The 97394-nt window shown below is 71.4% G+C and carries 93 protein-coding genes and 2 pseudogenes; 46 read left to right on the top strand and 49 right to left on the bottom strand.

All coding sequences use genetic code 11. The annotated features are described in order from the left end of the window. Positions 1-53 precede the first annotated feature (53 nt). Positions 54-1577, bottom strand: a complete 1524-nt coding sequence (locus AB0I18_RS21890; protein ID WP_363107214.1) for an FAD-dependent monooxygenase — start codon at positions 1575-1577, stop codon at positions 54-56. A gap of 199 nt (positions 1578-1776) precedes the next feature. Here AB0I18_RS21890 and AB0I18_RS21885 point away from each other — a divergent pair, with 199 nt between their 5' ends. Then, positions 1777-3489 (top strand): tryptophan 7-halogenase, encoded by a 1713-nt coding sequence (locus AB0I18_RS21885; RefSeq protein ID WP_363107213.1) that lies wholly within the window; start codon positions 1777-1779, stop codon positions 3487-3489. Positions 3490-3518: 29 nt separating this feature from the next. Continuing rightward, positions 3519-4757, top strand: a complete 1239-nt coding sequence (locus AB0I18_RS21880; RefSeq protein WP_363107212.1) for a cytochrome P450 — start codon at positions 3519-3521, stop codon at positions 4755-4757. A 21-nt stretch (positions 4758-4778) separates the two neighbouring features. Here the strand turns inward: AB0I18_RS21880 and AB0I18_RS21875 are convergent, their stop codons facing one another. From AB0I18_RS21875 to AB0I18_RS21865, 3 genes are all read right to left on the bottom strand, one after another. Continuing rightward, on the bottom strand, positions 4779-6281 hold the full coding sequence (locus AB0I18_RS21875) for a HAMP domain-containing sensor histidine kinase (protein WP_363107211.1): 1503 nt from the start codon (positions 6279-6281) through the stop codon (positions 4779-4781). After that, complete coding sequence (locus tag AB0I18_RS21870; protein WP_363107210.1) at positions 6278-6973, bottom strand: response regulator transcription factor; 696 nt, start codon at positions 6971-6973, stop codon at positions 6278-6280. The genes AB0I18_RS21875 and AB0I18_RS21870 overlap by 4 nt, the downstream gene beginning before the upstream one ends. A 105-nt stretch (positions 6974-7078) precedes the next feature. Further along, on the bottom strand, positions 7079-7555 hold the full coding sequence (locus AB0I18_RS21865) for a hypothetical protein (protein ID WP_363107209.1): 477 nt from the start codon (positions 7553-7555) through the stop codon (positions 7079-7081). 288 nt (positions 7556-7843) lie between these two features. Here AB0I18_RS21865 and AB0I18_RS21860 point away from each other — a divergent pair, with 288 nt between their 5' ends. From AB0I18_RS21860 to AB0I18_RS21840, 5 genes are all read left to right on the top strand, one after another. After that, positions 7844-10150 carry an MMPL family transporter gene (locus AB0I18_RS21860; protein ID WP_363107208.1) on the top strand — a complete coding sequence of 769 codons (2307 nt, stop codon included), beginning with the start codon at positions 7844-7846 and terminating at the stop codon, positions 10148-10150. Positions 10151-10253: 103 nt separating this feature from the next. Then, positions 10254-12299 carry a hypothetical protein gene (locus tag AB0I18_RS21855; protein WP_363107207.1) on the top strand — a complete coding sequence of 682 codons (2046 nt, stop codon included), beginning with the start codon at positions 10254-10256 and terminating at the stop codon, positions 12297-12299. Further along, a complete protein-coding gene (locus tag AB0I18_RS21850; RefSeq protein ID WP_363107206.1) occupies positions 12286-14115 on the top strand; it encodes a hypothetical protein in 1830 nt (609 codons plus the stop codon). Before AB0I18_RS21855 ends, AB0I18_RS21850 begins: the two co-directional genes overlap by 14 nt. Before the next feature lie 121 nt (positions 14116-14236). Then, positions 14237-15481: a cytochrome P450 gene (locus AB0I18_RS21845; RefSeq protein WP_363107205.1), complete on the top strand. Its 1245-nt coding sequence runs from the start codon at positions 14237-14239 to the stop codon at positions 15479-15481. A 29-nt stretch (positions 15482-15510) separates the two neighbouring features. Then, positions 15511-16143 (top strand): class I SAM-dependent methyltransferase, encoded by a 633-nt coding sequence (locus AB0I18_RS21840; protein ID WP_363107204.1) that lies wholly within the window; start codon positions 15511-15513, stop codon positions 16141-16143. Between the two features lie 9 nt (positions 16144-16152). Here AB0I18_RS21840 and AB0I18_RS21835 read toward each other — a convergent pair whose 3' ends face one another. Continuing rightward, positions 16153-17688 carry an MDR family MFS transporter gene (locus tag AB0I18_RS21835; protein ID WP_363107203.1) on the bottom strand — a complete coding sequence of 512 codons (1536 nt, stop codon included), beginning with the start codon at positions 17686-17688 and terminating at the stop codon, positions 16153-16155. Positions 17689-17807: 119 nt separating this feature from the next. Between AB0I18_RS21835 and AB0I18_RS21830 the strand changes: the two genes are divergently transcribed. Then, a complete protein-coding gene (locus tag AB0I18_RS21830) occupies positions 17808-18446 on the top strand; it encodes a TetR/AcrR family transcriptional regulator (protein WP_363107202.1) in 639 nt (212 codons plus the stop codon). Here the strand turns inward: AB0I18_RS21830 and AB0I18_RS21825 are convergent. From AB0I18_RS21825 to AB0I18_RS21810, 4 genes are read right to left on the bottom strand one after another with little or no spacing between them, the layout of a single operon-like run. Next, entirely contained in the window at positions 18425-18958 is a 534-nt protein-coding gene (locus AB0I18_RS21825; RefSeq protein ID WP_363107201.1) for a flavin reductase family protein, read from the bottom strand. The genes AB0I18_RS21830 and AB0I18_RS21825 overlap by 22 nt on opposite strands. Continuing rightward, positions 18955-20412: an AMP-binding protein gene (locus tag AB0I18_RS21820; protein WP_363107219.1), complete on the bottom strand. Its 1458-nt coding sequence runs from the start codon at positions 20410-20412 to the stop codon at positions 18955-18957. Before AB0I18_RS21820 ends, AB0I18_RS21825 begins: the two co-directional genes overlap by 4 nt. 17 nt (positions 20413-20429) lie before the next feature. Next, a complete protein-coding gene (locus AB0I18_RS21815; protein ID WP_363107200.1) occupies positions 20430-21572 on the bottom strand; it encodes an acyl-CoA dehydrogenase family protein in 1143 nt (380 codons plus the stop codon). 18 nt (positions 21573-21590) lie between these two features. After that, on the bottom strand, positions 21591-22919 hold the full coding sequence (locus tag AB0I18_RS21810; protein WP_363107199.1) for a cation:proton antiporter: 1329 nt from the start codon (positions 22917-22919) through the stop codon (positions 21591-21593). A 275-nt stretch (positions 22920-23194) separates the two neighbouring features. Between AB0I18_RS21810 and AB0I18_RS21805 the strand changes: the two genes are divergently transcribed. Beyond that, positions 23195-23917, top strand: coding sequence for a 4'-phosphopantetheinyl transferase superfamily protein (locus AB0I18_RS21805; RefSeq protein WP_363107198.1), 723 nt, complete (start codon positions 23195-23197; stop codon positions 23915-23917). Positions 23918-24074: 157 nt separating this feature from the next. Here the strand turns inward: AB0I18_RS21805 and AB0I18_RS21800 are convergent, their stop codons facing one another. The 8 genes from AB0I18_RS21800 to AB0I18_RS21765 all read right to left on the bottom strand — a co-directional run bounded on the left by AB0I18_RS21800 (position 24075) and on the right by AB0I18_RS21765 (position 32735). Then, positions 24075-25247: an exo-alpha-sialidase gene (locus AB0I18_RS21800; RefSeq protein WP_363107197.1), complete on the bottom strand. Its 1173-nt coding sequence runs from the start codon at positions 25245-25247 to the stop codon at positions 24075-24077. A gap of 121 nt (positions 25248-25368) precedes the next feature. Continuing rightward, positions 25369-26157, bottom strand: coding sequence for an aldolase/citrate lyase family protein (locus AB0I18_RS21795; protein WP_363107196.1), 789 nt, complete (start codon positions 26155-26157; stop codon positions 25369-25371). 195 nt (positions 26158-26352) lie between these two features. Further along, on the bottom strand, positions 26353-27333 hold the full coding sequence (locus tag AB0I18_RS21790; protein ID WP_363107195.1) for an aldo/keto reductase: 981 nt from the start codon (positions 27331-27333) through the stop codon (positions 26353-26355). Positions 27334-27538: 205 nt separating this feature from the next. Further along, on the bottom strand, positions 27539-28390 hold the full coding sequence (locus tag AB0I18_RS21785; protein WP_363107194.1) for a dipeptide/oligopeptide/nickel ABC transporter ATP-binding protein: 852 nt from the start codon (positions 28388-28390) through the stop codon (positions 27539-27541). Next, the gene (locus AB0I18_RS21780) at positions 28387-29271 is read right to left on the bottom strand and encodes an ABC transporter ATP-binding protein (protein WP_363107193.1); all 885 of its coding nucleotides are present in this window, start codon (positions 29269-29271) and stop codon (positions 28387-28389) included. The genes AB0I18_RS21785 and AB0I18_RS21780 overlap by 4 nt, the downstream gene beginning before the upstream one ends. 3 nt (positions 29272-29274) lie before the next feature. Then, complete coding sequence (locus AB0I18_RS21775) at positions 29275-30216, bottom strand: ABC transporter permease (RefSeq protein WP_363107192.1); 942 nt, start codon at positions 30214-30216, stop codon at positions 29275-29277. A gap of 2 nt (positions 30217-30218) precedes the next feature. Continuing rightward, positions 30219-31148: an ABC transporter permease gene (locus AB0I18_RS21770; RefSeq protein ID WP_363107191.1), complete on the bottom strand. Its 930-nt coding sequence runs from the start codon at positions 31146-31148 to the stop codon at positions 30219-30221. 3 nt (positions 31149-31151) lie between these two features. Continuing rightward, positions 31152-32735 carry an ABC transporter substrate-binding protein gene (locus tag AB0I18_RS21765; RefSeq protein WP_363107190.1) on the bottom strand — a complete coding sequence of 528 codons (1584 nt, stop codon included), beginning with the start codon at positions 32733-32735 and terminating at the stop codon, positions 31152-31154. Positions 32736-32969: 234 nt separating this feature from the next. On the opposite strand from AB0I18_RS21765, the gene AB0I18_RS21760 reads away from it, so the two are divergent. The 4 genes from AB0I18_RS21760 to AB0I18_RS21745 all read left to right on the top strand — a co-directional run bounded on the left by AB0I18_RS21760 (position 32970) and on the right by AB0I18_RS21745 (position 36968). Beyond that, positions 32970-34325, top strand: coding sequence for a four-carbon acid sugar kinase family protein (locus AB0I18_RS21760; RefSeq protein ID WP_363107189.1), 1356 nt, complete (start codon positions 32970-32972; stop codon positions 34323-34325). Next, a complete protein-coding gene (gene pdxA / locus AB0I18_RS21755) occupies positions 34322-35350 on the top strand; it encodes a 4-hydroxythreonine-4-phosphate dehydrogenase PdxA (protein WP_363107188.1) in 1029 nt (342 codons plus the stop codon). Before AB0I18_RS21760 ends, pdxA begins: the two co-directional genes overlap by 4 nt. 56 nt (positions 35351-35406) lie before the next feature. Continuing rightward, complete coding sequence (locus AB0I18_RS21750) at positions 35407-36219, top strand: DeoR/GlpR family DNA-binding transcription regulator (protein WP_363107187.1); 813 nt, start codon at positions 35407-35409, stop codon at positions 36217-36219. A 68-nt stretch (positions 36220-36287) separates the two neighbouring features. Beyond that, positions 36288-36968, top strand: a complete 681-nt coding sequence (locus AB0I18_RS21745; RefSeq protein WP_363107186.1) for an SDR family oxidoreductase — start codon at positions 36288-36290, stop codon at positions 36966-36968. Positions 36969-37075: 107 nt separating this feature from the next. Here AB0I18_RS21745 and AB0I18_RS21740 read toward each other — a convergent pair whose 3' ends face one another. Continuing rightward, positions 37076-37654, bottom strand: a complete 579-nt coding sequence (locus tag AB0I18_RS21740; protein WP_363107185.1) for a TetR/AcrR family transcriptional regulator — start codon at positions 37652-37654, stop codon at positions 37076-37078. Between the two features lie 206 nt (positions 37655-37860). Here AB0I18_RS21740 and AB0I18_RS21735 point away from each other — a divergent pair, with 206 nt between their 5' ends. From AB0I18_RS21735 to AB0I18_RS21725, 3 genes are all read left to right on the top strand, one after another. Further along, positions 37861-38652 (top strand): SDR family oxidoreductase, encoded by a 792-nt coding sequence (locus AB0I18_RS21735; RefSeq protein ID WP_363107184.1) that lies wholly within the window; start codon positions 37861-37863, stop codon positions 38650-38652. A gap of 178 nt (positions 38653-38830) precedes the next feature. Continuing rightward, a complete protein-coding gene (locus AB0I18_RS21730; protein WP_363107183.1) occupies positions 38831-39892 on the top strand; it encodes an alkene reductase in 1062 nt (353 codons plus the stop codon). 123 nt (positions 39893-40015) lie between these two features. Beyond that, complete coding sequence (locus AB0I18_RS21725) at positions 40016-40444, top strand: ester cyclase (RefSeq protein WP_363107182.1); 429 nt, start codon at positions 40016-40018, stop codon at positions 40442-40444. Between the two features lie 11 nt (positions 40445-40455). Here the strand turns inward: AB0I18_RS21725 and AB0I18_RS21720 are convergent, their stop codons facing one another. The 6 genes from AB0I18_RS21720 to AB0I18_RS21695 form a co-directional block, all read right to left on the bottom strand. Continuing rightward, the gene (locus AB0I18_RS21720) at positions 40456-40740 is read right to left on the bottom strand and encodes a nuclear transport factor 2 family protein (RefSeq protein ID WP_363107181.1); all 285 of its coding nucleotides are present in this window, start codon (positions 40738-40740) and stop codon (positions 40456-40458) included. 76 nt (positions 40741-40816) lie between these two features. Beyond that, positions 40817-41725, bottom strand: coding sequence for an SDR family oxidoreductase (locus AB0I18_RS21715; protein WP_363107180.1), 909 nt, complete (start codon positions 41723-41725; stop codon positions 40817-40819). 333 nt (positions 41726-42058) lie between these two features. Further along, entirely contained in the window at positions 42059-42532 is a 474-nt protein-coding gene (locus AB0I18_RS21710; protein WP_363107179.1) for a MarR family winged helix-turn-helix transcriptional regulator, read from the bottom strand. 362 nt (positions 42533-42894) lie between these two features. Then, positions 42895-43800 (bottom strand): NADP-dependent oxidoreductase, encoded by a 906-nt coding sequence (locus AB0I18_RS21705; RefSeq protein WP_363107178.1) that lies wholly within the window; start codon positions 43798-43800, stop codon positions 42895-42897. An 810-nt stretch (positions 43801-44610) separates the two neighbouring features. Further along, on the bottom strand, positions 44611-44814 hold the full coding sequence (locus AB0I18_RS21700; RefSeq protein WP_363107177.1) for a DUF5999 family protein: 204 nt from the start codon (positions 44812-44814) through the stop codon (positions 44611-44613). Positions 44815-45164: 350 nt separating this feature from the next. Continuing rightward, positions 45165-45767: a hypothetical protein gene (locus AB0I18_RS21695; RefSeq protein WP_363107176.1), complete on the bottom strand. Its 603-nt coding sequence runs from the start codon at positions 45765-45767 to the stop codon at positions 45165-45167. Between the two features lie 486 nt (positions 45768-46253). On the opposite strand from AB0I18_RS21695, the gene AB0I18_RS21690 reads away from it, so the two are divergent. Next, the gene (locus AB0I18_RS21690; protein ID WP_363107175.1) at positions 46254-47771 is read left to right on the top strand and encodes a glutamate--cysteine ligase; all 1518 of its coding nucleotides are present in this window, start codon (positions 46254-46256) and stop codon (positions 47769-47771) included. Here the strand turns inward: AB0I18_RS21690 and AB0I18_RS21685 are convergent, their stop codons facing one another. Further along, positions 47772-49535, bottom strand: a complete 1764-nt coding sequence (locus AB0I18_RS21685) for a substrate-binding domain-containing protein (protein ID WP_363107174.1) — start codon at positions 49533-49535, stop codon at positions 47772-47774. A 183-nt stretch (positions 49536-49718) separates the two neighbouring features. Between AB0I18_RS21685 and AB0I18_RS21680 the strand changes: the two genes are divergently transcribed. Beyond that, positions 49719-50519 (top strand): type II CAAX endopeptidase family protein, encoded by an 801-nt coding sequence (locus AB0I18_RS21680; protein WP_363107173.1) that lies wholly within the window; start codon positions 49719-49721, stop codon positions 50517-50519. 54 nt (positions 50520-50573) lie between these two features. Here AB0I18_RS21680 and AB0I18_RS21675 read toward each other — a convergent pair whose 3' ends face one another. Continuing rightward, on the bottom strand, positions 50574-51383 hold the full coding sequence (locus tag AB0I18_RS21675; RefSeq protein ID WP_363107172.1) for a PhzF family phenazine biosynthesis protein: 810 nt from the start codon (positions 51381-51383) through the stop codon (positions 50574-50576). Between the two features lie 176 nt (positions 51384-51559). On the opposite strand from AB0I18_RS21675, the gene AB0I18_RS21670 reads away from it, so the two are divergent. Then, the gene (locus tag AB0I18_RS21670) at positions 51560-52198 is read left to right on the top strand and encodes a PadR family transcriptional regulator (protein WP_363107171.1); all 639 of its coding nucleotides are present in this window, start codon (positions 51560-51562) and stop codon (positions 52196-52198) included. A 69-nt stretch (positions 52199-52267) separates the two neighbouring features. Here AB0I18_RS21670 and AB0I18_RS21665 read toward each other — a convergent pair whose 3' ends face one another. Together AB0I18_RS21665 and AB0I18_RS21660 are read right to left on the bottom strand one after the other, a co-directional pair. Beyond that, on the bottom strand, positions 52268-52696 hold the full coding sequence (locus AB0I18_RS21665) for an SRPBCC family protein (protein ID WP_363107170.1): 429 nt from the start codon (positions 52694-52696) through the stop codon (positions 52268-52270). A 132-nt stretch (positions 52697-52828) separates the two neighbouring features. After that, complete coding sequence (locus AB0I18_RS21660) at positions 52829-53017, bottom strand: hypothetical protein (protein WP_363107169.1); 189 nt, start codon at positions 53015-53017, stop codon at positions 52829-52831. A 196-nt stretch (positions 53018-53213) separates the two neighbouring features. Here AB0I18_RS21660 and AB0I18_RS21655 point away from each other — a divergent pair, with 196 nt between their 5' ends. The 3 genes from AB0I18_RS21655 to AB0I18_RS21645 all read left to right on the top strand — a co-directional run bounded on the left by AB0I18_RS21655 (position 53214) and on the right by AB0I18_RS21645 (position 56098). Next, the gene (locus AB0I18_RS21655; RefSeq protein ID WP_363107168.1) at positions 53214-53747 is read left to right on the top strand and encodes a Clp protease N-terminal domain-containing protein; all 534 of its coding nucleotides are present in this window, start codon (positions 53214-53216) and stop codon (positions 53745-53747) included. Between the two features lie 128 nt (positions 53748-53875). Then, a complete protein-coding gene (locus tag AB0I18_RS21650; RefSeq protein WP_363107167.1) occupies positions 53876-54886 on the top strand; it encodes an EamA family transporter in 1011 nt (336 codons plus the stop codon). A 219-nt stretch (positions 54887-55105) separates the two neighbouring features. After that, positions 55106-56098 carry an EamA family transporter gene (locus AB0I18_RS21645; RefSeq protein WP_363107166.1) on the top strand — a complete coding sequence of 331 codons (993 nt, stop codon included), beginning with the start codon at positions 55106-55108 and terminating at the stop codon, positions 56096-56098. Between the two features lie 291 nt (positions 56099-56389). Here the strand turns inward: AB0I18_RS21645 and AB0I18_RS21640 are convergent, their stop codons facing one another. Beyond that, on the bottom strand, positions 56390-57067 hold the full coding sequence (locus tag AB0I18_RS21640; RefSeq protein WP_363107165.1) for a pyridoxamine 5'-phosphate oxidase family protein: 678 nt from the start codon (positions 57065-57067) through the stop codon (positions 56390-56392). 101 nt (positions 57068-57168) lie between these two features. Here AB0I18_RS21640 and AB0I18_RS21635 point away from each other — a divergent pair, with 101 nt between their 5' ends. Then, positions 57169-58500, top strand: a complete 1332-nt coding sequence (locus AB0I18_RS21635) for an aminotransferase class I/II-fold pyridoxal phosphate-dependent enzyme (RefSeq protein WP_363107164.1) — start codon at positions 57169-57171, stop codon at positions 58498-58500. A gap of 49 nt (positions 58501-58549) precedes the next feature. Here AB0I18_RS21635 and AB0I18_RS21630 read toward each other — a convergent pair whose 3' ends face one another. Continuing rightward, on the bottom strand, positions 58550-59533 hold the full coding sequence (locus AB0I18_RS21630) for a DMT family transporter (RefSeq protein ID WP_363107163.1): 984 nt from the start codon (positions 59531-59533) through the stop codon (positions 58550-58552). A 38-nt stretch (positions 59534-59571) separates the two neighbouring features. Between AB0I18_RS21630 and AB0I18_RS21625 the strand changes: the two genes are divergently transcribed. Beyond that, on the top strand, positions 59572-60474 hold the full coding sequence (locus AB0I18_RS21625; protein WP_363107162.1) for a LysR family transcriptional regulator: 903 nt from the start codon (positions 59572-59574) through the stop codon (positions 60472-60474). A gap of 38 nt (positions 60475-60512) precedes the next feature. Here AB0I18_RS21625 and AB0I18_RS21620 read toward each other — a convergent pair whose 3' ends face one another. After that, positions 60513-60980 (bottom strand): pyridoxamine 5'-phosphate oxidase family protein, encoded by a 468-nt coding sequence (locus AB0I18_RS21620; protein WP_363107161.1) that lies wholly within the window; start codon positions 60978-60980, stop codon positions 60513-60515. A gap of 101 nt (positions 60981-61081) precedes the next feature. Here AB0I18_RS21620 and AB0I18_RS21615 point away from each other — a divergent pair, with 101 nt between their 5' ends. Next, positions 61082-61726 (top strand): cysteine hydrolase, encoded by a 645-nt coding sequence (locus AB0I18_RS21615; RefSeq protein ID WP_363107160.1) that lies wholly within the window; start codon positions 61082-61084, stop codon positions 61724-61726. On the opposite strand, the gene AB0I18_RS21610 is transcribed toward AB0I18_RS21615, so the two are convergent. Together AB0I18_RS21610 and AB0I18_RS21605 are read right to left on the bottom strand one after the other, a co-directional pair. Further along, complete coding sequence (locus AB0I18_RS21610) at positions 61719-62183, bottom strand: Rieske (2Fe-2S) protein (RefSeq protein WP_363107159.1); 465 nt, start codon at positions 62181-62183, stop codon at positions 61719-61721. The genes AB0I18_RS21615 and AB0I18_RS21610 overlap by 8 nt on opposite strands. Before the next feature lie 106 nt (positions 62184-62289). Then, entirely contained in the window at positions 62290-64401 is a 2112-nt protein-coding gene (locus AB0I18_RS21605; RefSeq protein ID WP_363107158.1) for a prolyl oligopeptidase family serine peptidase, read from the bottom strand. A 52-nt stretch (positions 64402-64453) separates the two neighbouring features. On the opposite strand from AB0I18_RS21605, the gene AB0I18_RS21600 reads away from it, so the two are divergent. The 7 genes from AB0I18_RS21600 (at position 64454) to AB0I18_RS21570 (ending at position 70847) form a co-directional block, all read left to right on the top strand. Beyond that, entirely contained in the window at positions 64454-65209 is a 756-nt protein-coding gene (locus AB0I18_RS21600; RefSeq protein ID WP_363107157.1) for a HipA family kinase, read from the top strand. Positions 65210-65217: 8 nt separating this feature from the next. Next, on the top strand, positions 65218-65601 hold the full coding sequence (locus AB0I18_RS21595; RefSeq protein ID WP_363107218.1) for a DUF3037 domain-containing protein: 384 nt from the start codon (positions 65218-65220) through the stop codon (positions 65599-65601). 185 nt (positions 65602-65786) lie between these two features. Continuing rightward, positions 65787-66548: a 3-oxoacyl-ACP reductase FabG gene (gene fabG, locus AB0I18_RS21590; RefSeq protein WP_363107156.1), complete on the top strand. Its 762-nt coding sequence runs from the start codon at positions 65787-65789 to the stop codon at positions 66546-66548. A gap of 17 nt (positions 66549-66565) precedes the next feature. Next, entirely contained in the window at positions 66566-67324 is a 759-nt protein-coding gene (locus AB0I18_RS21585; protein ID WP_363107155.1) for an SDR family oxidoreductase, read from the top strand. A 239-nt stretch (positions 67325-67563) separates the two neighbouring features. Beyond that, positions 67564-69144 carry an ABC transporter substrate-binding protein gene (locus AB0I18_RS21580; protein WP_363107154.1) on the top strand — a complete coding sequence of 527 codons (1581 nt, stop codon included), beginning with the start codon at positions 67564-67566 and terminating at the stop codon, positions 69142-69144. A 131-nt stretch (positions 69145-69275) separates the two neighbouring features. Next, positions 69276-69959 (top strand): uracil-DNA glycosylase, encoded by a 684-nt coding sequence (locus tag AB0I18_RS21575; protein WP_363107153.1) that lies wholly within the window; start codon positions 69276-69278, stop codon positions 69957-69959. Positions 69960-70283: 324 nt separating this feature from the next. Then, positions 70284-70847, top strand: a complete 564-nt coding sequence (locus AB0I18_RS21570; RefSeq protein ID WP_363107152.1) for a hypothetical protein — start codon at positions 70284-70286, stop codon at positions 70845-70847. Positions 70848-70975: 128 nt separating this feature from the next. On the opposite strand, the gene AB0I18_RS21565 is transcribed toward AB0I18_RS21570, so the two are convergent. From AB0I18_RS21565 to AB0I18_RS21555, 3 genes and pseudogenes are all read right to left on the bottom strand, one after another. Beyond that, positions 70976-71443: a hypothetical protein gene (locus AB0I18_RS21565; protein WP_363107151.1), complete on the bottom strand. Its 468-nt coding sequence runs from the start codon at positions 71441-71443 to the stop codon at positions 70976-70978. 97 nt (positions 71444-71540) lie between these two features. Continuing rightward, positions 71541-72053 (bottom strand): DinB family protein, encoded by a 513-nt coding sequence (locus AB0I18_RS21560; protein ID WP_363107150.1) that lies wholly within the window; start codon positions 72051-72053, stop codon positions 71541-71543. Between the two features lie 7 nt (positions 72054-72060). Further along, positions 72061-72258 (bottom strand): annotated as a pseudogene (locus AB0I18_RS21555) (TetR/AcrR family transcriptional regulator); the annotation flags it as partial. A 135-nt stretch (positions 72259-72393) separates the two neighbouring features. Here AB0I18_RS21555 and AB0I18_RS21550 point away from each other — a divergent pair. Beyond that, positions 72394-73299 carry a Gfo/Idh/MocA family oxidoreductase gene (locus AB0I18_RS21550; RefSeq protein WP_363107149.1) on the top strand — a complete coding sequence of 302 codons (906 nt, stop codon included), beginning with the start codon at positions 72394-72396 and terminating at the stop codon, positions 73297-73299. Here the strand turns inward: AB0I18_RS21550 and lnt are convergent. The 5 genes from lnt to AB0I18_RS21525 form a co-directional block, all read right to left on the bottom strand. Next, positions 73223-74809 (bottom strand): apolipoprotein N-acyltransferase, encoded by a 1587-nt coding sequence (gene lnt / locus AB0I18_RS21545; RefSeq protein WP_363107148.1) that lies wholly within the window; start codon positions 74807-74809, stop codon positions 73223-73225. The genes AB0I18_RS21550 and lnt overlap by 77 nt on opposite strands. An 85-nt stretch (positions 74810-74894) precedes the next feature. Beyond that, positions 74895-75389 carry a nuclear transport factor 2 family protein gene (locus tag AB0I18_RS21540; protein ID WP_363107147.1) on the bottom strand — a complete coding sequence of 165 codons (495 nt, stop codon included), beginning with the start codon at positions 75387-75389 and terminating at the stop codon, positions 74895-74897. A gap of 101 nt (positions 75390-75490) precedes the next feature. After that, positions 75491-76423: a hypothetical protein gene (locus tag AB0I18_RS21535; protein WP_363107146.1), complete on the bottom strand. Its 933-nt coding sequence runs from the start codon at positions 76421-76423 to the stop codon at positions 75491-75493. A gap of 40 nt (positions 76424-76463) precedes the next feature. Beyond that, a complete protein-coding gene (locus tag AB0I18_RS21530) occupies positions 76464-76643 on the bottom strand; it encodes a hypothetical protein (protein WP_363107145.1) in 180 nt (59 codons plus the stop codon). Positions 76644-76826: 183 nt separating this feature from the next. Further along, positions 76827-77102, bottom strand: coding sequence for a helix-turn-helix domain-containing protein (locus AB0I18_RS21525; RefSeq protein WP_363107217.1), 276 nt, complete (start codon positions 77100-77102; stop codon positions 76827-76829). A 241-nt stretch (positions 77103-77343) separates the two neighbouring features. On the opposite strand from AB0I18_RS21525, the gene AB0I18_RS21520 reads away from it, so the two are divergent. After that, entirely contained in the window at positions 77344-77922 is a 579-nt protein-coding gene (locus tag AB0I18_RS21520) for a carboxymuconolactone decarboxylase family protein (RefSeq protein ID WP_363107144.1), read from the top strand. A 286-nt stretch (positions 77923-78208) separates the two neighbouring features. On the opposite strand, the gene AB0I18_RS21515 is transcribed toward AB0I18_RS21520, so the two are convergent. Beyond that, positions 78209-79084, bottom strand: coding sequence for an undecaprenyl-diphosphate phosphatase (locus AB0I18_RS21515; RefSeq protein WP_363107143.1), 876 nt, complete (start codon positions 79082-79084; stop codon positions 78209-78211). A 318-nt stretch (positions 79085-79402) separates the two neighbouring features. Here AB0I18_RS21515 and AB0I18_RS21510 point away from each other — a divergent pair, with 318 nt between their 5' ends. The 3 genes from AB0I18_RS21510 to AB0I18_RS21500 are packed head-to-tail and all read left to right on the top strand — an operon-like array spanning position 79403 to position 82265. Continuing rightward, entirely contained in the window at positions 79403-80596 is a 1194-nt protein-coding gene (locus AB0I18_RS21510; RefSeq protein ID WP_363107142.1) for a Gfo/Idh/MocA family oxidoreductase, read from the top strand. Next, the gene (locus tag AB0I18_RS21505) at positions 80593-81540 is read left to right on the top strand and encodes a PmoA family protein (RefSeq protein WP_363107141.1); all 948 of its coding nucleotides are present in this window, start codon (positions 80593-80595) and stop codon (positions 81538-81540) included. Before AB0I18_RS21510 ends, AB0I18_RS21505 begins: the two co-directional genes overlap by 4 nt. Continuing rightward, on the top strand, positions 81534-82265 hold the full coding sequence (locus AB0I18_RS21500; RefSeq protein ID WP_363107140.1) for a cupin: 732 nt from the start codon (positions 81534-81536) through the stop codon (positions 82263-82265). Before AB0I18_RS21505 ends, AB0I18_RS21500 begins: the two co-directional genes overlap by 7 nt. Positions 82266-82327: 62 nt before the next feature. On the opposite strand, the gene AB0I18_RS21495 is transcribed toward AB0I18_RS21500, so the two are convergent. Continuing rightward, positions 82328-82813: a helix-turn-helix domain-containing protein gene (locus AB0I18_RS21495; RefSeq protein WP_363107216.1), complete on the bottom strand. Its 486-nt coding sequence runs from the start codon at positions 82811-82813 to the stop codon at positions 82328-82330. Positions 82814-82909: 96 nt separating this feature from the next. Here AB0I18_RS21495 and AB0I18_RS21490 point away from each other — a divergent pair, with 96 nt between their 5' ends. Further along, positions 82910-84079: a thiolase family protein gene (locus AB0I18_RS21490; RefSeq protein ID WP_363107139.1), complete on the top strand. Its 1170-nt coding sequence runs from the start codon at positions 82910-82912 to the stop codon at positions 84077-84079. A gap of 21 nt (positions 84080-84100) precedes the next feature. On the opposite strand, the gene AB0I18_RS21485 is transcribed toward AB0I18_RS21490, so the two are convergent. Next, complete coding sequence (locus tag AB0I18_RS21485) at positions 84101-84877, bottom strand: TVP38/TMEM64 family protein (RefSeq protein WP_363107138.1); 777 nt, start codon at positions 84875-84877, stop codon at positions 84101-84103. A gap of 49 nt (positions 84878-84926) precedes the next feature. Here AB0I18_RS21485 and AB0I18_RS21480 point away from each other — a divergent pair, with 49 nt between their 5' ends. The 3 genes from AB0I18_RS21480 (at position 84927) to AB0I18_RS21470 (ending at position 88103) form a co-directional block, all read left to right on the top strand. Further along, entirely contained in the window at positions 84927-85661 is a 735-nt protein-coding gene (locus AB0I18_RS21480) for a DNA alkylation repair protein (protein WP_363107137.1), read from the top strand. 335 nt (positions 85662-85996) lie between these two features. Then, the gene (tuf, locus tag AB0I18_RS21475; RefSeq protein WP_363107136.1) at positions 85997-87166 is read left to right on the top strand and encodes an elongation factor Tu; all 1170 of its coding nucleotides are present in this window, start codon (positions 85997-85999) and stop codon (positions 87164-87166) included. Positions 87167-87257: 91 nt separating this feature from the next. Next, entirely contained in the window at positions 87258-88103 is an 846-nt protein-coding gene (locus tag AB0I18_RS21470; RefSeq protein ID WP_363107135.1) for a fused MFS/spermidine synthase, read from the top strand. Between the two features lie 35 nt (positions 88104-88138). Here the strand turns inward: AB0I18_RS21470 and AB0I18_RS21465 are convergent, their stop codons facing one another. After that, complete coding sequence (locus AB0I18_RS21465; RefSeq protein WP_363107134.1) at positions 88139-89170, bottom strand: proline-rich domain-containing protein; 1032 nt, start codon at positions 89168-89170, stop codon at positions 88139-88141. 178 nt (positions 89171-89348) lie between these two features. On the opposite strand from AB0I18_RS21465, the gene AB0I18_RS21460 reads away from it, so the two are divergent. Further along, the gene (locus AB0I18_RS21460) at positions 89349-89786 is read left to right on the top strand and encodes a DUF4442 domain-containing protein (RefSeq protein ID WP_363107215.1); all 438 of its coding nucleotides are present in this window, start codon (positions 89349-89351) and stop codon (positions 89784-89786) included. A gap of 16 nt (positions 89787-89802) precedes the next feature. Here the strand turns inward: AB0I18_RS21460 and AB0I18_RS21455 are convergent, their stop codons facing one another. Further along, positions 89803-90876, bottom strand: a complete 1074-nt coding sequence (locus AB0I18_RS21455; protein ID WP_363107133.1) for a LacI family DNA-binding transcriptional regulator — start codon at positions 90874-90876, stop codon at positions 89803-89805. 128 nt (positions 90877-91004) lie between these two features. Between AB0I18_RS21455 and AB0I18_RS21450 the strand changes: the two genes are divergently transcribed. The 4 genes from AB0I18_RS21450 to AB0I18_RS21435 all read left to right on the top strand — a co-directional run bounded on the left by AB0I18_RS21450 (position 91005) and on the right by AB0I18_RS21435 (position 95094). After that, positions 91005-92183 (top strand): phytanoyl-CoA dioxygenase family protein, encoded by a 1179-nt coding sequence (locus tag AB0I18_RS21450; protein ID WP_363107131.1) that lies wholly within the window; start codon positions 91005-91007, stop codon positions 92181-92183. 43 nt (positions 92184-92226) lie between these two features. Beyond that, the gene (locus AB0I18_RS21445; RefSeq protein ID WP_363107130.1) at positions 92227-93003 is read left to right on the top strand and encodes an SDR family oxidoreductase; all 777 of its coding nucleotides are present in this window, start codon (positions 92227-92229) and stop codon (positions 93001-93003) included. 67 nt (positions 93004-93070) lie between these two features. After that, complete coding sequence (locus AB0I18_RS21440) at positions 93071-94075, top strand: Gfo/Idh/MocA family oxidoreductase (protein WP_363107129.1); 1005 nt, start codon at positions 93071-93073, stop codon at positions 94073-94075. After that, a complete protein-coding gene (locus AB0I18_RS21435) occupies positions 94072-95094 on the top strand; it encodes a Gfo/Idh/MocA family oxidoreductase (RefSeq protein WP_363107128.1) in 1023 nt (340 codons plus the stop codon). Before AB0I18_RS21440 ends, AB0I18_RS21435 begins: the two co-directional genes overlap by 4 nt. 54 nt (positions 95095-95148) lie before the next feature. On the opposite strand, the gene AB0I18_RS21430 is transcribed toward AB0I18_RS21435, so the two are convergent. The 3 genes and pseudogenes from AB0I18_RS21430 to AB0I18_RS21420 all read right to left on the bottom strand — a co-directional run. Further along, entirely contained in the window at positions 95149-96168 is a 1020-nt protein-coding gene (locus AB0I18_RS21430; protein ID WP_363107127.1) for a Gfo/Idh/MocA family oxidoreductase, read from the bottom strand. An 18-nt stretch (positions 96169-96186) separates the two neighbouring features. Further along, positions 96187-97098 carry a sugar phosphate isomerase/epimerase gene (locus AB0I18_RS21425; RefSeq protein ID WP_363107126.1) on the bottom strand — a complete coding sequence of 304 codons (912 nt, stop codon included), beginning with the start codon at positions 97096-97098 and terminating at the stop codon, positions 96187-96189. Next, positions 97098-97394: pseudogene (locus AB0I18_RS21420) on the bottom strand (sugar ABC transporter ATP-binding protein); the annotation flags it as partial. The gene AB0I18_RS21425 and the pseudogene AB0I18_RS21420, both read right to left, overlap by 1 nt.

Raw genomic sequence — 97394 nt, 5'->3', positions numbered from 1 at the left:
CGGTACGGCGTACACGCCGTACCGCCTCACTGCGCGCCGCGGGAGACGGGGAGTTACGTGCGCAGCGCCACGACGCCCGGGGTCTCCGGTGCGCCGCACCAGCGTTCGAGCGCCCTGCCGAGACCGACCGCGTCTTCGCGGCTTCCGGCCCAGGCGCAGTATCCGTCGGGGCGGCTGAGTATGAGGTCGTGGGCCGCCAGCTCCGGCGGGCCCTCCAGCTCGACCTCCACCGCCTCCACCAGCTTCGCCCACGGCTGGTGCACGGGCGGCACGGCGCCGCCGGTCTGGTCCAGCAGCACGAACCGGCCGGAGCGGAACAGGTCGTAGAGCGGCCGTATTTCTCCGCCCGGGTGGCGGACGCTGGTGTTGGGCAGCCGACGGCCGACCAGCCCGCCCCGGCCGGAGCGGTCCCCGTCGGGGTAGGCGAACGACAGGTTGGAGATCTGCCCGGCGAGGAAGCGGTGGGTCACGGGCAGGGAGGTGACCGTGGGCACCACCAGGCGGCGCAGCAGGCGCAGCGGGGGAGCGGGGGTCATCATCATGTGCATGGCCCGGCCCGTGGCCCCCAGGACGCGTCGGGCGATGGGCCGGCGCTCCTGCTCGTAGGTGTCGAGGATCGAATCCGGTGCGCCGTGCCGAATGACCGCGGCCAGCTTCCAGCCCAGGTTCAACGCGTCCTGGCAGCTGATGTTGAGCCCCTGGGCGCCGAGCGGCGGGTGTACGTGGGCGGCGTCGCCGCCGATCAGGACGCGGCCCTTGCGGTAGGTGGTGGCGTGCCTGTTGTGGAAGCGGAAGCGCGCGGTGTACGTGGGGTCGTAGGGGTGGAGGTCGTAGCCGAAGACGCGGGTGATCATGTCGCGCAGTTCCTCCAGGCTCGCGGGCTCGTCGAGGTCCCGCGGCTGCCTGCGGTCGACCGCGCCCATCCGCCAGGTGCCGTCGCCGAAGTCGATGGCGACGACCATCCCCTCCTTGGACACCTTGACCAGCATGCCGTCCTCCGGCTTGCGACCGAGCCGTACGTCGCCCGCCATGACGTTGTACGGGTACGACCTGCCGGGGAAGTCGATGCCCGCGGCGGTCCGCACGGTGCTGTGGGAGCCGTCGAAGCCCACGAGCCAGCCGGCCCTGCGTTCCCGGACGGTGCCGCCCTCGCTGGTCCGCACCGTCACGCCGTCCGCGGTCTGGGAGACGGCCTGGACCTCGACGCCGCGCTCGATGCGGGCTCCGTGGGAGCGGGCGTGGCGTTCGAAGATCTCCTCCGTGACGCTCTGCCGGCAGATGCCGAGCTGCTGGTACTCCGTGTCGAGCTGGGTGAGGTCGATGCGGGCCCTGCCCACGGTGATCCGGTAGTGGTCGTGGGGATGGCCGGCCCGCATGAAGTCCCCGGCCATCCCGCGCATCGCGAGTAACTCCAGCGTGCGCGCCTGCAGTCCGGTGGCCCGCGACTGCACGGACGGGGTGGTACGGCGCTCCAGCACCGTGCACGGGACGCCGGCGAGTGCCAACTCGCAGGCGAGTAGCAGGCCACCGGGGCCGGCTCCCGCGATCAGGACCTGATCCTTGTCGCTGTTGCTCATGGAAGGTGCCTCCTCCTCGGAGTCGGTCGGCTTCAATAATTCTTGACCTGATGAACTCCTCGTGCATAGGCTTTCACAGATGTCATCAAGTGATTAATTCCCGGCGGCAGATGCAACTCACGGCTCGGACCGCGACCGTGCGGGTGACATCGACCGTGGAGGCTGCTTCGCCGACCTTCGTAGACCGGAGGGAAAATCCATGACAGACAGCCCGTTAGATACACAACTCCGACTGGACGCCGACGTGGCGATCATCGGGTCCGGCATCGCCGGGACGGCCCTGGCGGCCATCCTGGCCCGCGCCGGAGTCGACGTCCTGCTGTTCGACGCCGGCACTCATCCGAGGTTCGCCGTCGGCGAGTCCACCATCCCGCACACCTCGATGCTGATGCGCATGATCGCCGACCGGTACGACGTGCCGGAGATCAAGAGCCTGGCGTCGTTCGAGAACGTCCAGGCCGAGGTGTCGCCCGCGAGCGGGATCAAGCGAAACTTCGGCTTCCTCTACCACCGCAAGGGCGAGCGGCAGGATCCGGCGCAGTGCAACGAACTGCCGCTGCCCGGGATCATCAACACCGAGAACCACTTCTTCCGGCAGGACGTCGACGCCTGGATGCTGTCCGTGGCCGTCAGGTACGGCGCGCGGGTCGCACAGCGCGCCGCCATCACGGACATCGACATCGACGACAAAGGGGTCACTCTCGCCACCGAAACGGGAGATCGGTGGCGAACCCGGTACGTCGTGGACGCCAGCGGCGGCAGGTCCCCGCTCGCCACCAAGTTCGACCTGCGCGAGCAGCCCACCCGGATGCGCCACCACGCCAGGTCCCTGTTCACGCACATGATCAACGTGACGCCGTACGAGCGGCTCCAGCCGCGCGGCACGCACGCCAACATCATGCCGTGGAGCCAGGGCACCCTGCACCACATCTTCGAGGGCGGCTGGATCTGGGTCATCCCGTTCAACAACCACATCAAGGCGCGCAACCCGCTGGTGAGCGTGGGTCTGAGCCTCGACCCGCGGATGTACCCGAAGCCCGACTGCCCGCCCGAGGAGGAGTTCCGGCGCTTCATCAAGGACTTCCCCAGCATCGCGCCGCAGTTCACCGGGTCCCGGTCCGTACGCGAATGGGTCTCCACCCCCAGGCTGCAGTACTCCTCGAAGCAGACGGTCGGCTACCGCTGGTGCCTGACGTCCCACGCGTCGGGCTTCGTCGACGCCCTGTTCTCCAGGGGGCTCGCCAACACCTTCGAGATCATCAACGCGCTGGGCTGGCGCCTGATCGACGCCGTGCGCGCCGACGACTTCGACGTGGAGCGGTTCAAGCTGGTCGAGGAGCTCGAACAGGGCCTGCTCGACTTCAACGACGACCTGGTGGCCAACGCGTACACCTCGTTCCGCGACTACGACCTGTGGGACGCCTGGTTCCGCGTCTGGTCCGTCAACCAGCGGCTGTCCAACTTCGAGATCAACCGGGCCTACGGCAAGTACCTCAAGACCCGGAACCCGCGGATCCTGGAGGACTACGAGCGCCACGCGGTGCGCGGCACCCTCGCCGAGTACGAGCCGGTCCGCGAGCTGTTCCGCGACGCCAGCGCCCAGCTGCGCCAGGTCCAGGAGGGCACGACCACGGCCGAGTCCGCCGCCCGCCGGGTGATGCACTCGCTGCGCTCGGCCACCTTCCTGCCGCCCGCACTGGGTGCCGGGGACCCGGACAACCGGTGTGTGCACGTCACCGGGGCCAAAGTGGTGAGCATGCTGCACTGGGCCAAGTCCGAAGCCCCGCCGGAGATCGGCGAGTTGGTCTACGAGGGCCTCACCCTCTTCCTGCGCCGCCGGTTCTCGCCCACACAGCTCAACCCGCTGGACGAAGTGCTGAAGATGGCCGCACGTCGTCCCGGCGTCCACTGACGCGACCCCAGGAGCAGAGAGGAAGCAGGATGTCGACTCCGCCGCAGGAGCGAATGTGCCCTCATGCAGAGCCGGACGACGGGCATACCATTCCGCACGACTTCGCCGAGAACCCGTACCCGTTCTTCACGAACCTCCGCGACACCGGCTCCGTGCACAAGGTGATCCTCCCCGACGGCACCCCGTCCTGGTGGGTGACGCGGTACGAGGACATCGACGCGTGCATCAACGACCACGTGCGGTTCAGCAGCGAGGTCACGCACGCGGTGAACCGCCCCGAGGTCCAGAACAGCCAGGCACTCATCCGCAAGGACGAGACGCTGCGCTACACCATGATCAACCGGGACCCCCCGGACCACAGCCGGATGCGCAAGCTGGTGGTGCGCGCTTTCAGCGCCAACCGGATCGACTCGCTGCGCCCCCGCATCCAGGAGCTCGCCGCGGAGCTGCTCGACCGCATGGAGGAGCGGGGCGAAGCCGAACTGATCGAGGACTACGCCTTCCCGCTGCCCATCGGCGTCATCTGCGAGCTGCTGGGCGTGCCGCGGGAGGACATCAGCTACTACGGCGCGCTGGTCACCAAGCTCGTCGGCGCCGCCCGGCCCGGCGACGGGCTCAGCGCCATCGCGGAGCTCAAGGACTTCATCGCCCAGAAGATGGCCGACAAGCGCAAGGCCCCCGCGGACGACGTGTTCTCGGCGATGGTCCAAGCGGCCGACGAGGGGGTGCTGAGCGAGCCCGAGCTGCCGGCGATGGGCCTGCAACTCCTCACCGCGGGGCACGAGACCAGCATCTACATGATCAGCGGCGGCATGTTCCGGCTGCTCCAGCACCCCGACCAGCTGGCCGCGGTGCAGGCCGACCCCGACCTGGCGCGGGCGGCCGTCGACGAGCTGCTGCGCTTCGATCCGCCGCCCGTCCCCGGGGTCTTCCGGCACGCCACCGAGGACGTGACCGTCGACGGCACGGTGATCCCCAAGGGCTCGCTGGTCATTCTGTGCCTGGCGTCGGCCAACCGGGACACGACCAAGTTCGAGTGCCCCGAGCGGCTGGACGTCACCCGCGCGGAGAACCCGCACATGGCGTTCGGCGGCGGCGTCCACTACTGCCTCGGTGCCCGGCTCGCGCGGCTGGAGGGGGAGGTCGCCATCGGCTCACTCATCCGCCGGTTCCCGAAGCTGCGGCTCGCCGTGCCGGCCGAGCAGATCCAGCACCGGTCGCTGAACTTCCTTCAGCGACTGGATTCCCTGCCGGTGGTACTGCGCTGACGCCGACCGGCGGATCGACCGTCATCCTGCGGCTGCCGGCCCGGTCGGCAGCCGCAGCGTCACGCTCAGGCCCTCGCCCGGCGCCGTGTCCAGCTCTACGGTGCCGCTGTGCACCTCGGCCACGGCGCGGACGATGGACAGCCCAAGACCGGTCCCGTCGGCGCCGTCCGTGTCCCGGCGGCGGCCGGCGTCGGCGCGGAAGAAGCGGTCGAAGATCCGGGCGGCGTCCTCCGAGCGCATCCCGGGGCCGTGGTCCGCCACGCGCAGCCGGACGGTACCGGCGTCCGCCTCCACGCTCACCTCGGCCCGCGCGCTCTCCGGCGTGTGGGTGCGCACGTTGGCCAGCAGCTTGCCGACGGCCAGGCGCAGCCGGTCCTCGTCCCCGAGCACGTACACCGCGGTCCCCGGCGCCCGTACCACGACCGGCCGCCGCGGCTGCCGGGCGGCGAGGTCGGCGGCGCCGTCGCGGGCGAGCCGGGCGAGGTCGACCCGGCGCAGGTCGAGCAGCGGACGCTGGTCCAGGCGGGCCAGGTCGAGCAGTTCGTCCACCAGATGTCCCATCCGGTCCGCCTCCGTGCTCGCCCGGTTCAGCGCGCGCCGCTGGTCGGCCTCGCCGAGCATCCCGTCGGCACACAGCTGGAGATAGCCGCGGACGGCGGTGAGCGGGGTGCGCAGCTCGTGCGAGGCGTCGGCGGCGAACTGGCGCGCCCGTGCGGTGGCCCGCTCCCTGGTCTCGAAGGCCGACTCGATCTGGTGCAGCATCGTGTTGAGGGCGTCGCGCAGCTCCACCACCTCCGTGGTCGAGCTGCCCTCGTCGCCCATCCGCCGGGACAGATCGCCCTCGGCGATCGCGGACGCGGTGTGCACCATGTCCTCCAGCGGGCGCAGGCTGCGCCGGGCCGTGGCCAGCGACACCGCCGCCAGCGTCAGCAGCAGCCCGAGCCCGGTGCCCACGGAAAGCGGGAGCAGCCGGGTGACCAGGGAGGCCATCGAGTCCAGCGACGCCGCCTGGAGGATCATGCCGCCGTCCTGCAACCGCACCGCCACCACCCGGTAGTCCCGGCCGCCGGCCTCCACGGTGACCGGGTCGCCCGCGTCGGACAGGGCAGCCGGGTCGGCCACCGCGGAGGCCACGGCGCCGCGCTGGGTACTGACGGTCTGCGCCGCCCGGCCGGCGGGAACCGGCTCCACCACGGGCAGCGGCCGGCCGCTGGGGTCGAGCACGACCGTGGTGTTCTCGGTGATCGGGTTGTCGGGCACGAAGCCCTGCACGCTGTGGAGGTGGTCGGCGAGCCGGAGCAGGTTCTCGACGCTCTCCACGGTGGCGCCGGACTGACTGAGGTTCGTCCGCGCCCGCAGCAGTTCCTCGTCGATCCGGTCGAGCATGAAGTGCCGTACGCCCAGCAGGCCCGCGGTGATCGTCAGGGTCAGGGTCAGCGCCAGCAGGATGACGTTGGCGATGCTGAGCCGGACGCGCAGCGAGTACAGGCCCGCCCGCAGGCCGGCGCGGCGCGACGTGCTCACCGCGGGCTCTCCACGGTGTAGCCGAGGCCCCGCCGGGTGACGATCAGCGGCGGCCCGAGCGCGTCCAGCTTGCGGCGCAGATAGCTGATGTACGTCTCGACGACGGTGGACCCGGGGAACTCGTACTCCCAGACCTGGCGCAGGAGTTCGTCCTTGGTGACGATCCGGTCCGCGTGCTGTACGAGGTGCCACAGCACCCGGAACTCCGTCGGGGTGAGGTCGACGGGCTGCCCCGCCCTGCGGACGGTGTGGGTGGCCTCGTTCATCTCCAGGTCGGCGTGGCGCAGCACCGTCTGCGGCGCCTGGTCGCGCCGGGAGCGGCGCAGCACCGCCCGCACCCGGGCCAGCACCTCGTCCACCTTGAACGGCTTGGTGATGTAGTCGTCGCCGCCCATGGCGAGGCCGCCGACGATGTCCGACGAGGCGTCGCGGGCGGTCAGGAAGATCACCGCCAGGTCGTCGCGCTCGGCCCGCAGGGTGCGGCAGACCTGCCAGCCGCTGCCGTCCGGCAGCATCACGTCGAGCAGCAGCAGGTCGGGGTGGTGCGTGCGGGCCAGCTCCTCGGCCTCGCGGCAGGTGGCCGCCGCGTAGGTGCGAAAGCCGTGGAACTTGAGCGTGATCTCCAGGATGTCGGTGATGCTCGGCTCGTCCTCGACGATGAGAACGGTGCCCTGACCGGTGACGTCCTCCATGCCGTGCTCCTCCCATCCCGTTACGGTGCCCGCACGCCGCCCCGACGGGTCGGCAGCCGGTGCCCTCGGGGGATGCGAGCACCGACTGCCGGGTCCGGAGGGGGCTCAGCCCCCGAGCTGCTGCTTGATCATCTCCAGCGTCTCCGGTGGAATGCCATCGGGGAACTTCTGGTTCAGCATGGTCAGCTGCTGTTCCGAGAGTCCAGGGGGCAGCCCCTGTTCCTCCGCCCACTTCTGCAGGTCCGTGCCGGTCGCGCCGCCCGCGCCGCCGCCCTCGGGCATCCCGGCCCCGCCACCCCCGGGCATCCCGCCCCCGCCACCCGCGGCGCCCAGCGCCAACTCGCTGACCTTGTCCTTCATTCCGCTCATCCGGTCCATCATCAGCGCGGAGGCCGTGCCCATCCCGGCCAGGAAGATCAGCACCGCGGCGCAGCAGCCCGCGAGTAAGGCGAGCCCCCTGCGGTGCCGCCGCGCGAAGGACTCCGGCACGTTCCTGCGCAGGCTGGCGGGTGCGGCCCGGGGCGTGGGCGGACGGGCACTGCTGCTGCGGCGCGTGCGGGTGGCGGTTGACGACGAGCTCATGCTGGAGATCCTTCGATGTATGGGGACGTACAGGGAGGTTCCGGCGGGCCCTGAGCCGAACCAAGACGGGTGGTGCGGCGCGGCCCGATGCATGGCACTTCATTCTGCCGGGCGAAGCTTGGGGGCACCTTAAGAGAAGTTGCGAGTTCTCTGTGAGTCGGATCCCAGGCGTGGAAACCGTCGCGGCACGCCTCCAGGCTGGAGTGGCAGTGAGCGGCCCCGCCCAGTACCGGGACACAGGTCCGGCGGCCGAGCCGCCGACCTTCTCCGGACGACGAGGAGTTCCCCGTGGCCGCACTGGCACGTTGGTGTTTCCGCCATCGATTCACGGTCCTGCTGCTGTGGCTGTGCGCCCTCGCAGGCACCACCGTGGGCAGCCAGGTCGTGGGCGATGCCTACGCCAACAACTTCCGGCTGCCGGGAACCGAGTCCTCCAAGGCGCTGGACCTGCTCCAGGAGGGCTTCCCCGAGCAGTCGGGGGACGTCGACGTCGTCGTGTGGAAGACGGCCGACGGCTCCGTCCGGGACGCGGACGTCCGCCGGCGGATGGAGTCGGCGTTCGCCGACATCGCCAAGGTGCCGGAGGTCGGCTCGGTGGCGAGCCCGTACGAGCGCGGGGGCGCGGCGCAGATCAGCGAGGACGGCACCATCGGCTACGCCCGAATCGTCTACGACGACCTGGCCAACAACCTCGACACGGAGCAGATCGAGCGCGTCGTGGACGTGGCCCGGCAGGCCGAGACCGACGGTCTCCAGGTCGACGTGGGCGGCAACGCCGTCGCCAGGACCGAGGGCCCGGCCGCGGGCCTGACCGAACTGGTGGCCATCGTCGCGGCGGCGATCGTGCTGTTCCTCGCCTTCGGCTCGCTGTACGCCATGCTCCTGCCCATCGCCATCGCGATCTTCTCGGTCGGCTCCGGTCTCAGCGGGATCGCCCTGGTGAGCAACGTCCTGGACATCCCGCAGGTCGCGACGACACTGGGCAGTCTGATCGGGCTCGGCGTGGGCATAGACTACGCGCTGTTCATCGTCACCCGGCACCGGAACATGATCCGGCGCGGCAGGACCCCGGCGCAGGCGGTGGAGCTGGCGCTCAACACCTCCGGGCGCGCCGTGCTCTTCGCCGGCGCCACCGTGTGCGCGGCCCTGCTCGGCATGTACGCCCTGGGCATGACCTTCCTCAACGGTGTCGCCACGGCGGCCGCGGCCACCGTGGTGCTGACCATGATCGCCGCGATAACGCTGCTGCCGGCCCTGCTCGGCTTCCTCGGCCCCCGGGTGCTCGCCCGGCGCGAGCGCCGCAGGCTCGCGGAGGACGGATCCGGCTCCGAGGACGGATCCGGCTCCGAGGACGGATCCGGCTCCGAGGACGGATCCGGCTCCGGGGACGCCGCCGGGGCGGCCGGCCGCCTGGCCGAGTTCGTCCAGCGCCGCCCGCGCACGCTGGCGCTGGTCGCGGTGGTGGTGATGGCAGTGCTCGCCATCCCGGTGTTCTCGCTCCGCCTGGGCATCGCCGACCAGGGCAATCAGCCGACGTCCAACACCACGCGCCGCGCGTACGACCTGATGACCGAGGGCTTCGGACCCGGCTTCAACGGACCGCTGCAACTGGTCGCCGACGTACCCGGGCCGTCGGCGCGGACCGCGCTGGACACGCTGGTCGAGGACCTGCCCGGCACCGAGGGCGTGTCCGATGTCAAGGCGGCCCCCCTCCGGTCCGGCCAGCGAGTCGCCGTCATCCAGGTCGTGCCCACCGCCTCGCCGCAGGCGGAGGAGACCGACCGGCTCATCGACCGGCTGCGCGACGACGTCATTCCGCGGGCGGAGGAGGGCACGCCGCTCCAGGTGCACGTGGGCGGCGCGACGGCCGTCAACAAGGACTTCGCCTCCGTGATCGGGGAGAAGCTGCCGCTGTTCATCGGGGTGATCGTCGGGCTGGGCTTCGTACTGCTGCTGCTCGCCTTCCGCAGTGTGCTGATCCCGCTCACCGCCGCCGTCATGAACCTCGTCGCCGCCGGGGCGTCCTTCGGCGCGCTGGTGGCCCTCTTCCAGTGGGGCTGGATCACCGGGCTGCTCGACCTGGGCGGCGAGGTGCCGATCAGTTCGGCCCTGCCGGTGATCATGCTCGCCATGCTCTTCGGCCTGTCCATGGACTACCAGGTCTTCCTGGTCAGCCGGATCTACGAGGAGTGGGTGCACTCCGGCGACAACCGCCGCGCGGTGCGGGTCGGCCTGACCGAGACCGCCCGGGTCATCAACTCCGCCGCCGTGATCATGATCTGCGTGTTCAGCGCGTTCGTGCTCAGCGGCTCCGTGGAGGGCAAGATGGCCGGCATCGGGCTGGCCGCCGCCGTGGCGCTGGACGCGTTCATCCTCCGGAGCCTGCTGGTCCCGTCCGTCATGTACCTCCTCGGGAGGGGCAACTGGTGGCTGCCCTCCTGGCTGGAGAGGTCGCTGCCCCACCTGGCGATCGAGCCCGCGGACGAGCCCGAGGACGAGGACGAGCCCAAGGACGAGGACGAGCGTCCGGCGGCCCCGGCGCCGGAGCGGCCCGCGGAGCGCGCCGAGTCGAAGGAGCTGGGCGGGAGTCGCTGACCTGCCCCGTGGCCGCCCGTGCGCATACGGGATTCGTGACTCTGCCTTGAGTCGGCGTTCCTACGCTCGGACCCGCCCATATGCGCCGCCGAGGGGAGAAGCCATGAGAACGGACGGCGTCGGTGCGGTCAGAGGAACAGCAGGGCGGGTGGCGACGGTGCTCGGCGCCGTCGTCGGCCTGCTCGTCGCGGGCGCGCAGGCGCCCGCGGCCCCGAGCCCGCCGGCAGCCCGGACCGGGACCGCCGGGTGCCCGGACGCCTCGCCCGCGACAGCCTCCGCCACCGGCAACGGACGCAGCCAGAACGTCGCGGTCAGCCCGGACGGGAGGTACGCCGCATTCCTGTCGCTCGCCTCCGACCTGGTGCCGGGCGACACCAACGAGGCCTCGGACGTGGTCCTCAGAGACCGTAGGACCGGCGCCAACGAGCTGATCAGCGCCACCCCCGACGGCACCCCCGGCAACCAGGACAGCTTCGGCCCGCAGATCAGCAGGGGCGGCCGGTACGTCGTCTTCACCTCCGACGCCTCCGACCTGGTGCCGGGCGACACCAACGACGAGATGGACGTCTTCGTGCGCGACCGGGACGGCGACACCACCAGGAGGGTCAGCGTCGCCCCCGACCGTACCCAGGGCGACGGGAAGAGCTTCCGCACGATGATCAGCGGCAACGGCCGGTACGTCGTCTTCACCTCCGACTCCTCCAACCTGGTGCCGGGAGATACCAACGGCCTGGTGGACTCGTTCCGGTACGACCTGCGCACCGGCGACATGGAGCGCGTCACCACCGCCGCGGACGGCACCCAGGGCAACGGCCTCGGCGCCGGCGTGACCGTCAGCGAGAACGGCCGCTACGTGGCGTTCACGTCGCAGGCGTCGAACCTCGTGCCGGGCGACACCAACGGCCAGGCGGACGTGTTCGTACGGGACATGCGGCGCGGCACGCTCGTACGGGCGAGCGTCGGTGCCGACGGGGCGCAGGCCGCGGACGGCAGTTCCGGCACGATCAGCCCGGACGGCCGCTACGTCGCGTTCACCTCCCGGGCCGGCAACCTGGTCCCCGGTGACACCAACGGCAAGGCGGACGTGTTCCTGCGGGACGTGCGGCGCGGCACCACCGAGCGGGTCGCCGTCGGCGCCGACGGCTCCGAACCCGACGACGACTCCACCCTGTACCCACTGGTCAACTCGGGCGGGCGCTATGTGGCGTTCACCTCGCAGGCGTCGAACCTGGTGCCGGGCGACAGCAACGGCCTGTGGGACGTGTTCGTACGGGACCGCGAGCGCGGTGTCACCGAGCGGGTCAGTGTGGCCACCGGGGGCGCGGAGGGCAACGGCGAGAGCGCGCGGGACCACGTCGGCATGGGGCTGAGCGCGGACGGCTCCCTGATGGCCTACGTCTCCGCCGCCGACAACCTGGTGCGGGGAGACGGCAACGGGGTGCAGGACGCCGTCGCCCGCGACCGCGCGTCCGGCACGACCGAGGCACTGAGCGCCCGCCACCCACAGGCCGCATCCTGCGCCGGGACCGCGGCCACGCCGGCCGCCGCGGGTTACACGGTGCTGGAGGACGCGCGGCGCGGCCAGGTCCTCACCGCGGCACCCGGGGTCACCGACAAGAGCGCGCTCCTGGGCGACGGCAGCCTGGTCGCGAACAGCGCCGCGGACGTGCCGGACTCCCGGCGGCTGAACAACGACTACCCCCTGGCACTCGACGAGCGGCGCACCGTCACACCCCCCGGCGGCTCCCCGGCCGCCCTGAGCGCGCAGGGCGGCTCGCATCTGAGGCTGCCGTTCTTCGCCCGCCCCGTCGGCTCCTTCACCTCGAGCGCCTCGCAGGTCGCCTGGGAGGGCAGCATGCCGTTCGACGCCGACCGGGTGATCCACAGCGACACCTGGCGGGTCCTGGTGGTTCCCTCCGGCGGGAGTGTCAGCTTCACCGGCGGCCCCGCCGGCGCCGAGCGCGTCGGCAGCGACGCTCTGCGGTGGCAGACCGAGGTACAGGACGGCTGGCTGTCCGCGCACACGTGGGACCGGCTGGACTTCACCACTCAGGGGACCGTGTTCCAGGTCCGCTACACGGTTACCGGGACCTTCCAGTTCGGCTCCGCCTTCTTCCGGGTCGAGGGGGAGGACCGTGGCTCGATCTGACCTCCGGCCCGGATACGCGCCGCGGACCCGCAGGACGGCGCGAATACCGGCCGGGACCGGCAGGCTGGCCGCCGCGGGCTGTCTGCTGACGGGTCTGCTGGTCCTCGGCGGCGACGTGGTCTCGCCCGCGCCGCCGCCGGCCGCCGCCGGCTGGTGGCGCCCCCACCGGGTGCGGCTGCTGCTGCTCGACTCCTGGGTGACCGACGGCCGTCACGGCTGGTTCGTCGACGGCGCGCACAGCGCGACGGCAGCGCCCTTCTCCCTGTACGAGACGTCCTGGCGGGCCCGGCTGGCGGCGGTGGGCGACCGGCCGACCCGGCTCAACCCGGACGCCGTCCGGCAGTGGACGGGACGGGCGCTCGACGGCCGGTCGGGGACGGCGGAGCTGCCGGCGCTGGCCCAGGTGGACGCGGCCGTCCGGCTGCACGACGCGGTCGGGGCGCGGCAGGACCCGCGGCGGGTGAGCCGGACCCTGGAACGGCTGCGCAGCGGCGGCGGCTACCGTGCGTCCGACTCCGCCGCGGCCGACTGGGGGAGCACCGCGACGGCCGTGGGGCTGCAGCGGCTGCTGGGCCTGCCGGTACCGCGGCAGGTGTCCGACGAGACGGCCCGGGCGCTGTCCGTCCTGGACCCCGCCGTCGTCACCGCGGAGAACCTGACCCAGATCGTCGCGCTGCTGGAGACCGCTGGCCTGCTGGCCGCCCGGATGCCCCCGGCGGCGGCCCGGAACCTGGCCGATACGGTACGTGCCGCCGACGGGGTGCTGACCGGCGCCGCTGGGCAGGCCGACGCCGTGTGGCTGGTGACGAAGGCCGCACTCGACCGCGCCGCCGGCGGGCTGGGGTTCTCGGCGGCGCCGGTCGACCCGGCGGTCTGCGCACGCCTGGTCGACGCCCGCGGCGAGGTGCGGCTGCCGGGCGGCGAGGCCGCGGACCCGCAGGCGGCGTACGCCGCCGCCGAACTCGGCTGTCCCAGGGTCCGTACGGCACCCGAGGGGGCGTACGGGCGCGCCGGCTGGCCGGACCGGCAGGAGCCGGCCGACACGGTACGGGTGTCGACCGCGGCGATGAGGACGGCCAGGGCCGAGGGGATCGGTCTCGGCGACCGGTTCGCCGCCCCGCTACGGCGCTGGATACGCGACACCGGCGTGCCCGCCGTGCGGCGCGGCACGGACCTGGAAGAGCCCATGCTCGGCGCCACCCGCGCGGGGCTGCGGATGCTGGCCGCCGCGGTGGGCGGCGCCGCTCCCAGGGAAGTGGACGCGGCGCTGCCGGAGCAGCGAGGGCCGGCCGCGGCACCGGACGACCTGCGACTGCTGCTCACGCTGGTCGAGCTGAGCCAGGACCCGGCGCCGTCCCGGCGGCTGCTGGACCGGACGCGGCAGGTGGTGGACGCGCGGCGGGCGGCGCGTTCCCCGGCCGCTCCCGCCGCGCTGCGCGCCGCCTGGCTCGAACTCGCCGCGCGGCAGTGGCAGGACGACTCGCTGCACCGGGCCGCCGTCGACGAGATCGGCGCGCTGCGGATCGCACCCGGCGTGTACTCCGCGTCCCGCCCCGCCGACGGGAACCGCACGCCCTCGCTGACGGCTTCGGCGATCGGCGGCTGGGTCGAGCGGACGAGCGCCGCGGGCGACGGGGCGGAAGACCGGGCCGAAGACCGGCTCAGGGCCGGCTGGACGGACGCCGGGCTGTGCGGACCGCGGTACTGCGCCGAGTCGGCCGCCGCGCTGCGGAGCCTGGACCACATGCCGCTGGAGGCGCTGTGGTTACTGCTGGCGGCCGCCGACGGCGACCACCCCTACCCGGTCGCCGCATGACTGCGCCGTCCAGCGACGCCGTCCACCGCCCGCACCGCGGCCCGCCGTCCCGCGCGACGTGCCCGGCCCCGCCTTCATCAAGTGATGAACCCAGCCAGCGACCACCTCAGGAGGTGCCGACATGACGACGACCGACCCCGCGCAGGCCACGGCCGCGACGGACGAACTGCCCCCCTACCCGTGGATCGGACACAACCGCGAATGCCCCTTCGACCCCGCCCCGCTGCTCGGCGAACTGCGTGGCACCCGCCCGGTGGCACCGGTGAAGATGCGCCAGTTCGGCAACGACGCCTGGCTGGTGACCCGGTACGAGGACGTGTGCGCGGTGCTGGCGGACCGCAGGTTCAGCGCGGAGCGGAAACGGCCCAACTTCCCCCACGTCGGCCCGCCGCGGTCCTCCGTGCCCGGGAACTTCATCTTCAGCGACCCACCCGAGCACACCCGGCTGCGGCGCCTGGTGGCCCGTAACTTCACCGCCAGGACCGCGGAGGAACTGCGGCCCAGGATCCAACGGTATGTCGACGAGGCCGTCGACCGGATGGCGGCCGCCGGCCCCCCGGCGGACATCAAGACCGAGCTGGCCCTGCCGCTGCCGGTCCAGGTGGGCGCCGAGCTGGTCGGCATACCGCGCCCCGACGCCGACCTGTTCCTGGAGGTGAGCCGGGCCATCATGAGCAGGGGCGCCACTCCGGAGGAGACCAAGGCGCGGCTGGGCGCGGCGCATCGCTATGTCGCGCAGCTCGCCGAGACCAAGCAGCGCGAGCCGGGCGACGACTTGATGAGCAGGCTCGTGGCAGAGCGCGAGGCGACCGGCGACTGCACCCGCGAGGAACTCGTCGGGCTCGTCATGGTGCTGATGCTCGGGTCGTACGAGACCACGTCGAACAGCATCTCGCTGTCCGTGCTGCTCCTGATGAGCCAGCCCGGCGTGCTCGCCCGGGTGCGCGAGGACGCGAGCCTGGTCGGGCCGGTGGTGGAGGAGTGCCTGCGCTTCACCACCGTCACCCACACCGGGATCCCCCGCATCGCCAAGGAGGATGTGGAGGTCGGCGGCCAGCTGATCCGGGCGGGCGAGGGCGTCGTGGTCTCGAACGTCGCCGCCAACCGGGACGAGGCGGTCTTCGAGGACCCGGAGCGCTTCGACCCCGACCGGTTCGCGGGCGCGCAGCCGGTGCAGCACCTCGCCTTCAGCTACGGCGTGCACCCGTGCATCGGTCAGTCGCTGGCCAGGGCGCAGATGCAGGTGGTGCTGGAGACGCTGGTACGCCGCTTCCCCGGGCTGCGGCTCGCGGTCCCGTTCGAGGAGGTGCCCTTCCGGCACGACATGTACATCTACGGCCTGCACAAGTTACCGGTCGCCTGGTGAGAGACGACAACGAAGGAAGGTGGCGCACCTTGACCGAGCAGACGTCTCACGTGATGCCCGGCCTGGCCGGGCTCCTGGAGGGGCCCCATGTCCCCGTGCCCGGCGCGGCCCTGGACCTGGGATGCGGCAAAGGCGACACGGCGGTCTATCTGGCCCAGCGGGGCTGGGAGGTCACCGGTGTCGACCTCGACGCCGAAGGACTGGCGCACGCCAGGTCGGGCGTCGCGGCGGCCGGTGCGCGCGTACGGCTGGTGGAGGGAGACGTGACCAGGCTCGACGCGCTCGATGTGGGAGACGGCTACGCGCTTCTCGTGGACAGCGGCTGCTATCACACCCTGGCGGACGACCGCCGGGACGCCTACGTCGACAGCGTGAACGCGGTGGCGGCCGAGGGCGCGACGCTCTTCATGCTCGCCATCACCCGGGTCCGCCCCGGCCGGGGGGCGGACCCGGACGAAGTGCGCGCGCGGTTCAAGGGGTGGCGGCTGGTGGACTGCCAGGAGATGCCGCGAGAGGACGTGCTTCCGTACCTCAGTGGGACGCGTCGGATGTCCCCCCACTTCGACGAGCGGCGGCGGGCGACGTGGGCGCGGATGGTCCGGATCGGCATCGCGTCCGGCAGGATCAAGCTGCGCCGCTATCTGCTGGTCCGCACGCCCTGAGAGCCATCCCTATCGAGCCCGGCCCGAGCGCAGGGGCTGCTCCACGAGCGCCAGAGTGAGCAGGAGGGCGAGCACGGTGAAGGGGACCAGGTAGCCGAAGACGGGCGGCAGCGCGTCGCCGAAGGCGTTCACGACGGCGCGCTGGGCGTCCGGCGGCAGCGCGGTGACGGCCTCCGGGGTGAGCGAGGCGGCGTCGGGTGTGCCCCCGGCGGGGAGCTTGCCGAACTCGTCCGTGAGCCGGCTGTTGAACAGCGCGCCGACCAGCGCGACCCCGACAGAGCTGCCGACCTGCCGGAAGAAGGTGACCGACGCCGTGCCCGTGCCCAGGTCCGCCCGCGGCACGGTGTTCTGTACGACGAGCATCATCACCTGCATGACCAGGCCGATGCCCAGGCCGAGCACGAACATGTACGTGCTGGCGGTGAGCCGGGTGGTCTGCGGCCCCATCGTGGCGAACAGCCCGAGCGCCAGCGACGCCACCGCGCAGCCGGTCACCGGGAACACCTTGTAGCGGCCGAACCGGGTGATGGCCTGGCCCGAGGCGGCGGTGGCGAGGACGAGCCCCAGCATCAACGGCAGCAGCAGCACACCGGAGTTGGTGGCGGAGGCCCCGGTGACGATCTGCAGGAAGGCCGGCAGGAAGGTGAGCGCACCGAACATGGCCATGCCGACGACGAGGCTGACGGCGCAGCAGACCGAGAACGACCGGTCGCGGAACAGCCGCGGCGGGATGATCGGCTCGGCCGCCCGCAGCGACCACAGCGCCCAGGCCGCGCCGAGGAGTACCGTGCCCGCTCCGAGGCAGACGATCACCGCGGAGCCCCAGGCGTACGTGCTGCCGCCCCAGCTGGTGAGCAGCACCAGGCAGGTCACGGCCGCGGCCAGCAGCGCGGCGCCGGGGTAGTCGACGCGCGCCCGGGTGCGGGGGCGCGGCAGCTTCAGCACGACGGCGATGACCGCCAGGGCGGCGACCCCGACGGGAACGTTGATGTAGAAGATCCAGCGCCAGCCCAGATGGTCGGTGAACAACCCGCCGACCAGCGGGCCGGTCACCGACGACAGCCCGACGACCGCGCCCACCAGGCCGTTGTACCGACCGCGTTCGCGCGGACTCACGATGTCGCCGACGATGGCCTGCGCCCCGATGAGCAGTCCGCCGGCGCCCAGGCCCTGAACGGCCCGGAAGGCGATCAACTGGCCCATGGACTGGGCCAGTCCGGCCAGCATCGAGCCGACGAGGAAGACGACGACGGCGAACTGGAGCAGTGCCTTGCGGCCGATCTGGTCTCCCACCTTGCCGTACAGCGGCATGCTCACCGTGGAGGCGAGCAGGTAGGCGGTGGCCACCCAGGCGATCTGGTCCAGGCCGCCGAGGTCGCCGGTGATGGTGGGCAGGGCCGTGACGACGATCGTCTGGTCGAGCGTGGCGAGCATGATCACCAGGAGCAGTCCGCTCATGGCCGTCACGATCTGCCAGGGCGACAGATCCGCTTCCGCGTGCTTGTCCGGGACCGGGTCCGCGGGGGAGGGGAGGGGCTTGCCCATGGGAACTCCTCAGAGCTGCATGGCCGTGGCTGTGCGACACTCGCTTAGAGAACGGTGCGTTCACTAAAAAGCAGGCTAGCATGCCTAGGGAACGTATCGTTCACTAAGAGAGGAATCGGATGGATCCGGCCGAGGATGCCGCGCCCGCGGTGGGGCAGCGAGCCACCCGCGCGCCGGGCCGCCGCCGCGGCGACGCGCTCGTACGCGCCATCCACGACGCCGTGCTGGCGGAGCTGGCCGACTCCGGTTACGCGAGCCTGCGCATGGAGCGGGTCGCCGAGCTGGCCGGCACCGGCAAGGCGGCGCTCTACCGGCGCTGGCACAGCCGCGCGGACCTGGTCGCCGACGCGTTGCAGCAGAGCCTGCCGACGCCGGCCGACGTCCCGAGCAGCGGCAACCTGCGGAATGATCTGATCGCCGTGCTGCACGACGCCTCCCTCCGGCTGGCGGGCCCGCTGGGCGCCGCGATGCGTGGGCTGCTCGCCGAGACGCTCAGCGACCCCGGACTCACCGCCGAGCTGCGCGGGCGACTGGTCGGCGTGCGAGCGCAGACGCTGCGGACCGTCCTGGAGCACGCCGTCGCGCGCGGTGAGATCCGCGCCGAGGCGCTGACGGAGCGCGTGCTCCAGGTGGGGCCCGCGCTGCTGTCCCAGCACTTCCTCGCGCACGGCGCCCCGGTGCCCCGGGACGTGATCACCGGCATCGTCGACGAGGTCGTACTGCCGCTGCTGCGTTGTCAGTGCAGCAGGTCGACGTAGCCGCCGCGCCAGTAGGCCAGCGGGGCCTGGTCCTGGAGGGCGCGGCCGCCTGCCATCCGGCCGAGCAGCAGGTCGTGGTCGCCCGCCCGGACGACCTGGTCGAGCTCGCACTCGGCGTGCGCGACATTGGCCGCCAGCACCGGCATGCCCGTGGTCTCGCCCTTCGACCAGGGCACCTGCTCGAACTGGTCGTCGGTCATCGAGGCGAAGAGCTGGGACACCGTCCTGGCCCGCCCGTTGAGGAAGTTCACCGCGAACGTGCCCCGCTCCACGATCGCCCGCAGCGTGCTGCTGCGGGCGTTCGCGCTGGCCAGCAGCAGCGGCGGGGACATGGACACACTGCACACCGAGGAGCAGGTGAAGCCGCGCGGCCGTCCGTCGCCGTCCAGAGTGGTGACCACGGTGACTCCGCTGACGAAGGAGCCCATGACCGAGCGGAACGTGTCGCGGTCGACGACCGGCAGCCGGGGCTCGGCCACCGGTGCGGTCAGGTCGTTTCCGTGGATCGTCACAGCGAACCTCCTTCGATCGCCTCGGTGAGTTTCGCCCGGTCGGTCTTGCCGTTCGCCGTCCGCGGCAGCTCGTCCAGGACGTGCAGCGAGTCGACGATCATGTACGTGGGCAGCCGTTCCGCGCAGTGGCGCTTGACGTCGAGCAGCGAAGGACGCCGCGCGCCGGACGGCACCACCACCGCGTGCAGCCGGGTGTCGAGGCCGGTGCCGACGGCCAGCACGGCCGCCTCCCCGACCGAGTCGAGCGAGACCACCGCGGCCTCGATCTCACCGGGCTCGACACGGTGGCCGCGGACCTTCACCATGTGGTCCCTGCGCCCGACGTAGTCCAGGTCCCCGGACTCCGTGCGCCGGGCGACGTCGCCGGTGCGGTACGGGCCGCGGTGCGGCTCACGGCCCCAGTAGCCGAGCATGACGGTCGGCCCCGACACCACCACCTCGCCCTCCTCGGCGCCCGGCGGGTCGAGGGTGACCGTGTCGCCGGAGCAGGCGCGGCCGATGGGCAGCGGGCGGTCCCGCTCCAGGTCGGCGTCGCCGACCTCGTAGGCGGTGCACACGTTGGTCTCGGTGGGTCCGTACCAGTTGAGCAGCCGCACCCCGGGCCAGTTCTTCTGCAACGCGTGCACATGATGGATCGCGAAGGGCTCGCCGGCGAACACGCAGGCGCGCAGCGCGGGCGGCGGCGGGACGTCGAGCAGGCCGCCCTCGCGGATCATCAGGCTCAGCGCCGAGGGCACCGAGTACCAGACGGAGATCCGGCGTTCGTGCAGGAACTGCACCAGCTGCTGCGGCGCGTACGCCATCTCCTGTGCGATGAGGTCCACCGAGGCGCCGGTGAGGAAGGCGGCGTAGAGGTCGAAGACGGAGAGGTCGAAGTTGAACGGGGCGTGGTTGGACAGCCGGTCGCCGGGGCCGACGCCCACCTCGGCGGCGGCCCACTCCACGAAGGCCAGCGCGTTGCGGTGGCTGATGCACACGCCCCTGGGCTCCCCGGTGGAGCCCGAGGTGTAGAGGATGTACGCGGGCCGGTCGGGATCGCCGGGCCCGTCGTCGCCCGCCGACCCGAGGCCGTCCGCCGCGCCTGCGGCGAGCAGCTCCGCCTGCCTGATGAGCGGCGCGCCGCTCCACCCCGCGGTGACCGCGAGCCGGACGGTGTCGTCGTCCGCCACCACGAGTGCGGGGCGGGCGTTGTCGACGACGCGGCTCAGCCGGGCCACCGGGTTGGAGCCGGCGAGCGGCACGTAGATCGCCCCGATCCGCAGCGCGGCCTGCATGACGGCCACGGTCGCGGCCGACTTGCCGGTCCAGACGACGACCCGGTCGCCGTCCCGCACCCCGCGCGTCAGCAGTGCCGCGGCACAGCGGTCCGCCAGCCGGTCCAGCTGCCGGTACGTGGTCGGCCCCTGCCCGTCGTGCACGGCCACCGCGTCCGGGTGGCGGCGTGCCGAGTCCATGAGCAGCCGTTGTAGTTTCACAGCCCTAGCTCCCTAGCGACAATCCGGCGTTGGATGTCCGAAGTACCCGAGAAGATCACGGACGGGACGCTGTCGCGCAGGGCGGCCTCGATGCCGTCCGCGCGCAGGTAGCCGCGTCCGCCGAAGAGGCGTACGGCGTCGACGGCGTTGGCGAGCGCTGCCTCGGAGACCGCCAGCTTCGACAGGGCCGTCGAGAGCGCGGACCCGGGCAGCCCCTGGTCCTTCTCCCAGCACGCCCGGTACAGCAGCAGCCGCGCGCTCTCCAGCCGCAGCTTCATGTCGGCCACCCGGTCGGAGACCGACTCGAACGCGGCCAGCGGCCTGCCGAACTGCCGGCGCTCGCGCACGTGCGCCACGCACCGGTCGAGCAGCCGGTCGGCGAGGCCGACGTAACCGGCGAACAGGCAGGCCCGCTCCCAGCCCATCGAGTCCTGGAAGATGGGGCCGCCCTGGCCGGGCACGCCGATGACGTTCTCCGCGGGCACGAAGGCGTTCTCGAACCGCACGCTTCCCGCCGGACACTGGAGCAGGCCCATCTTCTCGAACGGTTCGCCGGCGGTGACGCCGGGCGTGTCCCGGGGGACGGCGAAGGCGGTCATGCCCCAGTGGCCCGCGTCGGGGTCGTTGGTGGCGTACGTGACGTAGAGGTCGGCGCTCGGGCCGTTGCTGACGAAGCTCTTCTCCCCGTCGAGCGTCCAGCCGCCGGGTGCCGGCGTCGCCGTCACCGCGAGCCGGGACACATCGGAGCCCGCCTCCGCCTCCGTCATCGCGTTGCCCGCGATCAGCTCGCCGTCGCACATGCCGGGCAGGAAGCGCCGCTTGAGCTCCTCACCGCCCCAGTCGGCGATCGGCATCGCACAGGCGAAGAGGTGCGCGCAGGCGGCGAACACCAGCCCGGTGTACGGGCAGGCGCGGCCGAACGCCTCCACGCTCCGCGCGGACTCCAACGCCCCAAGACCGCCGCCGCCGTAGCGGTCGGCGACGCTGAGGCCGAGCAGCCCCAGCTTGCCGAGCCGCTGCCAGTCCTCACGGGTGAACGGGTCGTTCGCACGGGCGGCGTCGGACGGGAAGGCGTCGCGTACGGCGGCCGCCAGCGCTTCGTCCCGGCCGCGCTGTTCGTTGCTCCAGCCGAATTCCATGGGTCCCTCCGGTAGCAGTCAGGGCGCGTCGGTGCGGTCCGGGGACGTGACCGTTCGCTGCCGTTCGCGCTCCTGGGGGAGCCCTGGGCCGGTATCCGCCGCGTCGGGCGGCCGCGGGAGTATCCAGGCCAGCAGTGGTGCGGTCATCGCGGTGGTCACCAGCGCCATCACCACCATCGACGTGAAGAGCGGGATGCCCAGCAGCCCGAGGTCGAGGCCCACCCCCAGGACCACCAGCTGGGTCACCCCCCGGGTGTTCATGAGCAGCCCCAGAGCGGACGCCTCGCGCCAGCTCGAACCGCTCAGCCGGGCCGGGACGGCCACACCCCCCAGCTTGGAGATACAGGCGACCGCGATGATGGCGAGCATCTCCAGGACTCCGGCCCCGGACAGCGACGTCAGATCCACCGAAAGACCGGCTACCACGAAGAAGACCGGCAGCAGGAGCGCGGCGACCTGCTCCAGCGGCATCACCACCGTCTGGAGCAGCCCGCTGTCCGAGCCGCGCGGCATCACCACGCCGAAGAGGAACGCGCCGAAGACGGCGTGGAGGCCGATCTCCGAGGTGGCGTACGCCGACAGGCACGCCCCCGCCGCGATCACCGCCGACAGCAGCCCGTGCGAGGAAGTCCGGAACCGGCGGAACACGGCGGCCAGCAACGGGCGTACGGCGACGAACATGAGCACCGTGAAGAGGGTCAGCCAGCCGGCGGTGACCAGGAAGTCGCCGGCACCGTCCGAGGTCACCCTGGCCGCCACGACGGCGAGCATGCACCAGGCCAGGACGTCGTCGGCGGCGGCGAGCGTCAGCGCGAGCGCCCCCGTCCCGCCCAGGCTCTGCCGGTGCTCGGCGATGATCCGGGCCAGCACGGGAAAGGCGGTGACGGACATGACGACACCCAGATAGAGGGCGAAGTCGAGCATCCTGATGTGCTGTCCGTCCACGACGTCGTGCGAGCTGTAGAGGGCCGCGGCAAGGGCCATCCCGGCCCCGATGGGGACCGCGACCGAACAGATCCAGATCGTGCCGATCGCCCGTCGCCGGTTCCGGATCGGGGAGGAGTCGTACTCCCAGCCGACGATGAACATGAACAGGACCAGTCCTACCTGTGCGATCACCGAGAGGAACGGCCTGACCTCCTGCGGGAAGAGCCGCTCGGTGAGGTTGCCGGGCAGCAGCCCCAGCAGACTCGGGCCGAGCAGGATTCCGGCGGTCATCTCGCCGATGACCGCGGGCTGGCGCAGGCGGCGGGCGAGAGCTACGCAGACGACCCCGAACAGCAGGATCAGGGCGAGGTCACCCAGGGCGACGGCAGCGATCCACTCGACGTCGACTCGCTCGGACACTGTCACTCCCGAAGGGCCGGGGACGGGCGGGCGGCTGGGTACGAAGACATGGGCAGCGTCGTCCACTTTGCTCAAGCCAGAATCAAGGTCCGTACACCCCGGTCGCCGGGCGGTCGGGCGGAGCCGCGGGGCAGGCGGCCCGGAGCGCCGCCGTGGCCGGGTCCGCGGCGCTTGTGTCCTTGTGCACGACGTGGTTACGCTGCCCGGCGCTCAGCAACGCGTGAGTGCCGACGGGGGTGTGGGCACGGCGGAGCGGGAGACGGGGGTGCCGCGGCGTGGTGGACCAATTGCGGGGGCGCGGGCGGGAGTTGCCGGCTGCCGGGGACGTGGGCGCGGGGGTGCCGGGGCTGCCGGACGAGGTGCGGCTCTGGACGATCCGGGCCGACTCCGGCCTCGGCGAGGAGCCGGACCTGTCGGTGCTCGACGCGGACGAGCGGCGTCGGCTGGCCGGATTCCTGCGGGAGGCCGACCGGGTCCGTTACGCGGTCGCGCACGTCGCGCTGCGCGGCGTGCTGGGCGAACTGACGGGGGTCGCGCCGGGTGCGCTGCGGTTCGGGCGGGAGACGTGCCCGTGGTGCGGCGCTCCACACGGGCGCCCGATGCTCGCATCGCCGTCCGGGGGGCCGGAGTTCTCGCTCTCGCACGGCGGCGGGCTGGTGCTCATCGCCGTCGCGCGGACACGGGTCGGGGTCGACGTGGAACCCGTTCCGGCCGACGGGCTCGTGGCGGAGCTGGCGCAGGAGTTGCACCCGGCGGAGCAGGCAGCTGTGCGTGCGGTGCCCGAGGCGGCGCGGGCGGGCGAGTTCGCCCGCGTGTGGACGCGGAAGGAGGCATACCTGAAAGGACTGGGCGTGGGACTCGGGCGCGGGCTGGGCGCGGACGACGTCACGTCCGCCATCCCGGGCTGGCAGCTGGTCGATCTGGAGCCCGGAGAGGGGCACGCGGGTGCGCTGGCCGTCGAGTCCGCGCACACCCGCGGGCCTTCCCCGCACGGGTGAACGACCGGTACGACCCGGGGATTCGGCAGCGTATTGGCAGCACATCAGCAGTGCGGAGGAGTGCGCCACGGGTCGGGAACACCACCATCACCACGGGCCAGGCCACCCTGCCGGAGCGCAGGACGGCCATAGGGGCCCGACCGGCCCGAACGGTCACTCACCTCGCGCTCCGCGGGGTGAGCCTGATGTGGCGGATGACCTTTCGGTGGTGGGTGTAGGCGATGTGCAGGGCGCCGTCCGGTGTCTGCGCGATCGAGGGATAGGACAGTTCGCGGTTGAGGCCGTCGCGGGAGTTGTTGGTGAGGCAGTGGCCGTCGCCGGTCACCAGGTCGGCGCGCAGCGGCCAGGTCAGGCCGCCGTCGGAAGAGAGGGCGAGGCTGAGCGGCGCGCGCGGGGCACCCCAGAACGCGGTCGACGGGGTCTGCCGTACCGCCGTCGTCACCGAGCCGTCCGGGGCCTTGCCGTCGGCGAGCGAGCCCGTGTCGTCGATCTCGTCGTAGAGGGAGACGCGGCGGGCGGTCGCGTCGGCGGCGCTGCTGTGGTTGTAGACGAGCGCCAGGCGGCCGTCGGCCAACGGGATGTACTGGATCGAGGAGTTGTTGTTCGGCAGGTCCAGCGGCTGTGGCTCGCTCCAGGTGTCGCCGTCGTCCAGCGACACGGACCGGTGTACGGCGTCGGCGCGCCGGCTGCGGTAGAGGGCGAGCAGCGAGCCGTCCGGCAGCCGGTGCACGTTCATGTGGACCAGGCCCGTGGAGCCGGGCACGGGCTGCTCGGACCAGGTGCCGCCGCCGTCGTCGCTGATCATGACGGCACTGGTGTCGAGGTCGCCCGACCACTTCTCGCCGGGGGCGGTCCGGCAGCGGAAGACGGGCAGCAGCAGGCGGCCGGTGGGCAGGACGACGGGCGGCTGGCGGACGAAGACGCCGCCGACACCCGGGGCCGCGGGGAACAGGGTGCGGGTCGCCTCCCACGTCGTGCCGTGATCGTGGCTGACACGCAGCCGTACCTCGGCGGTGTCCTGGTCTCCGCCCCGCTGGGCGGTGTGCAGCAGCCAGAGGGCGCCCGAGGGCGTGGGGAAGAGCACGGGGTTCTGCTCGGAGCGTGCCGGGTCGTCCGAGAGGCGGACGGGCTCCGTCCATGTCGTGGTGTCGGGCGCGAGCCTGGAGAACCACACGCTGATGTCCGCCATGCCCTCCTGCGTCCCGCCGAACCAGACGCAGCCCAGGTCCCCGCCGGGCAGCACGGTGAGGTTGGCGGCGTGGCTCTGCACGGTCGGTGCGGGCAGTGTGGTGTCGGTGCGGTCGAAGCCGTCGAGGAGTCGGTTCGTCACGGTGCCCCTCCAGGGGTTCCAGGCGTCCGGGCGGCGGTTGGGTGTCGGCGTGCGGTCTGGTGCGGGTGCACCAGGTCGCACGCGACGGTCGGGGACGTAGAGCCCTCGGCGCAGCGGTGCGTCACAGTGCCCCTCCAGGAGTTCCAGAGGGCCGGGCAGCGCCCAGGTGTTGGCGCGCGGTCTGTTCCAGGTGCACCAGGTCGCAGGCGACCGTCGCGAACGTGAAGCCCTCGGCGAGGCGCTTGGCGGCGCTCGCGCCGTCCGGGTTGTGGATGCCCGCGGCGACTCCGGCGGCGGCCGCCGCCTCGCGTACGGTGCCGAGCGCGGCCTCGAAGGCATCGGCCAGGGCCGGGTCCGTGGACGAGGCGCCGCCGAGGGCGATCCGCAGGTCGGAGGGGCCGACGTAGACGCCGTCGAGGCCCGGCGTCGCGCAGATCGCCTCGACGTCGGCGAGTCCTTCGGCCGTCTCGATCATGGCGAGGACGACCGTGCTGTCGTGCGTGTCGGCCGGGTCGGGGCCGATCCTCAGCGCCGAGCGCATCGGGCCGTAGGAGCGCCGGCCGAGGGGCGGGTAGCGGACCGCGGCCACGGCCTCGGCGGCCTGCGCGGCCGTGTCGACCAGCGGCACGATCACTCCGGTCGCGCCCGCGTCGAGGGCACGGCCGATCAGGGCGGGGTCGTTGGCCTCCACCCGGACCAGGCCGACGGCCGTCGAGCCCCGGCTGTCGATCGCGAGGAGGTTGTTGAGCATGCCGGAGTAGCCGAACAGGCCGTGCTGGGCGTCCAGGGCGACGTAGTCGTAACCGAGGCGGGCGATACGTTCGGTGGCCACGGGCGCGTCCAACAGGCACCAGTAGCCGAGCAGTTGCTCGCGGGCGCGCAGGGCGGCGGTGAACTCTGCGGGGGTCATGGCAGGGGTTCCTTCGCAGGGGGCGGGGGCGGAAGCGGGGGTGTCGATCGCCTACGGGCTCAGCGGTTGCAGGCGGGCATGGGGCCGCGCAGGCCGGCGCCGAGTGCGGGTACGCAGGGAAGCGGCGAACTGTGCGGGGTCATGGGCAGTGGTTCCCTTCGCAGGGGGACGGGGCGTCGAAGTCGCGTACGGGGCTCAGCGGTTGTAGGCGGGCATGGGGCCGCGCAGGCCGGCGCCGACCTTGTCACAGGCGGCGGTCACGTCGGGGGGCAGCGGTCCGGCCTGGGCTGCGGCGAGGTTGGCGCGCAGGTGGTCGGTCCGGGAACCGCCGAGCAGCAGGGCGTCGGTCGAGTCCCGGTCGAGGAGCCAGCGCAGGGCCAGTTCGGCGAGCGGGACGCCGAAGCCCTCGGCGATACGGGTCAGTTCGGCGACCGCGTCGAACAGGCGCGGATCCCAGTAGCGCTGCCGGTACATGTCCGCGAGCCGGGAGTCGGCGAAGCGGCCGGTCTCAGGGGCCTTTTCGTAACGGTGCCGTCCGGTGAGGAGACCGCCGCCGAGCGGGTTGTAGACCATGGTGCGCAGACCGGTGACGGCGGCGAACTCGACGTACTCCTCTTCTACGCGGCGGGCGAGCAGATTGTGCAGCTGCTGGGCGACGACCGGGCGTGGGGCGCCCATCTCGTCGGCGACGCGCACCAGTTCGGCGATCTGCCAGGCGGCGTAGTTGGAGACACCGAGCGAGAGGACCTTCCCCTCGGCCACGAACTCGGCGACGGTGGCGAGGGTCTCGGTCAGGGGTGTGGCCCGGTCGGGCTGGTGCAGATAGAACAGGTCGACGCGGTCGGTGCCGAGCCGTTTGAGGCTGCCTTCCAGGGCGGCCCGCAGGCCGGGGGCGGACAGCGGGGCGTGCTCCGCCTGGTCGGGGTGCGGCATGCCGGCCTTGGTGGCGAGCACGATCCGGTCGCGGTGGGCGGGGAGCAACTCGGCGAGGATGCGTTCGCTCTCGCCGCCGGCGTAGCCGTTCGCGGTGTCCACGCCGGTGATACCGGCCTCCAGCGCCGTCGCGAGCATGTCCGCGGCGCCGGCCCGGTCGACGGTGTCGCCGAACGTCATGGTGCCGAGGACGAGCCGGGACAGGGGCACGGGTACGTTCGGCAGTTCGATGCCGGTGATCATGTGCCGGTTCCTTTGGTCACTTGCCGGTTCCTTCCGGTGGGGCGGTCAGGGGGTGTGGGGCGGGGGCTGGTGTGGCTCCGGCGATGGTGTGGTCGAGGCCGCCAGGTGCTCCGCTGGTTATGCGGTTCGTTTACCGCGGGCCGGTGGGGGGCTGGGCGCGCAGTTCCCCGCGCCCCTTACGGGGGCACGGGTTCCGCAGCCGACTTCACCGGGCCCTAGTGCGGGGTTTGAGGCCCCGTATCGCCGTCGGGTCGAGGGCCGCACGGCGCAGCGCGCGGGTGTAGGGCTCGGTGGGGGCGGCGAGGACGTCGGCGGTGCGGCCGCGTTCGACGACCCGGCCCGCCTTCAGGACGACGACGTCGGTGCTGATCTCGCGCACCACGCCGAGGTGGTGGGCGATGACGATGTACGTGATGCCGGTCTCCTCCCGCAGTTCGCGCAGCAGGTCGAGGACCTGGGCCTGCACGGACACGTCGAGGGCCGAGGTGGCCTCGTCGCACACCAGCAGGTCGGGTTCCGAGGCCAGGGCGCGGGCGATCGCGATGCGCTGGCGCTGTCCGCCGGAGAACTCGGCGGGCCGTCGTTCGAGTGCCGTGGCCGGCAGTCCCACGCGGTCGAGCAGTCCGGTGGCTCGGCGGCGCCGTTCGGTCTTGTCCTTCACGCCCGCGACGCGCAGCGGTTCGGCCACGATCTCCAGGGCGGTCAGGTGCGGGGCGAGGGATCCGTAGGGGTCCTGGAAGACCATCTGGACGCGGCGCCGCAGCGGCCGCAGGCGCCGTTCGGGCAGCGCGGCGAGGTCGGTGCCGTCCAGCACGATCCGCCCGGCGGCGGGCTTGAGCAGCCGTACGATCGCGCAGGCGATGGTCGACTTGCCGCTGCCCGACTCGCCGACGACGGCCAGCGAGCCGCCCCGGGGCACGCTGAAGCTGACGTGGTCGACGGCGCGCACGGGGCCGGCCGGCGTGGGGTAGTCGACGACGAGGTCCTCGACGGCGAGAAACGTCGACGCGTGGGCCGCTGCGTCGGGCGCGTCCGGTGTCGCTGCTGCCTGGCTCATCGGGCGACTCCCTCGGCTCCCTGTGTGCTGTGGTCGTCGGGCCCTTCCTCGTCCCAGGGGCCGAGGCTCGGTACGGCCGCGAGCAGTTTCCCGGTGTACGGGTGTGCGGGGCGCTCGACGATCTGCTGGGCGGGTCCCGACTCGACGAACCGGCCCTCCTTCATGACGTGGATGCGGTCGGACACCAGCCGGGCGACGCCGAGGTCGTGGGTGATCATCAACATGCCCACGCCGGTGCGTTCCTGAAGGTCCATCAGCAGGTCGAGGACGCTTGCCTGGACGGTGGCGTCCAGGGCGGAGGTGGGTTCGTCGGCGACCAGCAGCTGGGGTTCGGCGGCCAGCGCGACGGCGATGAGGACGCGCTGGAGCATGCCGCCGGAGAACTGGTGCGGGTACGCCTTCCAGCGCGTTTCGGGCCTGCTGATCCGGACCTGGTCCAGCAGGTGGGTGCCGCGCTCGCGGGCCTCGGCCCGGGACAGGCCGGGGTGCCGCAGCCGGAGCGCCTCGCCGAGCTGCCGCCCGACGGTGTGGACGGGGCTGAGCGCGGTCATCGGATCCTGGGGGATGAGGGACACGGTACGGCCGCGCGCCCGCCGGGCCGCCCCGGGGTCGGTGACGACGTCCTCGCCGCCGATGCGGGCGGTGCCGGACAGCACGGCGAGTCCTTCGGGCAGCAGCCGCAGCAGGCCCATCGCCGTGGTGGACTTGCCGCAGCCGGACTCCCCGATGAGCGTGACGGTCTCGCCGCGTCGGACGGTGAAACTCACGCCGTCGACGGCGCGGACCACGCCTCGATGGGTGACCAGTTCGATCTGCAGGTCCTCGACCTCCAGCAGGGCGCCGGAGGCGGGGGCGGGGCCGGAGGCGGTGTCGGCGGTCATGGCTCAGGCTCCCTTCGCGGGCTTGGTCGTCTCGGTCGTCTTGGTTGTCTTGGACGTACGGATGCGGTCGCGCAGCCCGTCGCCCATGAGGTTGACGCCGACCACGAGGAGGGCGATGACCAGGCCGGGGAGCGTGACCAGCCACCAGGAGGTGGTGATGTAGTCCTGGCCGTCGGAGATGATGCGGCCCCAGGTGGCGAACGGCCGCTGGGGTCCGGCACCCAGGAAGCTGAGGGCGCTCTCCAGGAGCACGGCCTGGGCGAGCAGCAGCAGGACCACCAGGCTCGCGGGGCGCAGGACGTTGGGGATGATGTGCCGTCCCAGGACGGACCAGCTGCGCATACCGAGCAGCCGGGCCGCCGCCACGTACGGTTTCTCGCGTTCGACGAGGACCAGGGAGCGGGTCAGCCGGGCCACTTCCGGCCACTGGGCGATCGCGATCACGCAGGTGATGACGGTGACCGACGGGCCGAAGAGGGCGACGACGAGCAGCAGCATCATCAGCAGGGGCAGCGCCAGCTGGGCTTCGAGGAGTCGGCTGACGACCGTGTCGATCCAGCCTCCGAAGTAGCCGGCCGCCGAGCCCGCGGCGATCCCGATGAGCCCGGAGACGACGACGGCGAGGATGCCCACGGTGAGCGACACCTGGCCGCCGTGCAGGACGCGGGAGAGCAGATCGCGTCCGAGCTGGTCGGTGCCGAACAGGTGCCCGTCGGTGAGCGGCGGCACCCGGCGCCCCGCGAGGTTCTGGGCGTCCGGGTCCGGCAGCGGCAGCAGGCTCGCGAGGGCCACCGGCAGGGCGACCAGCGCGGTGCACACGGCTCCCGCCCACAGTTTGAAGCGGGCGCTGCGCTGCTGCCTGGTGGCGGTGGCGCGGGCCAGGTGCCGGGCGGTGACGGCACTGGACCGGGTGCTGCCGGCGGACGGGGTGAGCGTGGCGGACATGGTCAGGCCCCCTTTCCGAGTCGGACCCGCGGGTCGAGGAGCGGGTAGGCGAGGTCGACGAGGAGCTGGACGAGGATGGCGAGGGTCGCCGTGACCAGGACGGTCGCCTGGATGAGCGGGTAGTCGCGGGTCTCCAGGGCGCGGACGACGAGGGAACCGACGCCGGGCCAGCCGAAGACGACCTCGACCAGCACCACGCCGTTGAGCAGTGCCGCGAAGCGGGTGCCGACCGCGGTGACCAGCGGGACGGACGAGTTGGCGAGGGCGTACCGCCAGGTGAGGGCCCGTTCGGAGACGCCGCGCGAGCGGGCCACGGTGATGTACGGCGAGGCGAGTGCCGTGGTCATCTCGCGGCGTACGAGCCGTGAGACGAGGGCGAGTTGGAGGACCGCGATGGTGAGGGTCGGCAGGACGAGGCCGCTCCAGGAGGTGAAACCGGAGGCGGGCAGCACCGGCAGCAGCACGGCGAAGACGGTCAGCAGCATCACGCCGGTCCAGAAGTCCGGCATGGACTGTCCGGTGATGGTCAGGACGTTGGCGCCGAGTTCGCGCGGGGTGTCGGCGTGGCGGGCCATCCACACGCCCAGCGGGACCGCGACGGCCACGGTGACGGCGATCGCCGCGAGGGAGAGCGTGAGCGTGTACGGCATGCGGTCCAGGACCACGCTGAGGGCGGAGTCGCGGAAGGAGAAGCTGGTGCCGAGATCGCCGCTCAGCAGGTCGCGCAGGAAGATCCCGTACTGGGTGACCAAGGGCTTGTCGAGGCCGAACTGGGCGCGGATCCGCTCCAGGTCGGCGGTGGTGGCGTTCGGCGGCGCGTAGGCGGAGGCGGGGTCTCCGGGGGCGAGCCGGACCAGCACGAAGACCGTGGAAAGGGTCAGGAAGACGGTCAGCAGACTCTGGCCGATGCGGCGGGCGAGGTACTTCGGCACGGCTCAGCCCTCCAGTCGTACGGCGGTGAGGTCGTAGGAGTTGATCGGCAGCAGCCGGACGCCGTCGACGCGGGCGCGGCGGGCGAGCACGGTCTTCGGCACGAAGGCCCACATGGCAGGCCAGGTGTCCCAGACGGCGTGCTGGGCGGCGGCCAGTTTGCGGTCGCGGGTGGCGGGGTCGGTCTCGGTGGCCGCGTCGGACAGCTGTCGGGCGATGCGGGGGATGACGTAGCCCATGAACGCGTCACCGGTGCGTTCGTCCTCGGCCGTGCCCGCGTACATCGCCTGGAGCATGGTGGTGGCCTGGCCGGTGGTGCCGGGGAAGCCGTTGCCGATGACGTCCCAGTCGCCTCCCTTGCCCTGGCGCCACTTGAGGATGTCGCCGCCGGGTTCGAACTGCTGCAGTGCGGCGCGTACACCGACCTCCTTCAGCATCTCCGCGACGGCCTCCATCACGGAGGCGTCCGCGGCGAACTCGCCCGACTCCCAGATGATTTTGATCCGCAGCCCGTCGGCGCCGAGGGACCTGAGCAACTGGCGGGCCCGTGCGGGGTCGTGGGCGTAGCGGCCGGTGCGTTCGGCGCCCTTGAGACTGAGCGGGACGACTCCCCGGGCCTGCTCGGCCGAGTCGGTGAGCACGTCCCGGACGAGGGACTCGCCGTCGATGGCGTACGTCAGCGCGCGGCGCACCCGGGCGTCGGCCAGCGGATGCTTCTTCGGTTTGCGGAAGTTGTAGAAGAGCTGGCAGATCCGCACCCCGGCCGTCTGCTCCAGGTGCACGCCGGGCAGGCCGGTGAGCTGTTCGGCGGAGTCGGGGGTGATGGTGTCGATGACGTCCAGTTCGCCGCTGCGCAGGGCGACGACCCGGCTCGACTCCTCCGGTACGAAGCGGACCCGGACCTGCTCGACGGGCGGCCGCCCGCCCCAGTAGTCCGGGACGCGGGCCAGGGTGTACTCGCCCGCGCCGCTGTTGGCGGCGGCCACCCGGTAGGGGCCGGTGCCGACGCCGGAGCGGAGTTCCTCGGGCCGGTTGTCCTTCGCCGGGGTGATGAGGATGTTGGCCATCAGCCGGTCCAGGACGGGCACCGGCTCGCGGGTGTGGAGCAGGAAGGTGCGTTCGCCCGTCGCCTCGACGTCGGGGAGTTCGGGGAACAAACCGAGGATGAACGAGCCGGCGACCTCTCCGTACAGCCGCACCGCGGTGGCCACGTCGTCAACGGTCACGGGCCGGCCGTCGGAGTAGCGGATCCCGTCGCGCAGGCGGACGCTCCAGGTGGTCGGCGCGGTCATCTCGAACCGGTCGGCGAGGACCCGTGTGAGCCGCATGTCCGGACCGATGGCCGTGAGGGCCTGACGCACGGCCCGCTGCACGGTCACCGCGGCGTCGAACTGGTTGAGCTTGTTGTCCAGGCTGACCAGCGAGCGGTTCAGCCCGAGGATGAGGGTGCCGGGGCCGGGGGCGCCGGTGGGTCCGGCACAGGCGGTCAGCGGGGAGAGAGCGAGACCGGCGCCGCCCGCGGCGCCCCAGCGCAGCAGGGTGCGACGGCTGGGCGTCTCACTCGTCTCACTCGGAGGAGTTCGGGTCATCGTCGACCTCTCGGGGTTTTTGTGCGGCGACCGGCTCGGGACGGCGCCCGGTCCCGCAGGACCCCGTCGGTTGCCGTCGGTTTCTGTCGCGCCGGAAACCGTTCCACGGTTGCGTGGATCACGCAAGAGGTCTCGCGCACATCGCGCAGGATGTGCCATCATCGAGCGCCGAGGCCGCCTCGCGTGCCCCCTTCGACTACCGGTCCGGCTCGGCTACAGGTCCAGGAGGATGACGTGCCCTTCCCCTCCCCCTCCCCGCTCCGCGAGGGGACGGCACCGCGACGTGTCCTCGCCCTCGCCGACGACCTGTCCGGGGCGGCGGAGACCGCGGTGGCGCTCGGCGCGCCTGCTCGGATCGTGCTCGGTCCGGCGTCCTTGGACCCGCACGCGTACGGCGAGGCCGTCGTGGTCGACCTCGACTGCCGGTGCCTGCCCGCGGCCGACGCGGCCCGGCGCGTACGCGAGGCACTGCGGGCCGTGCCCCCGGACGTTCTGGTGCTCAAGAAGGCCGACTCGCTGCTGCGGGGCAACCTCGCCGCCGAGACGGCCGCCTGCGCCGACGGCACCGGCACCGGTACCGAGGGCGTCGTCGTCGCCACCGCCCTGCCCGCCCTCGGCCGTACGGTCCACGGCGGTGTCGTCCATCTCGACGGCGTCCCCCTGCACGCCACGGACGCCTGGCGGGCGGAGAGCGCCGCGCCCCCGCCGTCGATCTCCGCCGCGCTCGGGGACGCCCGTACGACGCTCGTCCCGCTGGCGGCGGTACGGGGCGACGCGTTGCCCGCCGTGCTGCGCGAGGCGGTCGGCGCCGGACACCTTCCGGTGTGCGACGCCGAGACGGACTCGGACCTGGACCTGATCGCCGGGGCGGCGCTCGCCTGCGGGCCCGGCGTCCGACTGATGGGCACGGGCGGCCTCGCCGCGGCGGTCGGCCGCCTGCTGAGGCGCACCGACGGGACGTCGGCCGCGACCACGACGGGACGAACGGCTCCGGCTCCTGCCACGGCCGGGGGGCGCCGGCGACGGCCTCTCCTGGTCGTCGTCGGCACCGCCGATCCCTCGGCACCTGCGCAGATCGCGCAACTCACGGAGCGCGGCGCCCGCCATATATCTGTGAACCCCGACGCTCTGGCCTCCGACGTCGTGAACGCCGACATCGTGAACTCTGCCGTCGTGAACTCCGGCGTTGTGTCGCCCTCGGTCGAGCCGCTCTCATTTGACGAGACGTCAGGCGGCGTCACCGTCCTCAGCATCGACAGCGGACCAGGCATCCGGCCCGGTTCGGCACGCCGTCTGGTGTCCGCACTCGCCCGCTTCGCCGCCGACCGGGCGGGCGATGCCGACCTCGTCCTGACGGGTGGTGAGACCGCCCGCCGCGTCCTCGACGCGCTCGGCGTCGCGCACCTGTCGCCGCTCGGCCAGATCCACCACGGCGCCGTCCACGCACTCACGCCCGACGGACGCCATGTCGTCACCCGGCCCGGCAGCTTCGGCGACACCGATTCCCTGCTGCGGATCGCCACGGCGCTCCGGCCGGACCTCCCTCACCTCGCCCACCCCCACCCCCACCGCAAGGAGACTTCCCGGTGAACGCGATCCCGACCGCCGACAACCACCGTTCGCTGCCGCTCATCGCGGTGACCATGGGAGACGGCGCGGGCATCGGTCCCGAGGTGATCGTCCCGGCGCTGCTGCACCCGGACACCCTCGCCCGCTGCCGTCCCGTCGTCATCGGTGATGCCGAACGGCTGCGGCAGGCCGCCGCGATCCTGGGTGTCGACTGCGACATCGTCTCCGTGACCACCCCGGGCGAGGCCGAGTTCCCACCGGGCCGCGTCAACGTCGTGGACCTTGACCTGCTCCCCGCCGACCTGCCCTGGGGCGAACTGTCCGCCCGCGCGGGCGAGGCCGCCTACCAGTACGTACGGGTGGCCGCGGACCTCGCGATGAAAGGCGCCGTGCACGGCATCTGCACCGCGCCGCTCAACAAGGAGGCCCTGCACTCCGCCGGGCATCTCTACCCGGGCCACACCGAGTTGCTGGCCCACCTCACCGGCGTGGACGAGGTGTCGATGATGCTGTCGACACCCCGGGTGAAGGTCATTCACGTCACCACCCACATCGGCCTGATCGACGCCGTACGGCGCATCGAGCCGGGCCTGGTCGAGCGCACGGTGCGCCGCGGTCACGACGCGATGGTGCGGGCCGGTGTCGCGAAGCCGGTGATCGGCGTCTGCGGCATCAACCCGCACGCGGGTGAGAACGGGCTGTTCGGCTACGGCGAGGAGGAGGAGAAGATCGTCCCCGCCCTCGAAGTGCTGCGCGCGGACGGCATCGACGCCCGGGGCCCCCTCCCGGCCGACACGGCCTTCTTCCTGGCCGGGCGCGGCGACTACGACCTGATCGTGGCGATGTACCACGACCAGGGGCACGGTCCGGTGAAGGTGCTGGGCATCGAGGCGGGCGTCAACCTGACCGTGGGACTGCCCGTCATCCGCACCTCGGTGGACCACGGAACGGCCTTCGACATCGCGGGCAAGGGCGTGGCCGAGGCCGGTAGCATGGTCGAGGCCGTGCGCCAGGCAGCCGAGATGTCGTCCGTACCGGTCCGCTGAGACCGCCGCCCGCAGTCAGCCGCCCGCAGTCCGCGCAGAGAAGGACTCCACGACAGATGCCTCCCCTCGGATCCAAGGCCCGGCGCGAACGGATCCTGCACGTGGCCACTACGACCGGCCTCACCAGCGTCGAGGAGTTGTCACAGCGCTTCGGCGTCACGCCCTCCACGATCCGCCGCGACCTCGCCAGGCTGACCGCCGACGGCCGGCTGGCCCGTACCTACGGCGGCGCCATGGCGCTGACCGCCCACCCCGAGGCGTCGCTCAGGCAGCGTACGGGCGAGGCGTTCGAGGCGAAGCGCGCCATCGCGCGCCGGGCCGCCGCCGAGGTGCGCGCCGGTGAAACCGTGCTCCTCGACGCCGGATCGACCGTGGGCGCCCTCGCCCACGAACTGCGCTCCGCGAAGGAACTGACGGTCGCGACCACGGGCCTGACGGCCCTTCAGGAACTCTCCGACGTCGAGACGGTGCACGTCGAGTGTCTCGGCGGCACACTGCGGCCGCTGAGCCAGGGCTTCGTCGGTCCGCTGACCGAGGCCGCACTGGAACGGATGACCTTCGACCGGGTCTTCCTCGGCACCGACGGCATCTCGCCCGAGCACGGCATCTGCGAGGCCGACCTGCGCCAGACGCGGCTGAAGGAACTGATGGCCCGCCGCGCCGACCATGTGTACGTCCTCGCGCACGCGGCGAAGCTCGGCCGCCGCCCCTTCCACGCCTGGGCGAAGCTCCCGGCGGACTGGACCCTCGTCACCGACGACGACGCCGACCCGTCGATCGTGGCCGAGTTGCGCGGACGCGGCGTCGAGGTGGTGCTGACCGAGGTGCCGGCGTCCACCGAGCCGGAGCACCGGACGTCGCCCTCATGACCTCGACTCCCTCATGACCTCGACGGAGAGCGCCGAGCACGCCGGCCCGCGGCCCTGGCGGGTGTGCCATGACTGAGCCACGGCACGCCCTGGTCACCGGCGTCAGCTCGGGAATCGGCGAGGCGATCAGCGGCCGCCTGCTGCGGGAGGGATGGCAGGTCACCGGGATCAGCCGCCGCCGTCCGGTACCCGCGCCGGGACTGACCTGGCTCCCGGCTGATCTGGCCGAGCCCACCGAACTGGTCCGGGCCCTCGACGACGTACCCGCCCCCGACGCCGTCGTGCACGCCGCCGGGCTCCAGCGCTCGGCACCGCTGGGCCAACTGTCCGCCGACGACGGCGAGTTGATGTGGCGGGTGCATGTCCAGGCCGCCACGATCCTCGTCGACACGCTCGCCGACCGGCTGCCCGACGGGGCTCGCGTGGTCCTCGTCGGGAGCCGTACCGCGACCGGCGTACCCGGCAAGAGCCAGTACGCCGCGACCAAGGCCGCCCTGCCCGCGCTCGCCCGCTCCTGGGCCGCGGAACTGGCCGTTCGCGGCATCACCGTCAACGTGATCGCCCCCGGCCCGACCGACACTCCGATGCTGTCCGACCCCGGCCGCGCGCGCACGCCCCCGGTACACCCGCCCCTGGGCCGGTTCGTCTCTCCCGACGAGGTCGCCGGCCTGACCGCGTTCCTCCTCGGCCCGGACGGCGGAGCGATCACCGGGCAGCAACTCGTCCAGTGCGCCGGGGCCTCACTCTGACCTCTGCGACATCTGCGCGCCGGGATGTCGCTGCCACTTCTCGACATGGCGCACGTCCGGCCGGACGCCGCACCGTTCACAGCGGGCCCCAGCCGCACAGCCCGTGTTCAGGATTCCGGGTCGGGCTCGTGTGGTGCGGTCATGACTTTGTGGGTCGACTCCAGGATCTTCTCCGACAGTTCTGTGCCGGCCGTGGCCCGGGCGAGCAGGATCGCGCCGACCAGGGTGGCCACCATGGGGAGGCCGTCCTCGGTGTCGGTGGACATCCACGCGGCGAATGCCTCGACTCCGGCCGCGTACGTTTCGCGCACCTCCCCAGGTGTGGGCTCGCGAGCCACGTCCCCTGCGAACCCCGCGGTGGGACAACCGGTGCCGGGCTGGTCACGGTGTTCGGCCGTCAGATAGAAGTCGACGAGGGCGCCGCGCGCGGTGTCGTGATCGCCGTGGGTCGCGTCGAACGAAGTCAGGAGTAGGTCAAGGTCCCCGAACGCGGCTTGAGCCGCCTCGGCCACCAGGGCTTCCTTGGAGGGGAACTGCTTGTAGAAGCCGCCCGTGGTCAGTCCGATGGACTTCATCAGATCGGCGACGCTGATGCCGTTCACGCCGCGCTCCCTGAAGAGCTGGGAGGCCGCGGCGACCGCGCGCCTTCGGTTCTCGATCGCTTGCGCCTGCGAAACGCGACTCATCAGTCACCTGCCCTCGATAGATAGTAATGCGCATCTATCGTACGCGAGGCGCGGGTCGGCCGCGGCGCCCACTTTCCCTCTATCTGCACGGCGGGCGGTATCGGGGTGGCGTTGACCGGATCGCGTTAGATAGCTATCGTAATCTAACGCGAGGTCGACGCTCTGGCCTCCCACCCATCCGCCAGCCCAGAAATGAGATCCACCCCATGACCACGCAGAACAAGACCGCTGTCGTCACCGGCGCGTCCGCCGGCCTGGGTACCGCCTACGCTCAGCGGCTCGCCGACCGGGGCTACGACCTGATCCTGGTGGCCCGGAACACCGCGCGGCTGGACACGCTGGCGGCGGACATCCGCGGCCGCACGGGCCGTGCGGTGGACGTCGTCACCGCCGACCTCACCGATGCGGCGCAGATCTCCGTGGTCGAGGAGCGTCTGCGGACCGACGAGAGCATCGAGGTACTGATCAACAACGCCGGCGGTGCGCTTCTCACGCCGCTGGCAGGCTCCGACGCGGCGGCCTACGAGGCGCTGATCAGCCTCAATGTGACAGCGCTGACCAGGCTGACCATCGCGGTCCTGCCGGGGCTGACGGCCCGCGGGCACGGCACCGTCGTGAACATCTCTTCCGCCATGGCTCTCAACATCCTGCCCGTCAGCGCCGTCTACAGCGGCACCAAGAGCTACGTGCTGACGTTCACCCAGGCCCTGCAGCAGGAACTCGCCGAGAGCCCCGTCACGGTGCAGGCCGTGCTGCCGGGCGCTGTCCGCACGGATCTCTGGGACGGCTCCGGTGTCGACCTCGCGACGTTTCCCGACGAGATCGTCATGAACGTGGACGACGCCGTGGATGCGGCGTTCGCCGGCCTCGACGCCGGGGAGCCCGTCACCATCTTGTCGCTGCCGGACATCAGCGACTGGGAGTCGTTCGAGAAGGCGCGTCAGACGCTCGTCCCGAACCTGTCGCAGCGGGTCCCGGCCGACCGCTACCGCGGCTGACCGCCGCTCCGACTCCGGCCGTCGGCATCCCCGCCACGCAATCGGCCTTCCACGGTGGAAGGCCACCGGGCACCGGGCCCATCCGGCCGGTCACCGCCTACGCGCCACCCGCGGGGGCAGCCCGCCACCCCGCAGCTCTCTGTAACCCCTTCTCAACCCCTTATCGCGAGGAACATCCATGTCGAACGCCCTGTGGAACCCGATCGTCGCCGGGGAGATCTCCCTGCCGCACCGGTTGGCGATGGCCCCCATGACGCGAAACCGGTCCACCCCGGAAGGCGTACCCACTGAGCTGAACGCCGAGTACTACGCCCAGCGCGCCTCGCACGCCCTCATCATCACCGAGGGCACCCAGCCCAACGCCGACGGACAGGGCTACCTGCTCACCCCCGGCATCCACTCCGAGGAGCACATCGCCGGGTGGCGCAAGGTCACCGACGCCGTGCACGGAGTCGACGGCCGCATCGTCATCCAGCTGATGCACGCCGGACGCATGTCCCACCCCGACAACACCCCCCACCACCGGCAGCCGGTCGCCCCCTCCCCGGTCAGGCCGGCGGGCGAGATGTTCACTCCGTCCGGGCTCCAGGAGATGCCGGTACCGCGTGAGTTGTCCACCGAGGAGGTCGCCGCGACGGTCGAGGACTTCCGGCGCGCCGCGGCGGCCGCCATCGCGGCCGGCGCCGACGGCGTCGAGATCCACGGCGCCAACGGCTACCTCGTGCACCAGTTCCTCGCCACCAACACCAACCGGCGCACCGACCGCTACGGCGGCTCCGTCGACAACCGCATCCGCTTCGCCGTCGAGGTCGCCACCGCCGTGGCCGACGAGATCGGCGCCGGCCGCACCGGCTTCCGGATCTCTCCCGGCAACCCGTTCAACGACATCGCGGAGAGCGACACCCACGAGCTGCACCCGGCACTCGTGCGCGCCCTCGCCCCGCTCGACCTCGCCTACCTGCACATCGGCCACGGCGGCGACGACGAACTCCTGCACACCCTGCGCAAGCTGTGGCCGAACACCCTGGTTCTCAACCGGGCCGGCACCGACATCGCCACCCGCGCGAAGGACATCGAAGACGGCCTGGCCGACATCGTCACCGTCGGCGTGATGGCGCTCGCCAACCCCGACCTGGTCGAGCGCGTACGCACCGGCGCGCCGCTGAACACCCCCGACCCCGCCTCCTTCTACGGCGGCGACGAGGCCGGCTACACCGACTACCCCACCCACGCCGCCTGACCGGCCCCGCCCACACCGCCTGACAATCTCCGGCGACGGTGACCGTCCCCTCGCCTGTTCGACCCGATTCCACTGTCCGTCACCGGGGCGGAGCCGCTCCGTCCATCCACCTTGGAGAAGCACATGTCTTCCTCGAACGTCGAAACCCAAGCGTCCACCGCCGACGTGCACCGGCTTGCCGACGAGTACGTCAGGCTCGTCAACCTGCGTGATCTCGACGCCCTGTTCGCCCTGTACGCGCCGGACTTCCGCAACCACGCCGCCGACGGCACCACCACCGGCGTCGAGGAGACCCGCGCGGTGCTGGCGTCGTTCCTCGACGCCGTCCCCGACTTCGCCGCCACGCCGGTCCGTGTCGTCGCGGAGGACGATTGGTTCGCGATCAGCTTCATCCTCACCGGCACGAACACCGGGCCGTTCAACGGCACTCCCGCCACCGGCCGATCGATCAAGGTGCTGGAGCTCCGCATGTTCAAGGTGGCTGACGGGAAGCTCACCGAGCACTGGGGCCTCATCGACCTGGCGACACTCTTCGCCCAGTTGCAGTCCTGAGAGAGTGAAGATCAGTTGCGGGCGCTGACCAGGGGTAGGTCGATGACCGCCCGGCCGCGCTCGCCCGGGGCCTCGACGTAGTGGCTGTGGACGGCCACCAGGTCCCCCTCGGCGATGGTCCGCTTCGGGGCGATCGTCAGCTGCGGGAACTGCTCGAAGTACGCGCCCGCTCCGGCCTTCACGCCTGCCACGCCGTCGGGGAACCGCGGGCTGTGCCGGTGGTACTCGGAGCCCACGTAGGTGTCGACGGCCGCCCGGTACGCACCAACTCCGACTTCTCGATCACCGTCGAGCACGGCCCGAAGGCGCTGTGTACCCCGTACCGCCAGTTCAGGTGAAGCCCGGTTGCGGCGGGCCCGGGATGCGGGCCGGTCACCGGTGTTGCGTCGTGCGCAGTTCGTCGGTGTACCGGGCGAGGGCGTCCTCGGCGGTGGGGACGGGGCCGAAGAGTTGTTCCTGGCGGCGGGGGTCGGAGACGTAGCGGCCGGTGTCGAACCAGCCGAACATCGCGGCCATGTCCTTGATCACCGGGTTGAAGCGGCCGACGACGGCTCCCGCAGCGCGGATGACGGGGGAGGGGATGGCCCATACCTTGATGTTCTTTCCGACCCGGCTGCCCATCAGGTCGGCCACCTCGCGCATGCTGACCGGGCGGTCCCAGCCGATGTCGATGCGCTCGCCGTTGTCGGCCGGGGCGTCGACGGCGGCTGCCAGGTAGGCGGCGAGGTCGGAGGTGTGGACGAAGGTCAGCGGGACGGTGGCCTTGGCCATCCAGATCAGGCGGCCCTTGTCGAGGGGGTTGCCCGCCATGGTGGCGACCTGGTCGAGGAAGGCGCCCGGGCGCAGGGCGACGAACGGGACGCCGAGCTGTTCGAGTTTGTCCTCGGCGATCTTCTTGTGCCAGAAGTGCGGGACCTGGGGTGTCTGGTCACTGGTGAGGATGCTGGTCAGGACGAACCGCCGGATGCCGGTGCGGTGGGCGGCCTCGGCGAGGTTGGCGTTGCCGACGGTGTCGATGTCCTGCGCGTTCTTGCCGCCGCGGGTGTAGCCGGCGGCGGTGGTGATGACGGCGTCGGCGCCTTTCATGGCGGCGACGAGCGAGTCGGGGTCGAGCATGTCGCCGCGGGCGATCTCGACACCCTGCTCTTCGAGCCGGCTGGCGTTGGTGGTCGGCCGGACCAGGGCACGGACGTTCTTGCCGCGTTTGAGCAGTTCGTCGACGACCTTGCCGCCGAGGGAGCCGGTCGCGCCGACGACGAGGACGGGGAGGGTGGTGGTCATGGGGGGTCTCGCTTTCCGTCAGGTCAGGAGTGGGGGGATCGAGTGGGCGGGGCAGGGGTGGCCGCGGACGTGGGTGCCGTCGGCCCGGGTCGCTCGGTGGGCGGATCCGGGGCGCGGGTCATCGCCGGCCGGCCGGAGCCTGCTGTGGTGGAAGGCGAACGGGACGCGGGTGACGCGGCCGTCCTCGATGTGCAGCCGATTGGCGGCGGGGCAGGGCTCACCGGCCCCGCGAGGGCGTTCCCCTGCCCCGAACCCTGCGGCACTGTCCACTTCGCAGGAACGCCGGAAACGATTCGCACTCCAGGCCGGAACCGGGGTGCAGGCCGAGGGGAGTTACTCGGACTCCTCCCGCGGAAGGCTGTTGATCGCGTCGGCGATCGTGTAGGCGGTGCGGACGAAGGACTCTGCCTGCTGTGCCGACAGGTTTCGCGCGGAGGTCTCCTCCAGGGCCCGCCACATGGCTGCCAGGGGCTCGCGCATGGCCCGGCCCTTGTCGGTGAGGTGGACGACCATGACGCGCCGGTCGTGTGCGGCCGGCTCGCGGACGACCAGGCCGGCGTCCTGCATGCGGCGCAGGGACTTGGAGACGGTGGAGTGGTCCAGGCCGACGCTGTCGAGCAGCTCGGACTGGGTCTGGCCGTCCCGGTCCAGGAGGTGCATCAGCAGCAGTTCCTGTCCGGGATGCAGGTCCATCTCGCGGAGCATGGCGGCGGCGCGGGCCCGGTGAGCGCGGGCGAGCTGGAAGATCGCGTAGCTCATCTGTCCCTCGCTGGCGGTGGAGGGGGCGCGGGGTATGGGGGCGTTCATGGTTCGGTTCCTCGGACGGTGTAGGTGGCGTAGTCGGTGTAGCCGACCGCTCCGCCGCCGTAGAGGGTCGCCGGGTCGGGGGGTTCAGCGGCGCGTCAGAGCGTAGCGGCTCGACCAGGTCCGAATCGGCGAGCGCGAGGGGTGCCGACGGAGACGAGGCTGGCCGTGCCCTGGTCGACGTCCCTGGCGCGGGTGGGCAGGTCGGTGGCGGCCCGCTTGAGGACCGGCGTGGTCGGCCACGCGCGCGCAGGGTGCCCAGCAGCGCGTCGTCGCCCGCATGGAGGACGTGGAAGCGGTGCGGCGGGGAGATGTCATCGACGGTGGCCGATGTCCGCAGGGAGGTCGGCATGAGTGTGGCGTGATCAGTCGACGGTGAGGACGAGCTTGCCCCGGACGTGTCCGGCGTCGCTGACCTGCTGGGCCGTGGCTGCCTGGTCGAGCGGGTAGGCGGTGACGGTGGTGACGAGCTTGCCGGTCGCGGCGTCTTCGGCCAGTTCGGCCAGGCGGGTGGCCGAGCGTTCCTGGCCGCCGCTGGCGAAGGTGATGCCGAGCTGGTGTGCGCGGAAGTCGGCGATGGTGGCGATGCGCTCGGTGCCGCCGCGCAGGGTGATGGAGTCCTCCAGGGCTCCCTTGCCGGCCAGGTCGAACACCGCGTCCACGCCGTCGGGGGCGAGTGCCCGGACCCGCTCGACCAGGCCCTCGCCGTAGCGGGTCGCGGTGGCGCCGAGTGCGGTGAGGTAGTCCTGGTTGGCGGGTCCTGCGGTGCCGATGACGCGCGCTCCGCGGGCCGTGGCGAGCTGGACCGCCAGGGTGCCGACCGAGCCGGCCGCGCCGTGCATCAGGACGGTCTCCCCGGCGGCGACGCCGAGCAGGTCCAGGACCCGCTCGGCGGTCTCGCCGGCCACCGGCAGCGCGACCGCGTGCTGCCAGTCCAGGCCGGCGGGCTTGCGGGCCACGGTGGTGGCCAGCGCGTACTGGGCGTACGAGCCGGTGTCCGACCAGCCCAGCACCTCGTCGCCCACCTGCAGGTCCTGCACGCCCTCACCCAGGGCGTCCACCACGCCGGCGAGCTCGTGACCGGGGACGGAGGGCAGCGGCGTGGGGAACGCGGCCTCCAGGGCCCCGGAACGGACCTTGCCGTCCAGTGCGTTCAGCCCGGCCGCCTTGACGCGGACGCGGACCTGCCCGGGGCCGGGCTGCGGGATCTCGATGTCCGCCTGGTGCAGTACTTCCGTGCCGCCGAAACGGTCGAACAGGATGGCTTTCATGACGACTCCTCTCGTGCCGCCACCCATTTAGGTGGCTGGACACATAATTACCGTAACAGGAAACATGTGGCTAGCCAACTATTGGCTTCCGCTCGGGCTGCGCAAGATCGGTCGCGGTCGCGTCGGACTCCTCGGGACGGCGCAGGAGGCCGCCCGCGACCTCGGCGAAGGCCAGTTGGACGGCGGTGCCGCAGGCGACGTGACAGGCGATGGCCGCGGTGCTCCGATGCCCGCGCTCGGCGACGCCCTGGTGGTCCTGGCGCAGGACCAGGGTCCGGCCGTCGGGGCCGAGTCGGCTGTGGCTGCCTGTGGCGTGGCGGCCGGTGAGATCGCCGAGCGGGAGGAGATCGGCTGCCGCCGGTGGCAGCTGGGTGAGGCCCGGTGGGGTCGTCTCGCGAGGGCGGGGACACCACCTCGGCCCGCAAAATCCACGGGCGGTGTCCGGAACCGTCCTCCCATCGGCACCGGCGAAGCCTCCAGGACGGCCTTCCTGGAGGCCTTCCTATGCCTGGCCCGAGTAGAGGCAGGCGTCCCCGACGCGGCTGGACCGAGGGCCCTGCGAAGGACCGCCGGAGGAGCCACACCCCTGATCGACACCGACCGGCCTCGGCCGCTTCGCAGCCGGTACAGAGGGCGACTGCCTCTGACTGCCTTTGATTGACTGCCTTCGATCGCCTCCGCAACCCGTCCCAGCAGGTCACATACGAGGAGCAGTCGCCCCCGGACATGCGTCGGGGCCGGTTCCGGGAGTGCTTCCCGGGCCGGCCCCTCTGGTGTCTGCGGGCGGTCTGCCTTCGCCCGTGGTGCGGCTCAGGCGGCCGTCATCACGTCGATGACCACCGGTCGGTGCGGGGCGATGATCCGGCCGTCCGGCAGGAGCTCACCGGTGTCCTCGAAGAGCAGGACGCCGTTGCACAGCAGGCTCCATCCCTGCTCCGGGTGGTGCGCCACGAGGAGCGCGGCTTCCCGGTCGGCGGAGTCGGCTGTCGGACACGGTGGCTGGTGCTGGCACATGGATGGGATCTTTCGCTGTGGTGTGAGGTCGGTGATCGATGTGGTGTCTGTCCCGCGGCTCGGAGTGGTACTCATTGCCGCCCCCCGTTTGTCAGATGGTCCGGAACCCAGTGTTGCCCTACGGGCGTCAATCCGCAGGGATTTAGCGGCAGCGCTCCTCACAGGTTCATGACGCATCACCCGTGCGGACGGTTCATTCCAACTGGGCGGTCTCTTCGGGTGGTTCACCGTGGCCGGATGGGGCTAGTCCGGACGGGCCGGGCGTGCGCTGCGTCCCCGCGGGGTCACTGCGCGCAGCGGCGTGCCCCGCGGCCGGGGTGGGATCGCGGGGCACGGGAGCCGTGGTGCGCTCAGGCGGGTGAGCCGAGCAGCGGGGTGGGCGTGGGCGTGAGGCGGTGGGTCAGGACGGGCAGCAGCTCGGCGACGCGGTGCGGGCGGTGCGCGGCGATGCCGGGCGGGGCGGGCGCCAGCGGCACCAGGAGGTCGGTGGCGGCGGGGTGGCCCTCGGCGCCGTCGGCCGCGTAGTCGCCGTGCAGCCACAGTGTGAGCATGTACAGCTCGGGTACGGAGAGCAGCCGGGCCTGGTAAGGCTGCGCCGTTGTCTCCGTCATCGTTTCCGCCTGGCGCAGGGCGCGCTCGGTGGCGGTGACGTACGGACCCTCGAAGAAGTGCGAGAAGGCCCAGCCGTCGGGGGTCAGCCTGGTCTCGGCGGCCGCCACGGCACGTCCGCCGCAGCGGATCAGGAAGCGCCACCCGGCGAGACGGGTGGCCGAGGCGCCGGCCGGGGTGATCCGGTCGAGCACGTGGACGGGCAGCGGGAGTTCGGGCGTGGCGGGTCCCTGGGCGGTGCGCAGGGACGGAGTGCGCGCCTCGCGGACGGCGGTGGGGGAACCGAGTGCCGTGAGGACGGTGCGCAGGGCCGGCGCGGGAGCCGGGGGGACATGAAGCGGCATGGTGGGTCGCCTCTCATTCGACAGGCACATAGTGGCGCGAGGGCGGACGACGCTGTCAGCTCTCGGGTCAGAGGGGGCGGGTGCGATGACCACGAGCGCCGACATCTCTGCCTCGTTCGCGGAGTTTATACGACACGTGTTCTGACGGTGTTTCGTCTAGCCGTTCCGCATATTAAGCGCAAGGGACAACTCGGTCACCGTTACGCGCGTTTGGTCCCGGTTCTCCGCGGGTACCCGGCGATGACCTCGGAATACGCCGCTGAAGTGGAGGGCCGGTTCTCGTCGGCGTTTTTCACGACAGCCCGATCGTCGAAACCGCGCACTGCCTCATGCCGCATGAATGTGCCCGGAGGCAACTGAGTTCAGAGTAGCGCCCGGGGGGTTCGGCCAGGGCGTTATCGATCACATTGCCTGGGCATCATCCCCCGTGACCCGGGACACCAGCGGCCGGTTCGTCGGGCTGCCCAGTCGAGGAGGGACACTTCGATGGGGGAGAAGGTCGAGGCGGTGTCGTTCGCCCTGTCCGACCGGCAGAGCTACCGAGGCAAGCTCCAGCAGTGTCTCGCGGGGCTGGCGCGGTTGTTGGCGGAGAAGCGGTTCGACCGCCCCAGGAATCTCATGGGCCTGGAGATCGAGCTGAATCTCGCAGGGCCGGACGGCATGCCGAGAATGATGAATGCTGAAGTACTCGAACGGATCGCGAGCCGTGATTTCCAAACAGAACTCGCCATGTTCAATCTGGAAGTCAACATTGCTCCACACCGGCTCGGCGGCCGGGTATTCGACCGGCTCGCCGAGGAGTTGCGCACCTCGCTCGCGTACGCTCACCGGAAAGCGAACGAGGTCGATGCCGGAATCGTGATGATCGGCATTCTGCCGACACTCGCGCGCGACGACCTGGTCTCCGCGAACCTTTCCGACGTGGACCGCTACACGCTGCTCAACGACCAGATCGTGGCCGCCCGCGGCGAGGATTTCACCCTGGACATCGACGGTGTGGAGCGGCTCAGCTGCACCTCGGCGTCCATCGCGCCCGAAGCGGCCTGTACCTCCGTGCAACTGCACCTCCAGGTCACCCCGGGACGCTTCGCCGACGTGTGGAACGCGGCGCAGGCGGTGGCCGCCGTGCAGGTCGCGGTCGGCGCCAACTCCCCGTTCCTGTTCGGCCGTGAACTGTGGCCCGAGTCGCGGCCCCCGCTGTTCCTCCAGTCCACCGACACGCGCCCGCCCGAGCTCCAGGCCCAGGGGGTCCGCCCGCGCACCTGGTTCGGGGAGCGGTGGATCTCGTCCGCGTACGACCTCTTCGAGGAGAACCTGCGCTTCTTCCCGCCGCTGCTGCCCATCTGCGACGAGGAGGATCCGCGGCGTGTCCTCGACGAGGGCGGCATACCCCGGCTCGCCGAACTCGTGCTGCACAACGGCACCATCTACCGCTGGAACCGTCCGGTGTACGGCATCGCCGACGGAGTCCCGCATCTGCGCGTCGAGAACCGGGTGCTGCCCGCGGGCCCCACCGTGACCGACGTCATCGCCAACGCGGCCTTCTACTACGGGCTCGTACGCGCTCTCGCCGGGGAGGCGCGGCCCGTGTGGACCCGGTTGCCCTTCGAGGCCGCGGCCGCCAACTTCGACCGGGCCTGCCGGTACGGCATCGAGGCGAGCCTGGAGTGGCCCCGGCGCGGCAGGCACGGCGGGACCACGCGGCTGCCCGCGGTGCAGCTCGTACAGGACGAACTGCTGCCGCTCGCGGCTGCGGGCCTGGACGCGTGGGGCGTGGAGCCGGCCGACCGGGACCTGTACCTCGGCGTGATCGAGGAGCGCTGCAAGCGGCGGGTCAACGGGGCCACCTGGCAGTCCAGGACCTTCCACCGGGCCCTGGAGAGCGGCATGGGGCGGGACGTGGCACTGGCGGCCACGACGAAGCGGTACTGCGAGCTGATGCACCTCGGCGAGCCGGTGCACACCTGGCCCGTCGGGTTACCGGAACCTGCCGTCCCGCGGTGATCAGTTCTGGCGGCCCGCCCGCACGACGGCCTTGAGGATCACCGAGTGGATCTGGGACGGGTCGGTGACCTGGTGGCCCGAGCCGCCGGTCGCCTCCGCGATCTCGGCGAGCTCGTCCTTGTCGGCCTCCGGGCCCACGGCGACCGCGATCAGCGGCACCGGACGCTCGGGGTCGGTGCGCCGCTGGAGCTCGGTGACGAGGTCGGCGCGCGAGATGCTTCCCGGGTCCTGGTTCACACCGTCGGTCAGCAGCACGACCGCGTTGAACTTCCCGCTCCCGTACGAGGCCACGGCCGCCTTGTACGCGGCGAGGGTGGTGTCGTACAGGCCGGTCGCGCCGTCCGGGACCGGCTTCAGGCCGCTGAAGGCCGCCGACAGCCGGTCCCGCCGGGTGCCGTCGTCCTCGCGGTCGCCGATCCGCGCGGTCGGTACGAGGACGCGGTAGTCGAGCTTGCCGTCGAGCTTCGTGGAGAACTTCCAGAGCCCGACCTCGTCCTCCGGGGTGAAGGTGGTCAGGGCCTGCAGCAGCGCCGCCTTGGTCACGTCCATACGGGATCTGCGGGTGCCGGGCACCGGCTCCGCCATGGACGCGGAGACGTCGACGACCGTGGTGAGCCGGGCGTTCTGCACGGTGATCGTCCACATGCCGAGGGTCTCCTCGATCTCCTTGTCCGAGACCGGTTCCGCCGGCACCTCCCGGTACGGCTGCGGGGCGCGGCCGCCCGCCTGCGTGACCAGTCGGTCCGAGGTGTCGTCGTCGTCCGTACGGAAGCCGTGCCGCTCCAGGATCTTCCGCCCGCCGGACTCGCCGAGCAGGCTCATGAACCGCAGTGCGGCCCAGCTCTCGTCGGTCGTCAGGGTGGGCTCGTCGATCAGCGCGAACGGGAAGTCGAGCCGTGGCGATCCGTCCGCGGGGTAGAAGAGGTCGAGGTCGTCGCCGCTGTCCGCCGACGCGTTGTAGGCGAACGCCGCCTGCTCGGAGAGGATCAGCGCCTGGTTGCGCTTCGGGTTCTCCTGTTCGGTGACGGAGAGGTCGCGCGGCAGGGTGTCCAGGACCTGGCCGTCACTGTCCGAGGTGCGCCGCGAGAGGGTCTTGGCCATGGCCGCCGCCGCGGTCTCGGCGTCTTTCGCCTCGTCCGTGGCGTGGGCGAGCTGGGTCAGGGCGAGCAGACCGGTCGCACTGTGCGACGGGTCACCCCCGCCGAGCTTCAGTTGATCGCTTGTCGTGCCGGCCAACTCGGCCCAGGTGTACGTCCTGTCGGGCCACCCGAGAGACTTCGCGGCCGTCGGGATCATGGCGACGCCGACGGGTGACAGGGCCACGTTGCCCATGGGCGTCACCGGAGTCGACCTGGCGTCCGCCGCGAGCTGGTTGACCCATACGCCCGAGTCCGGCACCCACACCTCGAAGTCGGTGGCGCTCTTCTCCCTCGACCTCAGGGCGTCCGTGACCTTGTACGGCTCCCGCGCGCTCACACTGATGTCCAGGCAGTCGCCCGCGGACGTCACCTCGTTGTCGCGGGCGTAGTCGGCGGCCTCCTTGAGCGCGGGCGCGATGCCCGGCGCGGCGGCGATCCTCAGGAGCGGCGCGCTGTCCTCGCAGGAGCGGCCGAAGAAGAGCAGACCGCCGTCGACCGCGGCCGCCGTGCCCGCGGCGGCGACGAGCAGGAGGGCCGCCACGATCGCCACGTTGCGGCGCCGCACGGGCGGCCGGGGGCCGGTGCCACGCGTCCGGAACCCGTCGGGCAAGCTGTGACGTCCCATGGCGGTGATGTCCCTCCCTGGCCGAGCCCGGAGCCGTGAAACGGCCGAAGGCATGGTGTGGGGGTACACCCCGTACGGTGCCCGTCCCCCGACGGCCTGTCGCGCATGATCTTCGCAACTTCTTTCGAGACCATAGCGGGGCGAGGATGGGGATGAGGCGGGATTACTCAACTGGAGGCAGGAGTGCAGTCGGAGGCGGGGCCGGTGGCCGACTCTTTTCCCGAAGGGCGGCCGACGCGGCGGATCTTCCGCGACGAGACGCTGCTCGTGCTGGGGGTGTCGCTCGGGGCGAGCGGAGTTTCCGCACTGATCAGTTTTGTCGGGTCGGTCACGAAACCGGGAGGTCTGAAGGACCAGGCCGCCACGCTCAACGCCTCGGCCGCGCCGGGCCGTCCGTGGCTCGATCTGGCATGGCAGCTGTTCGGCATCGCCTCCGCACTGGTGCCGGTCGCCCTCGTCGCGCACTTCCTGCTGCGCGAGGGCAAAGGGCTGCGCACGATCGGTTTCGACCGCACCCGTCCGTGGCCGGACCTGGCCCGGGGCGCCGGGATCGCCGCGGTGATCGGCAGTTCGGGCATCGCCTTCTACCTGGCGGCCCGCGGGCTCGGCTTCAACCTCACCGTCGTGCCGGAGGCGCTGCCCGAGGTGTGGTGGAAGTACCCGGTGCTGATCCTCTCCGCGATCCAGAACTCGGTTCTGGAAGAGGTCATCGTCGTCGGGTATCTGCTGCGCCGCCTCGACCAGTTGGGCTGGACACCGGTCGCCGCCCTGATGGGCAGCTCGGTGCTGCGCGGCTCGTACCACCTCTACCAGGGCATCGGCGGATTCATCGGCAACATGGTGATGGGCCTGGTCTTCGTCTACCTGTACCGCCGCTGGGGCCGCGTCGGACCGCTGGTGGTCGCCCACTCGCTCCTCGACATCGGGGCGTTCGTCGGGTACGCGCTGCTGGCGGGGAAGGTCGGCTGGCTGCCCACCGCCTGACCTGGTGCGGGCGAAGGGGGCGTACGGAAATCTCGTACGCCCCCTTCGTGCTGTTCACGCGAGCAGGTCGCCCTCGATGACGGTGACCGCGCGGCCGGTGAGCAGTGTGCGGTCGCCTCGGAGCCCGGTGCGGACGCGGCCGGAGCGGCGTGAGGCCTGCAGGCCGGTGAGGTCGGTGCGGCCGAGGCGCTCGGACCAGAAGGGGGCGAGGGCGGTGTGGGCACTGCCGGTGACCGGGTCCTCGTCGACGCCGACGTTCGGGAAGAAGCAACGGGACACGAAGTCGTAGCCCTGGGAGGGGTCTTCGGCGCGGGCCGTGGCGATGACGCCGCGCTCGGAGTGGCGGGCGAGGGTCTTGAGGTCGGGGGTCAGGCCCAGGACGGTCTTCTCGTCGGCGAGCTCGATCAGCAGGTCTCCGACGTTCGGGCCGGTGTCGTGGGTGGTGAGCGGCTCGGCGCCCAGGGCCTCGGCGAGGCCCTGCGGGACCTCGACCGGGGTGAGGGGCGCGGTCGGGAAGTTCAGCGTGATGGAGCCGTCGTCGTGCGGGGTGGCGATGAGCACGCCGCTCCTGGTCGCGAACCGTACCGGGCCCTCGGCGGCTCCCGTGGTGGCCAGTACGTGTGCGGTGGCGAGCGTCGCGTGACCGCACATCGCGACCTCGGCGGCCGGGGTGAACCAGCGCAACGCCCAGTCGGCCTCGCCGCCCTCCGGCAGCGGGTGGGCGAAAGCCGTCTCGGCGTGGTTGACCTCCAGGGCCACGTTCTGGAGCCAGGCGTCTTCCGGGAAGGCGTCGAGGAGGAGGACCCCGGCCGGGTTGCCGGCGAAGGGGCGGTCGGTGAAGGCGTCCACGATTCGAATCCGCATGAGGCCGACGCTAGACGCTGAACAAAGACGCAGGCCAAGGCCAATTCGGGGTGGGTGGACCGGTCACCGCATTCGTCGGCCCGCTGGTGGGCCGGGAGCGGAGCCTTGTCTTGCGAGCTATTCCGATATATCGTTGACGCATCGCGACCGATCAACGATGGAATGGAGTGATTGCGATGCGTTCCCACGGAGAAGAATTCGGACCGGGCTTCGGCCCCGGTCCCGGACGTGGACACGGTGGACCCGGCCAGCACGGCCGGGGCGGTTTTGAGGGGCGGCGTGCCGCCTTCGGTCCCTTCGGGCCCGGTTTCGGTGGTCCCGGCTTCGGCCCGGGCCCCTGGGGCGGGCGCGGAGGCCGGGGCGGACCGCGGGGCAGGGCGCGGCGCGGCGACGTACGCGCGTCGATCCTGGCCCTGCTCAAGGACCGGCCCATGCACGGCTACGAGATGATCCAGGAGATCGCCGAGCGCAGTGGCGGGGCGTGGAAGCCCAGCCCCGGTTCGGTGTACCCCACCCTTCAGTTGCTGGAGGACGAGGGCCTGATCGTCAGTGCGACCGAGGGCGGCAAGAAGCTGTTCTCGCTCACCGAGGCGGGCCGCGTCGCGGCCGACGAAGGTCCCGACGTGCCCTGGGAAGATGCCGGGCGCGGGGTCGACTGGGAGGCGTTGAGCGACATCCGGCAGGCCGGCTTCGGTCTGATGGAGGCGTTCGGGCAGGTCTGGAAGACCGGTAGCAAGGAGCAGCGCGAGAAGGCGCTGTCCGTCATCAACGATGCGCGTAAGAAGCTGTATCTGATCCTCGCCGACGAGGACTGATGGCCCGCAGACAAGGGGGGTACTTCGACTTCGAAGTACCCCCCTTGGCGCGTGTGGGGGTCGGCCGCTCTAGGCCACCAGCCCGGCCAGCTTGCGCAGGGACTCGTTGAGGGCCGCCGTCGCCGAGTCCTTCAGTTTGCCCGCCATCAGGGAGACGGCGGCGCCGGTGAACTCGCCGTCGATGCGGACCGTCGTGGCCTCGCCTTCGGGGGTCAGCGTGTAGCGCGTGGCGACGGTCACGGCCATCGGGCCCTTGCCGCGGATCGCGAGCGTGCGGGCCGTCTCCAGTTCCTCGATCGTCCACTCGACCTCGGCCGGGAACCCCATGAGCTTCATGTTCTCCTCGAAGGTTCCGCCCACTTCGAGGGCCGCGGGGCCGCCCTTCGGGAAGCTGGTGTGGGTGGAGTTCCACTCGCCGTACGAGGAGAAGTCCGTGAGCTGTGCCCAGACCTTCTCGGCGGGCGCCTCGATCCGTGCCTCCGCGCTGACTTCGGCCATGCGACCACCCTTTCGTCTCGGGCGCTGCGCCGAGCGCAGCTACGGTGTCGCGGAACGTAGCCTCAGGGCCTGAAACATTCAATACTGATGAACCGTCAGAAAGTGTGGGGGAGAGAAAAGGGGAGCGGGGGTTCAGGCGACCTGCTCTATTTCCGCCGCGTCGAACAGGTCCCACGCGCGCGGGAAGGGCCCTTCGTCGTGGCAGTGCCACGCTTCCCAGAACAGGTCGGCGAGCAGTGCGTCCTCGGGTGCGTACACCCGGTACACGTACTGCCTGCCGTCGACCGCCGGCAGGGCCACCAGCCAGCACCTGCTCTCCATGTCTCAGTGGACGAGCGCCGGAGCCATGTGGTTGCGCGTGGAGCGCGGGGCGGGACGGTGCGCGCCCGTAGGGGAGAACGGCGTGATGTCATCCGTAAGGAGGAGGAGCCAGGGAGGAGAGCCCACCCTGTGTTGGACGTGAAAATGCTTCCCGGCGGGGATGACCGGACGCGAAGGGCCTGATGGGGTAGGGGATGTGCAACCCCGTATTCCGCACCAGCAGGCCGCCGAGCGTGGGCCGATCCGCGTGGACATCGAGGCCCGGCTCACCGAGGAGCTGGCCGCGGTGGTCGCCGGCGCGCGTCGGCGCGCGCTGCGGGACGGGGACCGGCAGATCGACACGGCCCATCTGCTGCACTCACTTCTGGAGTCCGACCCCGAGGTCCGCGCGCTCTTCGACAGTGACCCGCAGGTCGTACGGCTGCTCGGCTATCTCGTCCAGCGCAGCATCGGTTACGGACTGCGCTGGCAGAGCTCCGTCGAGGACTCCGGTGCCGTGCCGACCGTGACCGAGAGCGGGTGGTCGCCGGTGGCGGCCGGCGCCATGGAGGCCGCGTACGAGCGGGCCGTGCGGCGGGGTGCCGAACTCGCGGTCGAAGTCGACCTGCTCGCGGCGATCGTCGCCGATCCCGAGTCGCGGGCCGTGGAGGTGCTGGGTCGCGCGGGGGCGGACGTACCGGCGTTGCTGGCGCGGATCGAGACCGCGGCGGGGCGGGGCATAGAGGCCTGAGACGGGCCGGGCGCCCGTCTCGGAAGATGTGTACAGGAGGCGCGCCCACGGGTGTGCCGGCGTCGGTGCGTCCAATCGTTGAGACAGGTGTCATTGCGGGTGACGCTCATGTCTTCGCCTGCCATCATGTGGCGGTGCATACGTCTGAGAGCAGTCAGGGCAACCGGGGGAGGGGCGTCGGACTAGGCCTCGCGCTCATGTCGGCGGTCGCCTTCGGGGGATCAGGTGTCGCAGCCAAGCCGTTGATCGAGGCGGGGCTCGACCCGCTTCACGTGGTGTGGCTGCGCGTCGCGGGTGCCGCTCTGCTGATGCTGCCGCTGGCCGTGCGCCACCGGGGACTGCTGCGCCGACGCCCCGCGCTGCTCGCCGGGTTCGGACTGCTTGCCGTGGCCGGTGTCCAGGCCTGCTACTTCGCCGCCATCTCCCGGATTCCTGTCGGGGTCGCGCTGCTCGTCGAGTACCTGGCGCCGGCGCTGGTCCTCGGCTGGGTGCGGTTCGTGCAGCGGCGGCCGGTGACGCGTGCCGCGGCCCTCGGCGTCGTACTCGCCGTCGGCGGCCTCGCCTGCGTCGTCGAGGTGTGGTCCGGGCTGAGCTTCGACGCCCTGGGACTGCTCCTCGCGCTCGGCGCGGCCTGCTGCCAGGTCGGCTACTTCGTCCTGTCCGACCACGGCGGCGACGCCGGTGAGGAAGCCCCCGACCCGCTCGGCGTCATCGCGTACGGGCTGCTCGTCGGCACGCTCGTCCTGACGGCCGTCGCCCGGCCGTGGGGGATGGACTGGTCGGTCCTGCGGGGCAGCGCCGACATGGACGGCACGTCCGTCGCGGCCTCGCTGCTGCTGGGCTGGATCGTGCTGATCGCGACCGTCGTCGCCTACATGACCGGTGTGCTGTCCGTGCGCCGGCTCTCGCCGCAGGTGGCCGGCGTCGTCGCCTGTCTCGAAGCGGTCATCGCGACCGTGCTCGCCTGGGTACTGCTCGGGGAGCACCTGTCGACGCCGCAGATCGTCGGCGGCGCGGTGGTCCTGTGCGGCGCGTTCATCGCGCAGTCGTCGACGCCCGCCAAGGCCCCGAAGACGGCCGTGGCGAGCGGCGGAGGCGACGCCGAAAGGGAGTTGTCGGCCCGGGGCAGCGCCACCTAGGCTGTCGATCATGCATTCCGACGCGCGCGTTCTGCCGCCTCCGGCCGCCTGAGGCGGGCCCTCCGGAACCCCTGCCCGGCGACCGGCCGGGCGGAACGGTGCTGCCCGCAGACGAAGTCCGAGGACCTTCCGTACTGACGTGCCCTGTGCCCGTAGGCACGACGCACGCAGCGCGACGCGGTCCTTCAGCGAACTTCTGTGCATCTGCGGAGAGAACACGTGTCGAATGCTGTTTCCGGCCTGCCCGTCGGGCGAGGCCTCCTCTATCTGACCGTCGCCGGCGCCGCCTGGGGCACCGCGGGCGCGGCCGCCTCGCTCGTCTACCGCGTGAGCGACATGGGTCCCGTCGCCCTGTCCTTCTGGCGTTGCGCGGCCGGGCTCGTCCTACTGCTCGCCGTTCGGCCGCTGCGGCGCCGGCCGCGCTCCACCGAACGCCCGAACCCGCGCCGGAACCTTCGCCTTCGCCTTCCCCTTCGAACGAGGCTGCTGCGGACCGGTGTCACGGGTCTGGCGCTCGCCGTCTTCCAGACCGCGTACTTCGCCGCCGTCGAAGCCACCGGACTGGCCGTGGCCACCGTCGTCACCCTCGGCGCGGGGCCCGTGCTCATCGCGCTCGGGGCGCGGCTGGCCATGGGGGAGCGGCTCGGGCGCGGCGGTGTCGCCGCCGTCGCCGGGGCCCTCGCCGGGCTCGTGGTGCTGGTCCTGGGCAGCGGGGGCACGACGGTCCGGCCGTGGGGTGTCGTGCTCGCGGTCCTGTCCGCCGTCGGGTACTCCGTGATGACGCTGCTGACCCGGTGGTGGGGGCGTGGCGGTGACGCCGACGTCTCCGCCACCACCGTGGGCGCGTTCGCCGTCACGGCCCTGTGCCTGCTGCCCTTCGGTATGGCCGAGGGTTTGGTACCGCACACCGCCGAACCTGCCCAGGCCGTCGCGCTGTTGGCGTACATCGCCGCGGTCCCGACCGCTCTCGCCTACGCCCTGTACTTCGCCGGCGCCGCCGTCGTCCGCTCGGCCACCGTCTCCGTGATCATGCTCATCGAGCCGGTGAGCGCGGCGGTGCTGGCCGTCGGACTGCTCGGCGAACGGCTGACCGCGGCGACCGTCATGGGCACCTTGCTGATGCTCGGGTCGGTCGCGGGGCTCGCGGTCGCGGAGACAAGGGATGCGGGGAACGTGCGGAGGGCGCGGGAGGAGGAGCCGGCGGTGCTCTGACGGGCCCCTTCGGCCGGCTGTTCAGGCGGGCTGCTCCGATGGACTGCCGACAGGCTGCTCCGGTGGACTGCTCCGGCGGGTTGTGCCGGTACCGGCCGGGTGGGCCCCACCCCGTAGGGCCCACCCGGCGGGTCACCGCCGAGGAGTCCGGCGCCGCCCCGGCGTCACCGGCCGCGCGCCACCGCAGCCGGTGCTCCCGCGCCGCCGCGTCACCCGGACCGCCTCTCGTGACGAGTTCGGCCACAACGCGGTCCTGGATTTCATCCGGCGTGACATTCGCGTACTGGGATTTCAGAGCACCGCCAGATAGTCCGGTATGCCGATGCCGGGGGCCAGGTCGTCGGCCGGGACCGGGGTGCCGTATCCCTTGCGGACGGGGAGGACGCCGGTCCAGTGCGGCAGGCCGAGGTCCTCGGGCTCGTCGTTCGGACCGCCGGTGCGCAGCTTGGCGGAGACCTCGGCGAGGTCGAGGCGGAGTACGGCGGTGGCGGCCAGCTCCTTGGCGTTGGCGGGCCGGGAGTCGTCCGACCGGCCGGGCACCACCTGGTCGACCAGCGCGTCCAGGGCCTCCCGCTTCTCTTCCGGGTCCGTCACCTGGTGGGCGATGCCGTGCACCACCACCGAGCGGTAGTTGAGCGAGTGGTGGAAGGCCGAGCGGGCCAGCACCAGACCGTCCACATGCGTCACGGTGACGCAGACCGGCAGACCCGGGTCCGCCTGGCCCGCCATCCGGAGCGGGCGCGAACCCGTCGAGCCGTGCAGGTAGAGGTGCCGGCCGACCCGGCCGTACAGCGTGGGCAGCACGACCGGCGACCCGTCCCGGACGAAGCCCAGGTGGCAGACGTACCCCTCGTCGAGGATCGAGTGCACCATCTCGTGGTCGTACGCGGCGCGCTTCGCGGAACGGGTGGGGATGGTGCGGTCGGTCGGGGTGTACGTGGCGGGATGCGGGGCGGCCGTCTCCGTCATGGCGTTCTCCAGGTCTCCGTTGCGGTCTGTTCTCGCGTATGCGTCTTGCGGGTACGCCGTTCACCTTGCGCGGCTTATTGCACTAGTGCATACTGTACTTTGTGCTAGGAGAGTATCGGATCGAGGGCAAGCGTGCAGCCGAGATTGCGGCGAGCGTCGAGGGTGCGGTGGGCGCGGGGGAGCTGGAGCCCGGTCAACTGCTTCCGCCCATGCGGGAGTTGGCGGGCCGACTGGGCGTGAATCCCAATACCGTCGCGGCCGCGTATCGCACCCTGCGGGAGCGCGGGGTCATCGAGACGGCGGGCCGGCGCGGCAGTCGCGTACGGCCCAAGCCGGTGACCACGGCCCGTGAGCTGTCGCGGCTCGATGTGCCGGCCGGGGTGCGGAACCTGTCCGACGGCAATCCGGATCCGGCCCTGTTGCCCGCGCTGGCCGAGGCGTTCGCGGAGGCCGCCGCGTACGCGGACCGCGAGCCGGTGCTCTACGGAGAGGCCGCCGTGGAACCGGAGTTGGCGCGGATCGCGCGCGCGGACCTGGATGCGGACGGCGTGCCGGACGGGCCGGTCGTGGTCACCTCGGGCTCGCTCGACGCCATGCAGCGCGTGCTGGCCGCCCATCTCAGACCCGGGGACGCGGTCGCCGTCGAGGATCCCGGCTGGCGCAGTGTGCTCGATCTGGTGCCGTCGCTCGGGCTGCGGGCGGTGCCGGTCGGCGTCGACGACGACGGGCCGCTGCCGGACGACGTACGAGCCGCACTGGCGGCGGGGGCGCGTGCCCTGATCGTCACCGACCGGGCGCAGAACCCGCTCGGCGCGGCGGTGAGCGCCACGCGAGCGCGTGCGTTGCGTTCCGTCCTCGCGGAGTACCCGCAGACCCTGCTCATCGAGGACGACCACGGTTATCGCATCGTCGACCTGCCCCTGCACCCGCTGGCGGGGGTCACCCGGCACTGGGCCTTCACCCGCTCGGTCGCCAAGGCGTACGGGCCCGATCTGCGGCTGGCCGTGCTCACGGGCGACTCCGTCACCTTGGACCGGGTGCAGGGGCGGCAGCGGCTGGGTCCTGGGTGGGTGAGCCGGCTGCTGCAACGGGCCGTCGTGCAGCTGTGGTCGAGCGGTGCGGTGGACGCGCGAGCCGTGGCGGCGGTGTACGGGCAGCGGCGGGACGCGCTCATCGGCGCGCTCGCGGAGCGCGGTGTCGCGGCGTACGGGCGCAGCGGGATGAACGTGTGGGTGCCGGTGCCGGACGAGACCGGGGCCGTCGCGCGGCTGCTGCACGCCGGCTGGGCCGTCGCGCCCGGCGCCCGCTTCCGGATGAGCGCGCCGCCCGGGCTGCGGATCACCGTGTCGACGCTGGAACCGCACGAGGTCGGGGCGGTCGCTGACACGGTCGCCACGGCTGTCGGATCGGCGCCCGAGCGGCGTTACGTCTGACTCACGTGTGAGTCGGGGTGCGGTGATCCGAAGTATCCGGGCGGTGGGGTTACGTCGAAGCCTTGGGCCTCGACTGGGTGAGCGCCGCACCCGCCAGCACGATGACCGCGCCCACCGGCGTCGACCAGCTCAGCGACTCGCCGAGGATCGCGACGCCCGCGGCGGTGGCGATGACCGGGATGAAGTACGTGACCATCTGGGCCGTCGTCGGGCCGATCTCGGCGACCAGGCCGTACTGGACCAGCATGGCGACGCCCGTGCCCAGGACACCGAGCGCGACGATCGCGAGCAGCGGAACCACCGCGAGTCGGGTCGGCAGCGTGGTGAACAGTGGTGTGACCACGGCCAACTGGGCGGTCCCCAGCAGCAGTTGGGCGCCGCTCAGTGACAGGTTCGAATGGCTGGAGCCGGCCAGTGTGCGGCGGACGTAGATCCAGCCGACCGGGTAGCTGAGCGAGGCCAGCAGCGCCATCGCCATGCCCGCCGCATCCAGGCCGTGGAAGCCCTGCCAGGCGCCCAGGACGGTCAGCACACCGAGGAAGCCGATGCCGAGACCGGCGACCCGGCGCCGGGTGGGCCGGTCCTCGGAGAGGGCGACCAGTGACAGGGTCATGCCCCACAGTGGCGAGGTCGCGTTGCATATCCCCGCCAGCGTGGACGGGATCGTCAGCTCGGCGTACGCGAACAGCGACCAGGGCAGGGCGTTGATCAGGAACGCCGAGACCGTGAGATGCACCCAGGTCCGGGCCCCGCGAGGCAGCCGCTCCCGCTTCCAGACCATCGCGACCGCGAGCACCAGGGTGCCGAACACCAGCCGCCCGAGCGTCACTTGGAAGGGCGCGTACCCCTGCGTGCCGACCTTGATCAGGAGGAAGCTGAAGCCCCAGATCAGCGTCAGGACGCCGAAGCGGACACGCCAGTCGCGGGCGGGGTGACGGCGCGATGCGGGGGAGAGGGGCGGGGCCGGAGAGATACGGGGCTCGGTGACGGCGCTCATGGGAGCCACGATGGCGGAGACGATCTCGTAGCACAAGCGAGATTTGTCGAGCGGTATCTCGTAGTATTGCTTACATGTTGAACCTGGAGCGCCTGCGCACGCTCGACGCCCTCGCCCGGCACGGCTCGGTCAGTGGCGCGGCCGAGGGGCTGCACGTGACCACCTCGGCCGTGTCCCAGCAGATGTCCAAACTGGAGCGCGAGGTGGGGCAGCAGCTCCTCGCCAAGAACGGGCGAGGGGTGCGGCTCACCGACGCGGGACGGCTGCTCGCCGACCATGCGGCGCGCATTCTGTCCCAGGTCGAGCTGGCCCAGTCCGACCTGGAGGCGCAACGCGGCCAGGTGGTCGGGGAGTTGCGGATCTCAGCGTTCCCGACCGCCGCGCGCGGGCTGTTTCCCGCCGCGCTCGCCGAGCTGCGGGCGAAGCACCCGGGGCTGTGCGTCCGTTCGCGGGAGCTGGAGCCCGAGGCCGGTGTCGCCGGGGTGCTCCGAGGGGACCTCGACCTGGCTGTCGTACTGGACTGGTACAACAAGCCGTTGCCCGTGCCCGAAGGGCTCGTCAAGGCCTCACTCCTCGACGACCCCGCGGATTTGGCGATGCCCGCCGGTCATCCGCTCGCCGACCGCGACTCGGTGAACCTCGAAGACTTCGCCGAGGACGAGTGGATCACCTGGGGGGAGAGCGAGTTCTGCCACGAGTGGCTGATGCTCACGTTGCGGGCCAAGGGGATCGAGCCGGTGATCGCCCACCGCGCGCAGGAGCACCACACCCAGCTCGCCCTCGTCGGGGCGGGACTCGGCGTGTGCGTGGCGCCCCGGCTCGGGCGCGATCCCATGCCGGCCGGCGTGCGCACCGTGCCGGTGCGGCCCCGCGTCAGCAGGGATGTGTACGCGGTGTGGCGCGCGGACGCGGACCGCCGGCCGTCGATCAGGGCAGCGGTGGAGGCGTTGCGTTCGGCGGGAGGTGCGGTCGAGTAGGCCGGCCCCGTCTCACCTCACTTTCGCCGCCCTTCCTCTCACGGGGAAGCGAGCTTGCGGAAGTCCCACGACGCGACGGCCGCCGGCGTGAGCCGCATCCACGCGTGCCGTCCGTCGTGCGGCGTCTCGTCCAGGCCGAAGTTCTTGCGGGCGAACAGCCGCTCCACCGCGTTGAGTTCGGGGCACGGCTCGCCCGTACGCGGGACCTCGCCGACGAACTCGACGGTGCCCGACAACTCGACCCCCCGCAGCTCGCCGTACTCCTCGCCGGTGTCGACCACCACGGCGATCCGCGGATCGCGTCGCAGGTCGGCCCACCGCTTGCTGCGGGTGATCGAGTACAGCCAGAGCGACCTGCCGTCCCAGGCGAACCAGAGCGTGCTCACGTGCGGGGCGCCGTCGGTCGACACGGTCGCGACGCGGCAGGAGCGCTGGGTGGTGAGGAACTCGTCCAGTTCCCCCGGGGTCATCATGATCCTTCGGCCTCGGCGCTGGGTAACGGCCATGTGTGCCCTCGTTTCTGACTAGGCGTCAGGAAAGCATGAGCCGTCTTCCGTTCACGCGCAATGCTGGCTACGCTCACCGGCCACCGCGCCAGGGGGAAGCCATGCCGTCGTACGAAGAGCTCAGCGAACTCCTCGACCCCGTGACCACGGTCCTGCTGACCGTAGAGTGCCAGCAGGGGGTCGTCGGTCCGGACAGCGCGCTGCCCGAACTCGCCGAGGAGGCCCGTGCCTCGGGCGCGCTCGCCCAGGTCGCCCGGCTCGTCGCCGGCGCCCACGAGAGCGGCGTCCAGGTGATCCACGCGATCGCCGAGCGCCGTCCCGACGGGAGGGGCGCCAACCACAACGCCCGGCTGTTCCGCGCTGCCGAACGCCTGCCGGTGCGGCAGCTGACGGGGACGGCCGCGGTACGCGTCGCGCCGCCCATCGAGGTCGCCGACGAGGATCTCGTCGTACGCCGGCTGCACGGACTGTCGCCCCTCGCGGGCACCGACGTCGACGCGCTGCTGCGCAACCTCGGCTGCCGCACACTCATCGTCACGGGCGTCTCGGCCAATGTGGCCGTCCCCAACGCCGTGTTCGACGCCGTGAACCGCGGCTACACCGTCGTCGTGCCCAGGGACGCCATCGCGGGGGTGCCCTCCGACTACACCCCCGCGATGATCCGCAACACGCTCGCCCTGGTGGCCACCGTCACCACCACGGACGAGGTGCTGGCCTGTCTCAAACGTCCGCGCAGGATCACATGAGCATGATCGAGTCTCCATCGACCATGACCTTCGCGGCGGTCAGTCCACTGGTCGCGGGCCCCTTCTCGACGCTGCCGTCCGTGACGCTGAACTGGCTGCCGTGGGCGGGGCAGGTGATGACGCCGTTGTCCACACTGTTCACCCGCTGTTTCTGGTGCGGACACACGGTCGAGTAGGCCTTGAAGTCGCCGGCCGTCGGCTGGGTGACGACCACGCCTTGGTCCGCGAAGACCTTGCCCCCGCCCTCCGGGATCTCGCTGGTCTTGGCCAGCGCTTCACCGCCGGAAGAGCCGGAGGAGCCCGAGCCGGAGGATTCCGATGAGCCGGCGGAGCCGGACGAGCTGTCGTCGGAGCCCCCGCACGCGGTCAGCGTGGCGGCGAGCCCGGCCCCTCCCAGTGCCGCCAGGAGAGTGCGACGGCAGAGCGTCGGCGCAGGCTGAAGCGATTCGCTGGACATAGTGGCGGTCCCTTCCACAGATGTGCAGATGTACAGATATGCTTTTTTGTGGACGTGCGGTCGTGCGTTGATCCAACAAGGGGTACGGGTACGTCAGCCGCGCAGTTCAGGCGGTGCCACGGTTCAGCGACTTCTTGATGAAATCGAGATCCAGCCGGAGCAGGGTGTCTATCACGCCTTCCTGTGTGACCAGGTGGGTCGCACCGGGCAGCGGGAGCACCGTGTGCGGCCGGCCCGCCGCGAGCAGCGCCGCCGAGAACCGCAGCATGTGTGCCGACGCCACATTGTCGTCGGCCATCCCATGGGTGAGCATCAACGGACGTGTGAGCTTGTGCGCGTGCGCCACCAGGGAGCAGCGTTCGTAGTTCTCCGGCTGGACGTCCGGATGCCCCAGGAAGCGTTCCTTCCAGTGCGTGTCGTACAGCCGCAGATCGGTCGGCGCCGCACCCGCCACGGCCGCGTGGAAGACGTCCGGCCGGTGCAGCACGGCCCCGGCCGCCAGGTAGCCCCCGAAGGACCAGCCGCGGATGGCCACCCGGCTCGTGTCCAACTCCGGGAAGAGCTCCGCCGCCGCGCGTACGGCGTCCGCCTGGTCCTCGACCACGGGCGTCAACTGGTCGCCGTGGATGGCGGTCTCCCAGGCCCGGTCGCGCCCGGGAGTGCCGCGCCCGTCGACGGTCAGCACCGCGAAGCCCTGGTCGGCGAACCACTGGTTCACGGCGTGATGCCAGGCGGTCGCCCGCACAACGGTCTGCAGGCCGGGCCCCGAGTACGAGTGCACGATCACCGGGAGGCGGCCCGCTCCGGGCTCGTACTCCTTCGGCAGGTACAGCGCCGCTCGCAGTTCGCGCTCGCCGAGGGTCAGGAAGCGGGGGCGCGGTTCGGTCACGGGCCGTTCGGTCAGCACCTGGATCCGCCCGGCCGGTTCGCCGGCCCGCAGTACGGTCACCGTCTGGCCGTCGAGCGTCCGGCTGTCCAGCACGACGGTGTCGCCGCCGACGGCGGCGGTGTGCACGCCCGGCTCGTCGGTCAGCCGCGCGAAGCCGTTCTCCGGGTCGTACGACCAGACGTGGGCCTCGGTCGGCTCCTGGCTCGCCGTGAAGAAGAGCCGCTCGCCCACGACACCGAGCAGCTCGCGGACGTACATGTCCTCGGGGGTGCGGACCCCGCTGCCGGTCATCAGCAGTCCGCGGATCTCCTCCTGGGTGGTGACGACTAGCCCGGTGCCGGCCATGGGGGCCGGTGTTCCGGGCACGAACTCCAGCCAGGCGGCGTCCCGCTGGTGGTGCAGCCTCGTGGTCGAACCGGTCGACGGCTCGATCCGGAGCAGATACGCCGAGCGCTGGTCCCTGGTCTGCACGACGGCGAAGGGGCCGGTGTCGCCCCAGCCCGCCTGCACGACGTACTCGAAGGCGGCGTCGGTCCACTCGCCGGCCGGATGCGAATCGGCCTCCTTGGGCAGGCGCACGTCGACACGGTCGCCGTCGAGTCCGACCATGTGCAGCGACAGCTCCGCGTTGGCGGTGCCGGCGGCCGGGTAGCGGACCGAGCGCGGCGGGCGGGTGGGGTCCGCCGGGTCGCTGATGTACCAGCGCTGGACCGGCGAGTTGTCGACCCGGACCACCAGCAGGGCGTCCCCGTCCGGCGACCACCAGAAGGACCGGGAACGGTTCAGCGACTCGGACGAGACGTGGTCGGACAGGCCGTACGTCACCTCCGCGGTCTCCGGCCTGGCCAGCGCGCGGTCGGCCGTGCCGTCGGCGCGTACGACGCGGAGGGCACCGTCACTCACGTACGCGATGCGGGAGCCGTCGGGGCTGGGGCGCGGGGCGACGACCGGGCCCGCGGTACGGATCAGGCGCGGTACGCCCTCGTCCGTGCGCACAACCCAGAGGGCGCCCGAAAGCGCGAACACGACCAGGCGGACCGCCGCGTCGGTGGCGTACGAGACGATTCCGCCGGTCGTCTCGCGCGCCCGTTCGCGGCGGATCCGCTCGGCCTCCGGGATCTCTCCGTCGTCGCCGAGGGCGAGCGGATCGGCGAGGAGCCGCTCCTCGCCGTCCTCGTGGAGCCACAGCCGGGCCGTCGTGGAGCGGCCGCTCGCGGTGCGCAGGAAGAGCACGCGGTCGCCGTCGGGCGAGACGGTGAAGCCGCGGGGCGTGCCGAGGGAGAAGCGTTTCGTGCGGGCGTGCTGCAGGGGCAGGTCTTCGGCGGTCACAAGTGATCCCTTCGCGTGAGTGGACGGGGGAACGCCCCAGTAACCTGGGGCGATGCTCAAGGAAGTCAGCGCGACCCGCTACATCACGCCGTTGCGTGAGGGCGGCTCGCTGCCGGGGCTCGTCGAGGCCGACGATCTCGGAACGTACGTCATGAAGTTCACCGGCGCGGGACAGGGGCGCAAGACGCTCGTCGCGGAGGTCGTCTGTGGTGAACTGGCCCGTCGCCTGGGGCTGCGCGTGCCCGGCCTCGTCACGATCGGGCTCGATCCGGTCATCGGGCTCGGCGAACCGGACCAGGAAGTGCAGGGATTGCTCAAGTCGAGCGGCGGGCTGAACCTCGGGATGGACTTTCTCTCCCGGGCGATCGGATTCGACGCCCTCGCGCACCGGGTGAGCCCGGAAGAAGCCGGGAAGGTCGTCTGGTTCGACGCGCTGGTCAACAATGTCGACCGATCGTGGCGGAACCCCAACCTGCTGATGTGGCAGGGCGATCTGTGGCTCATCGACCACGGCGCCACCATGATCTGGCACCACAACTGGCCCTCCGCGCAGGCCTCCGCGGCCAGGCCGTACGACGCCTCCGACCACGCCCTCGCGCCCTTCGGCCCGGACATCGCCGCCGCCGCCGCGGAGCTGGCGCCGCTGGTCACGGAGGAGCTGCTCACCGAGGTGACCGCCGAGATCCCCGACGAGTGGCTCGCGGGCGAACCCGGCTTCGACACGGCGGACGACCTGCGGCAGGCGTACGCGGAGCCGCTGCTCGCGCGCGCCGCCGTCATCCACGAGCGGGTCAAGGGGGAGAAGTGAGCGGACGGGTGAGTGAGCGGGACGTCTTCGAGTACGCGCTGCTGAGGGTCGTACCGCGGGTGGAACGCGGCGAGTGCTTCAACGCCGGAGTGCTGGTGTACTGCCGCGCCCGGTCCTTCGTCGCGGCCCGTACGCATCTGGACGAGGGCAAGCTGCGGGCGCTGGACCCGGCCGCGGACGTGGCCGGTGTGCGGGCCGCTCTCGGCGCCGTCGAGGGGATCTGCGCGGGCGGCGCGGCGGCGGGCCAGGCCGCGGACGACGACGCGGGGCGGCGCTTCCGCTGGGCCATCGCGCCCCGCTCCACGGTCGTCCAGCCCGGGCCGGTGCACACCGGGCTCACGGCGGATCCGGCGGCGGAGGCGGACCGGCTGCTCGACCTGCTGGTCAGGTAATGCGTCACAGGCCGGTCGGGGGATGGATCACATGCACCGGGTGGCCCGTTGACACCGGGTGCCAGGGCTTCTAGCGTCACCTCTGCTGAAGGTACTAAGCGGTCGCTCACTGGCGGGGTGTACCGTGCGAGCCAGGGCTTTCCCGGGGCTTTCCCAGGGCTTTTCAAGGGCGAGGAGAACCAGCAATGTCCACCACTGAGCAGCGCGTCGCCGTAGTCACCGGTGCCGCGCGCGGCATCGGCGCCGCGACCGCCGTACGACTGGCCGCCGAGGGCCGTGCCGTCGCCGTGATCGATCTCGACGAGTCCGCGTGCAAGGACACCGTGGAGAAGATCACCGCCGCCGGTGGCAAGGCGATCGCGGTGGGCTGCGACGTCTCCGACGAGGCGCAGGTCGAGGCCGCGGTGACACGGATCGCCGAGGAGCTCGGCGCGCCGACGATCCTGGTGAACAACGCGGGCGTGCTCCGCGACAACCTGCTGTTCAAGATGAGCGCGTCCGACTGGGACACGGTCATGAACGTGCACCTGCGCGGCGCCTTCCTGATGACGCGCGCCGTCCAGAAGTACATGGTGGACGCCAAGTTCGGCCGCGTCGTCAACCTCTCCTCGTCCTCGGCGCTCGGCAACCGCGGCCAGGTCAACTACTCGGCCGCCAAGGCCGGTCTGCAGGGCTTCACCAAGACGCTCGCGTTCGAGCTCGGCAAGTTCGGCGTCACCGCGAACGCCGTCGCCCCCGGCTTCATCGTGACCGACATGACCGCCGCCACCGCCGAGCGGGTCGGTATGGGCTTCGAGGAGTTCCAGGCCGCGGCCGCCACCCAGATCCCGGTCCAGCGCGTCGGCAACCCGGACGACATCTCCAACGCGATCGCCTTCTTCACGGGCGACGCCGCCGGATTCGTCTCCGGCCAGGTGCTGTACGTGGCCGGCGGACCGCTCAACTAGGGCTGGAGGACAGGGACATGACCACTGTGGAACTCTCGGGCAAGGTCGCCCTCGTCACCGGCGCGAGCCGCGGCATCGGATACGGAGTCGCCGAGGCGCTCCTCGCCCGCGGCGACCGGGTGTGCATCACCGGCCGCAACGAGGACGCGCTCAAGGAGGCCGTCGAGAAGCTCGGCGCCGACCGTGTCATCGGCGTCGCGGGCAAGGCCCACGACGAGGCCCACCAGGCCGTCGCCGTCGAGCGCACCATGGAGGCGTTCGGCCGCGTCGACTTCCTGGTCAACAACGCCGGTACGAACCCGGTGTTCGGGCCGATCGCCGACCTCGACCTCAACGTGGCACGCAAGGTCTTCGAGACCAACGTCGTCTCGGCGCTCGGCTTCGCCCAGCGGACCTGGCACGCCTGGCAGAAGGACAACGGCGGCGCGATCGTCAACATCTCTTCCGTCGCCGGCGTCTCGGCCTCACCGTTCATCGGCGCGTACGGCATCAGCAAGGCCGCCATGATCAACCTGACGCTCCAGCTGGCGCACGAGTTCGCACCCAGGGTGCGGGTCAACTCCATCGCACCCGCCGTCGTCAAGACCCAGTTCGCCAAGGCCCTGTACGAGGGCCGTGAGGCGGAGGCGGCCGCGGCCTATCCCCTCGGCCGGCTCGGCGTGCCGTCGGACATCGGCGGTGCCGCCGCGTTCCTCACCTCGGAGCAGTCGGACTGGGTCACCGGCCAGACGCTCGTCGTCGACGGCGGCATCTTCCTGAATGCCGGGGTCGGCTGACGCCGACCGGATTCCCGCTGCCCGCGCGGAGCCGTGAGCTCGGGGGAGGGTGCCCGGGCGGCCTGGCCGAATCCGCGCGGGCACTCTCAGGTCGGGGGCCCGCGAGGTTAGGGCACCGTTCCATCACGTTACGCACATACCCGCTGATCAAGAGCCCTGCCAGGGTGAAGATACGTCCGGCCGGGTGCTGCGGTATCGTCTGGCCACCCTTGTGGTAGTGGCGATCGAGGAGCGTGCGCGTGTACAAGCGGGACAAATACCTGCGGCACTTGGGGGCGACCACGTCCATAGCCCTGGTCGCCGGATGTGGCGTCTTCTCCTCGGACTCCTCCGACGAGGGACGGCCGATCGTCGTGGGGACGACCAGTGAGCCCAGCACACTGGATCCGGCGGCCTCCTGGGACAACTCGTGGGAGTTGTTCCGCAACGTCCACCAGACCCTGCTGAATTTCCCCACCGGGGCGTCCGCGCCCGAGCCCGACGCCGCCGAGAGCTGCGCCTTCACCGACAGTTCGAGCAAGGTGTACAGCTGCAAACTCCGCGACGGGCTGAAGTTCTCCGATGGACACAAGCTGGACGCGCAGTCCGTCAAGCACTCCATCGACCGGATCAAGAAGATCAACGTCAACGGCGGCCCCGCCGGCCTGCTGAGCAGCCTCTCCCGGGTCGAGGCGAAGAACGACCGTGAGGTCGTCTTCCATCTGAACCAGCCCGACGCGACCTTCCCCTTCGTGCTCTCCACGCCCGCCATGTCGATCGTGGACCCCGAGGAGTACCCCGCGGACGAACTCCGCAAGGACGGCAAGATCTCCGGCTCGGGGCCGTACAGCCTGGAGTCCTACGAGGAGGGCAAGCAGGCCGAGCTCGTCAGGAACGGCAACTACAAGGGCATCGCGGACCGCCGGAACAACGCCGTCACGATTCGCTACTTCAAGGAGTCGTCCCAGGTGGCCGACGCCATCAAGGCCAAGGACGTCGACGTCATCTACCGCGGCCTGCGCGCCTCGGACATCGTGGACATCCAGGACAACGGTGAGGAGCAGGGGCTCCAGCTCCTCGAGAACCCCACCACCGAGATCAGCTACCTGGTGTTCAACCCCAAGGACCCGTGGTCCAAGAAGCCCGCGGTCCGTAAGGCGATCGCCCAGGTCGTCGACCGTCCGGCGCTCGCCCACAACATCTACAAGGACACCGTCGAACCGCTGTACTCCATGATCCCCAAGGGACTGGTGGGGCACACCACCGGCTTCTTCAACGACTTCGGGGAGCCCAGCTCCGCCAAGGCCAAGCAGATCCTCGCGGAGGACGGCATCACCGGGCGCGTCCCGCTCACCCTCTGGTACACGTCCGACCGTTACGGTTCCCAGACCAAGCCGGCCTTCGAGGAGCTGAAGCGGCAGCTGGAGGGCTCCGGGCTGTTCACCGTCACGCTCAAGAGCCGCCCGTGGAAGACATACGTGGAGGGGTACCAGAAGGGCGAGTACCCGGTGTTCGGGCGCGGCTGGTTCCCGGACTTCCCCGACGCCGACAACTTCATCGCCCCCTTCGTGGGCGAGCAGAACGCGCTCGGTACCCCGTACGACACACCTGAGATCACCGACGAGCTGCTGCCCGCGTCGCGCCAGGAGAGCGACCGCGGGGCCGTGGCCGCGGAGTTCGAGGCGGCCCAGCAGATCCTCCTGGACGATGCCCGGCTGCTGCCCCTGTGGCAGGGCAAGCAGCACGTGGCCGCGAACGAGGAGATCGGCGGTGCCGAGGTGGCCATCGACCCGGCGACGATGATGGCGATGTGGGAGCTCTACTGGAAGACCAGCTGGTAACCCCGCCGTCGGGCCGGATTGTCAGTGGGCGCCTGTAGGTTCTGTGCTCTGACGGTGGTCGCGCCTCGCGCGGCCGCCCATGGCCGCACACTCTGCGGCCGTGAAGTGAGCGCACACCGGAGGAAGTTGACGTGACCGACACCGCCATGCTGCCCGAGTCCTGGCGCGGCGTCCTGGGCGAAGAGCTGCAGAAGCCCTACTTCAAGGAGCTCACCGAGTTCGTCGAGGGGGAGCGCGAGAAGGGTCCCGTCCACCCGCCTCGCGAGGAGGTCTTCGCCGCGCTCGACGCGACGCCGTACGAGAGTGTCAAGGTGCTCGTCCTCGGCCAGGACCCGTACCACGGTGCGGGCCAGGGCCATGGCCTGTGCTTCTCGGTCCGCCCTGGTGTGCGGACGCCGCCCTCGCTGCGCAACATCTACAAGGAGATGAAGGAGGAGCTCGGCCACCCGGTGCCGGACAACGGCTATCTGATGCCGTGGGCCGAGCAGGGTGTCCTGCTGCTCAACGCGGTGCTCACGGTCCGCGGCGGGGAGGCCAACTCGCACAAGGGCAAGGGCTGGGAGAAGTTCACGGACGCGGTGATCCGGGCCGTGGCCGGGCGGCCCGACCCGGCGGTCTTCGTGCTCTGGGGCAACTACGCGCAGAAGAAGCTCCCGCTCATCGACGAGGAGCGGCACATCGTGGTGAAGGGGGCGCACCCCTCGCCGCTGTCCGCGAAGAAGTTCTTCGGCTCGCGTCCCTTCACACAGATCAACGAGGCGGTCGCCAAGCAGGGCCACGCCCCGATCGACTGGCGGATCCCGAATCTGGGCTGACCCGGGGGCGCGGGATACATGGGGTACGTGAGGTCAGGTCCGGCGGCGTATCCGGCTCGGCGCCGCTGAACGCGGGTCCGGGTCCGGGTTCCGACCTGGGTGCGGGTGCGGCGGTCGTCGGCCGAGCCGTCGTCCCGTCGTCGGTCCTCGGCCTACCCGCGGGTTGCCGTCGGTCCGTCGCCGGCCGTCCGTCCGTCACCGGCCTGGCCCAGCGGCGTGCGGGGCCGCCTGAGCTCGATTGTCAGTGCCTGCCGTTAGCGTCGGGAGAGGCGGCAACGGTCGGCGCGTGGGCGGTGACCGGCGGACGAGCGCGGAGGACGACCGGTGGCGGAGCAACAGGAGCAGGCGGCGGCGGACGCGATGATGACCAGGATCGGTCAGGTCCTCATGCTCTTCCACGGAGGTGACCGGGAGGAGGCCCGCAGCCGCTTCCTGGACCTGTGGGCGGAGATCGGCGAGGACGGCGACCCGCTGCACCGCTGCACCCTCGCGCACTACATGGCCGACACCCAGGACGACCCCTCCGACGAGCTCGCCTGGGATCTGCGGGCCCTGTCGGCCGCCGACGAACTCACCGACGACCGCGTCGCGGAGCACCACCGGTCGCTCGCGGTGCGCGCCTTCTACCCCTCCCTGCATCTGAACCTCGCCGCCGACTACGTGAAGCTCGGCCGCTCCGAGGCCGCCCGCAGCCATCTGCGCCGGGCGCGTGCCACCGTGGACGTCCTCGGAGACGATGCCTACGGGGACGGGATCCGGGCGGGGATCGCCCGACTGGAACTCACCCTCGACCAGGAGGGCCCGTCGGGCGGGACATCCGAACCGACGCCGGGCCACCGGAGAGGGCCGGGCGGGGAGACGCTGGGGCCGCCGCGACAGCGGCCCTGACCTCTCAGGGCAGTACACCCAGGGAGCTTCTGACGGATTTCCGTGGGGAAGCAGCGGCGTTCGGTGCAAGGAGTGGTGTTCGGCGCGTACTCGCGGCGGGCCGTGCGTCTGGGCCTTGCCCGGGGCCGTCAGCGACCGTACGTGTCCTTGCAGATCACCGACTGCGGGCTGTCCGCCTGCCACCCCCCGTACTTCCGGCCCAGGGCGCACACGTCCGTCTCCACCGGACCGGCCTGCGCCGGCAGCCGTGGGACGGTGCGCTGATCCGGCCGCGGCGGTTCAGGGCGCCGCGGCGGATCGGCGGGGACGTGGCGCGGAGGGGCCGCCGGGGCCGTGGCGGGAGCCGGCGGAGCCGCCCGGCGGGGCGTGGACGGGGGAGCCGCGGGGCGTCGGGACGGGCCGATGAGTTCCAGTGCCTCGCGGGCCGGAGCCTGCACCACCTGGGGCTCGGCACTGCCGTCCGGGCGCGGCTCCGAGACCGGGGACGGCACGGACGGTACGCCGGGCGAAGGGGGTCGCTGGACGGTCACACAGCCCGAGACGGCCGAGACAGCCATGGTGACCAGGAGCGTTGCGGTGGTCGTGGTTCGATGCACCCGCGCAACTCTGCTGTGTCCGGCCGGATTTGGGGAGCTGACAAGCGGAGGATGCCCCACATGGGTGAACGTCCGGCGACGCGTCCGTCCCGGAGGTTCAGTCGCCGGTGGTGCCGTCGATCCGTTCGCGGAGCAGGTCGGCGTGGCCGTTGTGGCGCGCGTACTCCTCGATCATGTGGGTGTAGAGCCATCGCAGGCTGAAGAGCTTGCCGGTGGTCCCGCTCCTGCCCACGGACATGTCGTCCAGGGCGAAGCGCGCCGCGTTCCGCCGGGCGATTCCGATCTCCCGCTGCCAGGTGCCGTACGCCTCGGCCCAGGTGTCCTCCTCGGTGAGGTGGAACTCGCCGTCCTTGTCGTCGTCGCTGAAGTAGAGCGGGCCCGGGTCGTCGTCCGCCAGCACCTTGCGGAACCAGATGCGCTCCACCTCCGACATGTGCCGTACGAGGCCGAGCAGGGAGAGTTCGGAGGGCTCGATCGAGGCGGTCCTGAGCTGGGCGTCGTTCAGGCCCTCGCATTTCCGGGCGAGGGTTTCGCGGTGGTAGTCGAGCCAGCCCTCCAGCATGGCTCTCTCGCCGGCGTCGGTGGCGGGTTCGCTGCGCTCAGTCGTCATGCCCGAATCATCGCGGAGAATCGACGTGCCCTCGCACGCTCTGCCCGCCCGCCTCCCGTCGTCGGCCGGTCCTGCCCAGCATCCCGTGCAGCAACTCCCGCAGCCCGTCCGGCACTTCATCGAGTGCGGGCACCTCCGCGTGGAACGAACCCGCCGCGCACGAGAACATCAGCCCGTCCGACCAGGCCACCAGCGACAGAACGTGCGGAGTTTCGACGGAATCGCCGACTGGCGGCCACCGCGGTCGCCGTATGCTTCCGACGAGACACGCGTAGGCATCCCGTAGGCGCACGCCATGGACGAACTCCATGGGCGCAGGCACCCGTTAGAGGAGACCCCTGTGAAGGTCGGCTGCATCGGACTCGGCGACATCGCGCAGAAGGCGTATCTGCCGGTGCTCACCACCCGGCCGGAGGTCGAACTGCACCTGCACACGCGGACGCCCGCCACCCTCACCAGGGTCGCCGACAGCTTCCACATCCCGGGCGAACGGCGGTACACCGACCTCGCCGAACTGCTGGCGCAGGACCTCGACGCGGCGTTCGTACACGCGCCGACGGACGCGCACCCCGACATCGTGACCCGGCTCCTCGATGCGGGCGTGGCCACGTATGTCGACAAGCCGATCGCGTACGAACTCGCCGACAGCGAACGCCTGGTGGAGCTCGCCGAGGCGCGGAACACCAGCCTGGCCGTGGGCTTCAACCGGCGTTACGCACCCGGATACGCGCAGTGCGCCGACCACCCGCGCGAGTTGATCCTGATGCAGAAGAACCGCGTCGGCCTGCCGGAGCGGCCCCGCACGATGATCCTCGACGACTTCATCCATGTCGTGGACACGCTGCGGTTCCTGGCGCCGGGACCGGTCGACGACGTGACCGTGCGGGCCCGCGTCGAGGGCGGGCTGCTGCATCATGTCGTGCTGCAGCTGGCCGGGGACGGGTTCACGGCGCTCGGCGTGATGAACCGGCTGAGCGGCTCCAACGAGGAGATCCTGGAGGTGTCCGGGCAGGACACGAAGCGTCAGGTCGTCAACCTCGCCGAGGTCATCGACCACAAGGGGCAGCCGACCACCAGGCGGCGCGGCGACTGGGTACCGGTGGCCAGACAGCGCGGCATCGAGCAGGTGGTACTCGCCTTCCTCGACGCCGTGCGCGCGGGCAAGGTGCTCAGCGCCCGGGACGCGCTGGCGACCCATGAGCTGTGCGAGCGGGTCGTACGGGCGGTGCTGGAGAGGTCCGCCTGAGCCGCACCGACCGCAGGCCCTCCCTGGCGCACAGAGAGGCCAGGATCAGCAGGGCCGCGTACACCGGCCACGCGCCGAACCGTGCGTACGGCGTGACCCCGTGGGCCAACGGCACGTCGTACACCGCGGACGCGCTCGCGCCGGTGCCGAGCCAGGAGCCGACGCGCTCGCCGCTCGGACCGTAGACCGCGGAGACGCCGGTGAGCGTCGCGTGCACCATCGGCCGGCCCGTCTCGGCGGCCCGCAGCGCCGCCAGCGACGCGTGCTGCTCGGGCGCCCAGCTCTGCTGGAACGTCGAGGTCGCCGACTGTGCGAGCAGCACCTCGGCGCCGTCCCGCGCGAGATGGCGGCTCATGTCGGGGAACGCCGACTCGAAGCAGACCATCGGGCCCACCCGCAGTCCGTCACCGGCGTTCATCACCAACTGCTCGGTGCCCTTCATACGGTCCTCGCCCGCCGCCTTGCCCACGGAGGTGGCCCAGCCGAGGACGGCACGGGCCGGGACGTACTCCCCGAAGGGCACGAGCCGCATCTTGTCGTAGCGGTCGCCGGTCGGGCCCTGCGGGCCCACGAGCACCGAACTCTTGTAGATGCCGGGACGGTCGGAGCGGCGCGCGTCCACGTTGACCAGGATGTCCGCTTCGACCTTGCGGGAGAGCGAGGCGATCCGGTCCGCGAGGTCGGGCCGTCCCGCGAGGTCGAAGCCAACGCTGCTCTCGCCCCACACGACCAGGTCCACGTCCTGTCCGACCAGCTGCCGGGTGAGCGCCTCCTCGCGGGCGAACCGCTGCTGGGCGCTGCTGATGCCGTCGATGACGCCGGGCTGCACGACGGCGATCCGTACCCGGCCGTCGATGTCCGGGCGCGGTGACCAGGCCCAGGCCGCCGAGGTGGCGGCGGCCGTCGCGACCAGTCCGGCGATGGCGGGGATACGGGCCTGTCGTACCGCGATGAGCACGGCGACCGCGACGTTCAGGGCCACGATCAGGAAGCTGAGCAGCCACACCCCGCCCACCGAGGCCAGCCGCAGCGCGGGCTCCACGTCCCACTGGCTCGACCCGAGCAGACCCCATGGACCGCCCAACCCCTGCCAGGAGCGCACGAGTTCGACCATCAGCCAGCCCGAGGGCAGCACGAAGAGGGCGGCCACCACCTGCCCGAGCGAGGGCACACCGGCCAGGAACCGGCGTACGAGCCAGCCCCACGGAGCCCAGAGCGCGCCGAGCAGCGCCGCCAGGACGAGGGTGAAGACGTGCAGGCTCGGCAGCAGCCAGTGGTGCACGGCCAGCATGAAGCCGAACCCGCCGAGCCAGCCGTCGTACGCCGCCCGCCGCCCGGTCGGGGCCGAGCGCGCGAGCAGGATCCACGGCACCAGCGCGACGTACGCGAACCACCACAGGGACGGCGCGGGAAAGCTCAGCATCGGCAGCGCACCGGCGAACGCGGCCGCGGCGCCGCGCCACCAGGGGGAGCCGAGACGTCGGCGCCAGTCAGTGGCGGACAGCTTCATGCAGCGCCTCCCTCGACCCCTGCGAAGCACGGTGCGTGACTCCAGTGTGCGCGCACCGGGACGATCTCGGTAAGTGGGCATCGGCTCAGGTGGCGGCGGGCTCCTCACGCGGCTGCGCTGTCCGGCGCCACATCTCCTGGATGACCACCTCGCTCACTCGCCAGCCGTCGTCCGTACGCAGCAGCCCGAAGTCGTAGCGGCCGCCGCACACGAAGTCGGGCGCGGTGGATCCGCTGTCGGGTCCCGCGAACCGCATCGGATTGACGTAGTCCGCGCGGACCCGGGCCGTGTCCCCCGTGTCGTGCGTGTCCTGCTCCAGCAGCTCGAACCGCACCTGCCGGTTGACGATCAGATGCTGCCGCATGGGGAACAGTTCCATGGTCTTCGCGAGCCACTCGGCAATCTGCCCGGCATCCCCCTCGATACCGCCCGCCGACCGGTAGTCCGCCCGCCCGTCCGGCGCGAACAGCCCCCGGTACGCCGTCCAGTCCCCGTCGTCGACCGCCACCGCGTACTCGGTGATCAGTCCGTCGACCGCGAGCCGGTCCATCACCGTCGCCAGTTCCACGCGCTGCGTCATCGGCACAGTGTTGGCCACGGGGAGGGCCGCGCCAAGAGGGCGTGCCGGATATTCACCGGCCGTCCGCTTCCCCGGCATCGCGCGCCGCTCGCGAGGAGCGCCTATCGGCCGTGGGTCCCGGATTCCTTGAGGTAGGTCAGCCGTCCTCGGTCGCGCTCGGTCGTCAGGTCGAGTGCGGTCACCGGATGGCGGGTCCACACGGGTGAGCCGTCGATCCATGGCACGAGGATGGTGACGGGACGGAGCGGCCCGTTGACGTCCGCGACGCCCGCCGGCGGGAGGCGTCGTGCCTGCCGCTTCTTGGCGAGCCGCAGCAGCATCGGCGGGGCCTCGTCCGGGTCGCCGTCGGCCCGGTACAGCACCAGGTAGGCCTCGCCCGCGTCCGGTTCGCGCAGCAGCAGCCAGCGCATCGGGCGGACCGGCTCACTGATGGCCACGCGGGCGAGACCGCGGGCGAATCGCGCCTCGAACACGATGGCCACGAGACCGCCGGCCGAGACGACGAGGAAGAACCACCCGCCGCCGACCCCGCCGAAGAGGTGCAGCATGCCGCCGAACCCGACAAGCCCTGTGAAGACGGTGCCTGCGGCGATGCCGGGAAGGCCGAAGGCGGTGAGCAGGTCGACCTCGCGCCACCAGACCAAGCGCCGCCGACTGCCGGTCACGGGTGCGGGTGGCCGCGGCTGTGCGGCCTCGGCCGCCGAGCGCACGGCTGCTTCGAGGAGGGCCTCATGGGTCAGCTCGGCGGCGGCCAGGGGCGCCTGCCGGGAGCGTCGGACCGCTGTTCTGCGGCGACGTTCCCTCCTCGACTCGGGATCCAGCCCGCGTACCAGGCCGGCCCACGCCGTGACGCCTGTCAACAGACCGCCGAAGAAGATCATGACCCACGCGAAGTCACCGGCCGCCGTGCCCTCCTGAAATCCCTCGAAGCAACCCACCGCCGCCCCCAGGGCCCCAATGAGGAGGCCCGCAACACCGACGCGCAGCAACCACTTCTCGGGCGCGGTGCCGGGACCCACGGGGGGAACGTCCATGCCTCTCCTGACCGCATGCGGTGCACAGCGGCACCGGAGTTCACGCGGCTTCGATGACCTCGTCGCGTACCGCCGCCGCCCACTCCACGACCAGGAGCTCGTACTCGGCCTTCTCTTGTGCCGACAGGGAGCCGCCGGCGCGTATCCATAACGCGCGGATCTGCTCATTCAGCGCGGCAGCGGACCGCGCGGAACCAGGGGCCACGGAATTGGGGGACATGCGCACAAGCGTAGGGCCAAGGACTGACGGTCCGCTACCGAACGACTACCGATCCAGTATGCGGTTGGTCACGAAAATAAACCTCCGAGGGCCGGCGAGTTGGGGACCGGGCCGGTCGGTTGCCCCTCTCGGAACCGTCTCGCTGCTGTTCCACGGACATCCCCTCGCCATCTCGCCGCCGTCTCACTGCTGTTCGGCCCACGTGTACGACCAGTCGAGCAGCGGACCCATGGCTGTCACGAGGCCTTCGCCGAGGGGCGTGAGGCGCCAGGTGGTGTCGTCCGTCGGCTCCGCGATGCCCGCTTCGCGGAGGTCGGTGAGGCGGGCGGAGAGGACGCTGGAGGACATGGCGTCACAGCGGCGCTGGAGGTCGCGGAAACCGATCGGCGTGCCGTTCTGGTGGAGTTCCCAGATCACGCGGAGGGTCCAGCGGCGGCCGAGGAGGTCGAGCGCGGCCATCACGGGACGGCCGGTGTCCGAACCGCGCACGGGGCGGCCGGGGCGGGGTGTCGCGCTCACGGTGCCTCACCTCCGTACAAGTCCATCCGTACACGTCCGTGCGAGTCCTTGGCCGCGGCATCCGCGCCGGTCCGTGCAGGTTGTGAGCCGCCGGTTGCCTCACCGAACTGACAACTCTCCGTCCGTTCCCGTGCGTTCCCACTCTTGCGCTTCGATTTCAGAAGCGCAAGAGTGGGGAGGTATGAAGCAGCGTATCGACGGCGTCAAGCCGCCCTACGATCCCGAAATCGAGCGCACGTTACGCCGCTGGATGCCACCCGGCGTCACGGTCGAACCTCTGATGCTCTTCAAGGTTCTGTCGCGCCATCCCGACCTCGCCTCCCGCATGCGGGACCTGGGTGCGGCCCTGCTCGTCCACGGCCGGCTCTCCGACGCCGACCGCGAGTTGGTCATCGCCCGGGTCGCCGCCCGCTGCGGCTGCGCGTACGAGTGGGGCGTCCACGTGGTCGCGTACGCCGAGGCCGCCGCCCTGACCCCGGAGCAGATCCCGCTCACGGTCACCGGTGCCTCGACCGACCCGGCCTGGACGGCTCGCCAGGCGGCTCTCCTCCAGGCCGTCGACGAGCTTCACGACTCGGTCCGGTTGAGCGACGGGGCCTGGGCCGCTCTCCGTGAGCACCTCGACGAACTCGAAGCCCTGGAGTTCCTGGTGCTCGCGGGCTGGTACCGCACCATCGCGTACGTGCTCAACGGACTGGAGATCGAGCCGGAGCCGTGGGCGCGGGCGTTTCCGGAAGGGGCGGAAGGGTCGCAAGGGTGAGTGCTCGACCGACGGAGCTCGGGGCGTTAATCGGGTGCCGGTAAGACCCCGCCCCGCTACGGTTGTTCACGTCCAGGTGCGAAGGCTGCGGCTACTTCTCCTGCAACGAGAGAGACGCGGGTTCGAATCCCGTCGCCGGCTCAGGCCGGTGTCGTCCAGTGGCCCAGGACGCTTACGTCGCCGCCGCCGAATCAGATCTCCGGACACCGAAGCACGGGCCGCCCGCCACGGGGGAATCAGGCGGGCGGCTCCGTCATGCGCGACGCACTGACGGCCGTCAGCCCGATCAGCCCGCCGACTCCGCCGCGTGCGGGCTCAGCGCGCCCGTGCTGACCAGGACGATGATGACGATGCCGAGCAGGATGCGGTAGTAGACGAACGGCATGAAGCTCTTGGTGGTAATAAACTTCATAAACCATGCGATTACGACATAACCCACCACAAAGGCGATGATCGTCGCGAAGATCGTGGGACCCCACGTGACGTGACCGCCCTCGCTCGCGTCCTTCAGCTCGAAGAGGCCGGAGGCGAGCACCGCCGGGATGGCGAGCAGGAACGAGTAGCGGGCCGCGGCCTCGCGGGTGTAACCCATGATGAGGCCGCCGCTGATGGTGGCGCCGGACCGGGAGACGCCGGGGATGAGGGCCATCGCCTGGCAGACGCCGTAGATCAGGCCGTCCTTGACGCTCAGGTCCTGGAGCGACTTGCGCTCCTTGATCGCCCGGTGCTTGCCGCCCGTCTCGTCACGCGCCGCGAGGCGGTCCGCGACGCCCAGGATGATGCCCATCACGATCAACGTCGTCGCGGTGATGCGCAGATCGCGGAACGGCCCCTCGATCTGGTCCTTGAGAGTGACACCCAGCACACCGATCGGAACCGAGCCGATGATCACGAGCCAGCCCATCTGCGCGTCGTTGTCACTCCGCATCGCCTTGTTCGTGAGCGAGCGGAACCACGCCGAGATGATCCGCACGATGTCCTTGCGGAAGTAGATCAGCACCGCCGTCTCCGTACCGATCTGGGTGATCGCGGTGAAGGCCGCTCCCGGGTCCTTCCAGCCGGCGAACGCCGCGGTCAGGCGCAGGTGCGCGCTGGAGGAGATGGGAAGGAACTCGGTCAGCCCCTGGACGAGTCCGAGGATGAGGGATTCAAACCAAGACATGAAGTTACGTGATCCAAGTGCTGAGGGCGGAAGCGGAGCGAATGGCCGGACGGGCGTGCCGTGTTGTCGTTGCTGTCGTTTGCGGTGATCAGGCGCGCCCGGGGCAGCGTAGCGCCCCGTGGGGAGCGTGCGGCGACAGGGCCTCCCCAGCCGAGACCCCACGACGGTGAACAGGGTGTTGACCCGCCACGATGCCGCCGCTTACGTTGCGGCGAGGAGTGAAAGCGCTTGCTGTCATCGGTGGCCATCTCATGGCCCCCGCGTCCGCAGGCGTCTGCCAGAACCGCTGTCACGTCCGATGGAGTGCTGATCTCGTACATGCGTACCTCCCGCGACGCCACCACCAGCAAGTCGCCCGAGCAGGAGAACCATCCCGCGGCCCCGCTCGACGGCCGCCGTATCAAGGCCGCCGTCATCGGCACCGGAGCCATCGCCTCCGGCAGCCATCTGCCCGCGCTCGCCGCACTCGCCGCCGAGGGCGAGGTGGAGATCGTCGCCGCGGTCGACATCGACGCCGACGCGGTGAAGCTGTTCTGCGCGGACGGCGGTGTCCCGCACGCGTACACCGATCTCGACCGGATGCTGGCCGAACAGCGACCGGATCTCGTCTCGATCTGCACCCCGCCGACCCTGCACCGCGCACAGACCGTCGCCGCCCTGCGCGCCGGTGCCTGGGTGTGGTGCGAGAAGCCGCCGGTGCCGACGCTCGCCGACTTCGACGCCGTGGAGACCGAGGAGGGGACCGACGGCGGCCCCTACGCCTCGATCGTCTTCCAGCACCGCTTCGGCTCGGGCGCGCAGCACGTACGGCGGCTGATCGCCGACGAAGCCATGGGGCGGCCCCTCGTGGCGCACTGCCAGACCACCTGGTACCGGAACGCCGCCTACTACGCGGTGCCCTGGCGCGGGAAGTGGCAGACCGAGGGTGGCGGGCCCGCCATGGGACACGGCATCCACCAGATGGACCTGTTGCTCGACCTGCTCGGACCGTGGAGCGAGGTGCGGGCCATGGCCGGGCGCCTGGTGCACGACGTCCAGACGGAGGACGTCTCGACCGCGCTCGTCCGCTTCGAGAGCGGCGCGCTCGCGACCGTCGTCAACAGCGTGCTCAGCCCGGACGAGGTCAGCCGGATCCGCATCGACTGCGAGCGTGCGACGGTCGAGCTGACCCATCTCTACGGTCACAGCAACGAGAACTGGCGCATCACGCCGGTGCCCGACGCGTCGGCCGAGGACGTGGCGGCATGGCAGGACTTCGGCGCGGACGTGCCGAGTTCGCACCTGGCCCAGCTGCGTGACCTGGTCGCCAGCATGCGGGCGGGCGAGCGGCCGCGCAGCAGCGGTGCCGACGGGCGCACCAGCCTGGAGCTGATCACCGCGCTCTACAAGTCGGCGTTCACGGACGTGACCGTACGTGCCGGGGAGATCGGTCCCGGCGACCCCTACTACACCGCACTGCACGGCGGCGCGCCCGGCTGGGCACCCGCGACGCACCTGGAGGCATCGGCATGACCGCACGGGACGGCCTGCGCATCGTCCACGCCCACGGCGACCGCATCACGATCACCGAACCCACCACAGGCGTCGAGCTGTTGAGCTACGTCTACGGCCCCGAGGCGGCCTGGGAAGCCCCCAAGCCGTATCTGCATCCGCTCAGGACGCTGGCGGGCAACGTTGTCACCGACTACCGGCCCAACGACCATCGCTGGCACAAGGGCCTGCAGATGACCGCCTCCCATCTGTCGGGGGCGAACCTGTGGGGCGGCAACACATACGTTCACGGAGAGGGATATCTCGAACTCCCTGAGCGTGTCGGGTCGATGGCGCACGTCAAGTTCGACGAGGTCACCGCTGAGAGCGGTACCGGCGACAGCCGCGCGGTCATCGCCGAGCGGCTCACCTGGCACCCGTACGACGGCTCGCTGTGGGCCGAGGAGGAGCGCCGCGTCGAGGTGCACGACGTGGACCCGGCGTCCGGTTCCTGGGCGCTGACCTGGACGACGGCCGTCACCAACCGCCGCGACGAGCCTTTGCGCTTCGGCAGCCCGACCACCGCGGGACGTGAAATGGCGGGCTACACGGGCCTGTTCTGGCGCGGTCCGCGTGCCTTCCGGGACGGGCGGATCATCGGGCCCGACGGCGAAGGGCCCGACCTGATGGGGGAGCAGGCGCCCTGGCTCGCGTACTCCGGTGAGCACGACGTCACCGACGGGCACGCCACACTCGTCTTCGCGCACGCCCCCGAGAACGACCACACCGGCGAGGGCGGTGCCCACCCGGCCCACTGGTTCGTGCGCAACGAGCCGTTCGCGGCCGTCGCCCCCTCCTTCTCCTTCTTCGACGAGCTCGAACTCGCTCCCGGCGACACCCTCACCCGCCGCTACCGCGTCGTCGTCGCCGACGGAGCCTGGGAGCGCGAGGAGATCGCCAAGTACCTGTCGGAGCACCCGTGGTGACCGCCGGCCCCGACTCGACCGGCTTCACGGGGCTCCCCGGCGGCGTCGCCGTCTCGCATCTGTCGGTCTACGACTGGCCCGCCGCCGACGGGGTGTGCGGCGGAACCCCCCATCTCCACCTGACCTGTTCGGAGGCGTACGTCGTCACGGGCGGGCGGGGCGCGGTGCAGACCCTGACGACCTCCGGGTACGAGGTCACACCGCTCGCGGCCGGCACGGTGGCGTGGTTCACGCCGGGCACGATCCACCGGCTGGTCAACGAGGACGACCTGCGCATCACCGTCCTCATGCAGAACAGCGGGCTCCCGGAGGCGGGGGACGCGGTGCTCACGCTGCCGCCGAAGTACCTGACCGACCCGGAGACGTACGCCGCCGCGACCGCCATTCCGGCGGACGCGCCCGAGGAGGAGAAGGAGCGGATCGCCCGCACCCGGCGCGACCTCGCCCTGGAGGGCTACCGGGCGCTGCGCGACGCGGCCGGGCCCGAGCCGCTCGCCGCGTTCCACGAGGCCGCCGCAGCGCTCGTACGGCCCCGGCTCGCCGAATGGCGCGAGCGGTGGCGGCGGGGCGCCGAGGCTGCGGCCTCGGCGACGGGGGAGCAGCTCGACCGGCTGGAGCGCGGGGACGTGTCGCACCTCGCCGAGGCCGCCGTGCGGGCGGAACTGCCGTCGGCGTACGGGAAGTTCGGGATGTGCGGGCGGCTCGACGTCTATCGGGGGACGTAACCCCCGTTCGGCGTGATCCCGGTTCGACGTAGTCCCGGTTCGGCGTGACCCGGCTTCCCGGGTCACGCCACCGCGGGCCCCGTCACCGTCCACCCCGGGGCCTGCGGGTGGGATGTCAGGTCGTCGTGCCGGACCTGCTCGCCGCACTCCGCGCAGGTGACGACCGGGACCAGTTCGTGGCCGCCGGTGTGTCCGGGGCCGCCGACGTGTTCGAGCACCATGGGGCGATCGCCGTCGTTGAGATGGCGGTCGCCCCATGCCATGAGCGTGAGCAGCACCGGCTCCAGCTCCAGGCCGGCCAGGGTGGGCCGGTACTCGAAGCGCCGCGGCTTCTCGCTGTAGGCGATCTTCTCCAGGACACCGGCCTCGACCAGTCGCTTCAGGCGGGCCGTCAGTACGTCGCGCGGGGCGCCGATGTTGCGGACCAGCTGGTCGAACCGGGTGGCGCCCAGGGTCACCTCGCGCAGGACGAGCAGGGAGTACTTCTCGCCGACGAGAGCGAGCGTGTCGGCGATCGAGCAGGGGCGGGCGTCCTTCATGCGATCCAGTCTAGGTGGTGGGTTGGTTCTTCAAACCCACTCGGCTACCGTGGAGTCACTTAGTGGGTTTGGAAAGCAAACCCATTGACTCCGAGGGGCCAGACCATGCGTGACGCAGTCATCGTCGAAGCCGTACGCACCCCCATAGGCAAGGGCAAGCCGAACGGTTCGCTCGCCCACGTCCATCCCGTGGAACTCCTCGCCCACACCCTCCGCACCCTCGTCGAACGCTCCGGCGTCGACCCCGCGCTGATCGACGACGTGATCGGCGGCACCGTCGACCAGGTCGGCGAGCAGGCCATGAACACCACCCGCTACGCCGTCCTGTCCGCGGGCTTCCCCGAGTCGGTGCCCGCGACGACGGTGGACCGCCAGTGCGGGTCGTCCCAGCAGGCCGTGCACTTCGCCGCGCAGGGCGTCATCTCGGGGGCGTACGACATCGTCGTGGCCTGCGGGGTGGAGTCCATGAGCCGCGTACCGATGTGGTCGAACGTGCCGGAGGGCAAGGACCCCTTCGGACCGGGTGTCGCCGAGCGCTATCCCGAGGGGATGATTCCGCAGGGCATCAGCGCCGAGCTGATCGCCGCCAAGTGGTCGATCTCCCGGGAACAGATGGACGCCTTCGCGGTGGACTCGCACCGGAAGGCCGCCGCCGCGTGGGAGAACGGCCTGTTCGCCGACGAGGTCGCGCCTCTTGAGGGCGTCACGCGCGACGAGTGCGTCCGGCCCGACAGCAGCACCGAGGTCCTCGCCGGACTCAGGCCCGCCTACTTCGACCCGGCCTTCGGTGAGCGCTTCCCGCAGATCGACTGGAACGTCACCGCGGGCAACGCCAGCCCGATCAACGACGGGGCGTCCGCCGTGCTCATCATGTCGAGCGAGACCGCGGCCCGCCTCGGCCTGCGGCCGCTGGCCCGGCTGCACAGCTTCGCCGTCACCGGATCGGACCCGCTGCTGATGCTCACCGGCGTCATCCCCGCCACGGAGAAGGTGCTCCGCAAGGCCTCGCTGACCCTCGACGACATCGACCTCTTCGAGGTCAACGAGGCCTTCTCCAGTGTCGTCCTCGCCTGGCGGCAGGAGACGGGCGCGGACCTCTCCAAGGTCAACGTCAACGGCGGCGCGATCGCGATCGGCCACCCGCTCGGCGCGAGCGGCACCCGGCTGACCACCACGCTCGTCCACGCGATGCGCATGCGCGGGGCTCGGTACGCGCTGCAGACGATGTGCGAGGCGGGCGGACTGGCCAACGCGATGGTGCTGGAAGGGCTGTAACCGGAGTCGAGCCCAGGCCCGTCAGCGGGCGCGGAAATGGTGGCGCTTGCGCCAGGCGACCACCGCGCCCACCAGGGCCGGGATCGCGATGCAGGCCATGGCGATCAGGAAGGCCGGGGAGGTCGGTGTCGAGGCCCGGGCGCCGGCGACGGAGTAGGCCGCGGTGTTCGGGATCGAGCCGAGTGCCGTGGCCAGGAGGAAGGGCAGGTAGCCCATGCGGGACACGGACGCGCAGTAGTTCGCGGCCCAGAACGGCACCCCGGGGAAGAGCCGGGCGGCCATCATCGAGCGGAAGCCGTGGCGGCTGAGCTGGCCGTCCGCCGCCTTGAGCCAGCGGGCGCGCAGCAGGGGCCGCAGTGCGTCCTGGCCGAGCATCCGGCCGAGACCGAAGGCGATCCCGGCACCGAGCACCGTACCGGCGAGCGCGGCTCCGAGGCCCAGCTGCGAACCGAAGAGGGCGCCGGCCGCCAGATTGAGGAGCGGCCGTGGCACGAACGCCACCGTGCACAGCCCGTAGGCCACCGCGAACACCACGGCCGCCGCGGTGCCGTTCAGCTGCGGCGGCCAGCCGTCGGACAGCAGCTTCTGCGGCTCGAACAGCAGCACGGTCGAGGCGGCCGCCACCAGCAGCGACACCAGCAGGGACAGTCGCGACCATGGAGAGAGCAGTGCTCTCGTGCAGCGGGCGGCCAGACCTGTTGGTGCGGCGGGGGCGAGCTCGATGGTGACGAGCTCCGTGGCGGTGACCGGGGGAGTGGCCGTGGCGGTGCCCCCAGAGTGGGTGGTGGCATCGAGCATCCGGTGACACTAACTGACCAATGTGTGTGATCGCCGTATGGTTCGTCTCATGGGCGTCACAGCTTCCGGAACGTCAGATGGCCGTTCGGAGATGCCGGGCAGTGCTCTCGCGGACACCCTGCTGGAGCGGCTCACCGTCACGTACGCCGCGTCGGCCGATCCGGAACGGGCCGTGTCGCTGCGCGCGTACATGAAGGACATCGCCCCCTTCCTCGGTCTGACCACGCCCGATCGTCGCGCGCTCTCCCGCGTCGTCCTTGCGGGAACGCCCCGCCCCGACGAGGCCGACTGCACGGCGGTGGCGTTGCACTGCTGGCGTCTGCCGGAGCGCGAGTACCAGTACTTCGCAGTTGACTACCTGCGCCGCAATGTGAGGCGTCTCTCGTCCGGGTTCCTGCCCGTGGCGCGCCATCTCGTCTCCACGGTCCCGTGGTGGGACACCGTGGACCTGCTCGCCTGCCATGTGGTGGGAGGCCTGGTGGCCGCCGACCCGAAGCTGAGGTCCGACATGGACGCGTGGATCGAGGACGACAACCTCTGGGTCGCCCGCACGGCCCTGCTCCACCAGCTCCGCCACAAGGAAGCCACCGACGCCGAACGCCTCTTCGGGTACTGCGTCCGGCAGTCCGGCCACCCCGACTTCTTCATCCGGAAGGCCATCGGGTGGTGTCTGCGCGAGTACGCGAAGACGGACCCGGAGGCGGTACGGGACTTCGTCGCCCGGGAACGCGAGCGGCTCGCGCCCCTGTCCGTACGTGAGGCCCTCAGGAACATCGGCCCCTGACGCACCGGCGGAAACACCCGACTCGGGCTGACATCCCGGCCGCGGAAAACCATTCGACGTGGGCAGACGCGTCAGCGAAGATCTCCTCATGTTCCGGTACGCCTTCCCTCTCGCAGCATCCGCGGTCGCGGATGCCACGAAGGCTGCCGTCCTGTTCACCGTGGCCGCCGCAGACGGCGCCCGAAGCTGACCCTTCCCGGATCGTCCGGCGGACCCCGCAGGGGGAGGGTCGGAGAGTCCTTGGGGTCCCCGTCCCGGCCGCTTCCGCCGCCGGGGCAATCACTCAGTCCGACTGACACATCCGACTGACACCGAAGAGGCTTCGAGGTACAGCCATGCCCAAGACGGCTTACGTGCGCACCAAACCGCATCTGAACATCGGCACCATGGGTCACGTCGACCACGGCAAGACCACACTGACCGCCGCCATCACCAAGGTCCTCGCCGAGCGCGGGACCGGCACGTTCGTCCCGTTCGACCGGATCGACCGTGCGCCGGAGGAGGCCGCGCGCGGCATCACCATCAACATCGCGCACGTCGAGTACGAGACCGACACCCGGCACTACGCGCACGTGGACATGCCGGGTCACGCCGACTACGTCAAGAACATGGTCACCGGAGCCGCGCAGCTCGACGGGGCGATCCTCGTCGTCTCCGCGCTCGACGGGATCATGCCGCAGACCGCCGAACACGTGCTGCTGGCCCGGCAGGTGGGCGTGAACCACATTGTGGTGGCTCTCAACAAGGCTGACGCGGGCGACGAGGAGCTCACCGATCTCGTCGAGCTGGAGATCCGCGAGCTGCTCTCCGCGCACGGCTACGGCGGAGACTCCGTACCGGTCGTACGGGTCTCCGGGCTCAAGGCCCTTGCGGGCGAACCGCGTTGGACGGCGGCGATCGAGGCGCTGCTGGACGCCGTGGACACGTACGTGCCGACGCCCGAGCGGTATCTCGACGCGCCGTTCCTGCTGTCCGTCGAGAACGCGCTCACGATCACCGGACGCGGGACGGTCGTGACGGGCGCGGTCGAGCGGGGCAGGATCCGCGTGGGCGACCGTGTCGAAGTGATCGGGGCCACCGTCGACACGGTGGTCACCGGCCTGGAGACCTTCGGCAAGCCGATGGAGGAGGCGCAGGCCGGCGACAGCGTGGCGCTGCTGTTGCGCGGCGTGCCACGCGACGCGGTGCGTCGCGGATACGTCGTCGCGGCGCCCGGCAGTGTCGTGCCCCGAAGTCGGTTCTCCGCGCAGGTGTACATCCTGTCGGCGCGCGAGGGCGGGCGTACGACGCCGGTGTCCACCGGCTACCGGCCGCAGTTCTACATTCGCACCGCGGATGTGGTCGGTGATGTGGACCTCGGCGAGCGGGTGGTCGCGCGGCCGGGCGACACCGTCACGATGACGGTCGAGCTGGGCCGCGAGGTGCCGCTGGAGCCCGGCCTCGGCTTCGCGATCCGCGAGGGCGGTCGCACGGTCGGCGCGGGAACGGTGACCTCGGTCGTCTGAACCCGGCCGGACCCGGCCGAACCAGGTGGGTGTCCGCCTCCCGAACAGGAGGCGGACACCCACCGGCCGCCGAAGCGGCGACAATGGGCCCGTGGACGAACCGATACCCGTGACGCGCGCCGTGGATCACGGGACCGCCAAGCTGATGCCGGACGTCGACCGGAAGCGGGCCTGGCTGCTGACGGTCGACGGGGCACCCCAGTCGTACGTCGATCTGGACGCGCCGACGCACCTGGAGTTCGAGTACGCGCGGCGGCTCGGGCACGTCCTGGACACCGTCGCGGAGCCGGGGCGCGCGCTCGACGTACTGCACCTCGGCGGGGGCGCGCTCACCCTGCCCCGGTATCTCGCCGCGACCCGGCCGGGGTCCCGGCAGGACGTGGTCGAGGCGGACGGCGCTCTGCTGGACCTCGTTCTCGAACAGCTGCCCGTCCCCGACGACGCGGGCATCGCGCTGCACGGCGCGGACGCCCGCGGCTGGCTCGAATCAGCCGCCGCAGGCTCCGCCGACGTCCTGATCGCCGACGTCTTCGGCGGCTCCCGCGTTCCGGCGCACCTGACGTCGGTCGCGTACGCCCGCGAGGCCGAGCGGGTCCTGCGCGACGACGGCGTCTATCTCGCGAACCTCGCGGACGCCGCGCCCTTCGCCTTCCTGCGCTCCCAACTCGCCACGTTCGCCGCGGTGTTCGAGGAGCTGGCGCTGATCGCCGAGCCGGGCGTGCTGCGCGGCCGCCGGTTCGGCAACGCCGTCCTCGTCGCCTCCCACCGCCCCGTCGACACGGCGACCCTCACCCGCCGCACGGCCGCCGACGCCTTCCCGGCCCGGGTCGAGTACGGCGACACGCTGCGGATCTTCATCGGGGACGCCGAGCCCGTGCGGGACGAGAACGCGGTGCCCTCGCCGGAGCCGCCGGACGGGGCGTTCAGCATCGGCTGAGCCCCGGCCGGGGAGACGAAACCTCGTACCCGGAGTCAGGACTCCGCAGGGGTGCCGTGCAGGCGCACGGTGCCCAAGATCTTCATGATGGTCTTGTCCGACAGCTCTTCCGAAACGCCGGTCGCCCCGTACAGGCTCCAGGCGACGAAGTCGCCCTTCGAGTTCTTGAAGCCGAACGTGATGGCCTTGCCGTCACTGGCGCACTTGGACTTGCCCTTCTGCGGGCTGCCCTTCGACCTGGCCCATGCGTAGCTGCCCTCGATCCCGGACTCGGTCGTGAAGGCCGTGGCCTTCTCGTCGAGCGTGATGCTCTTCCGGTCCGGCTGGGTGTAACCGCCGAAGACCCACCAGGGCACCTGGTTCACCGCGACCTCGTCGACGTTCTTGGCGCCGTTGGCACCCTTGGTGCCCACGGCGGCCAGCGCCGTGTCCTCGACCGTGCCGTCCTTGTCCTCGTCCGACGTGCACCACTTCTCCTTGAGGTAGGCAGGTGCGGACATGGTGATCAGCGGCTTGGCTCCGGCGTCCTTGGTGTCCTCGAAGCCGACGATGGTGTCGGACGACTGGACGGCCCAGTCCGCCGGGACGTCGAACGCCGTGCCCCACTTGGGGTTGATGACGACCTTCCAGCCCGCGATGGTCGGCTTCTCGTCGTCGGTGCCGCGCGGGTTGCCCCCGCCGGCGGACGCGGACGCGCTGGGGTCCTCGGGGGCACTGGAGGAGGGTGACTGCTGCACCTTGTCCTTGTCGTCGCCCGCCTGGTCGTCCTTGTCACCGCCCAGGACCAAGAAGCCCGTGACTCCGGCCGCGACGACGACGGCCGTGGCCGCCACGATCGCGACGAGCTTTGTCCTGTTCCCGTTGCCGCCGCCGCCCTGCGGTGGTTGGGGCGGCTGGGGCGCACCTGGCACAGTCCAGCCGGGCTGTCCCGGCGGGTACGGGTTCTGCTGCTGGAATCCGGGCTGCTGATACGGATTCGGCTGTTGGTACCCCGGCTGCTGGTACGGATTCTGATTCGGGTCCTGCGGGTTCTGCTCGCCCCCGGGCGGCTGCTGTCCTTGCCACATGGGCGCCCACCCTAGCGGCGCGGGGACACGTTTGAGTCACTGCCTCTCGTCATCGGGCTGTCCCGGGACCGTCGGCTCTATCCGGTCACGCGCGCTGTCACGACGCCGAGATCACGCCGACGGTTTCTGGCCAGCATTGGCTACTCGTGGGTAACCTTCGGTCATGAACGAAGATCAGCTGTCGATCGGCGAGTTGCTCGCCGCCACCGTGCCGATGGTCCGGACCCTGAAACTCGAGTACCTGGAGACCACGCCGGAGAAGGCCGTGCTCGTGCTGCCCGATCAGAGCGAGTACCACAACCACGTCGGCGGGCCGCATGCCGGAGCGATGTTCACGCTGGGGGAGTCGGCGAGCGGAGCGATCGTGCTGGCCGCGTTCGGGGAGCAGCTCGCGCGTGCCGTTCCGCTGCCCGTGACCGCCGAGATCGCGTTCAGGAAACTCGCCAGAGGGCCGGTGACGGCCACCGCGACACTCGGTCGTCCGGTCGCCGACGTCATCGCCGAGCTCGACGCGGGGCAGCGCCCCGAGTTCCCGGTGGTCGTCGCCATTCGGCGCGAGGACGGTGCCGTGACCGGCGAGATGACCGTCATCTGGACGCTGCGGCCGAACGACTGAGGGGCTGCCCGGGGCGTCACCCCTGTCCGTTGGAGCGGCCGTCGGCCGTGGCCGTCGTCAGGGCGGCCTCCGGCGGCATGTTGTACGGCGTGACGACCTGGATGGCGGACGGGAGCGAGGGGGCCGGGTCCGCGGGCAGGGCGTCGTGGGCCCGCATGATGACCTGGCAGGCGCCGCGCATGTCCTGGCGCAGGTCGTGGTGGAGCACGGCGGACAGCCGCCCCGCGCGCAGCAGCCGGGCGTTGTCGTGGTCCAGGTCGTGGGCGACGAAGACGTCACACGGCCGGTTCACGGCGTCGAAGGCGTCCAGGGTGGCGATGTTGCCGCCGCCGATCGAGTAGACGGCCCGGATGTCGGGATCCTGCCGGAGCGCCGCAAGCACCAGGTCGTACTGGGTGGCGTCCAGGCCGTCGCTGTCGGTGACCTCCACCAGCCGCCGGGCCGGGCGCACCGTTCGCATCGTGGCGCGGAAGCCCATCTCGCGCTCCTCCTCCCCGCGGAAGAAGCCGCGGCTGATGGTGGTGAGGACGTGTCCGGGACCGTCACCCAGCCACTGGCCCACCAGGTACGCGGCGGTGGCGCCCGCCGCGCGGTTGTCGATGCCGACATAGGCGAGCCGCCCGCTGGCCGGCAGATCGGTCACCAGGGTCACCACCGGAATTCCCGCGGCCACCAGCCGGCCCACGGCCGCGGTGACCTCGGGCACGTCCGGGGCCTTGAGGATCACGCCCTGGGAGCCGCGCCGGGCGATGCGCTCCAGTGTCGAGACCAGATCGTCCGGTGTGCCGGTCTCCCGGAAGTGGAACCGGCAGCGCATGACGGCCGGGTGCAGTGACGGCAGCTCGGCCTCCAGCGCGGTGCGTACCGCGGTGGAGAACCGCTCCGGTGTCTGCATGACGATGTCCGTCATGAACGTGCGGCCGGTGAGCCGGACCTGGGTGCGCTGGCGGTCCAGATCGTCGATGGCCTGGCGCACGGACCGGGCGGTGCTCTCCCGGACCCCGCCCCGGCCGTTCAGGACCCGGTCCACCGTCGCCTCGCTCAGCCCCGCCTGGCGGGCGATCTCCCTGATCGCGTACGGGTGGCCCATCACCGGCTCCTTGAGGGGTTTTTGATGGCTCGCTGACGATTGCCTGAGGGGTGCGACGTAACAAGAATGACATCAGCGTGCGCCGCCGCGTCCGCCGGAAGGCCGCCGCGATCCTCGAAAGGACGACGATGTCCCGTACCGTTTCCGCACGCCGTACGTGGCTGTCCGTGAACGACTGCGACCTCGACGCGTTCCGTGAGCTGGTCGAGCAGACCACCGACCGGGGCGACTACCCGTACGCCACCGCGGTGGAGCACAACGTCCTGCTGTACGACGGCGAGCGCCTGCGCGCCGCGGCCGGCACGCCCGAGGGCCGCCGGGATGTACAGGCCGAGCTGGTGCGGGCGCTCGACGAGGGACCCGGCATCGTGGTGTTCCGGGGCGCCTTCCCCGACCGGGAGGTCGTCGGCCGGGCCACCGAGGCCTTCGACGCCCTGATCGCCGAGCAGCGCGCCTCGGGGGCCACCGCGGGCGACCACTTCGCCAAGCCGGGTGCGAACGACCGGGTGTGGAACGCGCTGGAGAAGACGGCGCTGTTCGACGCGGAGGCGTTCGCCGACTACTACGCCAACGACCTGGTCGCCCTGGTGTCCGGCGCCTGGCTCGGCCCCGGCTACCAGGTCACGTCGCAGATCAACGTCGTGAATCCGGGCGGGGCCGCGCAGACCGTGCACCGCGACTACCACCTGGGCTTCCTGAGCGGCGAGGCCGCCGCCGCGTACCCCGCGCACGTCCACCGCCTCTCACCGGTGCTGACGCTCCAGGGCGCGGTCGCGCACTGCGACATGCCCGTCGAGTCCGGCCCGACGATGTACCTGCCGCACTCGCAGAAGTACGAGTCGGGCTACCTGGCCTGGCGGCTGCCGGAGTTCCGCGACCACTTCGAGACCCACCACGTCCAGTTGCCGCTGGCCGAGGGCGACGCGGTCTTCTTCAACCCCGCCCTGTTCCACGCCGCCGGGCACAACCGGTCGGCGGACATCCGGCGCATGGCCAACCTGCTCCAGATCTCCTCCGCCTTCGGCCGGGCCATGGAGACCGTCGACCGCGAGGCCATGGCGAACGCCGTCTACCCGGTGCTGCTCAAGCGCAAGGCCGAGGGCGCGAGCCAGGAGTGGCTCGACACGGTCGTCGCGGCCTGCGCCGAGGGCTACCCCTTCCCGACCAACCTCGACTCCGACCCGCCCGTCGACGGACTGGCCCCGCCCTCCCAGGCGGACACCGTCCGCCGCGCCCTCGGTGAGGGATGGACCCCTGAGCGGCTGCGAAACGCGCTGCGAGCCGGCGCCGAGCGCCGCGAGAGCTGAGCAGCGGCAGCACCGCGGACCGCTTGAGAACAGAGACAGGAACATGAGACTTCTCGAAGACAAGATCGTCCTCGTCAACGGCGGCAGCCAGGGCGTCGGCGCGGCCGTCGCCCGGGCCGCCGCCCGCGAGGGCGCGACGGTGGCCGTCACCGGACGGCGCCCCGAGCCCGGCGAGGCACTGGTGGCCGAGCTGACCGAGGCCGGCGCCAAGGCCATGTACGTACGGGCCGACCTGTCCGACGCCGAACAGGCGCGCGGCAGCGTCGCCGAGGTGATCGCCGCCCACGGCCGGGTCGACTGCCTGGTCAACTCCGCCGGACTCACCTCACGCGGCACGCTGCTCGACACCACGCCCGAGCTGTTCGACGCGCACATCGCGATCAACCTCAAGGGCCCGTTCTTCGCGATGCAGGCCGCCGTGGCGGACATGGTGGCGCGCAAGGCACCCGGCACGGTCGTCAACATCATCACCTCCTCCGAGCACGGCGGACAGCCCTTCCTCGCCCCGTACGTCGCCGCCAAGGCCGGGCTCGCGGGCCTGACCCGCAACGCCGCGCACGCCCACCGCTGGGACCGCGTCCGGATCAACGGCCTGAACATCGGCTGGACGGCGACCGAGGGCGAGGACGCCACCCAGCGCACCTTCCACGACGCCGGCGACGACTGGCGCGAGCAGGCGGCGGGCCGGCTGCCGATGGGCAAGCTCGGCCAGCCCGACGAGATCGCCGACTTCGTCGTCCTCCTCCTCTCCGACCGCAGCGGTGTCGTCACCGGCTCGGTCATCGACTGGGACCAGAACGTCCTCGGCGGACTCGACTGACCCACCCCGCACGGAACCGCAAGCACGGAACCGCAAATACGGAACGGCAAGCAAGGAGCCCCTGACCATGCGTATCGGCATCCTCGGCCTCGGCCGGATCGGCGCCTTCCACGCCGAGACCCTCTCCCGGCTCGACGTGGTCGAGTCCCTCGTCGTCGCCGATCCGTATGCGGGTGCGGTCACGGCGGCCGTCGAGCGCTTCGGCGCCCAGGCCGTGGACTCGCCCGAGGCGGTGCTGGCCGCCGGAGTGGACGGCGTGGTGATCGCCGCCGCGACCGACGCCCACCCCGGACTGATCCTCGCCGCCGTGGAGGCGGGCGTCCCGGTCTTCTGCGAGAAGCCCGTCGCCCGCACCATGAAGGAGGGCGTCGAGGTCCTGAACGCCGTGCGGGACAGCGGCGTTCAGATCCAGATCGGCTACAACCGGCGCTTCGACGCCGGGTTCGTGGCCGCCCGGGCCGCCGTCCAGAGCGGCGAACTCGGCCCGCTGCACACCGTACGGTCCACCACCCTGGACCCGGCGCCGCCCCCGGCCGCGTACATCGCCGCCTCCGGAGGCATCTTCCGGGACTGCTCGGTGCACGACTTCGACATCATCCGCTGGGTCACCGGGCGCGAGGTGACCGAGGTGTACGCGACCGGCAGCAACCGCGGGGCGGCGTACATCGCCGAGGCCGGGGACGCCGACACCACCGCCGCGATCCTCACCCTGGACGACGACACGCTCGCCGTGGTCTCCAACTCCCGCCACAACGCGCGTGGTTACGACGTCCGCATGGAGCTGCACGGCTTCCAGGACAGCATCGCGGTCGGCCTGGAGGACAAGCTGCCGCTGCGCTCCGTCGAGCCCGGCGTCACCTTCCCCGCCGGCACCCCGCACGACTTCTTCATGGACCGCTTCACCGAGGCCTACCGCGCCGAACTCGACGCGTTCACCGAGGTCGTCGCCGGCCGGCGGACCTCGCCGTGCACCGTCGCCGACGCGCTGGAGGCGGGCTGGATCGCCGACGCCTGCACCCTCTCCCTGCGCGAGCACCGCACCGTCACGATCGAGGAGGTACGCACCGCATGACCACCGAGGCCGAGCCGCTGCGCATCGGACTGCTGGGCGCCGCCCGTATCTCCGACCGGTCCCTGATCGGCCCGGCCCACGCGACCGGCCACCGCCTCGTGGCGGTGGCCGCCCGCGACCGCTCCCGCGCCGAGACCTTCGCCGCCGAGCACGGCATCGAGCGCGTCCTGGACTCGTACGCCGACCTGGTCACCGACCCCGAGGTCGAGGTGATCTACAACCCGCTCGCCAACGGCCTGCACGGACCGTGGAACCTCGCCGCGCTCGCCGCGGGCAAGCACGTGCTGACGGAGAAGCCCTCCGCGAGCAACACGGCGGAGGCCGTCGAGGTCCGTGACGCCGCCGCCAAGGCGGGCACCGCCTTCATGGAGGGCTTCCACTACCTCTTCCACCCGGTCACCCGTCGCCTGCACGAACTGCTGGACTCCGGGGAACTGGGGGAGCTGCGGCACGTCGAGGCCCTCGTCGCGGTTCCAGCGCCGCCCGACACCGACCCGCGCTGGTCCCTGCCGCTGGCCGGCGGCGCGCTCATGGACCTGGGCTGCTACAGCCTGCACGCCCTGCGGATGCTCGCCCCCTGGGCGGGCGGTCCGCCCACCCTGGTCAGCGCCCGGGGCGGCGGACGCGAGGGCGCCCCGGAGGTCGACGAGTGGCTCGACGCGGACCTGGCCTTCCCCAGCGGCGCCACCGGCTCGGCCCGCTGTCACATGGACTACAGCGAGCTCCGCATGAGCTGCCGGATCGTCGGTTCCCGGGGCGAGGCGACCGCGCTGAACTTCGTTCTGCCGCACCTGGACGACCGTGTCGTCGTACGCACGGCGGCGGGGGAGCGGACCGAGGAACTCGGCAGGCGGTCCTCGTACACGTACCAACTGGAGGCGTTCGCCGCCCATGTGCGCCACGGGGCGGCGCTCCCGCTGGACGTGGAGGACGCGGTGACGACCATGAGGCTGATCGACGACTGCTACCGCGGCGCCGGGTTCCAGCCTCGGCCGCGCACGGCGCTGCCGGGTTCGTAACGGCGGTCGTCGGGGCGGGATGTCGCATCCCGCCCCGTTCGGCTGTAGCAGGGTTCAGCTGTAGAAGGCCGGGCGCTCGATCAGTTCGACCTCGATCCGGCCGCCCTCGCTCTGGGCGCGTACGCCCGCCTCGCAGACCGCGGCCGCGGCATAGCCGTCCCAGGCGCTGGGGCCGGTGATCTCGCCGCGCCGGGTGGCGTCCACCCAGGCCTGCACCTCGCGGTCGTAGGCGTCCTCGAAACGCACCACGTAGTCCTGCGCGATGGTGCCGCCCCAGCGGCCCGCCATGTTGGTGACCAGGGCGTGGCCGTCACCGATGCGGGCCGTGCCGCGCTCGCAGACGACCTCGGCCTGCACCTGGTACCCGAAGCCGCAGTTGACGTTGATCTCGACGTCAACGACCGCCCCGCCGTCGGTCTCGAACAGGACGAACTGCGGGTCCTCCAGGCCCTCCGGGGCGTTGCCGGACGGCGTCGGCTTCAGCACGGTGACCGCGGTGATCTCATGGCCGAGCAGCCAGCGCGTCACGTCCATCTCGTGGACCACGGAGTCGTTGATGAGCATGGCGCTGGTGAAGCCGGGCGGCGTGGCGACGTTGCGGTGCCGGTTGTGCAGCATCAACGGCCGGCCCAACTGCCCGGACTCCAGCAGCGACTTGAGCTTCGCGTACTCGGTGTCGTACCGGCGCATGAAGCCCACCTGAACCCGGCGGTGGCCGAGCCGCTGCTCGGCCGCCAGCACCCGCAGCGCCGAAGCCGCGTCCGGGGTGAGCGGTTTCTCGCACAGGACTGGCAGGTCGTGCTCGAAGGCGGTGAGCAGCGCAGCTTCGTGCGCGGGACCCGGCGAGGCGATCAGTACGGCGTCGACGTCGTCCGCGGCCATGGCGGCGGCCGGGTCGGTGTGGGCCGAGCAGCCCTCGATGCCGTCGGCGATCCGCTTGACCCGTTCGGCGTCGACGTCCACCACCGCGGTCACGCGTGCCCCGTTGGTCACCTCCTGGATACGGCGCACATGATCGGCCCCCATCTTTCCGGTGCCGATGACGGCCACGCCGAGCGTTCCGCGCTGAGCCATGGTCGGGTCCGTCCCTTCTCAGGCGCCGCAGGAGCGCAGGAACTGGCGGGTGCGCACCGCGATGGGCAGGGGCTGGTCGGGCGGGCAGGGGTACATGTCCTGCTCGACGATCGCGAACAGGTCGATGCCGAGGCCCTGCGCGGCGGCCAGTACCGGCTCCAGGGCGGGGATGCCCGCCGGGGGTTCGCACATCACGCCGCGCTGCACGGCCGGGCCGAACGGGATCTCGTTCTTCACGACGTCGGCGAGGATCTCGGGGTCTACCTGCTTGAGGTGCAGATAGCCGATGCGCTCGCCGTACGTCTCGATCAGCTTGACGCTGTCGCCGCCGCAGTAGGCGTAGTGACCGGTGTCCAGACAGAGGCTGACCAGACCCGAGTCCGTCGAGTCGAGGAAGCGCGCGACGTGCTCCTCGGTGTCGATGTGCGTGTCGGCGTGCGGGTGCACGACGATGTCGAGGCCGAAGCGCTCCTTCACCTCGTGCCCGAGGCGCTCCATACCCTTGGTGAGGTACGCCCATTGACGGACCGTCAGCTCGGGCGGCTCGATCAGCTCGGCGGTCTTGTCGTCCCGCCAGAACGACGGGATGACCACCAGGTGCTTCGCTCCCATGGCCCGGGTGAGCTCGGCGACCTGGCTGACATGCTCCCAGGTGGCGTCCCAGACGTCGGGGCCGCGGTGCAGCGAGGTGAAGACCGTGCCGGCCGACACCTTCAGGTCACGCTTGGCCACTTCGTCGGTCAGCTTGACCGGATCGGTCGGCAGATAGCCGTACGGGCCCAGCTCGATCCACTCGTATCCGGACCCGGAGACCTCGTCCAGGAAGCGTTCCCAGGGCACCTGTTGAGGGTCGTCCGGGAACCACACTCCCCAGGAGTCGGGAGCCGAGCCGACGCGTATGCGGTCCAGGGCGTTCGGCGTCTGCGTCATCAGTCGGTCCCTTCGGGAGCCGGGAGGGGAACCACGACAGGGGCCTGGAGGTCTTCCTTGTCGGGGAGCTTTTCCACGTCGACGCCGCTGACTTGGGCGAGTTCGTGTTTGAGGGCGGCGAGTTCGGCGCCGCCGGCCATGTGGTTGGTGAGTTCTTCGAGGCTGACGTCGCTGCGGGTGGCGCTCAGTTCCATGGTGCCGAGCCGCAGGACGCTGAAGTGGTCGCCGACCATGTAGGCGTGGTGGGGGTTGTGGGTGATGAAGATGACGCCCAGGCCGCGGTCGCGGGCGGCGGC

The sequence above is a fragment of the Streptomyces sp. NPDC050704 genome (genome assembly GCF_040654355.1).
Lineage (GTDB): Bacteria > Actinomycetota > Actinomycetes > Streptomycetales > Streptomycetaceae > Streptomyces.
Note: the sequence above shows the minus strand (reverse complement) of the source record. Positions and strands in the feature narration are given on the sequence as shown.

Excerpts from the sequence above, each read along its gene's own strand:
- AB0I18_RS21890 (WP_363107214.1), bottom strand. The coding sequence starts at position 1,577 with ATGAGCAACAGCGACAAGGATCAGGTCCTGATCGCGGGAGCCGGCCCC.
- AB0I18_RS21885 (WP_363107213.1), top strand. The coding sequence starts at position 1,777 with ATGACAGACAGCCCGTTAGATACACAACTCCGACTGGACGCCGACGTG.
- AB0I18_RS21880 (WP_363107212.1), top strand. The coding sequence starts at position 3,519 with ATGTCGACTCCGCCGCAGGAGCGAATGTGCCCTCATGCAGAGCCGGAC.
- AB0I18_RS21870 (WP_363107210.1), bottom strand. The coding sequence starts at position 6,973 with ATGGAGGACGTCACCGGTCAGGGCACCGTTCTCATCGTCGAGGACGAG.
- AB0I18_RS21865 (WP_363107209.1), bottom strand. The coding sequence starts at position 7,555 with ATGAGCTCGTCGTCAACCGCCACCCGCACGCGCCGCAGCAGCAGTGCC.
- AB0I18_RS21855 (WP_363107207.1), top strand. The coding sequence starts at position 10,254 with ATGAGAACGGACGGCGTCGGTGCGGTCAGAGGAACAGCAGGGCGGGTG.
- AB0I18_RS21845 (WP_363107205.1), top strand. The coding sequence starts at position 14,237 with ATGACGACGACCGACCCCGCGCAGGCCACGGCCGCGACGGACGAACTG.
- AB0I18_RS21835 (WP_363107203.1), bottom strand. The coding sequence starts at position 17,688 with ATGGGCAAGCCCCTCCCCTCCCCCGCGGACCCGGTCCCGGACAAGCAC.
- AB0I18_RS21830 (WP_363107202.1), top strand. The coding sequence starts at position 17,808 with ATGGATCCGGCCGAGGATGCCGCGCCCGCGGTGGGGCAGCGAGCCACC.
- AB0I18_RS21820 (WP_363107219.1), bottom strand. The coding sequence starts at position 20,412 with ATGGACTCGGCACGCCGCCACCCGGACGCGGTGGCCGTGCACGACGGG.
- AB0I18_RS21815 (WP_363107200.1), bottom strand. The coding sequence starts at position 21,572 with ATGGAATTCGGCTGGAGCAACGAACAGCGCGGCCGGGACGAAGCGCTG.
- AB0I18_RS21795 (WP_363107196.1), bottom strand. The coding sequence starts at position 26,157 with ATGACCCCCGCAGAGTTCACCGCCGCCCTGCGCGCCCGCGAGCAACTG.
- AB0I18_RS21790 (WP_363107195.1), bottom strand. The coding sequence starts at position 27,333 with ATGATCACCGGCATCGAACTGCCGAACGTACCCGTGCCCCTGTCCCGG.
- AB0I18_RS21785 (WP_363107194.1), bottom strand. The coding sequence starts at position 28,390 with ATGAGCCAGGCAGCAGCGACACCGGACGCGCCCGACGCAGCGGCCCAC.
- AB0I18_RS21780 (WP_363107193.1), bottom strand. The coding sequence starts at position 29,271 with ATGACCGCCGACACCGCCTCCGGCCCCGCCCCCGCCTCCGGCGCCCTG.
- AB0I18_RS21775 (WP_363107192.1), bottom strand. The coding sequence starts at position 30,216 with ATGTCCGCCACGCTCACCCCGTCCGCCGGCAGCACCCGGTCCAGTGCC.
- AB0I18_RS21765 (WP_363107190.1), bottom strand. The coding sequence starts at position 32,735 with ATGACCCGAACTCCTCCGAGTGAGACGAGTGAGACGCCCAGCCGTCGC.
- AB0I18_RS21750 (WP_363107187.1), top strand. The coding sequence starts at position 35,407 with ATGCCTCCCCTCGGATCCAAGGCCCGGCGCGAACGGATCCTGCACGTG.
- AB0I18_RS21745 (WP_363107186.1), top strand. The coding sequence starts at position 36,288 with ATGACTGAGCCACGGCACGCCCTGGTCACCGGCGTCAGCTCGGGAATC.
- AB0I18_RS21740 (WP_363107185.1), bottom strand. The coding sequence starts at position 37,654 with ATGAGTCGCGTTTCGCAGGCGCAAGCGATCGAGAACCGAAGGCGCGCG.
- AB0I18_RS21735 (WP_363107184.1), top strand. The coding sequence starts at position 37,861 with ATGACCACGCAGAACAAGACCGCTGTCGTCACCGGCGCGTCCGCCGGC.
- AB0I18_RS21730 (WP_363107183.1), top strand. The coding sequence starts at position 38,831 with ATGTCGAACGCCCTGTGGAACCCGATCGTCGCCGGGGAGATCTCCCTG.
- AB0I18_RS21725 (WP_363107182.1), top strand. The coding sequence starts at position 40,016 with ATGTCTTCCTCGAACGTCGAAACCCAAGCGTCCACCGCCGACGTGCAC.
- AB0I18_RS21715 (WP_363107180.1), bottom strand. The coding sequence starts at position 41,725 with ATGACCACCACCCTCCCCGTCCTCGTCGTCGGCGCGACCGGCTCCCTC.
- AB0I18_RS21710 (WP_363107179.1), bottom strand. The coding sequence starts at position 42,532 with ATGAACGCCCCCATACCCCGCGCCCCCTCCACCGCCAGCGAGGGACAG.
- AB0I18_RS21705 (WP_363107178.1), bottom strand. The coding sequence starts at position 43,800 with ATGAAAGCCATCCTGTTCGACCGTTTCGGCGGCACGGAAGTACTGCAC.
- AB0I18_RS21700 (WP_363107177.1), bottom strand. The coding sequence starts at position 44,814 with ATGTGCCAGCACCAGCCACCGTGTCCGACAGCCGACTCCGCCGACCGG.
- AB0I18_RS21695 (WP_363107176.1), bottom strand. The coding sequence starts at position 45,767 with ATGCCGCTTCATGTCCCCCCGGCTCCCGCGCCGGCCCTGCGCACCGTC.
- AB0I18_RS21690 (WP_363107175.1), top strand. The coding sequence starts at position 46,254 with ATGGGGGAGAAGGTCGAGGCGGTGTCGTTCGCCCTGTCCGACCGGCAG.
- AB0I18_RS21685 (WP_363107174.1), bottom strand. The coding sequence starts at position 49,535 with ATGGGACGTCACAGCTTGCCCGACGGGTTCCGGACGCGTGGCACCGGC.
- AB0I18_RS21675 (WP_363107172.1), bottom strand. The coding sequence starts at position 51,383 with ATGCGGATTCGAATCGTGGACGCCTTCACCGACCGCCCCTTCGCCGGC.
- AB0I18_RS21670 (WP_363107171.1), top strand. The coding sequence starts at position 51,560 with ATGCGTTCCCACGGAGAAGAATTCGGACCGGGCTTCGGCCCCGGTCCC.
- AB0I18_RS21665 (WP_363107170.1), bottom strand. The coding sequence starts at position 52,696 with ATGGCCGAAGTCAGCGCGGAGGCACGGATCGAGGCGCCCGCCGAGAAG.
- AB0I18_RS21660 (WP_363107169.1), bottom strand. The coding sequence starts at position 53,017 with ATGGAGAGCAGGTGCTGGCTGGTGGCCCTGCCGGCGGTCGACGGCAGG.
- AB0I18_RS21640 (WP_363107165.1), bottom strand. The coding sequence starts at position 57,067 with ATGACGGAGACGGCCGCCCCGCATCCCGCCACGTACACCCCGACCGAC.
- AB0I18_RS21625 (WP_363107162.1), top strand. The coding sequence starts at position 59,572 with ATGTTGAACCTGGAGCGCCTGCGCACGCTCGACGCCCTCGCCCGGCAC.
- AB0I18_RS21620 (WP_363107161.1), bottom strand. The coding sequence starts at position 60,980 with ATGGCCGTTACCCAGCGCCGAGGCCGAAGGATCATGATGACCCCGGGG.
- AB0I18_RS21615 (WP_363107160.1), top strand. The coding sequence starts at position 61,082 with ATGCCGTCGTACGAAGAGCTCAGCGAACTCCTCGACCCCGTGACCACG.
- AB0I18_RS21610 (WP_363107159.1), bottom strand. The coding sequence starts at position 62,183 with ATGTCCAGCGAATCGCTTCAGCCTGCGCCGACGCTCTGCCGTCGCACT.
- AB0I18_RS21600 (WP_363107157.1), top strand. The coding sequence starts at position 64,454 with ATGCTCAAGGAAGTCAGCGCGACCCGCTACATCACGCCGTTGCGTGAG.
- fabG (WP_363107156.1), top strand. The coding sequence starts at position 65,787 with ATGTCCACCACTGAGCAGCGCGTCGCCGTAGTCACCGGTGCCGCGCGC.
- AB0I18_RS21585 (WP_363107155.1), top strand. The coding sequence starts at position 66,566 with ATGACCACTGTGGAACTCTCGGGCAAGGTCGCCCTCGTCACCGGCGCG.
- AB0I18_RS21560 (WP_363107150.1), bottom strand. The coding sequence starts at position 72,053 with ATGACGACTGAGCGCAGCGAACCCGCCACCGACGCCGGCGAGAGAGCC.
- lnt (WP_363107148.1), bottom strand. The coding sequence starts at position 74,809 with ATGAAGCTGTCCGCCACTGACTGGCGCCGACGTCTCGGCTCCCCCTGG.
- AB0I18_RS21540 (WP_363107147.1), bottom strand. The coding sequence starts at position 75,389 with ATGACGCAGCGCGTGGAACTGGCGACGGTGATGGACCGGCTCGCGGTC.
- AB0I18_RS21535 (WP_363107146.1), bottom strand. The coding sequence starts at position 76,423 with ATGGACGTTCCCCCCGTGGGTCCCGGCACCGCGCCCGAGAAGTGGTTG.
- AB0I18_RS21530 (WP_363107145.1), bottom strand. The coding sequence starts at position 76,643 with ATGTCCCCCAATTCCGTGGCCCCTGGTTCCGCGCGGTCCGCTGCCGCG.
- AB0I18_RS21525 (WP_363107217.1), bottom strand. The coding sequence starts at position 77,102 with ATGGCCGCGCTCGACCTCCTCGGCCGCCGCTGGACCCTCCGCGTGATC.
- AB0I18_RS21520 (WP_363107144.1), top strand. The coding sequence starts at position 77,344 with ATGAAGCAGCGTATCGACGGCGTCAAGCCGCCCTACGATCCCGAAATC.
- AB0I18_RS21515 (WP_363107143.1), bottom strand. The coding sequence starts at position 79,084 with ATGTCTTGGTTTGAATCCCTCATCCTCGGACTCGTCCAGGGGCTGACC.
- AB0I18_RS21510 (WP_363107142.1), top strand. The coding sequence starts at position 79,403 with ATGCGTACCTCCCGCGACGCCACCACCAGCAAGTCGCCCGAGCAGGAG.
- AB0I18_RS21505 (WP_363107141.1), top strand. The coding sequence starts at position 80,593 with ATGACCGCACGGGACGGCCTGCGCATCGTCCACGCCCACGGCGACCGC.
- AB0I18_RS21490 (WP_363107139.1), top strand. The coding sequence starts at position 82,910 with ATGCGTGACGCAGTCATCGTCGAAGCCGTACGCACCCCCATAGGCAAG.
- AB0I18_RS21485 (WP_363107138.1), bottom strand. The coding sequence starts at position 84,877 with ATGCTCGATGCCACCACCCACTCTGGGGGCACCGCCACGGCCACTCCC.
- AB0I18_RS21480 (WP_363107137.1), top strand. The coding sequence starts at position 84,927 with ATGGGCGTCACAGCTTCCGGAACGTCAGATGGCCGTTCGGAGATGCCG.
- tuf (WP_363107136.1), top strand. The coding sequence starts at position 85,997 with ATGCCCAAGACGGCTTACGTGCGCACCAAACCGCATCTGAACATCGGC.
- AB0I18_RS21465 (WP_363107134.1), bottom strand. The coding sequence starts at position 89,170 with ATGTGGCAAGGACAGCAGCCGCCCGGGGGCGAGCAGAACCCGCAGGAC.
- AB0I18_RS21455 (WP_363107133.1), bottom strand. The coding sequence starts at position 90,876 with ATGGGCCACCCGTACGCGATCAGGGAGATCGCCCGCCAGGCGGGGCTG.
- AB0I18_RS21450 (WP_363107131.1), top strand. The coding sequence starts at position 91,005 with ATGTCCCGTACCGTTTCCGCACGCCGTACGTGGCTGTCCGTGAACGAC.
- AB0I18_RS21445 (WP_363107130.1), top strand. The coding sequence starts at position 92,227 with ATGAGACTTCTCGAAGACAAGATCGTCCTCGTCAACGGCGGCAGCCAG.
- AB0I18_RS21440 (WP_363107129.1), top strand. The coding sequence starts at position 93,071 with ATGCGTATCGGCATCCTCGGCCTCGGCCGGATCGGCGCCTTCCACGCC.
- AB0I18_RS21435 (WP_363107128.1), top strand. The coding sequence starts at position 94,072 with ATGACCACCGAGGCCGAGCCGCTGCGCATCGGACTGCTGGGCGCCGCC.
- AB0I18_RS21430 (WP_363107127.1), bottom strand. The coding sequence starts at position 96,168 with ATGGCTCAGCGCGGAACGCTCGGCGTGGCCGTCATCGGCACCGGAAAG.
- AB0I18_RS21425 (WP_363107126.1), bottom strand. The coding sequence starts at position 97,098 with ATGACGCAGACGCCGAACGCCCTGGACCGCATACGCGTCGGCTCGGCT.